Raw genomic sequence first — 84,307 nt, forward strand, 5'->3', positions numbered from 1 at the left:
TCCATGGGCGGGATGATTGCCACCCGCTACGTTCAACGTTATGGCGATGACGTGCGTGCGCTGGTGCTTTCCGGCCCCTTGATTGGCGAAAGAACCCTGATTTCGGATTTGCTTACTCTGCCAGAGATCCCAGACACGCCGCTCGATACTGCCACCCTGTCGCGTGATCCGTCGGTGGGGGAAGCCTATCAGGCCGACCCGCTGGTGTGGCACGGGCCGTTCAAACGCCCGACGCTGCGGGCAATGCAGCAGATCCTGGCAAAAATCAACGCCGGCCCGGGCTTCGGCACGCTACCTACGCTGTGGATACATGGTGATGACGACAGGCTGGTGTTAATGGCGGAATCGCAAACCGCGATCGATCGGCTCAAGGGCAGCGATTTCGAAGCGATGGTCAATCCAGGCGGGCGGCACGAGAGTTTTAACGAAACCAACAAGGATCAGATATTAAGGCGGATCACCGACTTTATCGAACGGGTGCTGGGATAGCTGAATACCCCTCTCCCGGCGGAGAGGGGCCAGTTAACGATCAGCCTTCAACGATCGCCAGGTAATGTTTTACAAAACGATCCGAGGTGATCTCCCAGCGTACCGGGGTGCCTTTTTCGACAAACCACGAATCCCCGGCCTGATACTGCACGGATTTACCGGTTTTTTCGTCGGTCAGCGTCGCGCTACCTTCCCACACCGTGGCGTGTTCGGAGAACGGATACTCCATTACAAAGGTGCCGCGCGTGCAGCTGAAAATACCGCAGTTCAGGTTATCGGTCGGCTCACCGAAAAGGCTCGCCACCCCGACATTTGGCTCACCGGCGATCACCGTGGCGCCCAGGTTGCTGACGCTGCCAATGTCCAACAGTTCAGGCAGCGGTTGCTTAAGCAGTAATGGTTTCATGTTTCTCTCCTGTGATAAAAATTAGCGACGACCTTTCCAGTAGCCGGACGTCTGGTGCCAAACCTTGCCGGCGGTGGTCATTACCCGTCGCAGCTTGTCTTTACCGAAGATATTGACGTGCGGAATCGAACTCATCAGATCGTAACGATCCGATCCTTCGCTCATGCCCTCTGCCAACACTTTGCAAACGATATGACTCGGCGTTACGCCAAAGCCGGAATAACCCTGCACATAAAACACGTTGTCATGCTGCGGCAAGGTGCCGATCTGCGGGAACAGGTTGGCGCTGCAACACAGCGGCCCGCCCCAGGCCAGGTCGATCTTCACGTCATGCAGGTACGGGAACACTTTCAGCATCAGGTTGCGGTTCCAGGCCTTAAGATCCGACGGGATGTATTCGATCAAGCGGGTGGCGCTGCCAAACAGCAGCCGGTTTTCATTGGTCACCCGGTAATAATCGATCACCGGACGGATATCGCTGTAGGCACCGCGGATCGGGCTGATCTGGCGGATCAGTTCTTCAGGCAAGGGTTCGGTCGCCAGTTGGAACGCGTAGGTATTGATGGTTTTGTTGTAGATGAACGGCTCCATGCCGTTGAGGAAACCGTTGCACGCCCACAGCATCTTGTTGGCACGTACTGAGCCCATGGCGGTGCGCACTTTGATGCGCGAACCGTATTCCACGCCCAGCACGCTGCTGTTTTCGAAGATTTTTACGCCGTAGCCGCTGAGCGCCTTCGCCTCGCCCAACAGCAGGTTGAGCGAATGCACGTGGCCGCCGCCCATGTGTTTCAATGCGCAGGTATAGGCATCTGACCCCACGACCTGTTTCACCTCTGCGCCGGTGTAGAGTTCAATCTCTTCATCCGGCGATACCGCCTTGAATTCCTTCAGCCAGCTGCGCAGGGTTTTCTCCTGGCGTGCATTGCTGCCGAGGTAGCCGTAGCCAAAACAGAAATCGGCATCAATCTCGTACTTCTTGATGCGCTCACGAATAATCCCGGCGCCGAGGTTGCTGATTTTGAAGATGGTTTCCAGCCCTGAGGGGCCGACGTGGCGTTTGATTTTTTCCAGATCGTGACCGATACCGGCCATCACCTGCCCGCCATTGCGGCCGGTGCCGCCGTAGCCCAGGTAGCGCCCTTCGAGTATGGCGATATTGGTGATGCCGCGCTCAGCCAACTCCAGGGCGGTATTGATGCCGGAGAAACCACCGCCGATGATCACCACGTCAACGTCCAGATCTTCTTCCAGCGTCGGAAAGCGCAGATCGTATTTTTTGGTTGCCGCGTAGTAGGTTAACGATTCGATATTATTGTTCACTGTCGCACTCCCGAAGACCCTATGCCATAACATCGGATTATCAGGAGGTGGGCGCGACGCCGCCATGTCCCTTTAGGGACATTCGCAACAAATAATTAACACTCAGGCGCTGCGGCGCAGCGGGGTGGCCAACAGCAGATTGAACAGTTCGGCCTGCGAACCGATCGCCAGCTTGCCGTAGATATTCTTGCGGTGGTTTTTCACCGTTCCCAGGCTGATGAACAGCCGATCGGCAATTTGCTGCGAGCCGCAGCCGTCCAGGATCAGATCCACTATTTCGCGCTCGCGCGGCGTCAACAGATAACGTGCCTGCACCGCATGATCCGTCACCCTTTCTGGTTCTGCCGGGGCGAGGACCACTTCGCCATGCAGCCGCGCGACGCTCTTGAGCAGCGTCAGCGCATCACGCAACTCAGCCAACTGCGGATAACGCACGCCCACCGACTGGCGCGCCGAGCCGAAAAACACCCCCAACCCGCGTTCCGGCGTCAGAGGCAGCAGCACGCCGGCTTCATCATGCCAGCCGGTCTTGCGGTAAAAGTTACGGTAATAATCAGTATGGTAGAAGCCGCAGGGAGCCAACTGGCGCAGGGTCAGCACCTCGCCGCCGCCACCGTCATTCAGCGCCTGGTAAAACGGATCCTGCAGGTAAGCGCCCTGTTGATAGAGTTGATTGACCGCGTCACTGTTTTCTCGCTCGGTTTTGATCAGGCAACGCGGTGCCTGGCCGCGTTCAAACGCGTAAACAATGGCGCTATCAAAGGCGAAGAACCCTTCCAGCCAGGCCAACAGGTTGGGATAGAAACCTTGGGTTGCTACTGCGTCTATCACTGCGGATAACCGTTCCACCTGAATATTCATCTTCGCCCCGCCATCATTAATAAATTAACAATCACTTTATTCCGGCTACGCCGTGGCCTGTTTGTTATAGAAAACACTCAATAGCGCCAAATGCAACAGCAGAATCGTTTACATGTTAAACAAATCACACCTTCGCCAGATTATTGCGGCGTGGTCGAACGAGGCTGGATTAATATATTAACGGAATCGCTTTCAGGCAGCGAAAAGCAGTGGTTCAGCCGCAGAGGCTGGCTTATGCTGTGGTTTTCGCGTGCCAAGGAGAGAACATGACTACCAGCCTGACCATTGCCAACCGCCAGACCTGGTTCGGCCACGGCAGCATCAGCCAACTGATCCCGCTACTGACCGCCGAGCCACAGCCGACGCTGCTGTTTAGCTGTCGATCATTCCTCAATGGCACGGTGTATTCCTCACTGGCAGACGGATTGACGCCACTGCTGCTCGGCACCGAAATCGTCAGTCACGAGGCTTCACCGCAAGAGATAGACGCCTGGGTCGCGCGCTGGCGCGGCAAGGTAAGACGCGTGGTAGCCATTGGCGGCGGTAGCGTGCTGGATGCTGCCAAGGCCTTTGCCGCGCTGGTCGAGCACCCGTTGCCCACCCTGCGCTATATGGAAAAGATCGGCGACACAAAAATCAGCGGTGCAACCCTGCCGCTGATTGCTATCCCGACCACCGCCGGTACCGGCAGTGAAGTCACGCAAAATGCGGTGATCACCGACACCCAGGTGAGCAAGGTGAAAGCCTCGCTGCGCCATAACAACTTTGTGCCGCACACCGCCATCCTGGATCCGCAGCTGCTGCAAGGGTCACCGGACAAGGTGCTGGCCTACTGCGCCATCGACGCCTTTACCCACCTGTTCGAGGCCTATCTGTCCAAAACCGCCAATACCATGACGCGCGAGATGTCGCTGACCGGCATTCGCCACTTCCTGCAGGCCTGGCCTGCGCTCAATCGCAGCGCCGAGGCTCTCGAGGCGATTATGCAAGCCTCTTACCTTGGCGGCCTGACGCTGAGCGCCGCTGGGCTGGGAGTGATCCACGGCATCGCCGGCGAGATTGGCGCCCTGCGCGATTATCACCACGGCCAGGTCTGTGGTCGCCTGCTGCTGCCGTTCCTCGAACTGCTGGCGAAAAGCGAACAACCGCAGCAGCGGGCGCTGATGGCTGAGCTTGCCGCCCGCCTGTTCCCCGAGCAGCATGACAGCCCGGAACGCTACCTGATCGACTTTATTACCCGCAATGCCATCGCCAGTTTCTGGCAGGATGACCTGCCGATTTCCGCCGACGAACTGGCGGTGACGCTGGCAAAATCCAACAGCAAGAACTCGTTGATCGACTACAGCGCGCCGCAGCGGCAGCAGATGATCGAAGGCGCATTCCGCATCGAATGATTATATAATCAGATCAAAGTAATAGCGGGAGATTGGACATGGGCATCATCAGTTGGATTTTCACCGGCATCGCGATTGGCATCCTGGTCGGCTTGCTGATCAAGATTTTTGGCAAGAAGAAAGATCAGTAAACATTAAGCTGTTCCATGAGCCGCCAGCAGGCATTCGTGGAACAGCTTGACCACCCGCTGCGGGCTGGGCGAACGCCGCAGCACGCTGGAATATTCGCAGTGATAACGGAACAGCGTCGGTTTGATGGCGCGCATCATATTTTGCGCGACAAAAAACGCTGCATAGTGGTCGGGAAGAAAGCCGACGTACTTACCGGAAAGAATTAGGGTCGCGATCGACTCCTGGGCAAACCCCGTTGCCTTGCGATGTAAATGCTGCTGCAGGCTCAGTTCCATATTCGGCGAATGGTAGCCTAACCCGGCAAAGGCATAATTGTGCAACAGATCCCAATTTAGTATTTCATGGTTAGCGGAAAATAATTCATGCTGCGCGCCACAATATAAGAACATCCTCTCATGAAATAACGAACTATAAGATAAACTTTCCGCACTGCGGTGCATGGGAATAATGCCAATTTGAAATTGGCCGTCAATGACGCCGCGTTCAATGGTATTTATCGGTTCCACATACATTTGCAAAGAGACATCCGGCGCCTGCTCGCTGAATAAGGCAATCGCCCGGCCGATATGCGCCTGAGGATTACTGACGGTATGGTCGAATATCGCCACGTGCAGCTGCCCACCCAGGCGTTGATGCACATCATCCACCCCACGGCGAAAGGCCTCGGTCGCCGCCAACAGATTCACGGTTTCCTGATATATCAGCAGCCCTTCGTCAGTAACCGCAAACCCCTCGCGCCCGCGGTGGCACAGCGTCAGGCCCAGTCGCTGTTCCAAATCCTTGATATGCTTGCTGATGGTCGACAGGCTGATATTCAGCTCCAGCTCGGCGGCGCTCATGCCGCCACAGTCGACCACCGCCTTAAATACCCGCAGCAACCGCAGATCCATATCCGATAACTGGCCCAACAATGCGCGCTTTTTTACTTGCATAAAACCTTAAGTAAGTTTCGACATATGATTATTCACATTAGTGAAGAAGCAGAACATAGTCAATTTCACTCAACAATTCATTAACACGTTTATTTATACCCTCTAGCTTTTATAGTTGCAGCCAGGCGGCCAGCTCACTCAGCACAGGTGCTTACTCAAGTAAGTAACTGGGCTGAGCTGGTGCAGATAACAACGCTGCAATTTAAAAGATGACGGGCATAGTTAATTAACCGTACCTATTCTCCCCCTCGGAGGGAAAAATGGCTGATTTAAATCAACGTGAAAATAAAGCCGACCGTGAATGGTTAGAAGCACATTGGATGCCTTTTACCGGCAACCGTAATTTTAAAGCCAACCCGAGAATGATAAGCCACGCGCAAGGCGTTTATTATACCAGCCAGGACGGTCGCAAGATTTTTGACGGGTTATCCGGGTTGTGGTGTTGCGGATTGGGCCATGGCCGCCAGGAAATTGCCGATGCCGCTCACCGGCAACTTTCCCGATTGGATTATTCCCCGGCGTTTCAGTTCGGCCATGCCTTATCTTTCGAGCTGGCGAACAAAATCAAGGCCATGACCCCGGCCGGACTGGACTATGTGTTTTTCACCGGTTCCGGCTCCGAAGCGGCAGACACTTCGTTAAAAATGGCGCGTGCCTATTGGCGAGCCAAGGGCCAGGCGGGTAAAACCTGTTTTATCGGTCGCGAGAAGGGCTACCACGGCGTTAACTTTGGCGGCATCGCGGTGGGCGGCATTGCCGGCAATCGTAAAGCCTTTGGCGCCAGCGCCGAAGCGGACCACCTGCCCCATACCCAACTGGCGGGAAATGCCTTTTCGCGCGGCATGCCCGAGCAAGGCGTCGAGCTTGCGGAAGAACTCAACCGCATCATCGCGCTGCGTGACGCCTCGACCATCGCCGCGGTGATTGTCGAACCCTTCTCCGGCTCGGCCGGGGTGATCGTACCGCCGGTCGGTTATCTGCAACGCATCCGCGAGATCTGTACTCAACACAATATTCTGCTGATTTTTGACGAAGTGATCACCGCCTTCGGCCGCTGCGGCGCATTGACCGGCGCCGAGGCATTCGGCGTCACGCCGGACATCATGAATATTGCCAAACAGGTCACCAACGGCGCACAGCCGATGGGGGCCGTGGTAGTTCGCCCCGAAATTTACCAGGCCTTCATGGCCACCGATGAACCGGAATATTTGCTCGAATTCCCGCACGGCTACACCTACTCCGCCCATCCGGTCAGCTGTGCGGTGGGGCTGGCGACGCTGGATATCATTGAACGCGAACAGATGATCGAACGGGTGCAGGCGCTGGCCCCTCATTTCGAACGTGCAGTGCACAGCTTACAGGGCAGCAACCACATCAGCGACATTCGCAACTTCGGTCTGGCGGCGGGTATCACGCTGGCGTCCCGACCGGGCGAAGCGGCACGCAGGCCGTATGAAGTAGCGATGCGCTGCTGGGAAAGCGGGTTTTATGTCCGCTATGGCGGCGACACCCTGCAGTTGGCACCGCCGTTTATCAGCAGCGAGGCGCAGATCGACTCGCTGATCAACGCCCTCGGCGACGCTATCAACGCAACCGAATAATAAAGGAGCGCAAGCCATGCCAATTGCACATTGGATCAACGGCCAGTCCGCCACCGGCGGAACCCGCAGCCAGCCGGTTTACGATCCGGCTACCGGGCTGTCGCATCAGGAGGTGTTACTGGCCGACCGCGCCACGGTAGAAAGCGCCATCGACGCCGCCGAGCAAGCCTACCCAGCCTGGCGCGATACGCCACCGCTAAAGCGGGCCAGGGTGATGATGCGTCTAAAAACGCTGCTGGAACAGCATGCCGATGCCATCTGCCGGTTGATCACCGCCGAGCATGGCAAAGTGCTCAGCGACGCCATGGGCGAACTGCAGCGCGGCATCGAGAATATTGAGTACGCCAGCTATGCGCCGGAATTGCTGAAAGGCGAACACAGCAAGGATGCCGGGCCGGGCATCGACAGCTGGAGCGAGTTTCAACCGCTGGGAGTGGTGGCAGGCATCACGCCGTTTAACTTCCCGGCGATGGTACCGCTGTGGATGTGGCCAATGGCGGTGGTGTGCGGCAACACCTTTGTGTTGAAACCTTCCGAACGCGTCCCTTCCTCCACGCTGTATATCGCTCAACTGGCGTCCGAAGCCGGGCTGCCGCCGGGAGTGCTGAACCTGGTCAACGGCGACCGCGAGGCGGTGGACACCCTGCTGCACGATCCCCGGGTCAAAGCCGTCAGCTTTGTCGGCTCTACGCCGGTAGCGGAGCACATCTATCACACCGGTTGTGGCCAGAACAAACGGGTGCAGGCGCTGGGCGGCGCGAAGAACCATGCTGTGGTGCTGCCGGATGCCGACATCGCCGGCAGCGTCAGTGCGCTGATGGGTGCGGCGTTCGGCTCCTGCGGACAACGCTGCATGGCCATCCCGCTGGTGGTGGCGGTAGGAGACGGCACGGCCGACGCGTTGGTTGCCGGGTTACAGCGGCAAATGGCGGCCATGCGGGTCGGTGCCGGTAACGATAACCGCAACGACATGGGACCGCTGGTCACCCAACAGCATTATGAGAAAGTGAAAGGCTATATCGATCAGGGTGTTGAGGAGGGAGCTACCCTGGTGGTCGACGGTCGCGAGCTGGCGGTGCGGGACGACAGCGGGCAAATCAGCCAGGGTTATTTCCTTGGCCCAACGCTGTTTGACCACGTGCGGCCGGGCATGCGGATTTATCAGGAGGAGATCTTCGGCCCGGTGCTGGGCGTGGTTCGGGTCGGATCGCTGAAGGAGGCGATGACGATGATAGACGCCCACGAGTACGGCAACGGGACCTGCCTGTTCACCCGCGACGGCGAGGCGGCGCGTTATTTTTCCAGTCATATTCAGGTCGGTATGGTGGGGATCAACGTTGCGCTGCCGGTGCCGGTGGCTTATCACTCGTTCGGCGGCTGGAAACGCTCGCTGTTTGGCGACCTGCACGCCTACGGCCCGGATGCCGTCAGGTTCTACACCAAGCGCAAAACCATTACCCAGCGCTGGCCTTCTTCCCATGACGCCCAGCATGCCACCTTCAGCTTCCCGTCCGGGCAAGGGTAATTTCATAATAATCATAATGATTTTTTAGAGGCGAAGAAATTCGCCTCGTTTTCCACGCGCTCCATTTAATCAGGCCCGGGCAGCGGCATGCCATCGCAAGGCTCTACCGTACGATCGCCGCCCGCAAAATAACCCACTAACGCGTTAATGGAGTTTTGAATGACTGAGCCCACACCAGAACACAAATTCAAAGGTAATCTCAGCGTCCTCGACGTGGTGATGATTACCGCCTCCGGCGTCACGCCCGCCAGCTCAATTTTCGTTATTGCTCCGCTGGCGATCGCCAGCGCCGGTAGCGGTGCCTTTATCTCATTTCTGATCGCTGCCTTTATCGCCGCCACTATTGCCCTGTGCTACGCCGAACTCGGTGCGGCGCATCCCAGCGCCGGGGGCGAATACAGCATTATCAAACGCCTGTTCGGCACCCTGTGCGGGCTGCAAACTTACCTGTTTATTCTCAGTGCCGCGCTGTTCGTACCGGCGGTGCTGGCCACCGGTGCCGTGCCTTATTTGAACACCGCGCTGGGGACTCAGTTCGACGCCTCTACCGCCGGGATGATCACCATCTTGATCGGCGGAGCCTGCGCCATTTTCAACATCAAGGCCAATGCGCTGCTGACCGGCACCTTTTTGGTGGTTGAAATCGCGGTGCTGGGGTTAATCGCCTGGTTGGGCTTTAGCACCCCGCACCAAAGTGCGGACATCCTCGTCGCGCCGGTGATGCTAAACCCCGAAGGCGTGTTGGCACCGGTTTCCGTACCGCTGATCGTCGCCATGGTCGGCGTCGCGCTGTTTTCCTATAACGGCTACGGTGCCGCGGTGTATATGGCGGAGGACATGCGCGAGCAGGGCAAACCCATGGCCACCGCCATCATGCTGACGTTGGCGATCGTGGTACTGGTCGAGCTGCTGCCCTTCACCGCTTTGCTGATTGGCGCGCCGTCCCTGGCGGAAATGGCCAAACAGGCCGATCCGGTCGGCTACGTGGTCAGCCAACTGGGTGGGCCGACGCTGGCGCGGGTGGTCAGCGGCGCGATTTACCTGTCGGTGTTCAACGCCATTATCGCCATCGTGGCGCAGTTTAGCCGCATGATGTTCTCCAGCGGGCGTGACGGTTTTTGGCTGCCGCAGGTGAACCGGGCGCTGAAAATCATCCATCCGCGTTTCGGCACGCCGTGGATTGCCACTCTGCTGTTCGGTATTCCCTCGGCGCTGTTGGCCTTTTGCTCCAACCTCGGCGATCTGACCTCATTTACCGTGATCCTGCTGCTGCTGGTGTACATCATCATGGCCGTCGCCGCGCTGATCAGTCGCCGCCGCGTACGTTTCCACCACCCGTATCTGATGCCGCTGTGGCCGCTGCCGGTGGCGATCGCGCTGATCGGCTGCCTGTATGTGTTATGGACAATTTTGATCGCCAGCAGCCTGAAAGACTTTATTATCATTGCCGGTATCCTCTGCTTTGGCCTGCTGCTGAGCTATATGCGCACCCGGCAGGCTATCCCGCACGTTGAACCCTCAATTGAAGGAGAATAACCATGTCGCAGCGCGCTCAGGATTTGGGCATTAAAATCGGCCACGGCGTTGCCGGCCCGCTGAACGCCATCACCGATGTGCCCGGCGTTCGCGTCGGCCACGCCAGCATCCACGCCGATTTGCCCGACGGGCGCAGCGTGCGTACCGGCGTCACGGTGATCGAACCGCGTGCCGGCCAGGCCCGGCAATCCCCCTGCTTTGCCGGCGTGCATGTGCTTAACGGCAATGGCGACGCCACCGGGCTGGAGTGGATCCGCGAAGCCGGCCTGCTCACCAGCCCAATCGCCTTCACCAACACCCACAGCGTCGGCGTGGTACGTGACAGCCTGATCGCGCTGGAACGTGAAGCGCTGCCGGCCGACGACGCGGTGTACTGGAATATGCCGGTGGTAATGGAAACCTTCGATGGCCTGCTCAACGACATCAACGGTTTTCACGTCAAGCCTGAACATGTGCGGCAAGCACTGCAGGCGGCACACGAAGGATTACCCCAGGAAGGTGCCGTCGGTGGCGGCAGCGGCATGATCTGCCATGAGTTCAAGGGCGGCATCGGCACCGCTTCGCGCCGCCTGCCTGCCGATCGCGGTGGCTGGACGGTCGGTGCCATCGTGCAGGCCAACCACGGCAAACGCGCGTCGCTGCTGGTGGGCGGTTATCCGGTGGGCCGTCATTTGGCACATATTCACTCGCCGTTTACACCGCAGCTGCCGCACCCGGGCATGGGGTCGATCGTCGTCACCCTGGCCACCGACGCCCCGCTGTTGCCGCACCAATGCGCCCGTCTGGCCCAACGTGCCAGCATCGGCATTGCCCGCACCGGCGGCGGTACCGAAGACTCGAGCGGCGACATTTTTATCGCCTTCGCCACCGGCAATGACGGCCTCCCCCCTGCCGACTACGCCAACAAAGGAGCCTTTACCACCCCGCTGCGCATGGTGAACAACGATTACATCTCCGAGCTGTTTGCCGCAGCGGCAGAAGCGGTGGAAGAGGCGATTATCAATGCCCTGCTGGCCGCCAATACCGTTTCCGGCAATGGCCATCGGGCGGAAGGACTGAGCGCCGAACAGTTGCTGACGGCACTGGAAAAAAGCGGCTGGCGGAAATAATCCGGCAAAGCCAAGAGTAGAGGCGCAGCATTAAAAGGGGTAAATCGGGTCGAACCTGTTCGACCCTACCGGTTCAGTCTTGACGAGGATTTGCCGACAATCTCAGGACTCACCGCCCGGTTTGGGCGTCGGGTAGTCGTAATCCAGTTTCAGCGGTTCGGCGTAAAGGCTGTCCCACAGTTGGCTGTACAGCTTGTCCAGCCGCTGGCTCATGTTCACGTCGTGCAGCACAATCTCCAGATTGCGCGAATTGTCCAGATAGCCACCGGTCCAGTTGCTGGTGCCCACCCAGGCGATCTCGCCGTCGATGGTCATGATTTTACTGTGGATCACTCGGGCAAACGGGATAAACCCGCTGCTTGCCGGTGGAATGGTGACCACTTTCACCTGCACATTCGGCACCAGCGCCAGGCTTTTCAGCCAGGCGATATCCGGCTTTTTGGTATTCCAGTTAGCGACCATCAGCTCAATCTGCACACCGCGCGCGGCAGCGCTGCGCAGGGCGTTATCGATCACCGCGTAGTAAGGCCGGGTGCGGTCCGGGCCAAAAGACAACGGCGCGTAGTCCATCACCTGTACCCGCACTCGCTGCCTGGCTGAAGCCAACAGGCGCGGCAGCTCAAGCTGCGAATCAATCACGCCCGCCGGGTTGTAGGCACGCGGGCTGGCGACCAGGTAATTGCTCTGCAGCGGTTCAACCGTGGGTTGGGGCGTCAGCTGGGGCACCGGTTTTTCCGCCGCCAGCAACGCCTGCGCCTGCCAATCCTGTTCGAAGATCGCCTGGATCTGCCGCACCACACTGGCATCGCTGATGCGCAGCCCGGTTTCATGGATGTGCGCCAGCGCGCGCCAGTCAAAGTTCTGACTGCCGACAAACGCCTGTTCACCGTCCACCAGCAGGTATTTGGCATGCAGAATGCCGCCGCTCAGCCGCTGGTAAGGGATGATACGCAGCTCCAGATTCGGGATCGCCTTAAGCTGTTCCAGCGTTTCGGGAGTAGAAATGCGGATGCCCTTCTCCTCCATCAGGAAACGAATTTTTACCCCACGTTCCCCCGCCGCTTTAAGATGCTGCAGCACGCCATCCAGCAGCGAACCCTGTTGGTTCGCCACGTAGAACTGGCCCAGATCGATGCGGGTTTTCGCCGCATCAAACATCTGCTGCCACACTTCGGCAGTGTTGCGCAGGTCATCCGCCTGCAACGCGGTTTCTACCGGTGCGGTATACACCAGCTCGTAGCCGGGAATTTCAAAGCGCGCCGCCGCATTCTGGCTCAACATCAACAGGCAACCACCCCATAACGCAGTGTAAAGGCGGCCTAATGGCCACCGTGAATGACGGCCATTAGGCATAGCGCGGCACCTCGCTGTCAACCCGTTGCTCGCGGCTGCCGTTTTCCGGGCGGCTGCCCGGCGCACCGGCGCGGATCAGCAGCACCTTCAACAGTTCGTTAATGCGCTCCATGCGGCTTTGCAGATAGTTGTTCCCCACCAGGCACAGCAGCGCGATGGCGATACCCAGTCCGGTAGCGTACAACGCGGTGCCCATCCCGGCAGAAACCAGGCTCGGCTCGGACACTCCCGAGGCAGCCAGTGCCTTAAAGGTTTCGATAATCCCCATCACCGTACCCAGCAGCCCCAACAGCGGTGCCGCGGTAACGATAGTTTCCAGCAACCACAGGCCCCGTGCCATCAGCGGCTTGCTCAACAAATACTGAGCGTCGATCAAATCACCGATCGCCTCGCGGTCACCGGCACGGTGTTTTTGCTCCAGCACCGGTGAAATTACCGCCAGCGGCAGGCTGCTGCGCTGGGTCAACTCATCCGGCAGATCGGCCGTGCGGTGCACATCCAACGTCAGCGCCTGCTCCAGTCGACGCGCCTGGCGTTGGGTATAGGCGAAATACAACGCACGTTCGATAATGATCACCAGTGCAATCGCCAGCGCGGCGTACATCACGTAGAAAATAATGTCGTGTAGCAGATTGGCATTCATCGTTCAGTCCTCTTACCCGTCGTCTTTCAAGCCGCAGCGTTGTTACCTGCACTCGCTTACCCCAGTTACTTACTTAAGTAAGCGCCTGGGGATGAGCGAGTTGGCCGCCTAACTGCAACTTGAAAGGCATAGGGTATAAATAGTTAAAAGGTGGCTTCCAGCGATACGCTGAAGGTACGTTCTTCCCCGACGTTGTAGTAAGGCGTGCTGGCCCTTACGCCGTTATAAGGCGCGGCGTTGAAGGTGGTGGAGCGCACCGAAGTCAGGTACTCCTTGTCAAACAGGTTGCTGATGCCGAAGCGGAGCGCCGCGCTCTTGACGATCTTCTTGTCCACCGGCAAATGCACCCCCGCCGCCAGATCGAATACCGTCCGGCCGCCAATCTTCTCGTCATTGGTCAGGTCGCCGTAGAACGAACTGACGTACTTGCCGCTCACGCTGCTGTAATACAAACCGTCGTCATAACCCAAGGTCACGTTAAGCAGGTTTTTTGGCACGTTCGGCACTTCTTTACCGCTGGTCGGCAGCGGCAGGCCGCCGTTGCTGACAATGTCGCTCTTCTGCTTGGACTCGGTATAGGTGTACGAGGTGTAGTAGTTGAAGTTATGCGGCAGTTGGCCGCTCCACTCCAGTTCCAGCCCTTTGTTCTCTACGTTGCCGATGTTCATCATCTCGTAGTCACCGTCCGGATTGGTGGTAGAGATTTGACGGTCGCTGTAGCGCAAGTAGAACAGCGAGGCGCTCAGCAGCATATCTTCACGCTCGAAACGCCAGCCCAGCTCATGGTTCCAGCTCAGTTCAGGCTTGGTGCTAAGCGAATCGCCGACGTTGTACAACACGTAGTTTGGCGGGGTGCGCATATTGCGAGTCAGGTTATAGAACACCTGGTTTTCCGGGTTCAGCTTGTAGCTGGCGCTGAAGTTCGGCAGAAATTCATGGTATTTGGCATCACGCTTTTCCGGCACGTTATACAGGCTGCCCTTGTTATCGCCTTTTCGTTCAACGTACTGATAGGCCAGCCCGCCGACGAAGGTCCAGTCCGGCGTCGCGAACCAGGTGTCCTGCAGCCACACTTTTTGCGCCGGGGTAATGGTGTACTGGTTACGCCCCTGCACGGTTTTGCCGTTGGCGTCCTTCACCTGATCGGAACCGCCCGGTTTACCCGAGAGCTGCTGCGGGTTGCCGTCGTCCTTGATGCCGATAAACGGCTGGGTCTGCGACTGGCGCGCACGTTCAAACCAGTAGCCGATATCCAGGCTGTGCTGATCGTTGATGTCCCACTTCAGCTTGGTGGTGATGCCCGGCCGCCAGGTCTGGGTCCAGGAAGGACGGTAATAGGTGTTGGACTGCAAGTTGCTGAGGTCATACTGACCGGCCCGATCCGAGGTACTGGACAGTACCGATGCGCTCTGGCCGCTGAAGCTGCCGCCGTTCCCCCAGTAGTAATAGGGTTGCAGGGTTAACGCCAGGTTGTCGCGCAGCTGCAGCTTCTGGGTGAACGTCAGGTTGAAATTCTCGAACGGATTACGGTTGAGCTTGTAGTAGCGAGTCAGCTGGCCCCGGTTGTTGTAGGACGGCGTGGTGTCATAATCGCCATGGGGGTCTTCCGCGAACTGAGCCTTGCTGCGGGTGTTGTAGTTGACGTTATTTTGCTGGTTGTACTTCATGATCAGGTTGCTGCTGTTGCCGTTACCGTCCTCATACAACGAGTTCATCTCGAACTTGTTGGAGTACAAACGCCCTTCCCCGCGCCACTTTTTGGCCTCGGTGTGCGAATAGGAGATCCAGTTGCTGAAGCCGTTGTACTCACCGGTCTCCAGACGGGCAAAGGTTTTGCTCAGGTTGTTGCTGCCCAGCGTCTGTTTGACGAAGCCGCCGAAGTCTTTAGACGGACGCCGCGTCACCAGGCCAATATTGCCGCCGCTGGAGCCGATGTGCGGGCCGTCGGCTTCCGAGGAGCCCTGGGTGACGAACACTTCCCCCAGGTTCTCAGAATCACCCAGCAGGTTCGGGTAAACCGCATAGTTGCCGGAATCATTAATCGGGATCCCGTCCATCGACAGGCCGATTTGATCGGAGCTCATACCGCGCATGGTGTAATCAACGCCGCTCAGACCGCTGGCATCGTCGCTGTTGACGTTCAGGCCCGGCGTGTATTTCAGCTTGTCGATGGCGTTGGCCGCCGCCGGCATTTTATCCATCGCCTCTTTGGTGACGGTGGAACGCGACTTGGCGCTGTCCTCCTGCACCATCATGCCGCCGCCCAGCGACTGCCCCTTAACGTTGATGGTGCCGACGTCGGTCGAGTCCGCCGCCAGCACGGCACCCGGTAACATCGCCGACATCACTGCCAGATAAATCCCAGATCGATTGAAAGATTTCATTGTTTCCATCCCATAAAAATCAAACTGTTATGCCAGGCATTAAGGCGCCTGATAATTGAACGTGGCTGAAAATCTTTTGGTTGTCTGCCCGTTGAAAGCCTCAATTGGGAACGGCTTCACCTGGCTGATACTTTGCAAACTGCTCAGCGCCGCGCGGTTGAGCAGCATGCTGGAGGCCTTATTGGTGATGCCGGAAGAGATCACCCGACCGCTGCGATCCACCTCCAGCCACACCTCGACGTTGCCCTGCGGCCGTTCAAGCGAAGCCTGCCGCCCGCTGGGATAGCGCTTGCGCTGCTCCAGCTCATGGCGCAATGCCTGCAGATAACCGTTTTCGATTGCCTGCACGTTCACCTTCGGTGCCGCTGGAGCCGGCGGAACGGGCTGTGCGGCGGGCTTGCTGACCAAGGTTCTCGGCGCTGCCGGCACCGCGGCGGGCCTGGCCTTTTCCACCGGCTTGGCTTTCTCTTTCACCGGCTTGGGTTTGGGTTTCGGCTGCGGCTTGGGTACCGGTTTGGCCTCGACAATCGGCTCAGGTGCAGGCACCACAGGTTCAGGAAGGGGATCAGGTTCCGGCGGCGGTGGCTCGGGTTGCGGCGGAGTTTCCACCGGCGGTTCCGGTTCCGGCTGTGGCTGAGGTTCCGGCTCGACCAATGCCAGCTCCATGGCGGTTTCGTCATAGCGCGGCTGAATTTTCAGCGCCGCCTGTTGGCTGGCGAACAGCACGCAGCCCGCGACGATCAGCGCCGGCAACCAGCTGAAAAGGTGACGTGAGCGATAGAGCAGATACATGTCACAGCTTCCGTGTGGCGATGGAGACGGAGAAGAAACCGCCCTGGCGCAGGTTATCCATCACCGCGACCAAGCGCTCTACCGCAACGCCTTTGTCGCTGTTAACGATAATGGTGGTGGTCTGGTTCTCCTGCTGCTGTTGCTTCAGCGTGCTGACCAGCGCGCTCAGCGCTATCGGCTGGCCGTCGAGCTGCAGTTGCTCCTCCGCGCCCAGGGTAATGATCGCCTTCTTCTGCGGCTTCAATTGCTGAGCGCTGCCGGCGGACGGCAACTGAGTCTTCAGCCCAAGGGCCGGGATCACGTTCAGGCTAATCAACACAAAAAACACCAGCAAAAACATCATCACGTCGATCATCGGGATCAGTTCGATGTGCGCTTTGTTCTTTTTCGGCTCGTTCCAGTTACGCATGGCACTCCCTCCCAAAAGCAAAGCAGCCAATATAGAGAGCCTATGTTTATCTTTTGTTACGTTTGTGTGATCTTATTTTCACAATGCAGAGGTTTTGAGAGTTTTTTCTCAGGCAATCACTGGTCGGAGGGGATATATAACCAATTAATTAACGATGATTTTTTGAGGAATAATTACCAGGAAGGACTTATAGCGGTGATGTATAGGCAGGTAAGCTGTGATTATTCTGACACTCTACAGCAAGATCTCCAGACCGCGTTTTTGCACCAGAGAAAGAAGTTTCAGCGACGGGCCTCCCGACAGTTTCCCGTCGCAATTTGGCCCACCTACAGCTTCGCGATGTCCGTTTAAGGCAACGAGAAAATCTGTTTTTTGCTAACAGTACCGGACCTTTAAAGCGGCAGCGGTAACGAAAAGCAAAGAACTGCGGAGGCCTGCGCAAAACGGTGTTTTTTAGCCATAAAAAAAGACGCCCTAAGGCGCCTTTTCTACAGCGACTGAATCAATCAGTTCACTTTAACCGGCATACCGGAACGGGCTTTGATTGCCGCGTCCACTTCGCTCTGGTTAACCGCCGGGTCCATCATCACTTTGCCCACTGGCGCAGAGATGGTCAACGGCACCGGATCTTTGGACTTCAGCTGTTCTTCGTTAGCAGAGAGTGGGTTGTGCACTTCAATGTAACGGGAACCGTCCGGCTCAACGCTGGCTTTGATCGGCTCGTTGATGAACTGCACGCGAGTGCCGACCGGAACGTTTTCGAACAGGAACTTGATGTCGTCAGCACGCAGACGTACGCAACCGTGGCTCACGCGCAGACCGATACCGAAGTTGGCATTGGTACCGTGGATCGCATACAGACGACCGACGTACAGCGCGTACAGCCCCATAGGGTTGTCCGGACCGGCCGGGAATACTGCAGGCAGGATCTCGCCGTCCGCGGCGTATTCCGCACGCATCTTGGCGGTTGGCGTCCAGGTTGGGCCGTCTTTCTTGCGCTGCACGGTGGTAGTCCAGTTCAGCGGCGTATCTTTGCCCAACTGGCCGATACCGATTGGCAACACGATCACGGTGTTGGTGCCTTTCGGGTAGTAGTACAGACGCATCTCGGCGCTGTTGATGATGATGCCTTCACGTGGCGCATCCGGCAGGATCAACTGCTGTGGGATGGTCAGAGTGCTGCCCGCTTTCGGCAGGAAAGGATCCACACCCGGGTTGGCTTCCAGCATATTGCTCAGGCCCATCTGGTATTGAGCGGCAAAGCTCTCCAGCGGCAGCTTGCTGTCTTCCGGTACGGTGATCTGGATGTTCTCACCCACCAGACGGCTGTCTTTGGCAGGCAACGGATATACAACGGCGAAGGCAGCCTGGCTGAAAGCCACCAGTGCCGTAAACAGGGTTAGTAACGCGCGAATGCTCATTTTCATCTTCGTGTTGGTAGTGGCCACTGGCAGTTATCAATATAGGTTATGCGGCCATAAATGACCGGATGCGCATTATATGTGCACATCGGCCTAAGTGTGAAACATTACCAGCGCAATATCGAACTTTTTTGTAACCTGGTGCAGCACGAAGAGGTTTTTCTGTGAAAACTGCCGTTAAAGCACAGCGGCCGGCGGTGACGTTCGGCGAATCGGGATCAGATATTCACAGCGGATCGCCGTACCGCGTGCATTACAAACCTCCCCCTGTGCCGGGTAAAAACGCTCGATATCCTGCCCGGGACGGCGCACAGCGTTCATCATGGGCATCGCGGAGTCGTACAGGCGATCGACGAAGTTTGGCAACTCTTCGACCTGCCCCTGATAGGTAAAGCTGGCGTAATCGCCCTGCTCGATCAGGATCTGCTCCCCTTCGGCCTGTTCATCTGCCAGCGCCAGTGTATAGGCCATGCGTTGACCATCAAGCTGTCGGTTGTCCGCTTCCAGACTGGTGAGGCCGTAGACTACCGCCGGTGGCGCGACTTCGGGTTGCAGCACCTGGTTCCAGACGTACTGGCGCAGCTCATTTTTCGAATGCTGCATTTGCCCCAGAGTGCAGCTGCGGCGCTGGGTACGCCCCACCAGCTGCATGGCCGGCAGAGTGACAATACTCCCCTGAGGCAATGGGCCTTCTGCCATCCGTAGCGGCGGCTGCATGCCGTGGCTGGACCAATCCGCGCTGCGGCGATAGCCGGCCGGCGGCAAACCGAACTGTTTTTTGAAGCAACGGGTGAAGGTCTGCTGGGAATCGAACTGGTACTTATCGGCAATGCAGGCCACGCCGGTATGGGTGAGCCGCAGCTCACGCGCGGCGGCGGTCAAACGTCTGCGCCGGGCGTAAGTGCCCAGAATATGGCCGGTCAACTGCTTGAACAGCCGCTGCAAATGCCATTTGGAGTAGCCGGATTTGGCAGCAATATCGTCCAGCGTCAGCGGCTGGTCGAGGTTTGCTTCAATCCAGGCCAGCAGTTGCGCAATTACCTGTTGCTGATACATGGCGCTTCCTTATTGATTATTGTTCCCGCTGCTCGAGCAGGCGTTGTGCCAGCTCATGGGCCTGTTGCTCACTGGCCACCACCATCACCGGATAACCCCAGAAACGGCTGGCGAAATCGACAAACTCTTCCGCCGCCTTTCGGCGCATGTCGTCCGGCTCGATCAGCACCATACCTTTGACCCACTTCGCTAACGCCTCACGGTGATCGCGTTTCCACAGGGCGACCTGGGTACGCTCGTCGCGATCCTGCTCACCGCTTTCGTCCATACGACGATCGCAAAGCAGCACAAACGGCTGTTCACGCTGCAGCAAGGTGCTGAATTCGGCAAATTCGGCGAGGGTATCTTTCGGTTCGCCGGCGGCTTGCTGACGCATCCAGACCAGTGGGAAGGTTGCAGAATCTAATGACATGAGATTTCTCCTAAGAGTTCGGAAACGTGCGCTTACTTTATCGGCGGAAGCACTAGACCACATTGCACAATCAGGACATAATGTTTTTCATTTACGCCAAATTGAGAATTATTCTCATGCCTTTTGTCACTCCACCGCTTTTCGATATCGATCGGGTGCCCCGGGCGGTTTTTGCCGTGCAGGGTTCCACCGTTAACAAGGATTGGGAAGTCGCCCATCACCGGCACCAAAAAGCGCAGCTGATTTATACGATGCGCGGCATGATCCGCTGCGAAGTGGAAAACGGCCTGTGGCTGGTTCCGCCGCAGTGTGCGCTTTGGATGCCCAGCAACGTGCTGCACAACGCTCAGGGTACCGGGGCCACCGAATGTTATGCGCTGTTTGTCGATCAGGCTGCCATCGCCGGGTTGCCGACCAGCTGCTGTACGTTGGCCGTTTCGCCGTTGCTGCGCGAACTGCTGTTGCAGGCCAGCGGGTTTGATCCGCTGTATGACGAGCAAGGCGCTGAAGGGCGGCTGATTGGCGTACTCTTGGATCAATTGGCCGCCGCGCCGATTGAGAACCTGCACTTGCCGGTCTCCAATGACGCACGCATTCGCCAACTGACCGAGCGCCTGCTGGCCGATCCGGCGGACAAAGCCACCCTCAGCCAATGGGCTCAGCGCATCGGCATGAGCGAACGTACCCTCAACCGCACCCTGCAGCAGCAAATGGGCATGAGCTTTGGCCACTGGCGACGGCAACTGCACGTGATGCTGGCGCTGCAACGCCTGACCAAGGGGGAGACCGTACAGCGGGTGGCGCTGGATTTGGGCTATGAGAGCGCCAGTGGCTTCGTCACCATGTTTCGCAAAGCCGTCGGCAAACCGCCGGCACGCTATCTGGCGGAGAAAACCGCGGCGGATCGGGCGCAGGGTGGTTGGATCACCCTGTGAAATAACCCGACAAAAAAGCCGGCAACGAGGCCGGCCTGGAAAGTTTGTCAGGAGCGATCAGAAGTCGTAGAACACCGTCACCCAGGTGGAGTCCGGTTCGTTGTCGCTGCTGTTGGCCAGCGTCCGTTCCACATACACCGACAGGCCGTAGCCGATGGTGGTACCCGCCCCAAGGTAAACGTGATTGGCGTGGTATTCTTCGTCGCCCTTCAATTGCAGCGAGTCCGCGGCCACATAAGGCTGGATCGATTTCAGGAAAGGCTTGTCGATATTAAAGGTATAACCGACAAAGCCTTCTACCCCGTAACCGCTCCCGGCGAAATAATGCGACAAGGTACGTTCACGGGTGCTCGGCACATAGTCTTTGTAATAGCTGGCGGTCCCGACGATATACCAGTTATTGGGTTGCCAGGTCAGCGCGGTACCGGACAACTGCTGGTGATACTCTTTCTCGTTATATTGATTGTCTTTGATTTTTGCGTCGGTGTAGCTGTAGGCCGCGCTGAAGGTTAATTCCTTCGTCGCCTTATAATCAAACCCCAACCCGCCGCCGCCTTTACGGCGGTAGATGAGATTATCCGCCGTGTGCAAATCGTCTTCCGGTAATAAATAGTTGGCGTATAAGGTGACCGGCCCAAAATCATTGGTGTATTTCAGGCTGTTCTTCGGTTTATTACCGCCGTCGTAGTCGCCGGAAATACCAATGCCGGTGCCGCCCGCATGACCATCGTTATCCCAGACGTCGCTTTTAATGCCGACAACCGAATAATAAATGCCGTATTGGTGGCCAAAGGTTAAGGTGCCGTAGCGGTCATCTTTGAAGCCGCCGTACAGCTGGCGCTGATAGTCGCGTTTGCCGTCTTCGTTGTAGTGGCCGTCCCAGCTCAGCGCGTGTGCCAGATCGACGCCCCACTCGTAGTAGCCGATAACCGAGGTATCCTGCGTCAGCGCATAGTCGCCGCTGAAGCGAAAACGCGTGCCGCCATCATGACCATTTTTATAATATCCCGGCTCCGGGCCATTATTAAATATCCACTCGGGGCGAATACTGCCGCCAACTTTCAAACTCAGCGGTGCCAGCAACACATTGCTTTGCGGGTTTTTATCCAGAATGGTGATTTCTGCCTGCGCGCCGGCGGATAACGCCGACAGCACAACGCCGCCAATGAATATTGGCGTTTTTATATATCTCATTATTACCCCTGCCCGAAAAATTATTGTTATAAATACGGTGGTCTTGAGCCACGCATAAACAATTACCCGATGTGTGCAAATGACGCAAGTTATAAAAATTCATGTCATAACCTGAGATTATCCACCACAGGATGACTTTTTCACCACAAAAGTATTCAACTGTAATTCAATGCAAGACAATGTAATTAACCGCTCACATAACGTACAAAGCAGGAGTTTTTAACCCAAAGAAACCTCCGTTATTATCGGGTTTTTATTATAAGAGATAACAAATAAATATTATTACAGCGACCAAACAATAACGCAGCTAAATTAATTATTTGTTATCTGCCCACAAGGAAAACCAGGAAACCCACGCAGCGACACGGCAACGATCACCCTTCACCCACTCTTCACATTGTGATTTTCACCCCAGCCTGGGTAGAAATCACTCCCCTCCGGCATGAATAATGATTATTATTCGCAAACAGAAGGCCCGGTGCGCCACGATGCGACCGGCCGGATTTTGCTTTGAATTCAATGTTGAGCTTTTTAGCCTCTGGGCAACCGCCCTGCGGCGACAGGCATTTTAACTCCATGGAGAGGTTATGAACTCTGCAACAACGACCAGCCGCCGCTTTGGCGCACGCGCCGCTTTCCCACTGCTGCTGCTGACTTCAATGCTGTTTTCCGCCCCGCTGCTGGCCCAGGGCGAGCCGGAACTGCTGCGCAAGCCCGTCGGCAAAGGCGCTTACGAGATGGTCTACAGCCAGGGCGAGAACGCGCTGTATCTGGCCACTTCGCAAAGCCGCAAGCTGGACAAAGGCGGCGTGGTGTATCGTTTGGATCCGCAAACGCTGGATATCACCCAGATCATTCACAACGATATCAAACCTTTCGGCGCGGCCATTAACAGCAAAACCGACACGCTGTTCTTCGGCAACACCGTCAATAACTCGGTCACTTCCATCGACGGTAAAACCGGTGAGGTCAAAGGCCGCCTGGTGCTGGATGCGCGTAAACGCTCCGAAACGGTAAAACCGCTGGCACCGCGTGAGCTGGTGGCCGACGCCACCACCGACACCCTGTATATCACCGGGCTGGGTGAATCCAGCGTGGTTTGGGTGGTAGACGGCAAAGACCTGACCCTGCGCACTACCATCACCGAAACCGGCAAATACGGTACCGGTCTGGCACTGGATGCGGCCGCAAGCCGCCTGTACGTGACCAACGCCGACGGCGAGCTGGTGACTATCGACACCAAAACCAACAAGGTGCTCAGCCGCAAGAAATTGGACGAGTCCAAAGAGCACTTCTTCCTGAACATCAGCCTGGATCCTGCCACGCATCGCGCCTTTATCACCGACTCCAAGCAGGCCCAGGTGCTGGTGGTCGATACCCGCGACGGCAAGATTCTGAGCAAAATCGACGTGCCGGAATCGCTGGCGGTCCTGTTCAACCCGACGCGCAATGAGGTGTATGTGACCCATCGTCAGGCAGGCCAGGTCAGCGTGATCGACGCCAAGAACTACAAGCTGCTGCAAACCATCAAGACCCCAACCCACCCGAACAGCCTGGCGCTGTCACCGGATGGCCAGGCGCTGTACGTGAGCGTCAAACAGGCTTCCAGCCGCGAGAAAGAAGCCACCGCGCCGGACGACGTGATCCGTATCGCGTTGAAATAACGGCATAAGGGCGCCCCGGCGCCCTTTTTTGATCGTTTTAAACCCTAAATCCTACGTGTTTGCCATCCGGCAGTTCGATATCCAGCCGCAGTGTTCCGCCCATCGCTTCCACATACCGTTTTAATGTCGAAATCTTCAGTTCATTGCCACGTTGCTCTATAGCGGCAACAGAGGGTTGCGAAATACCGAGTTTATTCGCCAGCGTTTGCTGTGAAATATCCAGTGCCTCCCGCACCTCATATAAGCGCGTTTCCAGCAGCATCTCCTCTGCCATTTCCTCAATTCGCTGCCTGCTATCAGGGGTACGCGAAGCTAACATTTCTTTTAAAGTACCCATTTAAGTGTCCTTTCAATACAGGTGTATACTGAACGACAAATTATAGACTACAGTCTATATTTACAACGCCATTTTTAAAACTGTACCGCCAAGAACCCTGCTGCTATGGCTTTCCCGCCAGCCCGTCAGCGTCCTGAACCACCGCCTTTTTAGTGGCTCGTTGGTAAAGGCACAGCTCTTTGCCCGCTTTGTTATGCATAAACGCCTGCGGATAGCGCCCAGCGATCAACAGGGCCGAGTAACCGACGTCATCACCATAATGGATAATGCTGCCGACGGCTTTGGCCCCTTTCAAACTGCTGGCTTTCAGGCAGGCGGTTTGCAGTGCTTTATCGCCGCTGGCCCATGCCGCTTCAGAGGAGGCCCCGGCGCTGAACGCCGTCATCACGGCGGCAAACACGATAAAAACTCTGATCATTATTTTCTCTCCTGAATAACGTCGCTCTCAGCAGTATATGCAGCTATTTATTCTTCGGCCATCAGAGCCACGCCCCTTATTTACACCTTTTTTATTCCGGCTATAAATAAAGTTACGGCGTTTTTACAGACAGGTTTTAGGGGCGCAGATAACATCATTACATCGCCAATATGGCCTTACGAGACGGATGCCTCATGTGTTTATCCCCTGCCCTGATAATAATTTCCCCCGCGGCTTTAATTCATTTCGGGGGCTGCCATGCATGCTAACGTTATTGGTTTTAACCCACTGCTGGCAGATATTCCTGCTTCGCAGGCGCGTTCATTCCACAAAGAAGTGGAACAGTATTTACAGCGCTATCCGGACACCGAACACGTCGATATTTATCTCAACGATCTGAACGGTCAATTCCGCGGGAAACGGCTGCCTGTCGCCGAGGTGTTTGCGCTGGATAAAGGCTGTTATTTCCCGCTGTCGATCTACGCCATGGATCTTGGCGGCCAGGTCATTGAAGAAAGCGGGCTGGGCCAGCAGGCCGGCGAGCCGGACAGGTTGTGTCTGCCGGTGCCCGGAACCTTGCGGCCCTGCGCCCGCGATCCGCAGCACCATGCCCAATTGCTGCTGACGATGAAAAATGCCGACGGCGACGCCTGCGAGCTGGAGCCGCGCGTGGTGCTGCAACGGGTGCTCAAACGCCTGCATGCCAAGGGTTACTTCCCGGTCGTGGCGGCAGAGCTGGAGTTTTATCTGCAGGATCCGCAGCAGCAACCGGCTGAGGCCGGACAGTGCCCAACGCAGAGTTTTTCTGTCGATGCGCCGGAGCGCCACCAGGCGTTGCTCAATGACATCGAACATCAGGCCCGGCTGCAGGCCTTGCCGCTGACCGGCGTGGTCGCCGAAGCCGCCTCCGGCCAGTATGAGCTGAATCTGCATCACAGCGCTCGCGTACTGGAGGCCTGCGATCAGGTGCTGGCCCTGAAGCGGCTGACGCGCCAGATCGCCGAGAAACACCACCAGCACGCCTGCTTTATGGCCAAGCCCTGTGCTCAGGCCGCCGGTAGCGGTTTGCATTTTCATATCAGCCTGCAGGATGAGCAGGGCAATAACCTGCTGGCAAGCCTGCCGGGCGAGTTGAGCGCCACCATGACGCAGGTGATGGCGGGCATGCTGGCGCTGATGCCAGCCTCGATGGCGATATTCGCGCCCAACGTTAACGCCTTCCGCCGCTTTCGTCCCGGTATGCACGTGCCGCTGCGCGCCTCCTGGGGGCACAATAACCGCACGGTGGCACTGCGTTTACCCTGCGCCGACCATGCCAACCAGCGCATCGAATACCGGCTGGCCGGGGCCGATGCCAACCCGTATCTGGCCGTAGCGGCGATGCTGAGCGGCATGCTGTATGGGCTGGAGCACGCGCACCCCCTGCCGCCGGCAGCCTGCGGCAACGGCTATGAAAATGGCGACGCGGTGGCACTGCCGCTCAGCCAGCAGGAAGCATTGACGTTATTCCGGCAAACCCTACCGTTGCAGGAAAGCCTCGGCCCGGCGTTTGCCGCGCTGTGGCACACCTGCAAGAGCGCCGAGCTGCGCCGCTTTGAAGCGCAGGTCACCGAAGCGGAAACCCGCTGGATGCTTTAACCCCCTATTCGTAACCTGAACAAGGAACGCAGCATGTCTCGTTTGGTTTTGATCTCGAATAAGCAGTGTGACAGCAAGGATCTGGCCTGCGCTACGCAGGCCCTATCGCCTGACAGCCAGAGCGACGACGATCGCGGGTTGTGGCTGGGCTGGAACGGTGACGTACAGAACTTTGGCGATGCGCCGCTGCGCCCAGTTAGTTACCAGCACCGCAGCGGCTACGAGCAGGTGACCTTTCCGTTATCGACCGAGGAGTTTCACTTCCACTATCAGGGCTACTATCACGACGGCCTGTGGCCAGTGTTCCATAACCACCCGGAAAAGGCGCATTTCACGCCGGAGAACTACCGCGCTTATCGGCAACTCAACCGGCATTTCGCCGATATCGCCTGCGAGTATATTTGCCCGAACGACATCATCTGCATTGATGATTACCAGCTGTTGCCCTGCGGCCAGGCGCTGAAAGAACAGGGGTTGCTGAACCCCTGCGCGTTCTTCTTCCATTTGCCGTTCCCGTCGACGGCGCTGCTCAGACAGATCCCCGAGCACCACGGCTTAATCGAATCGCTGTTTTTCTACGATCTGATCGGCTTTCAGACGCTCGACGACCGCAATAACTTTCTCAGTTATCTGACCCACGAATACCCGGTCGAAATGCTGCCCGACGGCCAGTTGCAGGTTAACGGGCACATCTTCGCCACCGGCATTTTCCCCGCAGGGATCAACGCCAGAAAGATTTACTGACCCGCCCCTCGGTGGGGCGTTGCCACTCCCCCTGCAACGCCCAACCGCTCACCCCGGGATTTCAACCGTTCGGCACCCTATAGCACCGTTGACTGAAATTCGCATGTCTTCCCCAGCCCCAACCCGCAATGATGAGCTGTTCCTAAACTCGTCATACTTCAAGTTGCATCGTTGTTGGCTACGATTGCTCACCCGAATCACTTACTTATGTAAGTTCATCGGGCTTCGCGCCCTTGCCGCCTCAATGCCACTCGAATTATTTAGAGTTCGTACCCGAACGTTATCCGCACCGGGCCGCATGCCTGAAACATCTTATAAGCGGGTTAACTCACTCATTTTGCAGTTTTGAACTAAGGACACCTCAATGAACAGAGAGGGGATTTTAAAACACATACCCTGGATGCTGCTGGGAATACTCGGCGCGTCCTGCCTGGGCGTGGTTGCGCTGCGCCGTGGCGAACACATCAGCGCGCTGTGGATCATCGTCGCCTCGGTGGCGGTGTATCTGGTGGCGTACCGTTATTACAGCCTGTACATCGCCACCAAGGTGATGAAGCTGGACGCCTTCCGCGCGACGCCGGCGGTGGTCAATAACGACGGCCTGAACTACGTGCCAACCAACAAAAACGTGCTGTTCGGCCACCACTTCGCCGCCATTGCCGGGGCTGGCCCGCTGGTGGGCCCGGTGCTGGCAGCGCAGGTCGGCTACCTGCCCGGCACGCTGTGGCTACTGGGCGGCGTGGTGCTGGCGGGGGCGGTGCAGGACTTTATGGTGCTGTTCATTTCCTCGCGCCGCAACGGCGCTTCGCTTGGCGAGATAATCAAAAAGGAAATGGGCCCGGTACCGGGGACCATCGCGCTGTTTGGCTGCTTCCTGATCATGATCATCATCCTGGCGGTGCTGGCCCTGATCGTGGTGAAAGCGCTGGCGGAAAGCCCGTGGGGCGTGTTCACCGTCTGTTCCACCGTGCCGATTGCCCTGTTTATGGGCGTTTACATGCGCTTCCTGCGTCCGGGACGGGTGGGCGAAGTGTCGATCATTGGCATCGTGCTGCTGGTAGCTTCCATCTGGTTCGGCGGCGTGATTGCCCACGATCCGTACTGGGGCCCGGCGCTGACCTTTAAAGACACCACCATCACCTATACGCTGATTGGTTATGCGTTCGTTTCCGCCCTGCTGCCGGTCTGGCTGATCCTGGCGCCGCGCGACTATCTGGCGACCTTCCTGAAAATTGGCGTTATCGTCGGGCTGGCGATTGGCATCGTGATCCTCAACCCTGAGCTGAAAATGCCGGCGATCACCCAGTTTGTCGACGGGACAGGCCCGGTGTGGAAAGGCTCGGTGTTCCCGTTCCTGTTCATTACCATCGCCTGTGGCGCCGTGTCCGGCTTCCATGCGTTGATCGCCTCCGGCACCACGCCGAAGCTGCTGGCCAATGAAAAAGACGCGCGCTTTATCGGTTACGGCGCGATGCTGATGGAGTCCTTCGTGGCCATCATGGCGTTGGTGGCGGCTTCGATTATCGAGCCGGGCCTGTACTTTGCCATGAACACTCCGCCGGCAGCACTGGGCATCACCATGCCTGACCTGCACCGTTTGGGTACCGAAGATGCGCCGATGATCATGGCGTCACTGAAAGATGTGACCGCCCACGCGGCGGCGACCGTCAGCTCATGGGGCTTTGTCATCAGCCCGGAACAGATCCTGCAGACCGCCAAGGACATCGGCGAGCCTTCGGTGCTGAACCGCGCCGGTGGCGCACCTACGCTGGCAGTGGGTATCGCCCACGTATTCCACCAGATCATTCCTGGTGCCAACATGGGCTTCTGGTACCACTTCGGTATTCTGTTTGAAGCGCTGTTTATTCTGACCGCGCTGGATGCCGGTACCCGTTCCGGTCGCTTTATGCTGCAGGACCTGCTGGGCAACTTCGTGCCGTTCCTGAAGAAAACCGACTCGCTGGTGGCCGGTATTGTCGGCACCGCCGGCTGCGTGGGCCTGTGGGGTTACCTGCTGTATCAAGGGGTGGTCGATCCGCTCGGCGGCGTGAAGAGCCTGTGGCCGCTGTTCGGCATCTCCAACCAGATGCTGGCCGCCGTGGCGCTGGTGTTGGGTACCGTGGTGCTGATTAAGATGAAGCGCACCCAATACATTTGGGTCACCGTGCTGCCGGCGGTATGGCTGCTGATTTGTACCACTTACGCCCTGGGTCTGAAGCTGTTCAGCGACAATCCTCAGTTGGAAGGCTTCTTCTTCCAGGCTGGTGAGTACAAGCGCAAAATCGCCGAAGGCGGTGCCGAGCTGACCGCTCAGCAAGTGGCTAACATGAACCATATCGTGGTGAACAACTACACCAACGCCGGGCTGAGCATTCTGTTCCTGCTGGTGGTGTACAGCATCATCTTCTACGGGGTGAAAACCGCCATGGCGGCGCATAAAAACCCGAACCGCAGCGACCAGGAAACGCCGTACGTGCCGGTGCCTGAAGAAGCGCCCTCCAACGGCGTAACTGAGGGGGACGTCAAAGTTTCACCGCAGCACTGATGGTGATTTAACGGATACCCTGCATAATGAAAGCTGTTATGCAGGGTAATTTTTTGGGGAGAAGGCGATGTTCGGAAATCTCGGCCAGGCGGGGAAATACCTCGGTCAGGCAGCGCGCATGTTAGTGGGCGTGCCCGACTACGATACCTACGTCCAGCACATGAAAGACAACCACCCGGACAAACCGGTGATGACCTATAAAGAGTTTTTCCGCGAACGCCAGCAGGCCCGCTACGGTGGGGACGGCAAAGGCGGCATGCGCTGCTGTTAATAAGGACCCGTAATGAAACCCATCGCAGTCACCATTCTGACCGGCTTTTTGGGCGCCGGTAAAACCACTCTGCTACGCCATATTCTCAACGCCGAGCACGGCTACAAGATTGCGGTAATCGAAAACGAATTCGGCGAAGTGCCGATTGACAATGCGCTGATTGGCGACCGTGCCAGCCGCATCACCACCCTGAGCAACGGCTGCATCTGCTGCAGCAAATCCAACGAACTGGCCGATGCGCTGCTGGACTTGCTGGACGGCGTAGACCAGGGCCAGTTGGCGTTCGATCGGCTGATCATCGAATGCACCGGCATGGCCGATCCCGGCCCGATCACCCAGACCTTTTTCTCGCACGAGATCCTCTGCCAACGCTTCCTGCTGGACGGCATCATCACCCTGGTGGACGCCGCACATGCCGACCAACAACTGACCCAGTTCAGCATCGCGCAGGCGCAGGTGGGCTACGCCGACCGCATTCTGCTGACCAAAACCGACGTGGCACCGGACTGCGAAGCGCTGATCCAACGCCTGCAGCAGATGAACGCCCGCGCACCGGTGTATAAAGTGACGCACGGCGATATCGATCTCAGCGTGCTGTTCGACATCGAAGGCTTTGTGCTGAACGACAAGCTGACCCTGACGACGCCGGCGCCGCTGTTCCGCCGCATTCCGCAAGCGCAAAACAATATTGGTTCGATCGTGGTATACCACGACCAGCCGCTGGAGCTGATGCAGATTTCCGAAGTGATGGAGGGCCTGCTGCTGGAATACGCCGACAGCCTGCTGCGTTATAAGGGCATTTTGTCAATCAAGGACGAGCCGCGCCGGCTGTTATTCCAGGGCGTACAACGGCTGTATAACGCCGACTGGGATCGCGAGTGGCTGCCGGAGGAAGAGCGCCGCAGCACCTTGGTGTTTATTGGCGTAGATTTGCCTGAGGAGGAAATCCGGGGGCGGATTGGCGGGTTGGGTTGAGATAGCGACGTTGCGTACTGCACCAACCAAAGGGTAAGCGAAAGCTTGCCCTTTTTCGTTAACGGGGCGAGGTCTCAAGGTTGGCCTCCAACAGCAGTGAATATTCAACGCCCCCGCCGGCGGTCGATACCAAATAAAATAATTTTAAAATAAATTATTACAAAGACACTTCTTGCAATATGCACATCTGCACCTGTAAAAATAAAAAAAGAAATAATTAACGAATTAACCATTAAAAAATAAAAAGACAACGCAAATATTAATGAAATGTTAAAGTTATTAACCATTCATGTTGACAATAAACAACTCAGAAGCTACTGTTATTCCGCCATCAAGGCACATAAATAAAAATATCATTCAATCAGGGAAGAATAATGGACCCCACACCATTTAATTAATAGCCAAGGGAATCCCCGCCATGATTTCACAATCAAAAAACACCCACTATCAGGTTATTCTTGATGGTGAGGACACGGGTAGCTTTTGCTCTGAGAAGTCACTATTAGATAACTTTGAGAGTAAAGGCATCGATATTCCACATTTATGTCGCGCAGGAAAATGCGGCTGCTGCAAAATGTTGTTAGTCAAAGGTGAAGTGCGTCATGGAAAACAAAGCGCCTTGGCCGAAGATGAGCTTGAGGAAAATATTATATTAGCTTGCTGTGCCTATCCGCTGTCGGATATTGAAGTCGAACTCTACTAAAGAAGGATTCTTTCCGTGAGCATAATTGAAACAACCCTGAAAAAATGGGATCGCGCTGCTATTGTCCGTTCCCGTCCGCGTCGCATACTTAATGAGCAAGATTACCAATCCAGGCAATATTTCCCTACGGAACGCCTGCCGCTTTGCATGCATCCGCGCGTGGCAGCGTTGGGTGACGAAGCGCTGCGCTATATTCAGGTCCAAACGCTTTATCACTATCTGAATGGCATTGCCAACATTGAGCTTGATATTATTAATGACTCAACATACAAACTATACAAAAATACCGCAGGCGTCGATTTCCCCGCAGATATGCGCCTGGATGCATTAACCGTCGTTGTAGATGAGTCCTATCATGCTCTGGTCGCACTGGACCTTATCAATCAGGTCGAACAGATGACGGGCATAGCGCCGCTGAGCATGCCGAAAGACACCGAAGCGTCCTTCGCGCTCGCGCTCGCGCTTGGTCAGACCCCGGATGAACACCGTGAATTATTCCGGCTGGTGTGCGTTTCCCTGTCAGAACAGGCGTTAACCACCGATCTCATCGATGTGATCGACAATGAAAATATTTTCCCCTCCTTCTATCAGATCATGAAAGACCATGTCGCGGACGAAGGCCGACACGCCCGCTTTTCTCAACAGATACTTGGGCATATATGGCGCCACAGCGATACGCATGCAAAAGAGGCGATGAAACTCCCCATCCTGACCTTTATTGAACACTATACGACGGATGCCATCGCTAAAGAATTTAGCGCCCGGATGCTAGGTCATTTGAGTATGGATGCAGAAGCCATCGCCGCCATCATTCACGACACTTACCCACCTGCCGACACCAAGCCATGGGAAACCAATAATATTGTTACGCAGCAAATGCTGCTGGCACTGGATAAAGCGGGCATACTCGAAGACCTGCCGATTTCAAAAATAACGCAGGCATAAAACAGATAAACCGAATTAAAACTGGGCATCAACACCGGATGCTCACGTTACACTATTACTAGGAAGCCAATGTGGAACTATTAAACATAGTATTCTCAGGTGATATCCATTGCGGGGAAGCGCTCACCTCAGAAATACAAGAATATGGACATCATATTTACCCGTTATCTTCACCCCGCCTACCCGCCGAAAAAATCGATCTGATAATAACGACAAACAATCATCAGGAGGAATTACAACGACTACAGAAATTATCTGAAAACGTTCTGGTGATATCGTCCAATAAAGAAATAATCACCGATATTGATAGTTTACAAAAACAAGAATACTTATCCCTGTATTTTATTCAAAAAGAAAAAATCGGCTACCTGTGCGGCAGCCTGATACCCGATGCCCGGCATAGCCAAAGAAATAACGCAGCGCAGCTGAAAGACTTAATCTGCGACGTAGTGGTCTCTCTGTCACGCGGCATACCGCCTGACAATATCAGCTTGCCTCCTCGCATCGGCCAGAAATGTTATTCCGCTTCGCCAGAACGCCTGCGCGCTTTGATCGTCACGCTTTTACAGCGGCTGGGTGACCAGACCCAGGGGCGTTGCGCGACCGATCTCTGTTTCGTCACCTGGCGAAAAGAAGCTGACTTCCATACCCTTGCTGAAGATCAGGTCACGCCGGAGAATCAAAACCTGCGGCATTTCTTCTTCAATGAAACCGGCATTCTCAAACAAAACCGATACGCGCAAACCCATGCGATGATCTCCCTGACCCCCGCCGGTGATGGCGTGTGGGTCACGGTCACCGGGGACGATGCCCGTTTCCAACGCTTCACCGACTATCTGGACGCGCTGCTCACCTCTGAGGACGATCCCGCTACCGCGCCGCTGGTCATTTCGCCTGATGAAATACGCCAGTTGGCGTCCTTCAATGATACCGCGGACGCGACCCTGCTTTCCCAAGATATTGTCACCCTGTTTCGCCGTACGGCGGCGGCAAATTCGGCGCTTATCGCCTTGCATGCCGACGACAGAGAATACAGCTATGCTGAGCTCGATGACGCTTCTGACAGAATGGCTTGCTGGCTGCTCGAACACCGCGGCGACGTAGACGGCCACGACATTATCGCCGTATCCATGCAGAAATCCGCCCTGCTGCCAATCGTGATGCTGGGCATCCTGAAAAGTAATAAGACCTATGTTCTGCTCGACCCGCAGGCCCCGGCAACCCGCAATCAGAATATCCTTGATGATGTGCGGCCCACGCTGATCCTGGCCGATACCCTTCTGCAGGCGGGGAATGCGCCGTGCATTGATCCGGCAACCATTAACTACCAGGCAATGACCCTGCCGGCGTCACATCTTCCCCGGCCGTCTGATGGCCTGGCTTACCTCTGTTACACCTCGGGCACCACCGGCAAAGCCAAAGGCGTCATGATCACTCGTGAGGGGCTTGCCAATGTCGCGCAAAACCATCGCGACTTCATGCGGTTGGAAACCGGCAGTAAAGTCCTGTCGATTGCCTCTCTAGGTTTTGACGCTTTTGGCTGGGATGTTTATGGCGCCTTGATCAGCGGATCAACGCTCTACCTCGCCCCTGCGGCATTGCATACCGAAACCGATGCCTTATTCCGTTACCTCGCGCTGCACGAGGTGAACCATATCACCATTACCCCGGCCATCCTTGAGTTGCTGCCGCGTGAAGCCTGGCGCGGATTAAAATCGATGATTGTGATGGGCGATGCACCGCCGGCGGATGTGGTGGCCTGGTGGGCGGAGCAAACTCGTCTGTGCAACGGCTATGGCCCGACAGAGGCCACCATCGCCACTTCTTTGTGCGAATACCAGCCCGGCGTGGCCTGGAACTGCATTGGCAAACCGCTGAAGAATTACCGCTGCCACATCCTGGATGCGCACAATAATCTGCAGCCCCTCGGCTTCGAGGGTGAATTGTGCATCGCCGGCCACGGCCTTGCCCGCGGTTATTTGAATCAGCCCGAATTGACCGGCGAAAAATTCATCACGTTCGCCCTACCCGGCAGTCAGGGTAAAGAACGCATTTACAAAACGGGCGATATCGCCAAATGGGATAAACAGGGCAATATTATTTTTATTGGCCGCAAAGACCATCAGATCAAGATCCGCGGCGTACGCATCGAAATTGGCGAAGTGGAAACGGCCATTCGCACCCATCCGCAGGTAGAAAGCGTGTGCGTGGTAGCCAAACCGCAGGCCGCCGGCAAAGCGCTGGTGGCGTTTGTGCAAGCGTCGTCGCCGGTGTTGACCGCCGATGGCTTGCGGCATTCGCTGGCCCCTTTGCTGCATGCCGCCGCCATTCCGACCGCTTTCGTTTTCTTGCCTGCATTGCCGTTGACCACCAATGGCAAAGTGGCGCGCCAACGGTTGGAAAACTGGGTTATAGAAGACAATGACGGCGATATGGCGCTGCCGGAAACCGAAACTGAAGTGATCCTGGAGCGCATCGTGACCGAGGCCATCGGTTGTACCCGCGCCGACGTCACGCAAGACTTTATCTGCCTGGGTGCACACTCACTTACCATGAGTAAAATCGTTTCGCTGGTCGCCCGGGATTTGTGCTGTCGTCTGAATATCGCCGACCTTTTCCAAAACAATACGATACGCAAGCTGGCGGAATATATTGAGAATAAGGCGGTTTCCGCAGACAGAGCCGTTCCCATCGGCGAGCAACGCCGGGCGGCGCTCAGCCCCCAGCAAAATTTACTGTGGTACCTGAGCGCGCTGAATCCTGATGATTGCAGTTATAACCTGCCCATTGCGGTGGAGATCCGCGGGCCGCTAAATCTTTCGCTGTTCGAGCAGGCCATCAATTTCATTTATGAAAAACATGAAAGCCTGCGTACTCAATTTGGCGAGGCTCAGGGTATCGCCTATCAGCATGCCCTGCCGCATATTCCCATTAACCTTGCCGGGCATACCCTTACCGGGCAGCATCCGCCTCTGGAAGACACGGTGAAACAGCTTTGCGCCGTCCCCTTCGATATCACCCACCGCCCGCCGGTCACCCTGCGTTTGGTGCAGTACCATGACCAGCACCACGTGTTAGTGTGGGTGAAACACAACATTCTGACCGATGCCTGGAGTGAGGACCTCATCCTCAACGATCTTTGGCGCCAATACAATCATCTGTGCGGCGGAGGCCCCTACGCACTGCCGGCGCCAGAGGTTCAAACAATTGATATCGTCAATGATGCCGGGGAACCCCACCTCGAGAGCGATATCGCCTACTGGCAGCAAAAACTGCACGCGTGCAGAGAGTTGGATTTCCCCCTGGACATGCCTCGCCCCCTGGCACCGACGCATGCCGGCGAACGCATATGCCGCCGGTTGGATCCCGCCATCGCGGGGCTGCTGGAACAGCGCGCCAGGGTATTGGGCGCGACTCCCTTCGTTGTGCTTACCGCAGCGCTGACCTATCTGCTGAGTAAATACGCCAACCAAGACGATATTGTCATTGGCAGCGCCATCGCCGCGCGCGACAACCTTTACCTCGAGCAGGTGAGCGGATTCCACGTCAATACCGTACCGCTGCGCACGGTACTGAGCGCGAGTGACACCCTGGCAACCCTGATCGGTAAAATGACGGAAACCTGTACGGGCGCCTATCGGCACCAACAGCTGTCCTTCGACCGCATTCTCCACCAGCTTGATTATGAGCGCGTATCGAACAAAAACCCGCTGTTCCAAATCATGGCTATTCTGCAAAACGCCGGGGACGTGTGTCAGGCCGGCCTCCATGACTGCTCATTGCAAAAATTGCCGGTGTCTTCGGGTTTCTCGATGTTCGACATGACCTGGAACTTCAGCCTGGCCGCAGACGGCATCAGCATTGAGCTTGATTACGCCAGCGAATTGTTCCACGCCGCCAGATTGCAGATGATGCTGAACAATTATGAACAGGTGCTGCATCAGTTGCTGACGCAATCCCCCTCGATGGCGCTTGCCGCTATCAACCCACTCAGCGAGGCAGAGCAAACCCGACTTTTACAGCTCGCAAGCAATACGACGCAGAGCGCGCGTGGGACGCTGATCGAGCAAATTCATGACCTGGCACGCAGGCAGCCGGATTCGCTGGCGGTGAGTTGCGAAAAAGAGAGTTACAGCTACGAGCAACTGTGGCGCCTCTCAGAGCATGTCGCCCATTACCTGAGCGCGCTGGACAGCAACGCGTTTTCTGTCGGCATCATGATGGAAAAGAGCTGCAGGGTGGCGGCGCTGATCCTCGGCGCGCTCAAGGCCGGCAAATACTATATTCCCATTGATGTCCATTACCCGGCGGATCGCGTGCGGTACATGATTGACGATGCGCGCACGAAAATCCTGGTCACCGACGAAGCAAACGCCGCAGTGCCGGCGGATTGCCCGCACGTGACTTTCGAGTCAATACTGTCTGCCCGCCCCGCCGTTGAGCAAGCGCGTTCGAACGGAGAAAAGGATCCGCTGGCTTACATCATCTACACCTCCGGTTCTACCGGCAACCCGAAAGGCGTGATGATTAGCCACAGCAATCTGAACAATTTCACCAATGACTTTGCCGACCGGCTGGCCCTGGGGCCTGCTGACAAGATGTTGAGCCTGACGAGCATCAGTTTCGATATTTTCGGTCTGGAGCTGTTTTGCTCTCTGGCCTCGGGTGCTCATGTCGTGCTGTGCCCGCGGGAAACCGCCATGGATCCCGTCAGGCTTTATCATTTTATCGAGCAGCAGCAACCCAGCGTCATTCAGGCCACCCCTACCGTCTGGGGCACCATCGTCAGTCATTTACCGGCGGCGGGCAGCCGACCGCTGACGGTGCTGTGCGGCGGCGAGAAAATGCCCGTCGCGCTGCTTTCACAACTGCGGCGCATCGCCACTCAGGTGCTGCAGGTCTATGGGCCGACGGAAACCACTATCTGGTCAACCTGCGCCGATCTGACCTTTGAGGGCGACAGCACCTGCATCGGCACGCCGATAAACATGACCGAGGCTTTCATTATGGACTCGACCGGCGGCCTGGTGCCCAGCGGCGCTTTCGGCGAGCTTTGCCTGGGCGGTGCTGGCGTATCTCCGGGCTACTGGAACAACGGTGCGCTGAGCGCCCAGGCGTTCGCCAAACGCCAGGTCCTTGGTACCGTCCATTACCTGTATAAAACCGGCGACATCGCACGCTTCAACAGCCGTGGGCAATTGGAATATCTGGGCCGTAACGATCACCAGGTAAAAATTCGCGGCCATCGCATTGAGCTCAGCGAGATCGACCTCAATTTATCCGCCATGGATAGCATCGCGCATGCCTTGAGCCTGATCGTCGGAGAAGGGAATAACGCCAGGATCGTCAGTTATCTGCAAATGGAGCCCGGCGCGGAGTTAAACGAGAAATCCGTGCGCGCGGCGTTGAAAAGCAGGCTGCCCAACATCATGATCCCCTCCAGCTTTATGGTGCTGTCCGCTTTCCCGCTGACCAATAACAACAAGATCGACGTTCGCAGGCTACCTGCCCCGACGATAACCTACTCGGCCTCCGAAACGGATTACGTGCCGCCGGCCAGCGACGCGGAACACGCCATGCAGGAAATCTGGCAAGCCGTGTTGATGCAGGAACACATCAGCGTGACGGACAGTTTTTTCAGCCTGGGCGGCAACTCGCTGCAGATCCCACGGCTATTGCACGCCATTCGCCAGGCGATGCACATTTCCCTCACTATTCGCGAATTCATCCTGCACAGCCAAATTCGCGAGTTGACCGCGCTGGCGCTCACCAAAACCAGGGAGGAAGCGGATGGAGTGCATTGAGGTGACCTACCGCGGCCGGCGCCACCGAGTGCATCACCATGAGCGGATCCCACTGTCCGCCATGCTGAAATTCGGCGACAACCCAACCAATATCTACGGCGTGGCACCGGCGAGCGCAGCGCCCCTGCGCTACGGCGATTCGCTGGCCAGCGTAGAGCATGGGGGGGCATGCAATGCCTCCCGCATCTCTTTGGTGCCGCATTGTCACGGCACCCACACGGAGTGCGCCGGGCACATCATGCCTGGCGAACATAACGTGGCAGAGTTGGTTTTCGAGCCATTCATTGCCGCCACGCTGATTCGGGTACCGCTGCAAAGGGCCGGCGAGATGTCGGAAACTTATAATGCGAGCGCCCGGGGAACGGACCTGGTCATTACCCGCGCGGCGATCGACGATGCCCTGTCGCAGGTGGCGCCGCATTATCTTCAGGCGTTGGTGATCGCCGCCAAAGCGCCGAGCTGGCGGCTGGCGGATAAAATACCGCCTTATTTCAGCCACCAGGCGATGGCGCGCATCGTCGAGCTTGGCGTACATCACCTGTTGGTTGATGTGCCTTCGATTGACCGATTGCACGATGACGGCAGGATGGACAACCACCGCTGCTTTTGGGGAATGGGCCTGCCAACGGCGGAGGCGTGCGCAAGATTGCGCTGCTCCGTAACGGAAATGGCGCAGGTTTCGCCGGCAACCCCGGCCGGTAGCTATTTCCTGTCATTGCATTTGCCGGATTGTTCGGGCGACGCCCTCCCCAGCAAACCAATTTTGTTTCCGTTCTCCCAAGGGAATGACGCAGCATGAATTACTCAAGTTATTTGCAGTTAAATCAGCTACTCGCTTTGCAGCAACCGGCCTCGCCGCCGAGCGAACACCGCAACGAGAACCTCTTCATCATTACGCATCAGACGTATGAACTGTGGTTCAAACAGCTGATCGATGAGCTCCACTGCCTTATCGATCTGATAGAAAACGGCGACATAGCCGCCGCAAACAATGGGCTGATCCGCATCAACGCCATCACGAAAACCGTGGTGAACCAGATTGAGGTGATTTTCACGCTGAAATTCCATGAGTTCCAAAAATTTCGCGGTTACCTCGGCTCCGCCAGCGGATTTCAGTCCTACCAATTTGCGGGCATTGAGGCGCTGTTGGGTAAAGCGAACGGTAAAAAGTTACAGCAGTACGGTGAAGATCCGGCCATTCAGAAAATGCTTGGCGCGATCATTCGCCCAATCTCGCTCTGGCAAGCGGTTCAGCGCCACCTGCTGCTGCTCAACGATCGCCAGGGACAGCAGGCCGAGTCCTTCAAGGCCATCATAAAAACCGTGCTGGAGGAAGCTTCCAGCGAGTCGCTGTTGCTGAATCAGCTGCTGGATCTGGACTCACTGCTGCAGGAATGGCGCTATCGGCACGTCAAGCTGGTAGAAAGAACCATTGGCCAACGTAAAGGCACCGGCGGGTCCGCCGGTTCCGACTACCTGAAATCCACGCTGTTTACGCCGATCTTTGACGAACTGTGGGAGGCGATCAACTGATCGCCTTAGCCGAAAATCCGGGGATCGCGCGATCCCCTTCCCCTTCATCCTGAACGGCGATTAACCTGCCATGCACAACATACCCTTCCGGGGAGCCGAGCGATGCCTGAAAGCGCTGACCCCCACACGCCAGGGCAAATTGCGACTGATTTGCTTTCCTCATGCCGGTGGCAGCGCCGGCACCTTCCGCGCCTGGAGCAGCCTGCTGCGCTCGGACATCGAGCTGTTCGCCATGCAATATCCCGGGCGTGAAGACCGGGCGGACGAAGCGCCGGCGTGCCAGCACCGCGGGCTGGTGGCCGAACTGCAGCAGGCGTTGGCCCCCCTGCAGGACAAACCCTGCGTCTTTTTCGGACACAGCCTTGGCGGCCGGTTGGCCCTGGCAACCGCACTCTCAGCCAGGCTGCCGCCCATAGGGTTGATCGTGTCCGCCTGCTCCACACCCTACGCGGCAAAGCACGGTCATTTGCTGCGTCTGACGCGCAGCGCGCTGATTGAAACACTTCACGAGTCCGGGCAAACGGCTGCAATCACCGATGAAAACGCCGACCTGCTTGACGCCTATTTGCCGCTGATCCGCGCCGATCTCCTGCTTGCCAGCCAGCTTATTTTCCCACGGGAAACACATTTGCCGATCCCGCTGGCGGTTTTTTATGGCGAGGACGATCTTTGGGTCGACAGGCAGGATCTGGCGGATTGGCGGTTGCTGGCCGGGGGCGAAGTGCATGAACGACGCTTCCCCGGCAGGCACCTCTTTTTGAACGAACAGCGCAATGCGGTGATAGAGGCGCTTCATACCTTGCTGGCGGGCCCGCTGAGTGCCCCGCCAACTCCCCGCTGAGGGTTACGCCTGCTCGCTGTTGCGTTTACCCAATGCGACGGTGCGTTCGCCGCGCACGACGGTCCACGCCAGCAGCAGCGCGCAGGCGCTGCTCGTCATCAGCACGATGCCCGGCCGCTGCGCCATCCCGGCCAGCACCAGCCCCGCCGCCAGCATCAGGTAATACATCAGGCCAAGAATTGCGCCCGCAGTGCCCATGCAATCCTTATAATTCCGCAGTGCCCGCGCCAGAATATTGGGGATCGCGATGCCGTAGGCCATCACCACCAGCATCATCGGCAGCACGAACCACAGCTTATCCTCCAACAGGAACACCAGGCCGCCGCCGATCAGCGCCAATACGCAGGCCAGCATCAGCAGCGGCGTAAACAGCCACTGTTTGGCGATGAGAAACTTGTTGATTGCCGCGCCGATCCCGACGCCGGCGGCCAGCACCAACCCGGTATAGCCAAACCACTGCGGCGGAATGCCCAGCGCTTCAAACCGAAACGGCGCCAGTTGGTAATAGCTGAACATACAGACGTTGAACAGGGCCACCAGCCATGCGCTGCGCCAGATATCGCCGTCTTTCGCCATGCGGCCTAACGTACCGAAGAAAGAACTTTTCACCACCTGCGCCGGGCGCGTTTCCGGCAACTGCCATGCGGCATAGGCCAGCAGCAAGGCGGCCAACGCCGCCAGCCCGGCGAACACCCCCTGATAACCCCAGTAATGGGTCAACAGGGCGCCGCTCAGCACCCCCACCGCGGGGCTGACCGCCATTGCAATCCCCATCACGGAAAACACGCGCGCCAGCTCATAGCCGTCGAACCGGTCGCGAATGGCGGTCTGAGTGCCTACGGAGCCCACCGCCGCGCCAAACGCCGCCAACACCCTTGCCGCCAACAACAAGGTAAAGCCAGTGCTGAAGATGGCGATGATCGACGCCAGCAGATACAGCGCCAGACCGGCCAAAATGGTGGGGCGCCGGCCGATCACGTCACACAAACGGCCCCAAACGACGACCCCGAATGCGAAAGCGAAAAAGTAACAGGACAGGGTTTGCGCCGCGGCCTGCGCGCTGACGTGAAAACCGTCGGCAATATGCGTGAGCGCCGGGCTATAGATCGTTTCCACAATCTGAGGAAACATCATCATCAGTGTCGCCAGGGTAAGGGTCAGTCTGCGTTGCATGGTACATCCCGTCTCCAAAAAGAAAGTAGGCCACAAAGTAGCACCTTCCCCACCCTGACCATTACAATATAAAAGACAAAAAACTTATAAAATCGGACACATTTATGGCATGGCTCAGCGCACAGGACGAATTTGATCCCGATGCTATCAACAATAGCGTGTTAGGCATTGCGGCCGAGCTGGCGCAGCATGATTCCGGGCCGCACTGGCACCACATGGGGCAGTTGCTGTTCAGCCAGCGGGGCTGTATGCGCATCACACTCAATGAAAGCATTTGCCTCCTGCCGCCGGCACGCATTGCCTGGATCCCCCCCAAGGTGGTGCACCGCGTTCAGGTTACCGGCGTGGCGGGCTATCGCTCGGTTTATCTCGACAACCAGCGCTACCCTGGCCTTTCGCCCCATCTGGAAGTGCTGTCGGCCTCTTCTTTGCTGCGGGAAGTGCTGGAGCGGATCGCCATCGCCGACTTTGCTACCCAGTGGGAAAGCGGCCCCAGCGCCAATATTCTTGCCGTATGCCTGGACGAAATACGGCATGCGCAGCGCGAACCGACCTTATTGCCGCTGCCCAAGGACCGCCGCTTACGGCAATTGGCCGGCATGGAGGAAGTGCCACCGCTCAATGAGCTGGCGAGCTACAGTGGCGCTTCGGAGAAAACCATCAGCCGCATCTTTCGCAAGGAGACCGGATTGAGCTACCAGCAGTGGCGCCAGCAATGGCGTTTGATCAAAGCCATCGAGCTGCTGGCGGAGGGATACGGCCTGTCAGATATCGCCGGTAAGCTCGAATTCTCCAGCGACAGCGCCTTCTCAACCTTCTTTAAAAATATGACCGGCAGCTCGCCGCGCGCCTATATGCTGATCCGCCGTTAACGGTCCGCCTTCTCTGCCGACAAATAAGGCCCCGCCGCTACCGAATCGCGCAGGATCAGGCTGGCCGGGAAGGTGGGGCGCTTGCTCAGCTCGCCGCCGTCCAGCATCGACACCAGCCGATTGATGGTTTCCTTGATCATGTCGGTCACCGGCATTTTCATGCTGGAGAGCGAAGGGATGGTATAAGGTGCCAGCGGGATGTCATCAAAACCAATCACCGAAACGGCGGACGGCACCGGAATTTGGCGCTCCGCCAACCGCTTGATAGCGCCGATAGCCATCTCGTCGTTGCTGGCAACAATGGCGCTGAACGTGCAGCCGCTGGCCACCAGCGTATCAACTGCCGCCATGCCGCTTTGCGCATTCCACTTCCCCTCGACAATCAGGGCGCTATTGACGGCAATACCCTGCTCCGCCAACGCGGCTTTATAGCCGGAAAGCCGCTCCAGCCCGGTGGGCGAATCCAGCGAACCGGTGATGAACGCGATATCGCGGTGCCCCTGTTCGATCAGGTGCCCCACTGCCGCCGCGCTGGTGGCGTGCTGATCGCTGAAGATGCAGTAGCTGTCGTTCAGCCTTAACCGACGATTGATCACCAGGATCGGCTGTTTGTGCTGGGAAATGATCTCGTCCATTTCCGCAATCGACAGAAAGCGCGGGTAGATGATCACGCCGTCGCAGCGCAGATCCAACAGAAATTGAATGGCGGCCTTTTCTTCTTCGGAGGTGTGCTTGCCGTCCGCCAGGATCAGTTGGCGGCCGTGCTCTTCCATGATGCGCGCCGACTGGAACATCAGCTCGCTGAAATAGTTGCCGCTGTACAGCGTGTTGGTGACCACCAGCCCGATGGTCTGAGTGGTTTTGGTGGCGAGGTTGCGCGCCAGCAGATTGGGCCGATAGCCGATCTCGGCGATGGCTTTCTCTACCCGTTCGCGCTTCTCCGGGCCCACATAGCCGCTGCCGGATAACACGCGGGACACCGTCGCTTTCGAAACGCCGGCCCTTTTTGCCACCTCAAGTATTGTTGCCATCTCTGCGCCGTCAAAATCCAGGGTTCCGCGCAGTCTACCCAAGACGCCCCGCCTTTGGAATGTTTTCGCGCCTGCCGTTGCCGCCCTCCCCAGCCTTAAAGTGACTGACTTCACGAAATTAAAAACCAAAAAATCATAATTCTTGCCAGAGTTAAAACATATCAGCATGATTTTGTGAAACCGGTTTCTTGTGGGCGTTTCATTAAGATGGAACGGCGGATCGCCCAGGCAGTAAAAGTGAGCCTTTGGGCAATCCGAATTCATATCTTAGAGACGATATTCCATGCCGAAGAACTACACAGAGATCTCGCACGCCATCGTGGATGCGTTGGGCGGCCGCGCGAACGTCGAAGCCGTTACGCACTGCATGACCCGCCTGCGATTCGTGGTGAAAGACAAGGCGCTGATCGACACGCCAAGACTCAAAGCGATTAGCGGCGTGATGGGCGTGGTGCACAGCGGCGAGCAGTGCCAGGTGATCATCGGCAACGAAGTGTCGAAAGCCTATCAGGCGGTGCTGGCGCTCGGCATGCCGGGTAACGCCCCCGCGGCCGCACCGGCAAAGCGTAAAATCACCCTGAAAAGCATTGGCGCCGGGATCCTCGACGCGCTGGTCGGCACCATGTCGCCGCTGATCCCGGCCATCATCGGCGGTTCGATGGTGAAGCTGCTGGCGATGATGCTGGATATGGCTGGCGTGTTCGACAAAGGCTCGTCGACGCTGATCATCCTCAACGTGATTGGCGACGGCGCGTTCTTCTTCCTGCCGGTGATGGTCGCCGCGTCGGCCGCCCTTAAATTCAAAACCAACATGTCGCTGGCGATCGCCATTGCCGGTGTGCTGTTGCACCCTAATTTTATCGACTTAATGGCCAAGGCAGCGCAGGGCCAGGCGGTGGAGTTCGCCTACATTCCGGTGACGGCGGTGAAATACACCTACACGGTGATCCCGGCGCTGGTGATGACCTGGATCCTGTCGTATATCGAACGATGGGTCGATCGCATCACCCCGGCGGTGACCAAGAACTTCCTTAAGCCGATGCTGATTGTGCTGATCGCCGCGCCGATCGCGATTGTGTTGATCGGCCCGCTGGGCATCTGGATCGGCAGCGGTATCTCGGCGCTGGTGTACACCGTGCATGGCTATTTGGGCTGGCTTTCCGTCGCCATTATGGGAGCGATCTGGCCGCTGCTGGTGATGACCGGCATGCACCGCGTCTTCACCCCGACCATCATTCAGACCATCGCCGAAACCGGCAAAGAGGGCATGGTGATGCCTTCGGAGATTGGCGCCAACCTGTCGCTCGGCGGCTCTTCGCTGGCGGTGGCGTTCAAAACCAAGAACCGCGAGCTGCGCCAGACCGCCTTGGCCGCCGCCGCTTCCGCCATTGTGGCGGGTATTTCCGAACCGGCGCTGTATGGCGTGGCGGTGCGCCTCAAACGGCCATTAATCGCCAGCCTGATCAGCGGCTTTATCTGCGGCGCAGTCGCCGGCATTGGCGGATTAGCCAGCCATTCGATGGCTTCGCCCGGCCTGTTCACCAGCGTGCAGTTCTTTGACCCGTCGAATCCGATGAGCATTGTCTGGGTCGGCGGCGTGATGGTGCTTTCCGTGGTGCTGTCGTTCGTGCTCACGCTGCTGTTGGGCTTTGAAGACATTCCGGAAAGCGAAGAGGCCCCAACGACAACCGCGCCTGCGGCCAATACCGCTAACGCTATCCATTAACACACTATTTTTTACCCTACATAATTGGTGTTGCATCACAGCGGCAAGGCCGTACATCCCCAGGAGCTTAGTCAGCTAAGTGACTGGGGTGCGCGACAAATCTGTCAGGAACAGATTTGAACGCTGCTTGCAGCGGCCCCGAAGGGGCAAGACCCACGGATGGGTCTTGTAACGCAGCCAACACAGAGGCAGCTTCAAGTATGACGGGTAATTATTGAGGATTTCATGTCTGATTCAACATTCCCGCAAGGGTTTTTATGGGGCGGTGCCTTGGCCGCCAACCAGTCGGAAGGGGGCTATCGCGAGGGTGGCAAAGGGCTGACCACGGTTGACATGATCCCGCATGGCCCCAACCGCATGCCGGTAAAGCTTGGCCTGGAGAAGCGCTTTACCCTGCGCGAAGACGAGTTTTACCCCAGCCACGACGCGATTGATTTTTACCACCGCTACCGCGATGACATCGCGCTGATGGCGGAGATGGGCTTTAGCGTGTTCCGCACCTCCATCGCCTGGAGCCGGATTTACCCGAACGGCGATGAGCTGACGCCCAACCCGGAAGGCATCGCCTTCTACCGCAGCCTGTTCAAAGAGTGCCGCAAATACGGCATCGAACCGCTAGTGACGCTGTGCCATTTCGACGTGCCGATGCACCTGGTGACCGAATATGGCTCCTGGCGCAGCCGCAAAATGGTTGAGTTTTTCACCCGCTATGCCCGCACCTGCTTCGAAGCCTTCGACGGGCTGGTGAAGTATTGGCTCACCTTCAACGAGATCAACATTGTGCTGCACAGCCCGTTCTCCGGCGCAGGATTGGTGTTTGAGGCGGGCGAGAACCCCGAGCAGGTAAAATACCAGGCCGTACACCACGAACTGGTGGCCAGTGCGCTGGCAACCCGCATCGCCCACGAGGTGAACCCCGCCAACCAGGTGGGCTGCATGCTGGCGGGCGGCAATTTTTACCCCTGGTCCAGCAAGCCGGAAGACGTGTGGGCCGCGCTGGAAAAAGACCGCGAGAACCTGTTCTTTATCGACGTGCAGGCCCGCGGCGCCTACCCCGCTTACTCTGCCCGGGTGTTCCGCGAGAAAGGCGTGAGCATCGTGATGGAGGAAGGTGACGCCGAAATCCTGAAGAACACCGTCGATTTTGTCTCCTTCAGCTATTACACCTCGCGCTGCGCGTCTGCCGATATGAACGACAACAACAGCAGCGCCGCCAACGTGGTGAAATCCCTGACCAACCCGCATATCCCGCGCAGCGACTGGGGCTGGGGCATCGACCCGTTGGGTTTGCGCATTACCATGAACATGATGTACGACCGCTACCAAAAACCGCTGTTTCTGGTGGAAAACGGCCTGGGCGCACACGACGAGTTCAATGCCGACGGCGAGATAGCCGACGATTACCGCATCAGCTACCTGCGGGAACACATCCGCGCCATGGCCGGCGCCATCGCCGACGGCGTGCCGGTGATGGGCTACACCACCTGGGGCTGCATTGACCTGGTGGCGGCCTCAACCGGAGAAATGAGCAAACGCTACGGCCTGGTTTACGTCGACCGCGACGACAACGGCAACGGCACCCTCGCCCGCACGCGCAAGAAATCCTTCTGGTGGTACAAGCAGGTGATTGCCAGTAATGGGGCCGATTTGGGGTGATGGTGGGTGCGATAAGGGCGATTGTTGCGAGCCGAACAGGCCGAAGGATTCTGCCACGGCCTGCTGCTGTTCGGTGAACTTATGCAAAAGAACCCGCAATCCGACGATACCCAGTGGGAACAGCTGAATCACTACCTCAACGCGGCGGCTCACTTAGTACCGGCACTGTGCAACCTCTATGGCCGTGCGCTGCGCGAGATGGAGTGACAGCTCTGATAAGTTAAAATAAAAGCCAAAATAAATAATAAGAACGGTATTAGTTTTGTGCCGTTCTTATCACTCCGGTAAATCTCATAGATCTGACTGACACATCACGATAAACACATTCACGAAGGTAGGCATTTCCCCCGTGGCCTGGCATAGTTAACGCATTCGATAAATCGATGAGTTAACTGCTGGATAACCACGCATGGCCGCTGGCAGTACGCAAACGCATTGATCAGAATCCGTTCTGCAATGAGGGAAATGTTTTGGCGACTAAAATAGAGACGTTATCTTCGAAAGAAGCGGTTTTAAAAGCCATCGAAGAATATAAAACGTTGGGTTGTGATGCTCTGCTGGAAAAATACAACGTCAAACGAATTAAAAAATGTGAACTCCTTTATAATAACGAAAAATACGATATCAGAGTCATCGTCGCGGCCGCTTATTTTTACCAGTTCGGAACACCATTCGAAAAAATAAAATCTAACAGTGGCGCTAAGATTGCGATCCAAGCACTTAAAAACCTCGGTTTCGAGATCATCGAAACACCTCACCCTATTGAGCATTTAGTAAAAGGTAGGCTTTACACGCGTAAAGAGCTTATCGACCTCTATGGTGGGCAACTGCAGGGCGGTATCTGGACACCCACTGAGTTCCCCGTCATCTTCATCTTTACCGGTGAGAGCGGCGAGGCCTATGGCTACAAAGACGGTTGGTCTGCTGATGGCAGTTTCTCCTATACCGGAGAAGGCCAGAAAGGCCCAATGGAGTTTATTCGGGGCAATAAGGCCATCCGCGACCACAAAGAGAATGGCGAAGACATCTTCTTATTTGAAGATAATAAAAAAGATAAGGGCGTAAGATTTATTGGCATGTTTGAATGTGATACTTGGGATTACATTCAATGCTTAGACTTCGAAAAAAAGGATATGCGGCAGGGTATAGTTTTTAATTTATTCCCGGTATCTTCTGCTCGCGAAGTTGATAATGATATCGATACCTCAGAAGTCGCTTCGAAGAAAGAAACGCTCGAGCAGCTACGTGCCAAGGCCATAAAATCATCCATGATGACGGGTCAGCGTAAAGAGAGTGACAGCAAAAATTCTTGGTTCAAGCGCAGCGAGGACGTGAAAAAATACGTACTTCAACGCGCCAATGGCATCTGTGAGTCATGCGAACAACCCGCACCGTTCAAGAAAAAGAATGGCGAACCCTACCTGGAGCCTCACCACACAAAACGCCTAGCCGATGAAGGCCCCGATCACCCCCAGTGGGTTGGCGCTATCTGCCCTACCTGCCACCGCCGGATCCATAGTGGGGTTGATGGGAAAGCGCTGAACCAGACTTTGATGGTGAAGTTGGAGCTGAAAGAGTCAGCGTTGGATTAGTTCCCAGTATAAAGCTTACAATCATAAATAGATAAATGAGGATAAGGAGCCCCGCAATGTCAGTGCCTACATACGACCAATTTATTGAGCCAGTATTACGCTTTTTGGCAACGAAACCTGAAGGTGCCCTATCTCGAGATGTGCAAGATGCAGCTGCGGATTTACTCAATCTGGACGAAGAACAACGGGCAGAAACAATCGCCAGCGGCCAATTAGTTTACAAAAACCGCACCGGCTGGGCTCACGATCGTTTAAAACGTGCTGGACTATCGCAAAGCCTGTCGAGAGGAAAATGGTGTCTAACAGCCAAGGGAGTCGACTGGCTACAACAACATCCCCAGCCCTTAACGGATGCCGAAGTCGAGCATATTGCACTGGCTTTCACCAACGTAAAGCTTCAACAAAACAATGATGCAGTGGATTTAGACCCAACGGTGGAGATACCAGACAGCGATGCCATGCTTACCAGCAGCCCGGATGATCGACTAGAACAATCTATTAAAGAGATCCGCGATGCTGTTGCCACAGAACTGCTGGAGAACTTGCTTCAAGTATCTCCCGCCCGTTTTGAAATCATTGTTCTGGATGTTTTGCATCGCTTAGGTTATGGCGGCCATCGCGATGATCTCAAGCGCGTTGGGGGCAGTGGTGATGCGGGGATTGATGGCGTTATCTCACTGGACAAGCTAGGCCTAGAAAAAGTGTATGTGCAAGCCAAGCGCTGGCAAAACACCGTAGGTCGCCCTGAACTGCATGCTTTTTACGGGGCGCTTGTAGGGCAAAAAGCCAAACGTGGCGTATTCATCACCACTTCTGGTTTTACCAAACTGGCAGTTGAATTCTCCCAATCAGTGGAAGGTATGGTGCTCATCGACGGCAACCGATTGGTTCATCTGATGATGGACAACGAAGTTGGCGTGAGCTCAAGGCTGCTGAAGGTCCCTAAGCTTGATAGCGACTATTTCGATCAGTGATACACCGACGACCCAAGTAGTTCTTTAACATCACTGACTTGCCCAAAGTGATATTTCTCGGTTTATCGCCGAGAGACACCCCCCTCTGGCAAGAAGCTCTTATCAAACGTACAATCAAAACCCTAAAATAGCCCTTTTCGAAAAAGAATTGCTTTTAACAGGACCCATAGTGAATAAACAACAGCTTGCGGCAAAAATCTGGGAATCTGCCAACCAGATGCGTTCTAAAATTGAAGCCAACGAATACAAAGATTACATACTCGGTTTTATCTTCTACAAGTACCTAAGCGACCAGCTAGTACAGTTTGTCACCAAACAGGGGATGACCTCTGAAGATATCAAATCCCTCAATGAAGAAGACGCCGACACCGTTAAATACGTGCAAAGCAACTTGGGCTACTTTATTGCCTACGATAATCTGTTTTCTACATGGATTGATCCAACATCCGAATTTGATGAATCTAACGTGCGTGATGCACTCTCAGCCTTTAGCCGTTTGATTTCGCCAACTTACAAAAAACTGTTCGAAGGCATTTTTACTACCTTAGAAACAGGTTTAAGCAAACTGGGTGAAAGTGCTGGCAAACGCACCAAAGCCATCAGCGACTTACTGCACCTGATCAAAAGCATCCCCATGAATAGTAATCAAGGGTATGACGTACTGGGCTACATTTACGAATATCTACTTGAGAAATTTGCCGCCAATGCGGGTAAAAAAGCCGGTGAGTTTTACACGCCACATGAAGTCTCGGTACTCATGTCGAACATCATCGCCCACGAGTTAAAACACAAAGATACCATCAAAATTTACGACCCTACCTCCGGCTCGGGTTCGTTGCTGATCAATATCGGTGAAGCGTTCGAGAAATACGCTAAAAACAAAGACAGCATCACCTATTACGCCCAAGAGTTAAAAGCCAACACCTACAACCTAACCCGTATGAACCTCATCATGCGCGGAATCAAAGCCAGCAACATTAAAACCCGTAATGGCGACACCCTGGAAGAAGATTGGCCGTATTTTGATGATAGCGATCCTCAAGGCTCATACTACGCCTTACATGTCGATGCCGTGGTATCCAACCCGCCTTACTCACAAAGCTGGGACCCAAGCTTTAAAGACAGCGATCCACGCTATTCACGATTTGGCCTGGCACCAAAAACCAAAGCCGATTTTGCTTTTTTACTGCACGACCTCTACCACCTAAAACCTGATGGCATTATGGCTATCGTACTGCCCCATGGTGTCTTGTTCCGCGGCGGTGAAGAAGGTCAAATTCGCAAGCAACTTATTGAGCAGAATCATATTGATACTGTTATCGGTTTGCCTGCCAATATCTTTTTTGGCACCGGCATTCCTACAGTGATTTTGGTACTCAAGCAAAAACGCCAAAACACCGATGTACTGGTGGTCGATGCCTCCAAACACTATATGAAAGAGGGCAAAAACAACAAACTGCAAGCCAGTGATATCAAGCGCATTACTGACGCGGTGATTAACCGCGAAAGTATCGACAAGTTCTCGCAACTGGTGAGCAAAAAAACCCTGGTCGACAACGGCTACAACCTCAACATACCGCGCTATGTTGATTCTTCTGCGGCGGCACAAAACTGGGATTTACACGCCACCATGCTCGGCGGCATCCCTAACAGCGAAATTGCCGAGTTAGATAATTTTTGGCAAGCCTTCCCGCAATTGCGCAGTGCTCTGTTTACGCCAAAATCTGCCGCTTACAGCGAGCTGGCCATTACCAAACAAGACGTCAATGCCAGCATCAACGAGCACCCGCAAGTATTGGAGTTCATCAGCGCCTACAACCAGGCCTTTGATGGCTTTGATGACCACCTCAATGCCCAGTTAATACAAAACTGGCAAAACGTAAAACGTAACCAACAAGAAGCGGTATTAAGTACCGAGCTATTTACTCGCCTAGCTCCCATTGCCTTGATCGACAAATACCTGGCTTATCAATTTCTAAACAACCAATGGCAACTCATCAGCGCCGATTTAGAGATGATACAAACCGAAGGCTTTGCCGCCACCAAACAAGTTGACCCTAATAACGTCATCAAGAAGAAAGACAACAAAGACACCGAAGTACAAGACGGCTGGAAAGGTCACATACTGCCGTTTGATTTAGTGCAACAAACTTACTTAAGTGATGACTTACAAGCTCTGGCAGCTAAAGAAGCGCGCCTGGCAGAGATCGCCAGCACGCTTGAAGAAATTCTAGAATCTCTAACCGAAGAAGAAAAAGAACAAGATACGGTCAAAGAAAGCAAAGACGGTTTTGCCAATGTCGAAGTCGGCAAAGCCGCCAAGGCCTTCTTGAAAGGACAAAAAGACAGCAAAGTTAAATTCGCAGAAGAAAGCTATGAAGCCAAAATCATTCGTGCAAACAAATTAATTGATGAAGAAAAAACCCTGAAAAAAACGGTCAAAGATGCCGCCACTGCCCTGCACTTAAAAACCAAAACGACCATCGAAGCATTGACCGATGAACAAGTGAACAACCTGCTGCAGCTTAAATGGATCGCGCCATTAAGCACCGAACTTGCCGCCATGCCAAACACTGTGATCAGCCAACTTACTAGCCAAGTGCAAGCTCTTGCTGACAAATACGCCGTCACCTATTCGCAAGTGGCCAATGAGATTAAAACCACCGAGCAAGAACTGGCGGAAATGATGGGTGAATTCACGGGGAATGAGTTTGATATGCAGGGCTTGGCTGAACTCACCAAGTTATTGAAGGGTGAATAAGATGAGTGTGGAGAAGAAAGTACCAGAGATTCGCTTCAAGGGATTTAGTGGAGAGTGGGAAAATAAAAAAATAGGAAGCGTTTTAAATGAAATAAAACGCCCCATTGAATTAATGGATAATACCTCATATCAACTGGTGACAGTAAAACGCCGTAACGAAGGTGTAGTGCCCAGAGCAGTACTTAAAGGGAAGAACATATTAGTTAAAAATTACTTCAGTGTTGAAGCGGGTGATTACCTAATTTCAAAGCGGCAGGTTGTTCATGGCGCGAATGGAATTGTGCCAGACAATCTTGATGGCGCAGTCGTATCCAATGAGTATCTTGTTGTCGCAGATAGCGATGATATAACAGCTAGATACTGGACTGTTATCTCGATCAGACCTGAAATGTACAAGCTATTTTTTGTTAGCTCCTATGGCGTTGATATAGAAAAATTGGTGTTTGACGTTACTGATTGGAAAAATCGAACAATCGTCATTCCACAGGTTACAGAGCAAAAAAATATCACTGACTACTTCCAAAAGCTAGACGCGCTGATCAACCAACACCAACAAAAGTATGACAAGCTCAACAGTATTAAAAAAGCCATGCTGGAAAAAGTGTTCCCCAAACAAGGCGAAACCATCCCAGAAATCCGCTTTAAAGGGTTTAGTGGGGAGTGGAAGGAAATTGTTTTAGCTAATGCATGTTTGAATTTCCGAAGTGGGAAGTTTATAAGAGCCGAAGACATTAAAAGAGTTGGTGCATACCCTGTTTATGGTGGAAATGGTTTACGAGGTTATACATCAGAATACAACCATGAAGGTGCTTATGCCATAATAGGCAGACAGGGTGCTCTTTGTGGAAATATGAACTTCTCAAATGGAAAGGCATTTTTTACTGAGCATGCAATTGCTGTACAAGCAAACGAAAAAAACGATACTCTTTTTCTTTATTACAAATTAGGCCTAATGAATCTAGGGCAGTATTCTGGACAATCTGCTCAGCCCGGCCTGTCGGTAAATAAGCTTACAGCATTAGAAATTTTCATCCCAGAAAAGGCAGAGCAAACCGCAATAAGCAACTACTTTCAAAAGCTCGATGCCCTAATCAATCAACACCAACAGCAAATCACCAAACTCAATAACATCAAGCAATCCTGTTTGAGCAAAATGTTTGTATAGTGAGTGCACATGATCACCTTCAAAAACGAAGCGCAATTTGAGCAGGCCTTTATTGAGGTACTCACCCACAAGGGCTGGGAAACAGAGATACTCAAAAACAAAACCGAAGCCGATTTGCTGAAAAACTGGGCAAACATTTTGTTTGAAAATAATCGCCAGCGGGATCGCTTAAACGATGTACCGCTCACCGCGACTGAAATGCAGCAAATTATTGAGCAAATTAAAGAACTTAAAACACCGCTCAAGCTAAACGGTTTAATTAACGGCAAAACCGTGGCGATTAAGCGAGATAATCCTGCCGATACCTTGCATATGGGCAAAGAAGTCAGCTTAAAAATATACGATCGCCAAGAAATCGCCGCCGGCCAAAGCCGTTATCAAGTTGTGCAGCAACCTAAATTTGAACGCGGCAGCCCTTTGCGCAACGACAGACGCGGCGATGTGCTATTACTGATTAACGGGATGCCGGTAATCCATGTAGAGCTTAAGCGCAGCGGCATTCCGGTTAGCCAGGCCGTAAACCAAATTGAAAAATACAGCAAAGAAGGCCTGTTTAGCGGCCTATTTTCGCTTATCCAAGTATTTGTAGCCATGGAGCCCAACGAGACTAAATACTTTGCCAACCCCGGGCTAGACGGCAAGTTTAACCCCGATTATCAATTTAACTGGGCCGATTTTAATAACGAGCCCATGAACCACTGGAAAGACATCGCTTCTACCCTGCTTTCTATTCCCATGGCGCACCAGTTGATTGGCTTTTATACCGTCGCCGACGATACCGACGGCGTGCTTAAGGTCATGCGCAGTTATCAGTATTACGCCGCCAATGCGATATCAGACAAAGTGGCCAAAACCAACTGGCAGCAACTGGGTAGCGCGGCCAATAATCCCGATCGCCTCGGGGGATATGTGTGGCACACCACGGGTTCGGGCAAAACCATGACCAGCTTTAAATCGGCGCAGTTGATCGCACAATCCAAAGATGCCGATAAAGTGATTTTTTTAATGGACAGGATTGAGCTGGGTACCCAGTCGCTCGCGGAATATCGCAATTTTGCTGGCGATGGCGAAGACGTTCAAGCCACCGAAAATACTCACGTACTCATTACTAAATTAAAAAGCACCGCCCCCGCCGATACCTTAATTGTTAGCTCTATTCAAAAGATGAGTAATATTTTTGAAGCGGTAGACGATGAAGGTGCGGCCACAAACTCTGCGGATATTGAGAAAATTCGCGCTAAGCGTCTGGTGTTTATTGTCGATGAGGCGCACCGCTCTACCTTTGGCGACATGCTGATTATTATTAAGCGTACCTTTCCGCGCGCCCTGTTTTTTGGCTTTACCGGTACACCAATTCAAGAAGAAAACGAAAAAAACGGCAATACCACCAGTACCGTATTTGGCAACGAACTACACCGCTATAGCATCGCCGATGGCATACGCGATGGTAACGTGCTGGGCTTCGACCCTTACAAAGTTCCAACTTTTAGAGACAGTGATCTAAGACAAGCGGTGGCGTTAGAACAAGCCAAAGCCAACACGGTGATGGAGGCCATGGATAACCCAGCCATAAAGAAAAAATTTAACCACTTTATGAAAGATGTACCTATGGCTGGCTATAAAGACGCCACAGGCAAGTACCACAAAGGCATTGAGGACTATGTGCCTAAAAGCCAATATTTAAGCGAAATTCACCAAGCCAAGGTGGTGGAAGATATCCTGCATAAATGGGATGTGCTCAGCCAGGGCAATAAATTCCACGCCATTTTGGCCACTAATAGCATTGCCGAAGCCATTGACTATTACCGTCATGTAAAAGCTGCCAAACCTGAACTTAAAGTATCGGCCCTGTTTGACCCGAACATTGATAACGACGGCAGTGGCGACCGTGGCCCCACCTTTAAAGGCGATGGCCTGGAAGAGATTATGGCCGACTATAACGCGCGTTATGGCCAGGATTTTGATTTTGCCCGCCATGCAGCCTTTAAAAAAGATTTAGCTGCACGCCTTGCCCATAAAAAGCCCTACGAGCGCATTCACACAGAGCCTTCAAAGCAATTAGATTTATTGATCGTGGTGGATCAAATGCTCACTGGCTTTGACTCTAAATGGCTTAATACCTTGTATTTAGACAAAGTGATTAAATACCAAAATATTATTCAAGCGTTCTCGCGCACCAATCGCTTGTTTGGCCCCGACAAACCCCACGGCATCATCCGTTATTATCGCTATCCACACACCATGGAGCAGCACATTAACGATGCGGTAAAACTCTATTCCGGCGACAGACCTATCGGCTTATTTGTTGATAGGTTAGAAAGCAATCTTAAAGCCATGAATGAATTAGTAGTGGAAATTACCGAGCTGTTTACCAGTACGGGTGTTGAGAACTTTGAAAAACTGCCAGACGATATAGAAGCCTGTGCTCAATTCGCCAAATTATTTAACACCTTTAGCCAGCACCTGGAAGCGGCTAAAGTACAAGGTTTGCATTGGGAACAGTCAGTCTATTCCTTTACTGAAAATGATATAAAACATGAAGTAACGCTGGACATAGACGAACAAACTTACCTGAGCCTGGTCCTGCGCTATAAAGAGTTAGTAGTCAAAGGTGATAGCGATGGCGCAGGTGGCGACGATGTGCCTTTTGATATCAGTGGTTATTTAACTGAAATAGATACCGGCAAAATCGATGCTGACTATATGAACAGCCGCTTTGATAAATATTTAAAAGAGCTGAACATACACCAAGATTCTGGGAGCATTGAAACCACATTAAATGAGCTGCACAAGTCGTTTGCATCGCTCACCCAAAGCGAGCAAAAGTACGCCAAGCTCTTCTTGCACGACTTACAGCGCGGCGATGCGCAGTTAATTGAAGGCCATACTTTTAGAGACTACATCAACACCTATAAAGATAACGCTGAAAATGCGCAATTAAACGCAGTTGTTAATGCTCTTGGTTTAGATAAAAGACTACTCATAGCATTAATGGCTGATAGTGTTCATGATAAGAATCTCAACGATTTTGGTCGCTTCGACGCATTAAAAGAAACGGTAGATAAAGCGAAAGCCAAGACCTACTTTGAAAAACAAGACGGCGTAACTATACCTCTATTTAAACTGAACATTCGCATTGATCAGTTTTTAACACAGTTTATTTTTTCACAAACGGATGATTTCTCAAGTGAATAGTTCAGTTAAGCGGGATATTTAAAATTTTAATTCTGAGGGCTAACTTCCAGAGTTCCTATTCTTAGGGGTCCAATAGGTGGGAGCCAAGATATAACATCTCGGCCCCCAGTTACTGATTTTTAACGACATAAAATTCATGCACTGCCTGTTCATATTAAATCAACCATTACCCTTTGACACACATTAAAAAAATGATAAGTTTAGCTTTTTTGCAGGCTCAATATGGTGTAAAAATGACCTTTACATGTTCATATCAACTAACATTTCGAGGTTCACATGTTAAGGATAAACCATATAATAAAAACCCTCAGTGGCGTAAAACCTTATACTACCCATACTTACAAAAGTAGAACGGATAAAATAATAGATAAAACAAATGGAATATTAATATCACTTGCTTTATCAACATTACTTTTACTTTTGATTGCAATATCTCTTTATAAACTATTTGAACCTTTCAGATGTAATGTGATGATTTATATAATTTTTGGGCTTTACTTTATTGGCACTATCATCGGAATAGTCATTATGCTTTTGCCACCAATTTCAGGTATAAAATACCTAATTAACTGGAAAAAGGAAACGTCAAATGACCTTATCTTCGAAATATCCCATGATGAAGAAAATGCAAAATTACTATTAGAACACTCAGAAAAAGAACTTCTTTACTCTATTTACTGGCTGCAAACGAAGATAAACAGAATTAACATAAGAGTTAGTAGCTTTTTTGGAGAGAAAACAGCTGTATTATCAGTCTTGGCTCTTACTTACTCAGCAGTACAGTCATCAATCGGTTTTGATAAGTTGAGTCATACATTTACCCAAGGCCTTTTTTCATCTGGAGTCGTTAATACTTTTATCATGTTTGCATTAGCATTTTTGTTAGGGCTATCTCTGGGCGCTTTGATGTTAAAAAAAGTTGCAAACCATCAGTTATATCTGAAAGAAATTGTCGAATTAGCACTCAGGCTCCAAAAAAATGCCCAAGATGAGGAGAAAACATCAGTATAAACCTCTTCTATGCTAAATTCGGTTGTAAAAAATAATCAGGGCTATGGCACATCAAGCATGGCCTTTTTATTAGGATCAAAAATTTAAACCCTGTTTAATAACCCAAGCCTGGCACGATAAACATCCCCCTACCCCGGCAATCTCTCCGCTTGCCGCCGAACCCCGGCAAAAATAGCATCACGAACAAAGCGGGGAAAATCATCCGGCAGCATCGCTTCCACATTGGCGATCGCTTGATCCGTTTGCGCTTTCAACTCAGCCATCACCTGAAGCGTTTTCTCTTCAGAATACCCCACAGCTCTCGCGGTAGAGATAAAGTGCCGTGGCAAGATCTGGCTCCAACGGTAATGGCGGCCCTTCCCAATCGCAGCCATGGCCATTTTTGCTTTCTGCGGTGCGATGCCGCGGGCGTGCATAAAGGGGTAACCCGAGAGCACATCATAAAGTGGGGTCATTCGATAAGTCGTTTCCGGCTGAAGGAACAGACTAAAGTTCTTAGCATGCCCATCAATGGCCGCCAGCATCCAGAATACGATTTGGCTTTTAAAGAAAGTGTCTCGATCGAGCAAGGGCTGTTGGGAGCCCAATAGCAATTCCATAGCAGCCGTAATACCGGGCCCGCCATCAGCCTCGTATTTCAGCGCAGGAGCAATGCCTAACGCCTGGCAAAAATCCTCCTGCGGCAAGCGAATCAGCCAGCTATTATCCCGCGCCCAACGTCGGTCAAAGCGCTCGACGATCAGGACCTTCTGCTCACCAAAATGCGCTAACTGAGTTTGTGCTACCGGCAGGCCAAACTGTTCAGCCATGCGTAAACATAACCACTCGTTCTCACAGCTTTCGCTGAGATCCAAATTGTTATGCGCGATATGGCCGATGGGCAGTTTTAGAATGTGACTGGTCGGTGTGCTTCCTTCAGGTCGGTACCACTGATTGTCGAACCAAAGCAGAGCCGTCTTTTCCTGCGCGCCTGCCAGAGATATTCGAAAATCATCAATATCTGGTCCCATGCCCAAGGGGGCTTCGCGGTAGCCTTCCAGTAACTGCTCTATTTCTTCGTCACTGATCGGTACTGCATTCACTTGCTTTACCGGGGCCACCTCAGCATGTTCAGGGTAAAGCTGGATCGCCCCCACGCAGTCGCTACCAATGCTGGACAGAAGATCAAAAGGTTGTTTGGTTACCGTTCTAAAACGCGCCTGTATGCGGCTGCGAATAAGCTCGCTGTCCGGCAGCAGGTTGTCGAAAAAGTTATATACCACGTCACCGCGAAACGGCTCTGGTTGTAACGGTAGGGATAACGATATGGCACGCGAGCCAGCTTGTGCCAGCCACTCTTCCTGATAAACAAACGACATCACGCCGCCTGCATGCTTCTCCAGCATTCCAACCAAAGTACCATTTAGCGCCACGCGTAGCTTTTCCATGCTCACCACTCCTGATCCCAGGTCTTGGGATCTACCGGCTTGCCACGCGGGGTGACCTGCAGTTCCAAGTCCAGCGCAGCAAGTAGTTTGAACAACGTCTCCAGCCGGGTGCCGTCCGGGTTGTTTTCAAACGCGGAAATCGTCGCCTGTTTTAACCCAACGCTGTCAGCAGTTTTACTTTGGCTTTGGTTACGCTTCTTACGCTCATTGCGTAATGTATGCGCCAGCATCTGTGCCGAGGTGATTTTCATTTTATCCTCCCAAGCGGATGAAATGAGTATTATCCCCTATAGCGGATAACGCAAATATTATCCTCTATAGGGGATAGATACCCTCCCACCCCGAGGGATCTGCTATGGCTTTTTGTGAATACCAAAAGCAAACATGATAAATGACATTCAACCAATTAGATCTAGACCAAAAAAATCCACACCGGAGCGTGGATTCAATGTCATAGCCAAAGCCAAGCATCGCTTTATTCGAAGTGAACTGCGGGGTTATCCGCCAGTGACACGAAATTCTTCGTATTTTTATCCAGCGTGCGGATCTCGCCACTTTCGATGTCGTACACCCAGCCGTGCAGACGCAGGCCGTTGTTGCGCAGACCCACGGCAACGGACGGGTGAGTCTTAATGTTATTAAGCTGGGCGATAACGTTCTCTTCGACCATAGCGTTAACCTTGTCGATTTCGTTATCCCACGTTTTCTTCTCTACCACCGCTTTGGCGGCATCAGCATAGTGCAGCCAGTGGGCCACAGCAGGCATCGGGTCAAGGCACTGGCAAGAAGCTATCGCCTTCATGGCGCCACAGTTCGAGTGGCCGCAAATCACGATATCCGTGACGCCCAGTGCCACCACTGCGTATTCGATGGTCGCAGACACCCCGCCCGGCTCCGGGCCAAAGGAAGGAACGATGTTGCCTGCGTTACGGATAACGAAAAGCTGCCCCGGGTCTTGCTGTGTCACAAGCTCGGGTACCAGGCGGCTGTCAGAACACGAAATAAAAAGCGCTTTAGGGTTCTGGCTGGAGGCAAGGCTGCGGAAGAGTTCCTTACGCTGTGGGAAAATCTCTTTCTGGAAGCTGAGGAAACCTTCAATGATATGTTGCATAGCACGCTCTCTGAATCGGTAGTATCGATAACATGATAATCATCACTCTCGGTTAGTCCAGCATCTCTTGGATAGAAATGGGCGTTCAAGGGGCTGCGGAACGTGCCTGCAAAAGTGGCAATGACGGGATGCAACTATCCGTTGATGGATGAGTTTGGGTTAGATAGGGAAAACTCGCGGGGCTGATTTTAGGCACAAAAAAACCACCTCTCGGTGGCTTCTTGTTCGCGCTGTACTAATGGTGCGAAGGCCGGACTCACATGAAAACACAACACAATGAAAAACAATGATTAATTTATAATTATCGATGTATGTGCCCCCTTTTATGCCCCCAGTAAAAATTTTGTGCCCTTTCGCGATAATAACTTATCAAACCTATCATTCGTCGTTCCGTTCCCGTTCACTTTAAGCATTCGAACTAAACGAAAACTCAATTATCGAGTTGGGAGCTTCGACATATTCAGAAAGTACCTAGATTTTTGAGCAAACTTTCCCCCGACTCTCGATCCTCCCTGTAAACGAAAGATTTATGGAAAAACTATGCATACTGTTCACGTTGTATTTTTATCATTTAAAATCAAATAACTAATCAAAAAACACTCATCACGTGACTATGCACCACTGTGCACTTTTCATGAATGGTTAGAGCCCCTGACACGAAAAAATCAGCCATATTCCTTGACCGCTTCATTCCATTCTAAAGAAACCACTCCGCTAAATTTTGGAGTGGGGAAAAGTAAACAGGCGCGCAACGTACGCACCACTGATAACCTCATTTTGTGGTATTTATCCGCACAAATAGTTTGTGCTTTATTTTCTCTGACGACAGAGTAAATCAGTGTTTATGCGCCTGTTTTAGCAGGGCCAGGAATTGGTTTTCCAGCGCTTTGACGCGCGCAATGTATTCTTCGGGGGTACCCGACATGCCGATGGCCGCAAGGTAATCTCGTGCCAGCTCTCGCGCCTGATGTACATCCATTTGTTGTTTCAGCATAATAATTTTCTCCAAGTAATAAAGTGTACATAACATCTCATAACGATGAATACGATAACGACATCAAGTTGTGCCTTCATGCCCCTAAGAATATCCATTCATTGCATCAATAAATCGGATATCCAAGGGAAATAAACGCGCGGCGTCACGCCGGTACTGCTCTGCCAACACCCACTGCTGCTGTTGACGCAAGATAACCAACAGGTTGGCGTAAACGTTTTTATCAATGCGGTGATTCAGATAACGCTGCGCCCATTGGGCATAGGTTTCCAGCCGCTGCTCGTCACGCGTTCGGTTAAAGGCGAGCAAGCCTGCCAACTGGCGATCAAACTGCAGGCGATCGTCATGCATCCAGCTGGCCCAGTCCTGCAAGGCGTCCACCTGCCGCATATCCTGCAACCCGCCGCGCTCCGCCTGGGTCAATACCCGCCCGCTGTAAAATCCGGTCACCATCACGAACAGCGCCACCAGTGACAGGGCCAGCATCGGCAGTCGCCAAGGTTTTAACCCGCAGCCGGTGCCAAGGCGCGGACTGACCAGCCGATCGAGCATTGCCAATAACAACAGGAACACCAGCCAGTGCAGTGCCGACAGGTAAAACGGGTATTCAGTTTGGCTGTGCAGCGCAATCGGCAACAGCGCCAGACACAGTGCCAATGCCTCACCCGACGATGATTTACCGCAGGCAAAAGCCCTCTTGTCACGCCAGTGGGCGTGGGCCAGCAGTTTGATGCCCGCCCGCACCAAGAGCAGCATACCCAGCAGCGCGACGACGCCCCCTTCCACCCACCACAACAGCAATTCGTTATGCGGATGACGGGCGATTTCGGTCACCGCCGTGGGCGGGGTTTGGTTAATGCGAAAATGCTGAAAACTGTACTCAAAACCGCCGTAACCCCAGCCAAGCAGCGGCTTTTCGACGATCATCGCCAGCGTATCGCGCAGCATGGTGTAGCGCGCATGGTTGGAACCGGCATGGCTGGCGTAGCGCAACGCACCGCCCAGCTCACTCCCCCACCACAGCACCAGCGCCGCCGCGACGGTGCCGCCGGCAACCAGCAGTGAGGCAATGGCGACAGCCTGCGGATAACGGCGGCAAAAACACAGGATAAACAACCCCAGCACCAGGGCTCCCGCCAGCCAGCCGGTGCGGGATTGCACCCACACTAACACCATCGGCAGCAGCACCAGCACCACGGCCAGGGCGCGGCGACGCCAGCGTTCTACTCGCGGATCCAGTCGCTGGAAGCCAGGCAGCACATACGCCGCCAACGCCAGCGCCAACCCGGTGGCGATAAAACTCGCCAGCACGTTTGGCTGCTGGAATATGCCAAAGGCGCGCGAGCTGCCGGATGGGATCCAGGATTGTGCAATTGCTGGCGCAAACAGCTGCAACAGCACAATTAATGCCTGAACCACCACCGCCGATAAAATCAAATACAACACCGCATGGCGCTGGCGTGCGGTCATGCGCACCTGCAGCCAGGTGAAATAGAACGCCACCCCGGAAAATAAGCCAACCAGCCGCCAAACGGCGGCGCTTTGCCATTCTGGCCGAGTAAATATAACCGGCAGCGCCAGCACTGAACATGCGACAAATATGGCGCGACAGGTCGGCGTTATCACAATTCGGCACAGCGGTGTTGCCCGCCAGCAAACACCCATTAATAGAGCCGCACCGCCGTAGACCAGCAGATTAAACGGCAGTGCCAGCCCCGCGCCACCGGGATTGGGGTTATAGATCGCCAGTGGTATAAAAAGTAAAAAGACAAATAGGAAAAAAACACGATCGAAGTTCATTGGCACTACCGTATTAAAAATTGGCGAAAACATAGCATGAGTAATTCGGATTTGAGCTTGATTCCCCCGTGTCTATTTCAGCCAGCCCCCTGCATCGGCGGTATGTGCCCATCATGACGGGCAGTATACCGGTGTCCGACGGCCGCCGCCGGGGTGTCATGGCTCGGGTGGGTTGGTGACATCCATGTCCGCACAATATTGGGGTGGACCCGTCACTAAATGATTAGTTGTACGACACGTTGACTATCGCGCTGCCCATAAATTGACCGGCACCAAGCAAATCGAGTCCCACCCCCTGTACACGCAGCGGGAGTTGCTCAGCGACGTCGCGGCGCGCCTTGACGGTTTTGGGTTTCCCAAACCCGGCGCCCCAGTCGAGGAGCGCGTAGGAGGACGAGGACCCGCCCAGAGGGATCCGTTCACCGCTATTCGTCTCGATCAACACTGACGCGTCGCCGGTACAGGTCAGGGTGACATCGTTAACATTCACGGTAGGCGCGCCACCCCCGAGTGCGACATGCAGATCCACGTTGATGTTTTTTGGTTTTAGTTCACAAGTCTTAGCCTGAACGATCCCTTTTGCGCAATTTGATATGATCGTCCCCTGTATCATTTCTTTCATGTCGCCAGCTGCTACCACAACACACGGGTTGTCCCCATCGAGACGCGGAAGGTAGTCCCGCCCTAAACGGTTTTTGTCTGTCACAGAAGCCCACCATTCCCCAAGAGTCTTATAGCTTTCTGGCGGTCTGGGTGATGAAAACCCATTGTCGTATGTACCGTAGCTCTCTTTTCCACCAACCGGCAGCCAACTTTCATCGATCGTAAAGAACAAAAGTTCGCAATACATGCCCTGTTGCCAACACGGGTTGCGCTGAGTCGAATCCGGTCCCCCGACCACGGTTGCGGTGAAATAATCGTTTACGTTCTCAGGCACGTCGACGACCGACACCGTCATTTTTGCTTCCAGGACTGTTGAGGATAAAAATAGAACGGTAAGGAAAAGTAGGTTCTTCATAGTAAGTCTCTGTATTTTCTCTATCCGGCAGATACCGCTAAATATCATCCAATGAATGACCCAGTATTCCTTCTGCCCATATTGCCCACCGTGCCTCGTACGTTCGCACTCGTTCCGCAGTTTCTGTCGATGACAGCCCCTGTCGGCGAGCCTGCTCGTAAAGCCGCGCGCGTCGTGCACGATGGTTTTCCAGCGCTCTGGGCGCTATGGTGGCCCCCGTGGGGGTAAACCATACCCCCAGCCAGTCAAAACCCTGTGCAATCCTGCCCAGTTGGGTTTTGTCCGGGTGGGTTTCAAACCCGCCCAGGTCAAAAAATTCATGCAGCCGCTTAACGCTGCGCCGCAGTTGCCAGCGGGTGCGGGTAAACAGCAAAAAGTCATCCATATATCGCGCATACCACAGGCCCTCCTGGGCGTTAAAAAAACTGTCAACATGATGCAACAGGCTGCCGCCAATCAGCGGGCTCAGCGCACAACCCCGGCAGATGCCGCTGGGTGGGGTATAAAACTCACCGCCGTCTTCTACGCTGTAATGCACGTATTGCTGAATCACATCAAACAACACCGGGTCGGCCACATGCCATTTCAGCTGATTGGTCACCTGATGCTTACGGATATGCCGGTAGTAACCGCGAATGTCCGTTCGGTAGACAAAGGCATATTCTCCGCCGGCCAGGGCAGCCCGTACTTCCGCTACCGAAACCACGCTACCGCCATGCCCTCGCAAGTGCATGCAACGGGCAGGTTTTGGCAGCAGCGGCTCCGCCAGCAGCGCAGCCCACTTCAATATCAGCGCATCCTGTGCACACCACTGCACCCAACTGCGGCTACCACGCCGCAATACCTGCATCGGTGCCAGCCGGTAATCCCCGTTTTGCAACTGTTGATAGAGGCGTTCACTCCGCTGCGCCCAGTGAAAGCGCAAATGCCAAATATCCGCATTGGGCGGCGCATGGCGGCGACGTTGGCACAGCCAGCGCCAGGCGGCTTGCCATGCCGCCGCGCGGTTATTCATAGTCCAGGCTAAAGGTCACCACCGCACTGAACGGCCCGCGTTCAATGGTTTTATGCTTCAACGCGTCCGGTTCACCCTGCACATAAGCCTGTGCCGTCAGGGTGTTGGCCCCGCTCACCAATGCCTGTGCCTTGCCTTGCTGGTTAATGGGCAAGGGATCACCCTGCGGGGTTTCCATACCGATGGCGATGCCGCTGGCCTGGCTGGCACCGTTTAGCGCCAGCAACCCCGGCAGCGCGGTGCTTTCATTACCGCTGAAGGTCACCCTGACCGTTTTGCCCAGGCTGAGATCGCACTGCGCCAGATGCAGCTTGAAGGGTTGGCCGTGGGTACGGGTGTTCAGGTACAGGTACTTGTCGATCACCGTGTCAAAATCCAGCACCACCGTTTCATCGCCCGGCGGGATCACGCAAGGTTCGGCCACCAGCGCGCCATGCAGGCGCATATTGTCCGCCGCCAGACTCAACGGGCTGCACAGCAGCAGCGCCGCAGTTGCGCACCAACCTGCTTTATTCACCATGGTTCTTCTCCGGCTCATTGGTACACCGCCAGCAGGGTGGCCGTGGCCTCAAATGCGCCTTCCTTCAGCGCTGCGCCCGGCCGTTTGACCGGCACTGCTTCCAGTGTGGGCGGCGCGTTCAGCTTGATGGGGATCGGTTGATTCAACGTAAACCGCTTGCCGTTTTGCAGCAGGCGAACGGCCAGATCGTCCACATTGCTCTCGATCGCCGCCTCGTCGTAATCCGCCGGGGTGCCGACCACTTCCAGCGTCATGCTCCATGCCCCGGCACCGGGGCCGCAGGTGATCCGGTAGTTCACCGGTTGCAGGTAGTTAACGCCATCCACCTTAGTGACCCCGACCCGGTTGCCGAAATCGACATCCACCTCGCCACCGTCGTTGATGGTGCACGGCGGCGGTTCGATCAGGGTGCCGGAAAAACGCATGTTGTCCGCCGCCACAGCCGGGCCGCCGAGGGCCATTAACAGAAAAATGCTGCCGTATCGCGCCATTGCCTCAGCCCCTTTCACTGGTATTCCACCTTCATCGTCGCCCCGGCAGAAAACGCCCCACCGCTCAGCGTCGCCCCGGCCTGCTTGACCGGCACCACCTCAAACGTCGGCATATTAGGATAGGTAAAATTCACCCAGGTGTTGATCGGCTGCCGATTACCGTTGCGCAACAGCGCCACCCCCAAATCATCCTTGTTGGTTTGCAGTACATCGCTGTCAAAACCGGCGCCGGTACCCTGAATTTGCATTTTCATTGCATTGTTCGGCGCATTTTTGCACTCCACCGAGTACACCACCGGCTGTTTCTTGTAGCTGCCGTCGATGCGGGTGGTCATGACGTCGTTACCGAAATTCACTTCAATCAGGTTATTGTTGTTAATCACACACGGCGGGGGCGCGACGATGGTCACTGTCACTTTGATCGTAGTGACCGCCTGCACCTCCGGGCCGTACAACAACACCAACGCCGCCAGCCCACAGCCGGGCAAATACCGTTGTAACTTTGCCTTCATGCCCATTCCCTTAGTCATAGCTGAGCTGGAAATCCACCACCGCCGCATAAGCACCGGGCAGCAACGGCGCACGGGTGCGTTCCGGCGTAATACGGTAGTTCAGCGCGTTCTGTCCCACGGCCAGGGCCAACGGCGCACCCCGGCTGCCGAGGCGGATATCCCCGCCGCGCTCATCATTAATGCGCAATGCCAGCCCGGAAGCACCATGCACTTTGACCAGCTCCGGGTTATCGGCGTCCGCCGGGGCGTTAAAACTGACCGATACCGCCGGCTGCTGGGCGCTCCACAACAGGTTGCCACTGCGTTCGTCCCGGTTGGCGGACGGGCCGCGCAGGCAGTCGCGCAGGTGCAACTGCACATTTACCGGCACGCCACGATCCCCCGCCTTCGCCAACTGTGCCGTCGCGGTACTGCCCAGCCACACCGCCTGATACGCGCTCGCCATCTCCAGCCGGCAGGCGCTTTCGGTCAGTTCACCGCGCACATGCAGCACGCCATGGGCGCCTTCCACCTGCCAGTTATCCGCCGCCATCGCAGGCGGCATCAGCCATAACATCACGCAGACGCACAATGGCACCATCAACGCCGCAGCAGTAATCACCAGGGCATACAACCATTCATGGCGGTGGTAACCGCCGCCGTTCCATCGCCGGGATGTTGTTCGCATCGCTTATCTACCTGTTGTCTCAGTGAGCCTTATTTGCTGCCCGCCACCGCCTGGCAGCTCGCGCCGTTACAGTTAAAACTCAGCTGTGGGCGGCCGCCGTAGTCGTTGACGTAGGTCAGCACCGGTGCGTTGCCCAGTGCAGACGCAGCAACCTTCAGCGGCGCACTGCCCTTGGGTGCCACCATCAGCGGTTCGAAGCCCGGCGCGCTGGCACCATTCTTTTTGCTGCTGGCATCCACCAGCGTCACGTAATACGGCGTCGGGTTATTCACCTGGTAGCTGTCGCCCTGTTTGGTCAGGGTCAGTTTTTCCTGCCACGGCGCGCTGGCTTCCGGGTTGGCTATCGCAATCGCCTTTGGCCGGTAGAACAGCTTGATACGGGTTTGCAGCGCCAGTTGCAGCGTATTCGGCTTGTCGCTCTTCGGCGGGATCTCGCGCAGGTTGAAGTAGAACAGCGTTTCGCGGTCCTGCGGCAGCGTATTGGCAGCCGGCAGCCCCTGCACCTTCACCTGGCTCTTGGCACCCGGTTCCAGACGCTGTACCGGCGGTAATACCGTCAACGGACTGGTGATCTTTTTGCCGTTGGCGTCTTCGATCCAGCCCTGCGCCAGGTAAGGCAGCTGCTTGTTCTCGTTGCTGATGCTCATGCTCACCGACTTGTCGCCGCCGCTGAAAATCACCCGGGTGCGGTCCAGCGCGATGGCGGCCGTCGCCTGTTGGGCGCACAGCAGGCCCGCCAGGCCGCCGGCAATTAATGTCACTACATGGTTGGTTTTCATTGCTCTCTACTCTTCAATAGTTTTTAACGCCTTGCCGTTGGCCACCAGGCCGCAAGGAAGTAACAGATTGGTTAATTCGCTCGGCGACAGAGTCTGCGGCAGGGTAAAGCCGCACTGCTCCGCGCCGCCCCAGCTCACGCTCATCGCTTCCCCGGCGTTGATGCCGCTCAGGTACACTTCGCCGTTGTCATTGATAATGCCCACCTCCTGCCGCTTGCCGTTGCGCACCGTGGCGCCAAACGGCGGGGCAGAGCCGTCCGCCAGCCGCACTACCGCCATCGCCTTCTCGCCGGCGATCACCTCAAAACGTCGGTAGCCGATGGCACCTTCGGTCAGGGTGGCTTGCGCCACGCTCTGGCTGACTTCGGCGTTTTCCGGCAGCGCGTTCAGATCGATACTGAACTGGTTGCGGTAGTAACTGCCGACGTCCACCACCACCGCTTTGCCGAAGGCGTTGCTCAGGGTCGGCGAGCTGTAACCGCGGATCGGGATCCCCGGTACGCCGTCGGTATCCAGCAACATGCGGGTGCCACCGCTTATGCTGCTGCGGTGCAAGGCCGCCCCTTTCAGGGTGGCGGTCGCGCCGCCCTGCATCGACAGCCCCAGCGAGCTGTACTGCCCGGCCTGGTAGCTGGCGCTGGCGTTCACCTGGCTGAGATCGCCGCTGTGGCTGTAGTAGCCGCTGGCTGTCGCGCCGCTGCGCGCAGTACCGGCGCTCACCTGATAGGTATCGCGCTCATTGAGCCGGTCGTAATACCCCACCTGATGGGTGTTATCGTTGCGGTTGTAGCTGCCGCTGTAGCTCAGCGAGCCATTACTGCCCCACGGCAGCGACAGCGACAGGTACATGCCGTCGTCGTTGGTGCCGTTATATTTATTGCGATAGCCGGTCAGCGACAGGCTGATATTCCGGAAACGCCCCAGGTCGAAATAGCGCGACAGCGTCAGGTTGTAACGGTCGTTCGCCGGCCGGTCCCAGTAGGTCTGGTGGTTGTAGTTGAGATAGGCACTCAACCCCAGGTCACGGAACTGCTGGTTAAAGGTGATGGTGTACATCTCCTTGCTGCTGTTGGTGCGCGTGCCGTCGCGGCGGGCATCCAGGTATTCGCCCATCGACATATAGTTGCGCTCCGAGAAGCGGTAGCCGGCAAAGGTCACCTGGCTGTCGTAGTCGTCAAAGCGCTTGGAATAGCTCAGGCGGTATGAACCGCCGCTCAGCGTGCCCTGTTGCGGCAGGTTGGCGCGCGACTGGGTGGCGTCAAAAGACAGCGCGCCGAACATCATCAGGTCACGCCCTACCCCCAGCGCCAGCGCGTTGTAATCGCCGCCCGCCACGCCGCCGCCGTACAGCGACCAGCCGTTGCTCACGCCCCAGGAAAACTCGCCGGTGCCGAACATCGGCCCGTCGCTGTGGTGCTCCCAGTCCGCCGGCCGACCGGCCGCCACCTTGTAACGTACCGAACCGGGCCGGGTCAGGTACGGGATGCTGGCGGTGTCCATCTTGAACTCCTGCACGCTGCCGTCCTGCTCTTCCACCCGCACGTCCAGCTGGCCGCTGACCGCGTCGTTGATGTCCTGAATGCGGAACGGCCCCGCCGCCACCTGGGTTTCATACAGCACGCGCCCTTGCTGGCGGATTATGACTTTCGCATTGCTGCGTGCTATCCCCGTCACCTCCGGCGCATAGCCGCGCAGGTTGGGCGGCAACATGTTGTCGTCGGTCACCAGGCTGGCACCGGCGAAGCGGAAACTGTCGAAGATGTCGGAATTTAAATAGTCCTCACCCATCGTCAGCCTGGCACCCAGCTTCGGCAGTGCGCGGTAGGCGTAGTAACGGCTCCAGTCCCAGCTGGTGCGGGTCGGCTCACCGGAACCGCCCTGGCGATCCAGCCGCGATTGCCAGTCAGCCCGCAGTCGCCAGGCCCCCAGATTGCCGCCCACCGTGCCGTTGCCGCTGAGGTTATAACTCTGCGTGCCCTGCTTTTGCTGACGCTGGCTTTGTGCATTCAGGTTGTAATCAAACAGCAGACCGGGAATACCTTCGTCCCAGCGCGAAGGCGGGTCCCAGTTTTCTGCGGTATATTCCAGGTACGCCTGCGGAATATTCAGGTACAGCGCCGCCGCGCCTAAATCGCCGCGTACTTCCATCCCCTCCAGGCTATGGGGATCCAGACACTGGTTTTGGTGCCACCAGGTCAATTTCAGTAATGCAGATTCTTTTAACCCCAGTTGTTCAACCAACTGCGGCGTAATACAGGCTTCACTGCCTTTGGCATCGTCATCCGGCGGGTAAAACGCCACCGGCTGATCGGTTAATGTCTGTTTATTAATGTGCACGGCAAACAGATAATCGCCGGGCATAATAAAGTTGCCGCGAGAAAACTGCTCCAGGTCAATATTAGCGCGATCCGTCACATCCAGTACGTCGGTATTGAATTCAATATCAGCAGCTGCGGCGCAGGCAGCATTCCCCGCCAGAATAAAGGCGATCAACAGCCCCAGAATTCGCGGTCGTATTTTCCCTATACAGCCATATGACGGAGTAGTTGACATCCGCAGACCCTTATCAATAATTATTTAATTCGCAGTGACAACGTTCAGACAGGTTTAGTAGTAATCCATTTTAAAGCGCACGGTGGAGTAATAACTCCCGGCCTTCATTACCTGATTATTGCCCATCAACCGCAGGCCATAATTAAATTCCATGGTACCGGGTTGTAATTCATTTTTTTCCATAGGCATACCCGGTGCGGCGACATTCCCCCGCTTATCGGATATTTGCAGGGCAATGCCCTTGGCGTTTCCGTCAATACCAAATAACCCGGCATCTTCTCTGCCATCAAAGGTCACGGCAAAATATCGCCAGTCATCCAATGCAGGGTTGAATTTCTCCAACGTGCAGTTCACCAGTTTAATATTAAATTCATGCAACTCACCCTGGCCATCACGAATAATCTGGCTGACGGGTAATGTCGCCATGGTAATGGTTTGGTCAAGGCTATCGGTATCAATGGCGCAGGCGGAGGCGATAATTCTGCCGTTCAGGGTAACCTCACCACGCCCTTGGTTGGCGGCGTGCGCCAAAGAGGAACACAGCAACAGATTAACTAACACCGCGCGCCGTAATATCCTTTTTCCACGCTGTGAATGCATACTCTCTCCCCACATAGCAAGTTAATAAGCAGCATGCGGGTTGCCCCGCATGCAATTAACTGTGCGAATTAATCGCCGTGGGCTTATTGATACGCCAGGGTAAAGTCAGCAACAGAGTTGAATTCGCCCGGGGTGATGGCAGCAGAAGCGCCGTCGCCCTGCAGGTGCGCGCTGAAGCGCAGGGTAGCCTGGCCGTCTTCAATTTTTTGCGCCTTGCTGGCTTTGGTCAACGGCAGCAGTTTACCGTCAAGGTCGTTGATGGCGATGCTGGCGCCACGTGCAGTACCTTTCATTGCCAACAGGCCAGGCGCTGCTTCAGACTCAGTACCGCTGAAGGTGGTGGTCACGTCTTTAGCCGTTTCTACATCACAACCTACCAGCTTGATCAGGATGTCCTGCGGCGTAGACTTGCCACCGTTTTTCAGTTGGGCAGAAGCGATATCGCCCAGCTTCACGGTCTGATCCAGCGTGCCCGGGTCGATAGAGCAAGGTGCATCAATGATAGAACCTTTAAAGGTCACGGTACCGGAACCCTGGTTAGCGGCGTTAGCCATAGAGATAGTACCCAGAGTCATTACGGCTGCCAGCATGATTTTGTTCAAAGTCATTTTTACTTTATCCTTAATAAAGTTTTATTCCATTTCTCATAGTGGTCGCTATTATTTCAGCGCCACACCGTCAACGCGTGACAGAGTAGTTTCTTACCCCGTCACTCCGTTGCGTTATGGCTACCGGCGACTGAGAAAAATGATAACTTCAAAAAAATAAAAAAGATAAATAATCTATTTAATGACAAATAATTAGACAAAAAAACCAAAATTAAATAAATTATTGATGATTATTAGAATTAAACACCAAATCGACGACGTTAATTAAAACCTAATACTCTTTTAATTTCAAAGACATCCACATGGGTAAACAATTCCCCTAAAAGGGGTTGACTGGCAGTGCGAAACTCCCATAGATTCTATCAATCGCAAAATAAGACTATTCTTATCATTGATTGATTTGTTGCTTATACACTAGGGATAAACAGGTATCATCATGAAATATATAATAAATCTTACTATCGTATTCGACCCAGAAGGTCGAATACTCATGCTGAGGAATAATAACCAACTAACAGTAGGGTTATCTAACCCGGCAACACGCTTGTTAAACGAATTGATAAAAAATAATAAAGTCGAATTAACGCGCGAAACGCTAATCAAGCACGTCTGGGAGGACTATGGATTTTCTCCTTCCAGCGCGACGCTGAGCAATCATATAAGCGAATTGAGAAAAGCCTTTGAAGTACTTGGGGTGAGCAAAAACATTCTGATCACAGTGCCGCGAATAGGCTTCAAAATGGAAGCGGAAATCCACCCCGAGACAAAGGCACTGAAAGAAAAAGAACTCGCCGCGACTGAAAAGATCGAAATGATCCCTCCTTCTCTCGAGCTGGTGTCAGAAGGAAATACCGCTCCTCCTTTAATAGACGCTAAATCAGAGAAAACACCGTACCGGATGAAAAAATCGGTACTTTTTCTCACCCTTGCACTGGTATCTATTGCAACAGCAACAGCATTCGTTGTCCTGACCAGAGATGACGAACCAACATTAGTCGACGTTCAGGATAAATGTAATATTTATACCCTAGATGATAATAAACAAAGTACTGAACTATCCGATAAGGCTCGAAAGATGCTCGTCAGCGAAAAGATAGATTGCACACAGGCAAATCGTGACATCTTCTATATGGAAGCCCGCCCCGCCAACGAACTGCTCAAGGTTCATTTTATGGCAGCCTGTACCAAAAATGACAATATGAATTACAAAAACTGCAACAACTACAAATCGGTCGAGTAAGCTGAAATGAATAGAATTATTATCGGGTTTACCGTTTTCTTCGTCGTCATCCTGAGCGGGGTTGCTCTTTACCTCAACCACTCGAGCTGGAAGCCTTTTCGCTGTCACACTCACGTGAGCTCGCACTTGGTTTCCCTGGATGGCAGGAAACTTGAGCTCAACCTGGATATCAGCATTATCACTGCACAAGAAGGCAGGAGTGAATTGCTCACGGTGGGTTCCCTCAAAGGGCTTAATAACAATTATGCCATTTCCAGGAGGATGTTCGTTTCCATCAAGGATTCTGACTTTAGAGGCTTTACTAAAGCCATGATTACACGAGAAGAACGCCAGCCCATCGATAACATTCCAGACGATATTTGGCAGCAGTACGTCCTGCCGGAGGCACCCGGCGTCGCGTTCTATATGGAAACAAAGCGGTTGAGTAAAAATCTGTTTCTTGTTAAAGGGCTAACCAATCCCTTTTTTGTCTGCGCAGTTATAGAGAATTAACCCTGAGAGCATGTAAGCCATAACCCTATAAAACCACTACAGTTAAGTCATCTAATTCAACCTGAAAATATGAACAAAATCCAGATAAAAAACTAACAACACAAGAAAACTAAGAATTTAAACCCACAATACTCCAATAAAATTCATTATGTTGAATACCCACAGTGCAATTGGGTAGCCTAATAGCGTCGCTGATTAACCGGCCTTAACGTGGCCACAAAACTAATAATCAATCATGTAACAGCGCCAAAGCAGTCTCCCTTATTAAGGCCATGAGGCATGAGGCATGAGGCATGAGGCATGAGGCATGAGGCATGAGGCATGAGGCATGAGGCATGAGGCATGAGGCATGAGGCATGAGGCATGAGGAGAGTGTCGTCGAATAGTAACTTCCTCAAAATTCATTAAAACGGCAAATCAGAGATTAAAAGCAGAGCACAAGGCACATGAATACCACCGTACATTCAATCATAAATAAAACATTTACCATCGCCATCATAGACGATGATGCTTTTTACAAAGCAGGATTGATTATGGCATTGTCCACCTACTTTAAAAATAAAAACAGGAATGTTAGTTTTATCCATGGGCATTCTATTACAGGGCCTGCAGATATTATCTTTCAGGCCATACGCTGTGGCACTTTCATTGACCCGCGTAGCCAACATCATGCAACAAGCGGCAGGTCGCATTGTTTTGCTATCGTAGATAATAGAGATTCCCACCTGCAACACCTCTATCGTCATGTGGAAAAAAACAATGTCTTTTATCGGCACCAGTCTGTGACGACTTTATTACAGCTGATTGAAAAAAAACTTGTCCTATCGCAACCGTTTACCGGGAACCACCTTGCCGAAGAACAGGTTTTTCTCCGTGAACCACTCACCCTGCGTGAACATGAAGTGTTGTGTCACCTCAAGCAGGGTAAAACGCATGCCAGCGCAGCAAATTGCCTGGGCATCAAAGTGAAGACCATCAGCTCTCACAAACGCGCAGCAATGAAAAAATTAAATTTCAGACGCACTAACGAACTTTTCCATTGGATGCTGCAAGGTGGTTTAACCCGCCACCAGCCAATAAAAGGACATTAAACATGAGTCATAAGCCCCTCGCCGTCACCGCCGCGTTAATAAGCATGCTGTTACTGAATGGCTGCCAGTCGGTCAAAAAACCTCTGAGCAAACCGACCTCAGCGGTAGCGCTGCAAGATGAAAAAGTGGAACGTGAAACCCAGGATTTAAAACAATGCCAACAGAATTTAAGCGCACTCGGCACGTTAAAAACGGATAACTACCTCGCTAAAAAGAAAGTGTTCGACGACCTGATGTCCGGAGCCTCTCAATATGCCGGCATTCGCGCGCAGGTTAATGAACACACCCAAAATACCGTCGATGCGCTCTATCGTTACCAGGTGAGCTATCAATGCGCCGAGATCAATCAGGCGCTGCTTGCCGAGCTGGCAAAACGGGGCGGAGCGGCGAAATGATCTCAGGAAGACTGGTCTGCAGAGCCCTGGCCGCCTTGCTGGGCAGCCTGCTGCTGTCTACGACTTTATCAGCAGCCTCGCAGAATAATAAAGCCGACATCCCAGCTTTATTACAGTTTGCCGAGCAATATCACGAACAGACCAATAAACCTGAACAGCCCTCTTCTCCTCCCCGTCGCACGCACTCTGGCGGCCAAGCTGCAAGCAGTGGCGCAAAAAACAGCCCTGATAAGCCAACAGGGCCACGAAGCGAATACTGGCAGATCAAAGATAAGGAGATCCAACGCCAAAATACTGAAATCACTCAGTTGAAAGCGCAAGTCACCCATTTGCAACAGCGCCCCGCGACAACGGCACCGACACTGGATTTTGCCACGCTGGGCAAATTAGCCCAGGGGTTGCGCCAGGCGCTGGCGATTACCCCAACGGAACGCCAGGCAAAAGCCAGCATTGCACAGATACAACAGCTGTGGGACAGGGACAGGGCAGCATTGCAGCAACAGTTGTCCAGGGCAAAAGCGGATAACCAAGCCTTGTCTGCCGCGACCAACAGCCAAAAGAATCTGCTGATGGAGGCGAAAAGCCAGGCGGTGGTACTGCGGGAAAAGCAGGAAGAAATGAGCACTCAGCGCCAGCTGATACAAGCCGAGTTGGACAATACAATAAAAGAGCTGACCAGCGCGCGGGCCGACTCTGCGTCCCTGCAAGCCAGAAGCCCACGGCAGATCACCGGTGACGCGCTAAAAGCCACTCAGCCGCGAGAAGATTATGCCGCAGGCGTCTCTTTGGGCGAAGAAATCCTGCAAATACAGGAAGAGCGGCGCCGATGGGGGGTGACTTCGGATAAGCAAATGATACTCGCCGGTATTGTGGATACGTTCGCAGGCAAGCGGATGTTGGCCGATGATGAACTCAATAAAGTGCTGGCTGCTGCCGAAAAAAAGGTGGTTGGCGCAAGAGAAAAAATCAGCGTAGCCCAACGGCAAAAAGGGACCACCTATGTTAACGAATTCAAGAAAGATAAACGCGTTCGTCAGTCTCCCTCTGGGTTTTGGTACCGTATCGACTATGCGGGCGACCTAGAGATCCCCAACACGGCCTCCGTCGATGTGGTAGTCAAGGAAACGCTGACCGACGGCACGGTGATCCAAGATATGGAAACCAATGGCGCAACGTTGTCGCAGCCGGTGGCGGATTTCCCTCCGTTATTTAAAGAATCCATCTCGCTGTTAAAAAACCACGGATCGATGATCCTGGTAGTGCCGCCAGAATTGGCTTATGGCGAGAAAGGTTACCCGCCGAAGGTGCCGCCGAACGCCACCATGATCTACACATTGCGCATTGCAGAGATGTACCCGGAAGCTCAGGCTAATAAAAACGAAAGTTCATAGTGATAGCCGCAATATTTTGAAGTGAGGAGCTTAATGGGGCTCTATGTTTACATAAAAATTATAAGTTATTAAACACAGCGCCCCTTTATTAAAACCATTGGCATCACTGAATTTTCAATAACAGGCAGAAGAAATAAATCAATAGACAAATTTGGAAATTAAGTCAAATAGAAATCTGCGTATTTTATTGAAAAGGAATCACCACAGAGATGATTCTTAGAATCTAAATCACCAGCTACAACGCGCTCATTATTATAACCTCCACACAAAAAATTATTAAACCATTTAAACAAAAAATTATAATTAATTATTATATAAGAGACAGATTTAACCATCGCTAACGGTAATTACAATTAAAAATTAAAAACAAAAAAAATAAATAAAAACCACTATTCCAGTGTTGACTTTGGAGGCTGAGCCGTTATTTAATGAAAGGGAAGTGCTTACCATAAAAAACAACGGCTACATTATTTTCCGGGTATTGTCGTATTTCATTATGAAATGCTCGTTATCCTCGATCACACCTTTTTCGATATACGGCGCCCAAGGGAAATAGACCTGAATCACTCTATCTTGTTGTTTACGAAAACTGCAGCAACAAGGAGTTACTTCCACAATGAAAGGAGTCTTTATGTCAGATCATCAAGTTACCTGCATCCGAAAGTCTAACCGTCAAAGTGACCATGAACGTATTCAGGCTATCGGCGGCGTGAATGCCGACGGCACCCGCTGGTCTTTAACTGAGGCCGATGCCATTGCCGGGATTGAATCCGGGAAATGGCGATTTTGGGTCAGTGCTAATGGCAAATCCGTATGGGTCATCGTGTCAACCAGCGCTGCGGGCAATAAATACCTGAAAACGCAGAATGATGGCGAAGCGCCAAATAACTTGCTCAGTCTGCCTGAGTGCCCGTAATCCCCTGCGCTCTCGCCATTCCACCAGGGTGAGAGCGGCTATTCACCCCTGATAAACACTGTGCCCTGCCATTTTTGGCTTCACGCTATTCATTAATTGCGTGGCTGCTGCCGTTGACCGAGGAAAGCGATATGAGTACTTCAACCACAGTCGCAAGAAATTTGCCGACACAGAAAAAACAACGTATTGCCGACTTACTGTCGCAAATTATTGAAACGTTGGACCTCACCAAAACCCAATACGCCAATATTGAAAGCGCCTACAACGGCGTGGGTAATTATCTTTCCGCAGGGGATGACCCGTTGTTGAAAGAGGCCGTTATCTATCCGCAGGGCAGTGTGCGGCTTAATACTACCGTTAAACCCAAGAACGAAGAACAGTACGACATTGACCTGATCTGTTATCTGCCTCATGCCACCGAAACGGATTATACCGGTGTTATTACTGCTATTCGTCAGCGGTTGGAATCGCATAATACTTACAAAGGTCTGTTAAGCGATTTACCCCGTGGATTCCGTATCAACTACGCCGGCGATTATCATCTGGACATCACTCCCGGCCGGAATTATCAGCACTATAACGAGCGCCTGGGCCAGCCCCTGTGGGTTGTTGATGACAAAACCGACTGGAAAGAATCCAATCCCCTCGGCTACGCCGAGTGGTTCGATGAGAGCGCCAGCCAACAACCGGTTCGCATTACCCTTCTCACGGACACGGCCAGCCGAGTCGGTAACGAAGCCTTGCTCCCTCTGCCCGACCAAACGGATAAAAAACTGCTAAATCGTATCGTGCAGATACTCAAACGTCATCGTGATGAATGGGCTTTTGAGCTGGACGAGGATACTCAGCGTTGCAAACCGATTTCCGTAATCCTCACTACGTTGGCTTGCCACGCCTACAACCAAATTATTGCCGAAAAGCGTGCCTACGACAACGATCTGGACGTTTTGCTTGATGTGCTTGAGCTCATGCCCAACTTCATTCAAGTCAATAATGGCGAGGTACTTGTCGGCAACCCCCATATGCCAGAGGAGAACTTTGCCGAGAAATGGAATCGGCAGGACGGCGGCGAAGGCCAAAAACGCAGTGATGCCTTTCAACAATGGCACGCCGCTGCAGAAGGCACCTTTAACACGCTGGCAGAGAGCATCGGCGAAGATAACTTGTTCTTAAACCTGCAGAAAGACTTCGGTAAAACGCCAGTTGAGGCCGTCCGGAGCCGCCTGTTGAACGAAATGCAACAGTCCAGAGAACAGGGTTCGCTGCTTGTAGACAAGAAAACCGGTGGATTGCTGGCAACCGGTATCGCCGCTACGGCAACAGCCAGTGCAGCCATGCCTAAAAACACCTTCTACGGTACGGGGCCAGCCCCCCAACCCGTCCCCAAAAACACCTTCTATGGTGCCTAAAATGGTTATCAAATATCACCTGAAAACCCTGACCATAGCCCAACAATACCAGGCGCTACAAACCGGCGGCCCGCATGAACGGCTTCTTATTACCGACAAAGATCGTACGCTTCTTTGGGAAGGTTGGCTGCAACCTTCATTGTTCAGCCGCCGCTATAAAGTCGTGGTGCGTTACAACCTTGGCACAGCGCCTATTTGCATAGTGACAGAACCAGATCTCTATTCATTGGCCGGCGCTAAAACCATCCCGCACCTCTACCGACAAGATAAGCATATCCCCGGAGCCAAACTGTGCCTGTTTCTACCCAGTTCACAGAGCGACGACAAACGCAGTGAATGGCGCAGCCAACTGAAAATCAGCGATACCGTCATTCCCTGGGCTTCTCTGTGGCTGTTTTATTTTGAGCAGTGGCTACACACCGGCCACTGGGAAGGGGGCGGCAAACATCCGGCGACCAGTGGGGTTAAGAATGAACACTGAACACAAATGCTTCATTTCGGTTGACGTTGAGACTTCCGGGCCAATCCCTGGAGTATGCAGCCTATTATCCATCGGCGCCTGTGTGATCGGGCACCCGACGGAGCGCTTTTACATTGAATTGCAGCCGCTAAACTTGCACTGCGATCCCGAGGCTCTGGCCATCACCGGTTTTAATCTGCATACCCAGATAATCCGCGGTATTGCCCCCGAGGAAGCCATGGAGCAATTTTCCCATTGGGTATCATCTGTCACCAACGTGCGGGTAAAACCGATTTTTGTCGGTTTCAATGCAGCTTTCGATTGGTCGTTTATTAATTATTACTTTCATGTTTACCTCGGGCACAACCCTTTTGGTTTTGCCGCCGTCGATATCAAGTCACTGTACATGGGAGTGACCGGATGTCATTGGCAAGAAACCAAATCCAGCCGCATCGATACCCGGTTCAACATAAAAAATCCCGGCAGCCACAACGCACTGGATGATGCTCTTTATCAGGCAGAAATGTTTATAAAAATCAGAGAGAAATCTCAAGGAGAAAGCTAACATGGAAACGTTGAAATACATTCTGATCAAGCTGGTTAATTGGAAAACACGGCAACGCAAGATCCAGTACCTTATTATGCTGCTTGGCGCGGGGATGCTGAGTGCAAACAAATATCTGGGGCAGTCTTTAACCCTTCAGAAAGGAGATCTCCAATTCGCCCTGTCGTTGTCTGAAGGCAACATCATCACGGATTACCTCTTCAATATCGCGGCTATCTTCATCATCTCGGGCGGATTTATCTGGTTGATCATCGACGCCTACCAAGAAGCTAAAATCACGGTGCGCAAAAAGGTAGTGGTGATCGAAGGGCGAGGTCTGCGCAAGGTAATAACAAACCCCTTGCATAAGACGGCAGCGAAGCACTTCACCGGCAAAATAGATAGGCTGGATATCGACATTACTCAACGGATTAGGGACGGTGAAGTTATCTATCCGCTGGATACCTTTAACAATAATATCAAAACCATTGTCAGTAATATTGCGACCCGCATCGACGGCATCGATCATCAGGACCTGACGCTGGTGTACGGGGGCCTGTTGCCCGTACCGTTCACTTTCTATATTGGGGCGATCCTCGACGACAATGGCCCGGTATCCGTATTTGATTGGGACAGGGCTCAGGAAGATTGGCACCTTATCGATAATAATGCCGACGATGACCATGCCAGCTTTACGATCACAGAAGAACTTCAGGATCACCCGTCGCCAGCAGAGGACGTGGTGTTGGCCGTGTCAGTTTCTTACCTGGCCGATATTGCGGGCATCCGTCGCACCTTTCCCAATTATCCGATGTCGCATCTGACGCTGGACTGTATGAAGTTTGGCAACCACTGGTCACTATCCAAACAGAGCCGACTCGCATTGCAATTCACTGAATACGCAAAAATACTGACCGCGAAAGGCGCAAAACGCATTCATATCGTCTTAGCCGCTCCCAGCAGCATAGCGCTTAATTTCGGCCGCCGTTATGACAATCGCAATCTGGCACAAGCTCTTGTGTACCAATACGAAAAAGATCACGCTATCACTTACCCTTGGGCAGTTGAAATTCCAGGGCATGGGAAGCGCGAAGGTTCGGTATTAATGACATCCAAACCTGCTGGTACAAGTTAACCCAGATTCAGTATTGGGTATGCACGCTCACACTGATTCAACGATAAGGGGTTTACAGCCCCTTGTTTTTCTCCCGTGCTGACGCCTAATCAACTCAGAACAATTCAATCAACCTGGTGGTTATCGTACCTCAGCAGGCATGCCATTTTTTCTGAAAAACGGTTAAGTATTAACTTAATTAAAAATTAAATACCCCTCACTCGCTTTACTGTTCATGTCGTTTGCCGTGTGTGAATTAAAAAGACAAAAAAACCGGCCTGGGCCGGTTTGGGGGACTGCTTTTATAATGTCAGCCACGGTATGGCCTGTCTAATGCCCTGGTGTTGCGGTATGTATCTTGTCCACTTCCACTATAGGCGACCTCAGCAACGGACGTCCAATGGGTTCGGCAGATCAATAACCGCCGATTGATCGGCCACACCGATCGTCAATGCCACATCATGCGCTATCGCACTTGGGCAACCAATCCGCCTCACACTCCTCACTCAACGTCAGGTTGGTCTGCATACCCTGATTCGTTCTGCGTTTAAGCAACGTCAGCTCATGCTCCCTGAGCGTTTGCGGTACGGCTAACCCGAATGAGGTCAGGTTCATGGTATTTTGATGCCCGCGCGCCTCCATAAACGACAGGTAGGCGTGATAGAGATAACGCCGTGGATTAGCCGGTCTGATATTGCCGTTCCCCATCAACATGCCCGCCGGGGTACTCAGGGTCGTCAAGTAGCCACAGAAGTCCATTAGCGGGTCTGATTGCCGCTTAATGGTTAACGCTTCCTCTGAACTCTGCTGTGCCAGCAGCAAATCACGGGCATCGTTCGGGTTGGCAAAGTGCTGCATCAGATGTCGGACAATCACCGCCAACTCCCCGCTGATTTTCTCCAACAGCTGTGGGTCACGCTCCTTCGCCGGTATCGCTTCGAGAAACGTGATAATCACCCGTCGACGCGAGACACCGCCGCTGCGGTCACTGAAGCGCATCGGGTTGTTATTCACGGCCAAAATCACAGCCGGAATGTGCGTGGAATAGGCATCGCGGTATTTTGGATCGATAGCCACTGCATCGCCCCCGGTGATGGCTTTAATACCGGCACCGTCACCGCTCCATTTCTCCTGGTCGGGCAGAATAATCAGCGAGTACCCCACCACAGAGGCACGTTCCCGCGCCGATTCCAAGTTGTCGATGGTGGCGGAGGTGGTGTTGTCCGCACCTGCCAGCAAGCGGGCAATGGAGGCCATCACGCTTTTACCACTGCCACCGGGGCCGGTCACTTCCAGGAACAGTTGCCAGTCGTAACGGTTCGCCAGCACCATAAATAGCGCCGCCAGAATGCGTTCTTGCTTGTCGTGGTTGTTCCCTGCCGCCCGCGTCAGCCACTGCCAGAAATGCGGGGCATGGTCGGCCAGGTTTTCACCGGCACGTGGTGGGGTGTAGTCCACGCTGTTGACGGTACGCAGCCAATGTTCTTTACGGTGTGCGCTGAATTGTCCGCTGGCGGTATCAAACACCCCATTGCGAAAGCCTATCAGGCGTCTCACCGGTTCGCCCATTTGCGGCACCATCAGCTTGAGCGTGTCCAGAATGCTGTTAATACCCGCCGCCGAGAACGGCGCACGGACCTTCTGAAACAGCGCGGCAATCTCCCGGCTGAGTTGCCGATGCGGCAACACCTGCCAGGCACCCTGCGTATAGCGGCACAGTTCCTCACCGACCAACGGCACCGCCAGGGTGTTGCCATAATGTTCTGACAGCAGTTCGGCCTTTTCACTGGCGCTCAGGGCTTTCAGGTCGGCATCGCTGAGTGTATCGAACGGGCTGGGCTGCTGGGGCTGGCTGAAAGCCGTCAATTGTGCGAGCGCGACCAGTTTGCCCTGTTGCAGGTAAACGTCGTTCCAGTCACCGGTTTCTGAGGGCAATGCAAGCTTGCCACCGCTCAATTGGGCAGCCTCGGCAGCGCGGGTCTGGCCGGTGCCGTTTTCGTCATTATCCGCCGCCAGCAGCAACAGCGCGTCAGGATAGTGAGCACGCAACTGCTGCGCCATCGCGGGCAGGATATTGGCGCTGAGCGCGACACAGACACTTTCCCCGGTTAGTTCATGCACGGTCAGGCCGGTAGCATAGCCCTCGGTCAGCCAGATAACGGCATTATCCTGCCCCGGCAGGAAGTGGCAGGCGTGTTTTGTTTGCCCCCCGGCCAGAGTGCGTTTGACGCCTGCGGCATTAATCAACTGGACGTTGACCACCTCCCCTGTGCTGTCGGTCAGGGGTAACAACAGGTCGCCGGGCTGGTAAGTGATACCGCCCACGCGCAATGACGGCCCCTGTAATGTCAGGGTATCGGTGTCCGGCCAGCCTTTGGCGGTCAGGTAGGCATTCCCCGCGTGTTGCCGGGCGCTGGCAAGCAGTTGTCTGGCCTGCTGTGCTGCGTTATTTCGCACCTGCGCTTTGTCCTGCTGTTCCTGTTGCAGGTTCTGCTCCGGCCATACGGGTTCGATTTGCCCACCCAATACCCCAGCCACCTTCACAGCGGCCTCTTTGGCAGTCACAGCCAGTGCTTTCTCAACCAGATTCAGACCATCGCCACTGCCGCACTGGTTACAGAACCAGGTTCCGCGCCCCTGTTGGTTATCAAAACGAAAGCGGTCTTTGCCGCCACAGGCCGGGCACGGCTGGGGCTTGCCGTTCGGTTGCAGGGCAATGCCGAGGGCCGGGAGTATCACCGGCCAGTGGCCGGTGGCGGTGCGTACGGTCTGTGATACGAAATGGGCATTCATCATTTTGCTCTCCCTTAATGCACAGTGGTGTGACAGGCGGTTGCCAGATGGTCACAACACAGCTCGTCCATCAGCTTTTGTCCCAGTGCCGTCAGGCGCGGCGGTGCCACCAGAATATCCGGCTGCACCATATCGCTGAGCATCGTGCACGCCATGTCCATGCCCGCTTCTGCGCCGTGCTGTTGCACAAAGTACCCTTCAAGGCGCATGGCAATCAGCATCTGCAGTTCGTCCAGCGTGTAGCCGAGGCTCACCCGGTAAAAGGCACAAGTGTCGCTATAGGCCTGTGCCACGGCGCGACGGAAAACGGCGGTACGGACTTCAATCGGTAAACAGGATTGGGTACTCATGCGACGGGTGCCTCCATGCTGGCAAGAAGTTGGGGTTCACAGGTGTTGACGACGTGGCCGAGCTGGTCGGTCAACACGGCGATGACCGAGGCGAAAGCAGCCTGTTGGAAGCCGTCGGGACGTTGTCCACTCAGGTCGAGGCTGTCCAGCATGTCGAGGAACAGCACGCCGGTAGCATGCGCGTGCTGAAGACGCAGGAAGTCCGCATGCGGAATGGCGTAATGGGTTTCACTGTGGAAATGGGCGGCCAGCGTATTCATGCCACCTCCTGCACGGGCAGGCGACCGGCAAACGCCAGAATGTAGTCACGTGCCAGCAGGCGGCGGGCACTGTGCTCGGAGTCTGCCACGGTGCGCAGCATGCACGGGGTTGCCGTCAGGGCGTTACGGCGAATAGCCGCAAACAGAAAGCAGAATTCAGGATGAGTCGGGGTAAGGATAGCGGTGCGTGTCAAGGTAGTTGTCGCCTCAGTTGATTCAAGCAGCCAGGGTTTCCCGCTCCCGATTCAACCATGTTTCATTCTGCCATTTCCAGTT

The 84,307-nt window shown here is 54.2% G+C and carries 75 protein-coding genes (1 of these 75 only partly in view); 39 read left to right on the top strand and 36 right to left on the bottom strand.

Going from position 1 to position 84,307, the window contains the following annotated elements:
- Window positions 1-489 carry the 3' portion of an alpha/beta hydrolase gene (locus M2407_RS19355; RefSeq protein WP_115060203.1) on the top strand. 318 nt of this gene lie to the left of the window's left edge, so the window shows 489 of its 807 coding nt (coding positions 319-807); its start codon lies beyond the left edge, outside the window; it ends in the stop codon at window positions 487-489.
- Between the two features lie 40 nt (window positions 490-529).
- Here M2407_RS19355 and M2407_RS19360 read toward each other — a convergent pair whose 3' ends face one another.
- The 3 genes from M2407_RS19360 to M2407_RS19370 all read right to left on the bottom strand — a co-directional run bounded on the left by M2407_RS19360 (window position 530) and on the right by M2407_RS19370 (window position 3,079).
- Window positions 530-895: a cupin domain-containing protein gene (locus tag M2407_RS19360; protein ID WP_046374581.1), complete on the bottom strand. Its 366-nt coding sequence runs from the start codon at window positions 893-895 to the stop codon at window positions 530-532.
- Window positions 896-916: 21 nt separating this feature from the next.
- Entirely contained in the window at window positions 917-2,218 is a 1,302-nt protein-coding gene (locus M2407_RS19365; RefSeq protein WP_044554061.1) for an FAD-binding oxidoreductase, read from the bottom strand.
- A 102-nt stretch (window positions 2,219-2,320) separates the two neighbouring features.
- Complete coding sequence (locus M2407_RS19370; RefSeq protein ID WP_259218949.1) at window positions 2,321-3,079, bottom strand: response regulator transcription factor; 759 nt, start codon at window positions 3,077-3,079, stop codon at window positions 2,321-2,323.
- Window positions 3,080-3,345: 266 nt separating this feature from the next.
- Here M2407_RS19370 and M2407_RS19375 point away from each other — a divergent pair, with 266 nt between their 5' ends.
- A complete protein-coding gene (locus M2407_RS19375; protein WP_129983278.1) occupies window positions 3,346-4,473 on the top strand; it encodes an iron-containing alcohol dehydrogenase in 1,128 nt (375 codons plus the stop codon).
- A gap of 134 nt (window positions 4,474-4,607) precedes the next feature.
- Here M2407_RS19375 and M2407_RS19380 read toward each other — a convergent pair whose 3' ends face one another.
- Window positions 4,608-5,537, bottom strand: a complete 930-nt coding sequence (locus tag M2407_RS19380) for a LysR family transcriptional regulator (protein WP_020825066.1) — start codon at window positions 5,535-5,537, stop codon at window positions 4,608-4,610.
- A 260-nt stretch (window positions 5,538-5,797) separates the two neighbouring features.
- On the opposite strand from M2407_RS19380, the gene M2407_RS19385 reads away from it, so the two are divergent.
- From M2407_RS19385 to M2407_RS19400, 4 genes are all read left to right on the top strand, one after another.
- A complete protein-coding gene (locus tag M2407_RS19385; RefSeq protein WP_259218950.1) occupies window positions 5,798-7,138 on the top strand; it encodes an aspartate aminotransferase family protein in 1,341 nt (446 codons plus the stop codon).
- A gap of 16 nt (window positions 7,139-7,154) precedes the next feature.
- Entirely contained in the window at window positions 7,155-8,663 is a 1,509-nt protein-coding gene (locus M2407_RS19390; protein WP_259218951.1) for a CoA-acylating methylmalonate-semialdehyde dehydrogenase, read from the top strand.
- A gap of 159 nt (window positions 8,664-8,822) precedes the next feature.
- Window positions 8,823-10,199 (top strand): APC family permease, encoded by a 1,377-nt coding sequence (locus tag M2407_RS19395; RefSeq protein WP_020825063.1) that lies wholly within the window; start codon window positions 8,823-8,825, stop codon window positions 10,197-10,199.
- 2 nt (window positions 10,200-10,201) lie between these two features.
- Window positions 10,202-11,308 carry a P1 family peptidase gene (locus M2407_RS19400; protein WP_020825062.1) on the top strand — a complete coding sequence of 369 codons (1,107 nt, stop codon included), beginning with the start codon at window positions 10,202-10,204 and terminating at the stop codon, window positions 11,306-11,308.
- A 102-nt stretch (window positions 11,309-11,410) separates the two neighbouring features.
- Here the strand turns inward: M2407_RS19400 and M2407_RS19405 are convergent, their stop codons facing one another.
- From M2407_RS19405 to M2407_RS19440, 8 genes are all read right to left on the bottom strand, one after another.
- A complete protein-coding gene (locus tag M2407_RS19405; RefSeq protein ID WP_142816013.1) occupies window positions 11,411-12,661 on the bottom strand; it encodes a phospholipase D-like domain-containing protein in 1,251 nt (416 codons plus the stop codon).
- Window positions 12,654-13,304: a MotA/TolQ/ExbB proton channel family protein gene (locus M2407_RS19410; RefSeq protein WP_130016135.1), complete on the bottom strand. Its 651-nt coding sequence runs from the start codon at window positions 13,302-13,304 to the stop codon at window positions 12,654-12,656. Before M2407_RS19410 ends, M2407_RS19405 begins: the two co-directional genes overlap by 8 nt.
- A 143-nt stretch (window positions 13,305-13,447) precedes the next feature.
- Complete coding sequence (locus M2407_RS19415; RefSeq protein WP_259218953.1) at window positions 13,448-15,688, bottom strand: TonB-dependent receptor; 2,241 nt, start codon at window positions 15,686-15,688, stop codon at window positions 13,448-13,450.
- A gap of 39 nt (window positions 15,689-15,727) precedes the next feature.
- A complete protein-coding gene (locus tag M2407_RS19420; RefSeq protein ID WP_259218954.1) occupies window positions 15,728-16,480 on the bottom strand; it encodes an energy transducer TonB in 753 nt (250 codons plus the stop codon).
- A 1-nt stretch (window position 16,481) separates the two neighbouring features.
- Window positions 16,482-16,889 carry a biopolymer transporter ExbD gene (locus tag M2407_RS19425; RefSeq protein ID WP_020825056.1) on the bottom strand — a complete coding sequence of 136 codons (408 nt, stop codon included), beginning with the start codon at window positions 16,887-16,889 and terminating at the stop codon, window positions 16,482-16,484.
- Window positions 16,890-17,395: 506 nt separating this feature from the next.
- The gene (locus tag M2407_RS19430; protein ID WP_041414166.1) at window positions 17,396-18,316 is read right to left on the bottom strand and encodes a L,D-transpeptidase family protein; all 921 of its coding nucleotides are present in this window, start codon (window positions 18,314-18,316) and stop codon (window positions 17,396-17,398) included.
- A 171-nt stretch (window positions 18,317-18,487) separates the two neighbouring features.
- Window positions 18,488-19,366: a helix-turn-helix domain-containing protein gene (locus M2407_RS19435; protein ID WP_217331510.1), complete on the bottom strand. Its 879-nt coding sequence runs from the start codon at window positions 19,364-19,366 to the stop codon at window positions 18,488-18,490.
- A gap of 16 nt (window positions 19,367-19,382) precedes the next feature.
- Window positions 19,383-19,778: a hypothetical protein gene (locus tag M2407_RS19440; RefSeq protein ID WP_020825052.1), complete on the bottom strand. Its 396-nt coding sequence runs from the start codon at window positions 19,776-19,778 to the stop codon at window positions 19,383-19,385.
- A 116-nt stretch (window positions 19,779-19,894) separates the two neighbouring features.
- Between M2407_RS19440 and M2407_RS19445 the strand changes: the two genes are divergently transcribed.
- Window positions 19,895-20,713: a helix-turn-helix domain-containing protein gene (locus M2407_RS19445; protein ID WP_048762871.1), complete on the top strand. Its 819-nt coding sequence runs from the start codon at window positions 19,895-19,897 to the stop codon at window positions 20,711-20,713.
- A gap of 57 nt (window positions 20,714-20,770) precedes the next feature.
- Here the strand turns inward: M2407_RS19445 and M2407_RS19450 are convergent, their stop codons facing one another.
- A complete protein-coding gene (locus M2407_RS19450) occupies window positions 20,771-21,907 on the bottom strand; it encodes a porin (RefSeq protein ID WP_020825050.1) in 1,137 nt (378 codons plus the stop codon).
- Between the two features lie 587 nt (window positions 21,908-22,494).
- Here M2407_RS19450 and M2407_RS19455 point away from each other — a divergent pair.
- Window positions 22,495-23,571 carry a YncE family protein gene (locus M2407_RS19455; protein WP_409049656.1) on the top strand — a complete coding sequence of 359 codons (1,077 nt, stop codon included), beginning with the start codon at window positions 22,495-22,497 and terminating at the stop codon, window positions 23,569-23,571.
- 37 nt (window positions 23,572-23,608) lie between these two features.
- Here the strand turns inward: M2407_RS19455 and M2407_RS19460 are convergent, their stop codons facing one another.
- Both M2407_RS19460 and M2407_RS19465 read right to left on the bottom strand, forming a co-directional pair.
- The gene (locus tag M2407_RS19460; protein WP_128865536.1) at window positions 23,609-23,908 is read right to left on the bottom strand and encodes a helix-turn-helix domain-containing protein; all 300 of its coding nucleotides are present in this window, start codon (window positions 23,906-23,908) and stop codon (window positions 23,609-23,611) included.
- 103 nt (window positions 23,909-24,011) lie between these two features.
- Window positions 24,012-24,326, bottom strand: a complete 315-nt coding sequence (locus M2407_RS19465; RefSeq protein WP_020825048.1) for a hypothetical protein — start codon at window positions 24,324-24,326, stop codon at window positions 24,012-24,014.
- Between the two features lie 258 nt (window positions 24,327-24,584).
- Between M2407_RS19465 and M2407_RS19470 the strand changes: the two genes are divergently transcribed.
- The 11 genes from M2407_RS19470 to M2407_RS19520 all read left to right on the top strand — a co-directional run bounded on the left by M2407_RS19470 (window position 24,585) and on the right by M2407_RS19520 (window position 40,325).
- Window positions 24,585-25,964 (top strand): glutamine synthetase family protein, encoded by a 1,380-nt coding sequence (locus tag M2407_RS19470; RefSeq protein ID WP_259218959.1) that lies wholly within the window; start codon window positions 24,585-24,587, stop codon window positions 25,962-25,964.
- A 33-nt stretch (window positions 25,965-25,997) separates the two neighbouring features.
- Window positions 25,998-26,708 (top strand): trehalose-6-phosphate synthase, encoded by a 711-nt coding sequence (locus tag M2407_RS19475; RefSeq protein ID WP_259218960.1) that lies wholly within the window; start codon window positions 25,998-26,000, stop codon window positions 26,706-26,708.
- A 364-nt stretch (window positions 26,709-27,072) separates the two neighbouring features.
- Window positions 27,073-29,253, top strand: a complete 2,181-nt coding sequence (locus tag M2407_RS19480) for a carbon starvation CstA family protein (RefSeq protein WP_046374598.1) — start codon at window positions 27,073-27,075, stop codon at window positions 29,251-29,253.
- 67 nt (window positions 29,254-29,320) lie between these two features.
- Window positions 29,321-29,524, top strand: a complete 204-nt coding sequence (locus M2407_RS19485) for a YbdD/YjiX family protein (protein ID WP_004953088.1) — start codon at window positions 29,321-29,323, stop codon at window positions 29,522-29,524.
- 12 nt (window positions 29,525-29,536) lie between these two features.
- The gene (yjiA, locus tag M2407_RS19490; RefSeq protein WP_259218961.1) at window positions 29,537-30,499 is read left to right on the top strand and encodes a GTPase; all 963 of its coding nucleotides are present in this window, start codon (window positions 29,537-29,539) and stop codon (window positions 30,497-30,499) included.
- Between the two features lie 418 nt (window positions 30,500-30,917).
- Window positions 30,918-31,202, top strand: coding sequence for a 2Fe-2S iron-sulfur cluster binding domain-containing protein (locus M2407_RS19495; RefSeq protein ID WP_122076923.1), 285 nt, complete (start codon window positions 30,918-30,920; stop codon window positions 31,200-31,202).
- A gap of 15 nt (window positions 31,203-31,217) precedes the next feature.
- Entirely contained in the window at window positions 31,218-32,147 is a 930-nt protein-coding gene (locus tag M2407_RS19500) for a diiron oxygenase (protein WP_259218965.1), read from the top strand.
- 269 nt (window positions 32,148-32,416) lie between these two features.
- Window positions 32,417-37,951, top strand: a complete 5,535-nt coding sequence (locus M2407_RS19505) for a non-ribosomal peptide synthetase (protein WP_259218967.1) — start codon at window positions 32,417-32,419, stop codon at window positions 37,949-37,951.
- The gene (locus M2407_RS19510; RefSeq protein WP_259218968.1) at window positions 37,938-38,750 is read left to right on the top strand and encodes a cyclase family protein; all 813 of its coding nucleotides are present in this window, start codon (window positions 37,938-37,940) and stop codon (window positions 38,748-38,750) included. The genes M2407_RS19505 and M2407_RS19510 overlap by 14 nt, the downstream gene beginning before the upstream one ends.
- Window positions 38,747-39,484 carry a tryptophan 2,3-dioxygenase family protein gene (locus M2407_RS19515; RefSeq protein ID WP_122076910.1) on the top strand — a complete coding sequence of 246 codons (738 nt, stop codon included), beginning with the start codon at window positions 38,747-38,749 and terminating at the stop codon, window positions 39,482-39,484. Before M2407_RS19510 ends, M2407_RS19515 begins: the two co-directional genes overlap by 4 nt.
- A 70-nt stretch (window positions 39,485-39,554) precedes the next feature.
- Complete coding sequence (locus M2407_RS19520) at window positions 39,555-40,325, top strand: thioesterase II family protein (RefSeq protein ID WP_128865529.1); 771 nt, start codon at window positions 39,555-39,557, stop codon at window positions 40,323-40,325.
- A 3-nt stretch (window positions 40,326-40,328) separates the two neighbouring features.
- Here the strand turns inward: M2407_RS19520 and M2407_RS19525 are convergent, their stop codons facing one another.
- Window positions 40,329-41,498, bottom strand: a complete 1,170-nt coding sequence (locus M2407_RS19525; RefSeq protein ID WP_128865528.1) for an MFS transporter — start codon at window positions 41,496-41,498, stop codon at window positions 40,329-40,331.
- A 104-nt stretch (window positions 41,499-41,602) separates the two neighbouring features.
- On the opposite strand from M2407_RS19525, the gene M2407_RS19530 reads away from it, so the two are divergent.
- Entirely contained in the window at window positions 41,603-42,370 is a 768-nt protein-coding gene (locus M2407_RS19530) for a helix-turn-helix transcriptional regulator (protein WP_259218969.1), read from the top strand.
- Here M2407_RS19530 and M2407_RS19535 read toward each other — a convergent pair.
- Entirely contained in the window at window positions 42,367-43,401 is a 1,035-nt protein-coding gene (locus tag M2407_RS19535; protein WP_259218970.1) for a LacI family DNA-binding transcriptional regulator, read from the bottom strand. The two genes, M2407_RS19530 and M2407_RS19535, sit on opposite strands and share 4 nt — an antisense overlap.
- Window positions 43,402-43,684: 283 nt before the next feature.
- Between M2407_RS19535 and ascF the strand changes: the two genes are divergently transcribed.
- From ascF to M2407_RS19580, 9 genes are all read left to right on the top strand, one after another.
- Window positions 43,685-45,127, top strand: a complete 1,443-nt coding sequence (ascF, locus tag M2407_RS19540; RefSeq protein ID WP_130016124.1) for a PTS cellobiose/arbutin/salicin transporter subunit IIBC — start codon at window positions 43,685-43,687, stop codon at window positions 45,125-45,127.
- 225 nt (window positions 45,128-45,352) lie between these two features.
- A complete protein-coding gene (locus tag M2407_RS19545) occupies window positions 45,353-46,783 on the top strand; it encodes a 6-phospho-beta-glucosidase (RefSeq protein WP_259218971.1) in 1,431 nt (476 codons plus the stop codon).
- A 24-nt stretch (window positions 46,784-46,807) separates the two neighbouring features.
- Window positions 46,808-46,990, top strand: coding sequence for a hypothetical protein (locus M2407_RS19550; RefSeq protein WP_259218973.1), 183 nt, complete (start codon window positions 46,808-46,810; stop codon window positions 46,988-46,990).
- A 263-nt stretch (window positions 46,991-47,253) separates the two neighbouring features.
- Window positions 47,254-48,375, top strand: coding sequence for an HNH endonuclease signature motif containing protein (locus tag M2407_RS19555; protein ID WP_259218975.1), 1,122 nt, complete (start codon window positions 47,254-47,256; stop codon window positions 48,373-48,375).
- A 56-nt stretch (window positions 48,376-48,431) separates the two neighbouring features.
- Entirely contained in the window at window positions 48,432-49,349 is a 918-nt protein-coding gene (locus M2407_RS19560) for a restriction endonuclease (protein ID WP_201895788.1), read from the top strand.
- 169 nt (window positions 49,350-49,518) lie between these two features.
- A complete protein-coding gene (locus tag M2407_RS19565) occupies window positions 49,519-52,110 on the top strand; it encodes a type I restriction-modification system subunit M (RefSeq protein WP_259218978.1) in 2,592 nt (863 codons plus the stop codon).
- 1 nt (window position 52,111) lies between these two features.
- Window positions 52,112-53,275 (top strand): restriction endonuclease subunit S, encoded by a 1,164-nt coding sequence (locus M2407_RS19570; RefSeq protein WP_201895790.1) that lies wholly within the window; start codon window positions 52,112-52,114, stop codon window positions 53,273-53,275.
- A 9-nt stretch (window positions 53,276-53,284) separates the two neighbouring features.
- Entirely contained in the window at window positions 53,285-56,470 is a 3,186-nt protein-coding gene (locus M2407_RS19575) for a type I restriction endonuclease subunit R, EcoR124 family (RefSeq protein WP_259218981.1), read from the top strand.
- A 276-nt stretch (window positions 56,471-56,746) separates the two neighbouring features.
- Window positions 56,747-57,481, top strand: coding sequence for a hypothetical protein (locus M2407_RS19580; RefSeq protein WP_201895792.1), 735 nt, complete (start codon window positions 56,747-56,749; stop codon window positions 57,479-57,481).
- Between the two features lie 128 nt (window positions 57,482-57,609).
- Here the strand turns inward: M2407_RS19580 and M2407_RS19585 are convergent, their stop codons facing one another.
- The 15 genes from M2407_RS19585 to M2407_RS19655 all read right to left on the bottom strand — a co-directional run bounded on the left by M2407_RS19585 (window position 57,610) and on the right by M2407_RS19655 (window position 71,576).
- Window positions 57,610-58,908, bottom strand: a complete 1,299-nt coding sequence (locus M2407_RS19585) for a type II toxin-antitoxin system HipA family toxin (RefSeq protein ID WP_201895793.1) — start codon at window positions 58,906-58,908, stop codon at window positions 57,610-57,612.
- Window positions 58,909-58,910: 2 nt separating this feature from the next.
- Window positions 58,911-59,159, bottom strand: coding sequence for a helix-turn-helix domain-containing protein (locus M2407_RS19590; RefSeq protein WP_201895794.1), 249 nt, complete (start codon window positions 59,157-59,159; stop codon window positions 58,911-58,913).
- A 224-nt stretch (window positions 59,160-59,383) separates the two neighbouring features.
- Complete coding sequence (locus tag M2407_RS19595) at window positions 59,384-60,019, bottom strand: carbonic anhydrase (RefSeq protein ID WP_012005022.1); 636 nt, start codon at window positions 60,017-60,019, stop codon at window positions 59,384-59,386.
- An 835-nt stretch (window positions 60,020-60,854) separates the two neighbouring features.
- Complete coding sequence (locus tag M2407_RS19600; protein ID WP_232043212.1) at window positions 60,855-61,013, bottom strand: hypothetical protein; 159 nt, start codon at window positions 61,011-61,013, stop codon at window positions 60,855-60,857.
- A gap of 84 nt (window positions 61,014-61,097) precedes the next feature.
- A complete protein-coding gene (locus M2407_RS19605; protein ID WP_259218983.1) occupies window positions 61,098-62,813 on the bottom strand; it encodes a PglL family O-oligosaccharyltransferase in 1,716 nt (571 codons plus the stop codon).
- Window positions 62,814-63,036: 223 nt separating this feature from the next.
- Window positions 63,037-63,831: an abortive infection protein gene (locus M2407_RS19610; RefSeq protein ID WP_259218984.1), complete on the bottom strand. Its 795-nt coding sequence runs from the start codon at window positions 63,829-63,831 to the stop codon at window positions 63,037-63,039.
- 37 nt (window positions 63,832-63,868) lie between these two features.
- The gene (locus tag M2407_RS19615; protein WP_232043209.1) at window positions 63,869-64,846 is read right to left on the bottom strand and encodes a reverse transcriptase domain-containing protein; all 978 of its coding nucleotides are present in this window, start codon (window positions 64,844-64,846) and stop codon (window positions 63,869-63,871) included.
- Complete coding sequence (locus tag M2407_RS19620; protein WP_259218986.1) at window positions 64,839-65,366, bottom strand: fimbrial protein; 528 nt, start codon at window positions 65,364-65,366, stop codon at window positions 64,839-64,841. The genes M2407_RS19615 and M2407_RS19620 overlap by 8 nt, the downstream gene beginning before the upstream one ends.
- Window positions 65,367-65,380: 14 nt before the next feature.
- Window positions 65,381-65,857 carry a fimbrial protein gene (locus tag M2407_RS19625; protein ID WP_115183023.1) on the bottom strand — a complete coding sequence of 159 codons (477 nt, stop codon included), beginning with the start codon at window positions 65,855-65,857 and terminating at the stop codon, window positions 65,381-65,383.
- Between the two features lie 14 nt (window positions 65,858-65,871).
- Window positions 65,872-66,375, bottom strand: a complete 504-nt coding sequence (locus M2407_RS19630; RefSeq protein ID WP_405051068.1) for a fimbrial protein — start codon at window positions 66,373-66,375, stop codon at window positions 65,872-65,874.
- Between the two features lie 4 nt (window positions 66,376-66,379).
- Window positions 66,380-67,036, bottom strand: coding sequence for a fimbrial protein (locus M2407_RS19635; protein ID WP_259218990.1), 657 nt, complete (start codon window positions 67,034-67,036; stop codon window positions 66,380-66,382).
- A gap of 29 nt (window positions 67,037-67,065) precedes the next feature.
- Complete coding sequence (locus M2407_RS19640; RefSeq protein WP_232043205.1) at window positions 67,066-67,815, bottom strand: fimbria/pilus periplasmic chaperone; 750 nt, start codon at window positions 67,813-67,815, stop codon at window positions 67,066-67,068.
- Between the two features lie 6 nt (window positions 67,816-67,821).
- The gene (locus M2407_RS19645; protein WP_259218993.1) at window positions 67,822-70,368 is read right to left on the bottom strand and encodes an outer membrane usher protein; all 2,547 of its coding nucleotides are present in this window, start codon (window positions 70,366-70,368) and stop codon (window positions 67,822-67,824) included.
- A 54-nt stretch (window positions 70,369-70,422) separates the two neighbouring features.
- The gene (locus tag M2407_RS19650; RefSeq protein WP_259218994.1) at window positions 70,423-70,968 is read right to left on the bottom strand and encodes a fimbrial protein; all 546 of its coding nucleotides are present in this window, start codon (window positions 70,966-70,968) and stop codon (window positions 70,423-70,425) included.
- Between the two features lie 83 nt (window positions 70,969-71,051).
- Complete coding sequence (locus M2407_RS19655) at window positions 71,052-71,576, bottom strand: fimbrial protein (RefSeq protein ID WP_232043202.1); 525 nt, start codon at window positions 71,574-71,576, stop codon at window positions 71,052-71,054.
- Window positions 71,577-72,012: 436 nt separating this feature from the next.
- Between M2407_RS19655 and M2407_RS19660 the strand changes: the two genes are divergently transcribed.
- From M2407_RS19660 to M2407_RS19705, 10 genes are all read left to right on the top strand, one after another.
- Window positions 72,013-72,816, top strand: coding sequence for a transcriptional regulator (locus M2407_RS19660; RefSeq protein ID WP_259218995.1), 804 nt, complete (start codon window positions 72,013-72,015; stop codon window positions 72,814-72,816).
- Window positions 72,817-72,822: 6 nt separating this feature from the next.
- Window positions 72,823-73,308 (top strand): hypothetical protein, encoded by a 486-nt coding sequence (locus M2407_RS19665; RefSeq protein ID WP_232043200.1) that lies wholly within the window; start codon window positions 72,823-72,825, stop codon window positions 73,306-73,308.
- Between the two features lie 446 nt (window positions 73,309-73,754).
- The gene (locus tag M2407_RS19670; RefSeq protein ID WP_259218996.1) at window positions 73,755-74,399 is read left to right on the top strand and encodes a response regulator transcription factor; all 645 of its coding nucleotides are present in this window, start codon (window positions 73,755-73,757) and stop codon (window positions 74,397-74,399) included.
- Between the two features lie 2 nt (window positions 74,400-74,401).
- The gene (locus tag M2407_RS19675; protein ID WP_259218997.1) at window positions 74,402-74,794 is read left to right on the top strand and encodes a hypothetical protein; all 393 of its coding nucleotides are present in this window, start codon (window positions 74,402-74,404) and stop codon (window positions 74,792-74,794) included.
- Complete coding sequence (locus M2407_RS19680) at window positions 74,731-76,185, top strand: FKBP-type peptidyl-prolyl cis-trans isomerase N-terminal domain-containing protein (RefSeq protein WP_259218998.1); 1,455 nt, start codon at window positions 74,731-74,733, stop codon at window positions 76,183-76,185. Before M2407_RS19675 ends, M2407_RS19680 begins: the two co-directional genes overlap by 64 nt.
- Window positions 76,186-76,801: 616 nt before the next feature.
- Window positions 76,802-77,101: a DUF3892 domain-containing protein gene (locus M2407_RS19685; RefSeq protein ID WP_259218999.1), complete on the top strand. Its 300-nt coding sequence runs from the start codon at window positions 76,802-76,804 to the stop codon at window positions 77,099-77,101.
- Between the two features lie 131 nt (window positions 77,102-77,232).
- Window positions 77,233-78,510, top strand: coding sequence for a nucleotidyltransferase (locus M2407_RS19690; RefSeq protein ID WP_232043184.1), 1,278 nt, complete (start codon window positions 77,233-77,235; stop codon window positions 78,508-78,510).
- 1 nt (window position 78,511) lies between these two features.
- On the top strand, window positions 78,512-78,991 hold the full coding sequence (locus M2407_RS19695; RefSeq protein WP_232043183.1) for a hypothetical protein: 480 nt from the start codon (window positions 78,512-78,514) through the stop codon (window positions 78,989-78,991).
- Complete coding sequence (locus tag M2407_RS19700; protein ID WP_232043182.1) at window positions 78,981-79,535, top strand: 3'-5' exonuclease; 555 nt, start codon at window positions 78,981-78,983, stop codon at window positions 79,533-79,535. The genes M2407_RS19695 and M2407_RS19700 overlap by 11 nt, the downstream gene beginning before the upstream one ends.
- A 1-nt stretch (window position 79,536) precedes the next feature.
- Window positions 79,537-80,649: an SAVED domain-containing protein gene (locus M2407_RS19705; protein WP_232043181.1), complete on the top strand. Its 1,113-nt coding sequence runs from the start codon at window positions 79,537-79,539 to the stop codon at window positions 80,647-80,649.
- Window positions 80,650-81,087: 438 nt separating this feature from the next.
- Here M2407_RS19705 and M2407_RS19710 read toward each other — a convergent pair whose 3' ends face one another.
- The 4 genes from M2407_RS19710 to M2407_RS19725 are packed head-to-tail and all read right to left on the bottom strand — an operon-like array spanning window position 81,088 to window position 84,225.
- On the bottom strand, window positions 81,088-83,421 hold the full coding sequence (locus M2407_RS19710; protein ID WP_259219007.1) for a primase-helicase zinc-binding domain-containing protein: 2,334 nt from the start codon (window positions 83,419-83,421) through the stop codon (window positions 81,088-81,090).
- 14 nt (window positions 83,422-83,435) lie between these two features.
- Window positions 83,436-83,771 (bottom strand): DUF5375 domain-containing protein, encoded by a 336-nt coding sequence (locus tag M2407_RS19715; RefSeq protein ID WP_259219000.1) that lies wholly within the window; start codon window positions 83,769-83,771, stop codon window positions 83,436-83,438.
- Window positions 83,768-84,031, bottom strand: a complete 264-nt coding sequence (locus tag M2407_RS19720; protein ID WP_259219001.1) for a hypothetical protein — start codon at window positions 84,029-84,031, stop codon at window positions 83,768-83,770. Before M2407_RS19720 ends, M2407_RS19715 begins: the two co-directional genes overlap by 4 nt.
- On the bottom strand, window positions 84,028-84,225 hold the full coding sequence (locus M2407_RS19725; RefSeq protein WP_259219002.1) for a host cell division inhibitor Icd-like protein: 198 nt from the start codon (window positions 84,223-84,225) through the stop codon (window positions 84,028-84,030). The genes M2407_RS19720 and M2407_RS19725 overlap by 4 nt, the downstream gene beginning before the upstream one ends.
- Between the last annotated feature and the right edge of the window lie 82 nt (window positions 84,226-84,307).

Source organism: Serratia sp. BIGb0234 (genome assembly GCF_024809915.1).
GTDB lineage: Bacteria > Pseudomonadota > Gammaproteobacteria > Enterobacterales > Enterobacteriaceae > Serratia > Serratia liquefaciens.

Bases quoted from the DNA above. Each gene is read 5' to 3' on its own strand.
- M2407_RS19360 (WP_046374581.1), bottom strand. From the start codon at position 895: ATGAAACCATTACTGCTTAAGCAACCGCTGCCTGAACTGTTGGACATT.
- M2407_RS19370 (WP_259218949.1), bottom strand. From the start codon at position 3,079: ATGAATATTCAGGTGGAACGGTTATCCGCAGTGATAGACGCAGTAGCA.
- M2407_RS19375 (WP_129983278.1), top strand. From the start codon at position 3,346: ATGACTACCAGCCTGACCATTGCCAACCGCCAGACCTGGTTCGGCCAC.
- M2407_RS19380 (WP_020825066.1), bottom strand. From the start codon at position 5,537: ATGCAAGTAAAAAAGCGCGCATTGTTGGGCCAGTTATCGGATATGGAT.
- M2407_RS19385 (WP_259218950.1), top strand. From the start codon at position 5,798: ATGGCTGATTTAAATCAACGTGAAAATAAAGCCGACCGTGAATGGTTA.
- M2407_RS19390 (WP_259218951.1), top strand. From the start codon at position 7,155: ATGCCAATTGCACATTGGATCAACGGCCAGTCCGCCACCGGCGGAACC.
- M2407_RS19395 (WP_020825063.1), top strand. From the start codon at position 8,823: ATGACTGAGCCCACACCAGAACACAAATTCAAAGGTAATCTCAGCGTC.
- M2407_RS19400 (WP_020825062.1), top strand. From the start codon at position 10,202: ATGTCGCAGCGCGCTCAGGATTTGGGCATTAAAATCGGCCACGGCGTT.
- M2407_RS19405 (WP_142816013.1), bottom strand. From the start codon at position 12,661: ATGCCTAATGGCCGTCATTCACGGTGGCCATTAGGCCGCCTTTACACT.
- M2407_RS19410 (WP_130016135.1), bottom strand. From the start codon at position 13,304: ATGAATGCCAATCTGCTACACGACATTATTTTCTACGTGATGTACGCC.
- M2407_RS19415 (WP_259218953.1), bottom strand. From the start codon at position 15,688: ATGAAATCTTTCAATCGATCTGGGATTTATCTGGCAGTGATGTCGGCG.
- M2407_RS19420 (WP_259218954.1), bottom strand. From the start codon at position 16,480: ATGTATCTGCTCTATCGCTCACGTCACCTTTTCAGCTGGTTGCCGGCG.
- M2407_RS19425 (WP_020825056.1), bottom strand. From the start codon at position 16,889: ATGCGTAACTGGAACGAGCCGAAAAAGAACAAAGCGCACATCGAACTG.
- M2407_RS19430 (WP_041414166.1), bottom strand. From the start codon at position 18,316: ATGAAAATGAGCATTCGCGCGTTACTAACCCTGTTTACGGCACTGGTG.
- M2407_RS19435 (WP_217331510.1), bottom strand. From the start codon at position 19,366: ATGTATCAGCAACAGGTAATTGCGCAACTGCTGGCCTGGATTGAAGCA.
- M2407_RS19440 (WP_020825052.1), bottom strand. From the start codon at position 19,778: ATGTCATTAGATTCTGCAACCTTCCCACTGGTCTGGATGCGTCAGCAA.
- M2407_RS19445 (WP_048762871.1), top strand. From the start codon at position 19,895: ATGCCTTTTGTCACTCCACCGCTTTTCGATATCGATCGGGTGCCCCGG.
- M2407_RS19450 (WP_020825050.1), bottom strand. From the start codon at position 21,907: ATGAGATATATAAAAACGCCAATATTCATTGGCGGCGTTGTGCTGTCG.
- M2407_RS19455 (WP_409049656.1), top strand. From the start codon at position 22,495: ATGAACTCTGCAACAACGACCAGCCGCCGCTTTGGCGCACGCGCCGCT.
- M2407_RS19460 (WP_128865536.1), bottom strand. From the start codon at position 23,908: ATGGGTACTTTAAAAGAAATGTTAGCTTCGCGTACCCCTGATAGCAGG.
- M2407_RS19465 (WP_020825048.1), bottom strand. From the start codon at position 24,326: ATGATCAGAGTTTTTATCGTGTTTGCCGCCGTGATGACGGCGTTCAGC.
- M2407_RS19470 (WP_259218959.1), top strand. From the start codon at position 24,585: ATGCATGCTAACGTTATTGGTTTTAACCCACTGCTGGCAGATATTCCT.
- M2407_RS19475 (WP_259218960.1), top strand. From the start codon at position 25,998: ATGTCTCGTTTGGTTTTGATCTCGAATAAGCAGTGTGACAGCAAGGAT.
- M2407_RS19480 (WP_046374598.1), top strand. From the start codon at position 27,073: ATGAACAGAGAGGGGATTTTAAAACACATACCCTGGATGCTGCTGGGA.
- M2407_RS19485 (WP_004953088.1), top strand. From the start codon at position 29,321: ATGTTCGGAAATCTCGGCCAGGCGGGGAAATACCTCGGTCAGGCAGCG.
- yjiA (WP_259218961.1), top strand. From the start codon at position 29,537: ATGAAACCCATCGCAGTCACCATTCTGACCGGCTTTTTGGGCGCCGGT.
- M2407_RS19495 (WP_122076923.1), top strand. From the start codon at position 30,918: ATGATTTCACAATCAAAAAACACCCACTATCAGGTTATTCTTGATGGT.
- M2407_RS19510 (WP_259218968.1), top strand. From the start codon at position 37,938: ATGGAGTGCATTGAGGTGACCTACCGCGGCCGGCGCCACCGAGTGCAT.
- M2407_RS19515 (WP_122076910.1), top strand. From the start codon at position 38,747: ATGAATTACTCAAGTTATTTGCAGTTAAATCAGCTACTCGCTTTGCAG.
- M2407_RS19520 (WP_128865529.1), top strand. From the start codon at position 39,555: ATGCACAACATACCCTTCCGGGGAGCCGAGCGATGCCTGAAAGCGCTG.
- M2407_RS19525 (WP_128865528.1), bottom strand. From the start codon at position 41,498: ATGCAACGCAGACTGACCCTTACCCTGGCGACACTGATGATGATGTTT.
- M2407_RS19530 (WP_259218969.1), top strand. From the start codon at position 41,603: ATGGCATGGCTCAGCGCACAGGACGAATTTGATCCCGATGCTATCAAC.
- M2407_RS19535 (WP_259218970.1), bottom strand. From the start codon at position 43,401: ATGGCAACAATACTTGAGGTGGCAAAAAGGGCCGGCGTTTCGAAAGCG.
- ascF (WP_130016124.1), top strand. From the start codon at position 43,685: ATGCCGAAGAACTACACAGAGATCTCGCACGCCATCGTGGATGCGTTG.
- M2407_RS19545 (WP_259218971.1), top strand. From the start codon at position 45,353: ATGTCTGATTCAACATTCCCGCAAGGGTTTTTATGGGGCGGTGCCTTG.
- M2407_RS19560 (WP_201895788.1), top strand. From the start codon at position 48,432: ATGTCAGTGCCTACATACGACCAATTTATTGAGCCAGTATTACGCTTT.
- M2407_RS19570 (WP_201895790.1), top strand. From the start codon at position 52,112: ATGAGTGTGGAGAAGAAAGTACCAGAGATTCGCTTCAAGGGATTTAGT.
- M2407_RS19575 (WP_259218981.1), top strand. From the start codon at position 53,285: ATGATCACCTTCAAAAACGAAGCGCAATTTGAGCAGGCCTTTATTGAG.
- M2407_RS19580 (WP_201895792.1), top strand. From the start codon at position 56,747: ATGTTAAGGATAAACCATATAATAAAAACCCTCAGTGGCGTAAAACCT.
- M2407_RS19585 (WP_201895793.1), bottom strand. From the start codon at position 58,908: ATGGAAAAGCTACGCGTGGCGCTAAATGGTACTTTGGTTGGAATGCTG.
- M2407_RS19590 (WP_201895794.1), bottom strand. From the start codon at position 59,159: ATGAAAATCACCTCGGCACAGATGCTGGCGCATACATTACGCAATGAG.
- M2407_RS19595 (WP_012005022.1), bottom strand. From the start codon at position 60,019: ATGCAACATATCATTGAAGGTTTCCTCAGCTTCCAGAAAGAGATTTTC.
- M2407_RS19600 (WP_232043212.1), bottom strand. From the start codon at position 61,013: ATGCTGAAACAACAAATGGATGTACATCAGGCGCGAGAGCTGGCACGA.
- M2407_RS19605 (WP_259218983.1), bottom strand. From the start codon at position 62,813: ATGAACTTCGATCGTGTTTTTTTCCTATTTGTCTTTTTACTTTTTATA.
- M2407_RS19610 (WP_259218984.1), bottom strand. From the start codon at position 63,831: ATGAAGAACCTACTTTTCCTTACCGTTCTATTTTTATCCTCAACAGTC.
- M2407_RS19615 (WP_232043209.1), bottom strand. From the start codon at position 64,846: ATGAATAACCGCGCGGCGGCATGGCAAGCCGCCTGGCGCTGGCTGTGC.
- M2407_RS19620 (WP_259218986.1), bottom strand. From the start codon at position 65,366: ATGGTGAATAAAGCAGGTTGGTGCGCAACTGCGGCGCTGCTGCTGTGC.
- M2407_RS19625 (WP_115183023.1), bottom strand. From the start codon at position 65,857: ATGGCGCGATACGGCAGCATTTTTCTGTTAATGGCCCTCGGCGGCCCG.
- M2407_RS19630 (WP_405051068.1), bottom strand. From the start codon at position 66,375: ATGGGCATGAAGGCAAAGTTACAACGGTATTTGCCCGGCTGTGGGCTG.
- M2407_RS19635 (WP_259218990.1), bottom strand. From the start codon at position 67,036: ATGCGAACAACATCCCGGCGATGGAACGGCGGCGGTTACCACCGCCAT.
- M2407_RS19640 (WP_232043205.1), bottom strand. From the start codon at position 67,815: ATGAAAACCAACCATGTAGTGACATTAATTGCCGGCGGCCTGGCGGGC.
- M2407_RS19645 (WP_259218993.1), bottom strand. From the start codon at position 70,368: ATGTCAACTACTCCGTCATATGGCTGTATAGGGAAAATACGACCGCGA.
- M2407_RS19650 (WP_259218994.1), bottom strand. From the start codon at position 70,968: ATGCATTCACAGCGTGGAAAAAGGATATTACGGCGCGCGGTGTTAGTT.
- M2407_RS19655 (WP_232043202.1), bottom strand. From the start codon at position 71,576: ATGACTTTGAACAAAATCATGCTGGCAGCCGTAATGACTCTGGGTACT.
- M2407_RS19660 (WP_259218995.1), top strand. From the start codon at position 72,013: ATGAAATATATAATAAATCTTACTATCGTATTCGACCCAGAAGGTCGA.
- M2407_RS19665 (WP_232043200.1), top strand. From the start codon at position 72,823: ATGAATAGAATTATTATCGGGTTTACCGTTTTCTTCGTCGTCATCCTG.
- M2407_RS19670 (WP_259218996.1), top strand. From the start codon at position 73,755: ATGAATACCACCGTACATTCAATCATAAATAAAACATTTACCATCGCC.
- M2407_RS19675 (WP_259218997.1), top strand. From the start codon at position 74,402: ATGAGTCATAAGCCCCTCGCCGTCACCGCCGCGTTAATAAGCATGCTG.
- M2407_RS19680 (WP_259218998.1), top strand. From the start codon at position 74,731: ATGCGCCGAGATCAATCAGGCGCTGCTTGCCGAGCTGGCAAAACGGGG.
- M2407_RS19685 (WP_259218999.1), top strand. From the start codon at position 76,802: ATGAAAGGAGTCTTTATGTCAGATCATCAAGTTACCTGCATCCGAAAG.
- M2407_RS19690 (WP_232043184.1), top strand. From the start codon at position 77,233: ATGAGTACTTCAACCACAGTCGCAAGAAATTTGCCGACACAGAAAAAA.
- M2407_RS19695 (WP_232043183.1), top strand. From the start codon at position 78,512: ATGGTTATCAAATATCACCTGAAAACCCTGACCATAGCCCAACAATAC.
- M2407_RS19700 (WP_232043182.1), top strand. From the start codon at position 78,981: ATGAACACTGAACACAAATGCTTCATTTCGGTTGACGTTGAGACTTCC.
- M2407_RS19705 (WP_232043181.1), top strand. From the start codon at position 79,537: ATGGAAACGTTGAAATACATTCTGATCAAGCTGGTTAATTGGAAAACA.
- M2407_RS19710 (WP_259219007.1), bottom strand. From the start codon at position 83,421: ATGAATGCCCATTTCGTATCACAGACCGTACGCACCGCCACCGGCCAC.
- M2407_RS19715 (WP_259219000.1), bottom strand. From the start codon at position 83,771: ATGAGTACCCAATCCTGTTTACCGATTGAAGTCCGTACCGCCGTTTTC.
- M2407_RS19720 (WP_259219001.1), bottom strand. From the start codon at position 84,031: ATGAATACGCTGGCCGCCCATTTCCACAGTGAAACCCATTACGCCATT.